The organism is Daejeonella lutea (assembly GCF_900168015.1).
Lineage (GTDB): Bacteria > Bacteroidota > Bacteroidia > Sphingobacteriales > Sphingobacteriaceae > Daejeonella > Daejeonella lutea.
This window is the reverse complement of sequence record NZ_FUYR01000001.1, coordinates 149,311-264,653: the sequence shown is the minus strand read 5'-3', so window position 1 is coordinate 264,653 and position 115,343 is coordinate 149,311. Positions and strand designations below refer to the sequence as shown.

The window sequence follows — 115,343 nt, the reverse complement described above, 5'->3', positions numbered from 1 at the left end:
CTATACCGACTTTTACAGCTGTAAAAGGAATCAAATACAGCGAGGTACATCGGCGTTTTCACAATGGTCTTTCATTTCATGAATCCGGGTTTCAGCTTGAGCCGGAATGGGAGGTCTATTTTAGCGCGGATGACTCCATCAAAATTTATAGTCCGGAAAGAAAACAATACATGCCATACAGGATATTTCACAGCCACAAAGCACTGTTTCACTTTGCCAGGGACTGGTTCAGAGTAAAGCATGTAAGTAAAGACAGCCTGGTTTTGCAGGTTATGGAACTCGAATCGCGAGTCGTCAAGGAAGAGCTGTCCAATGTATATATGACATTATACTCACATGACTTTATAAATAATGTTTTAAAAACAACGGCGGAAAAGCTTAGAGAGCCATCAAGGGAAGACAGTTTGTTTGTTAAATATCGTGCGATACAGGCTAACAGTGATCCTGACAGCCTGTTTGCAGCCCGTAACCCTGTGGTACTCAAAAGCAAAAGCAAGCTGTTAGAAGTTGTGAAAACCAATTCCTTGGCCGACCCGTATCTTGGATATATCAGCCGTTCTGAAGAGTACCTCTATCCCGAATACAAAATAAAGATAGATAAGGCCTACCAGGATTTTCAATATTCCTTTCAGGTCATCGTCGATCACAATGGAAAGATGGTATTTAAAAATTTCCTTGTAGTTGTAATGCCTGAGTTTTTAGAAACGAAAACGAGGGTTGCCAAAGGTATCATCGATGTTTATCTGAAAAACCTTTTAGAGGTAATACCCGGTAACACATTAGGATACCCGCATTCCAGTGTGATAAACTTACATGTAAAAGGTGTAAAAAAATGAGGGCACTGATGAAAGGGTAATGACCACCGTTGACCAATATTACCGATCACTTATCATCTCTCACCTTCTTTGATCTCTATTAATCCGATCACGTTTCCAAAGGGATCGTTTATGCTTCCCAACCTGATGCCCTCTCCGACACCATGAACATCCTCATGGATGCTTACCTTCCTTTTTATAAGCTGTTCAAACATCTGATCGATATTGTCGACTTTCCAGTAGGTAATACTGCTATTTCCTTTCGAATATTCTTTAATAGAAGGATCCAGGCCAAGCTCAAAACCATTGATGTCAAATCCTACATAAAAGCTCTCATCAAAGTACGGTTTAATATCAAACATCTCGGAATACCACATTTTTGCCACTTCCAGATTAGCAACGTGGTAAACTATTGTTCTAAGTCCTGTTAACATTTTAGTGTATAATTTTAAATAGCAGTTCTTTCATCAACTCTCCCTGTTCAGTGTTGCCACTTGCGTCAACACCTTTTGTTTTTAGGTCGCATTCACGCAGATAGCTGATCACTTGAAATGTCTTTTGCTTACTAAAACTCCTGCCAGCTGTTTCGTAATCCTTGACAAAAAAGGGAGCCACGCCAAGCTCTCTAGCCAGTGCCTGTGGACTTTTATCTGTAGCATAGTGGTATTTTAAAACTTTGGTGAAGTAGGTATTCAGCGTTCCAAGCAATAATTGTATTGGATTATTTTTAGGATTTGCAGAAAAGTAATTGATGATCTGGTTCACTTTGTAGGCATCTTTCCTGGCAATAGCAGTCTGCAGTTCAAAAACATTATACTCCTTGCTGATACCGATGTTATTCTCGACGTCATTTGAGCTTATTTCTTCTCCTCTCTTTACGTTCAGCATAAGCTTCTCAAGCTCGTTTGCAACCTTTGATAGATCATTCCCAAGGTATTCAGCCAAAAGTGCAGAAGCCCGCACATGAATACTATAGCCCTTCTCCCGTACAAAGTCTTCTATCCATCCCGGGACTTTGCTTTCGTAAATTTCCGCTGATTCGAAGACAAGCCCTTTCTTTTCAATCGCTTTATAGGTTTTCTTTCGCTTGTCGAACTTGCCGTTACGGTAACAAAAAACAAGGATCGTACTTGGAAGTGGATTTTCGAGATATGTGAGCAGGGGATCCCCCGCTTTTTTACCATCATCACCATCTTTTCCCCACTTCAAATCCTGTGCTTCCTTGACTATCACTACCTGATATTCGCTCATCATCGGGAAACGCTTCGCAGAGTTGATGATTGTCATCACATCGCTGTCCTTCCCGTAAAAGATTGTTTGATTAAATCCCTTTTCAGCGTCACTAAGTAGATTGGACTCAATATAATCGCTCACCTTATCGATAAAATAAGACTCCTCTCCATGCAGCAGATACACAGGTTTGTATTTCCGATTTTTGAGATCTTTAATAAGTTCGTTGATGTTCATTTTGGAGTCTGCAAAATACAAAATAATGAAGGTCAATCAAGGCTTGCAGACATGAATATTGCAATGTAAGTTTGGGACACTACAGCATATTAGCCAAAGTGGCTGAGTAAAACGTTTTAACATGTTTGAGCCTACTTCATTAAATCTGCCCCACTATCCTTTCAGGCTGAAACAGACTGGCGAAACGATGTATATTTTTGATGAGGTCAGAAAAAAATTTCTCGTTCTCACACCTGAAGAGTGGGTAAGGCAACATTTCGTTCAATTCCTTATAAACGAGAAGAAGTATCCCCGGTCATTAATTAAACTGGAGGGGGGCTTAACGTTAAATACGCTCAAGAAAAGGTCAGACATTTTACTTTTCAATAACTTAGGAGAGAAAACCATTCTGATAGAATGTAAAGCTCCATCCGTTAAGATTTCGCAGTCGACATTCGATCAGGTCGCCAGGTACAATTTCGTACATCGTGTCAAATTCCTTGTGGTAACAAATGGACTTCAACATTATTGTGCTGAAATCAATTTTGAAAATGAATCTTATCAATTTCTGAAAAACCTGCCGGAATATTCTTCCGCCGATAGAATTTGAAAAAGCGACTGATTTCCCCTGATCATGCAGGTAAAAAAGATTATTTGGTGTAAATAAATCCAAACCAAACAATATCCCGTATATATACCGTACATTTAGAAATTACAGCGAGATGTAGTCTTTGCAGTAGATTTTTAATCTTCACATCTCAGTGTTTATCATAAAGTTAAGGTGATTTTGCCCTGTGTTTTAAGTTAATTTTATGATTATTCTTCTTTTTTTTGTTGCGCATTGGTTCCTTTCCCTTTTCTTCCAAACCTTTTTTCAGCACCGTTATGCTTCTCACAGAATGTTCACGATGAGCAAAACGTGGGAAAGAATATTCTATCTAATGGCTTACGTCTTCGAAGGTGCATCATTCCTGAATCCCCGTGCTTACGCCATCATGCATCGGGAGCACCACGCATATAGTGATACGGAGAAAGATCCCCATTCCCCGCACTTCTTCACTGATGTGTTTCAAATGATGAAAGCGACGATCATTACATTCAGAGATCATTTAAAGCGCAGCCGAAACCCTGAAACTTGTGCTGAAGGCTATTACCCGGAATGGCCAATTATCGATAGGATCGGTTCGTCTATTGCCTCGAGGCTTATGTTCGGGGCTCTATACACCTGGTTCTACATTGAATTTGTTCCTGTTGGCTCAGAGTGGATGTATCTTCTATTACCTGTTCACTACCTAATGGGACCGCTGCACGGTGCGATCGTTAATTGGTGCGGACATAAATACGGCTACTCTAATTTTGACAATAACGACAAATCAAAAAATAGCACACCATTTGATTTCCTTATGCTTGGTGAACTTTTTCAGAATAACCACCACCGACATCCCAATAGCGCGAATTTCGGAAGTAAGTGGTTCGAAATCGATCCTGTTTATCCAGTTATGAAGATTATGCACCACCTGCGAATAATCAAATTGCGCAAAATCTATTGACATTACGGGACCATCACCATTACATTACTCTTTCGTATATTTATCCTCTGTCGAGAACTAATGTATTTCGCCTTGGTATAAAAATTATGGCGGAACTAGATTATTTCCGACTGTTAACCAAGAAATTATGTAGCACCGGTAATATTTGGCCCGAATCCATCGTATAGAGTAATATGAAAACAATAAATAAAGATTATAACATTTCCCCTTTCATGAAGGTATTTACATTTCTGGTGCTTTCAACTGTCTTTTTAGCGTCTTGCCAGAAGCCATCGAACCAGGAACCTGATCTACAGTCAGCGGTAAATGTTGTGAACGCCACTATTGGAATGCCTCAGATGGGTTTTTTTATTAACGGAGGCAAGATTCAGGGTGATCTCCTAAAGTATACCGACGAAAGTGGGTACTTTATCACCTTTCCTGGCACCCGTTCTTTTGATGTGGCTGCGGATGGAATTACTGACTATGTTTTAAAGACAACTGTCACTTTTAAACAGAACACCTACCACACAGTCTTTATAGTTGGTGAAAGCGGGTCGGTCAGTTCATTTTTCACAGATGATGATTTAAGTAACCCGCCATCCGGAAAAGCAAAGCTGCGATTTGTAAATACAAGTCCCGATGCTGGAAACCTCATACTGACCCTTAAAAATGGCACCTCGCTTTTTACCGAGCAAGGATACAAAGGAGCTTCACAGTTCATAACTATGGATCCCGGAGTTTATGATCTTCAGGTGAAAACTTCTACAGGTACTGTCCTTGTTGAGAGAAATGTTACGATTGCAACAGGGGTTATTTACACAGCCTGGGTTAAAGGGTTAAGATCAGGGACCTCGAATTCTCCAATTGGCTTACAATTCAGGTCAATCAACTAATAATCAGACTTTGAAAATTTAAAACAGGGCCACTTTGGTGGTCCTGTTTTTTTTATATCGGATTTGTCAGCACACGTAAGGCTTCTTTACATTTCTGAAAGCAACAAATTGTTCATATTCCCGGGCTCAGATTTCATGGATATTGGATGCTAAACATGATTTTTTGTAGAATATCGCTTAACTTTAACGCGCGGATGAAGATTAAAGTTGCCCACTTCTTTTTACTCACTGTGCTTTGTGTACTTCCGGTTGTAGGCCAAGCATCGCAAGTCGTGGACCAGCAACATCCCCAGGAACTTGCCGTACTCGATTTTAGAAATGAATCATTTTCTGATGAACTGAAGCTGGACGGCAAATGGAATTTCTATTGGAAACAGCTGATAAATCCCGGTGACACGGCATCCAAAAAAGGAATACTTGTAGACTTTCCGTTTCGTTGGGATGGATTTGTTTTGGATGGGAAGAAGCTTCCAGCCTACGGATACGCGACTTATAAGGTAAAAGTCCTGCTACCCCCGAGTTCCAAACCCTTCAGGATCATGATGACAGATGTGTACACTGCATACAGGCTTTTCATCAATGGTAATGAAGTGGCCAGCAATGGCCGAGTTAGCACCTCGGAGGCAGGTTTTGAACCATTTTGGCAATATCATGAGGTGGACATTCCATTGCATACCGACACACTTGATGTGATACTTCAGATATCAAATTTTGTACATAGTAAGGGTGGGGCAAAAAAATCCCTACTCATAGGCGAGAGGGAACATCTGGAACTGCACCGAAACAGGGACGAAGCGATAGACCTTGTTCTTACCGGATGTTTGGTAATGGGCGGCTTTTTCTTTCTCGGACTCTATCTTTTGGGCAATCGCGACAAGGCGATTTTACTCTTCGCACTCTTCACCATAGTTTATAGCTACAGGACGGTAGGTATTGACAATTACACGCTTCACAGTATATTTCCAGACATTCCCTGGATATTAGGCGTAAGGCTGGAATATATTACCCTATTTATGGGAATCGGACTATTCGGACTTTATACTCGATACCTGTATCCTGACGATATCCACCGACTTACGGTAAAGGTTATTTGGGGATTATGCATCCTGTTTGCTTTATCGTCGCTTGTGCTTACACCGTTCTATTTCTCACAGCTAATAAACCCATTTCTTCTGATCATGGTGTTTTGTCTTGTGTACATCCCTTATGTCTATACGGTTGCCTATCGGAAAAAGCGCCCCGGATCACTTTATGCACTGATGAGCTCCGTTTCGTTAATGCTTGTATTCTCGATATCTCTGCTTAATTACTGGCTTCTCATTCCAACGATGCCGCTAATGAGTTTCATCTGCTATATCAGCTTTTTCTTTTTACAGTCCCTTATCTTATCGCACAGGGTGTCCTTCACACTTCGGCAGGCAAGGGAGCAGGCGGAGATGGGCTTGATCGCAAAAAGCGAGTTTCTTAGCACGATGAGCCACGAAATAAGAACCCCACTCAATTCGGTAATTGGAATGAGCCATCTGTTATTAAGGCAGGATCCTCGACAAGATCAGATTGAGAAATTGGAGGTGATGTTATTTTCAGCCAATAACCTTTTGTCAATTGTGAACGACATTCTGGATTACAATAAAATTGAGGCTGGAAAGATCACCTTTGAACATATCGAGATGGACTCTGCGTCAATCGTACGGAACATTGTTAGTGGTTTACAGGGCTCAGCACTCGACAAAGGGATAAAATTAAATGTTAAGATTGATGAGGAACTAAAAAGCAAACTAATTGGAGATCCTACACGATTATATCAGGTTATCACCAATCTTGTACACAACGCGATAAAATTTACTCAGGAAGGCTACGTGGAGGTCAGTGTGGAAGTTTTAAAGCAGGACGAGCTTGAAGCAGAATTATGCTTTAAAGTGAAGGACACCGGCATCGGCATCTCGGAAGAGAAACAACGGATAATTTTTGATCGCTTTACTCAAGCTGATTCTTCTACGTCGCGGGGCTTTGGAGGGACAGGGTTAGGTCTTGCAATCAGTAAAAAAATCCTCGAGCTGCAGAATTCGACCCTTAGCTTAAGAAGTGAGGCAGGGAAGGGTTCAACTTTCTACTTCACCCAGGTTTTCAAAAAGAGTTTGCTAGGTTCTGAACAAAAAAGTCCTGAAATACTGGAACCCGATGCAGATGATATGCCCTTGAAAGGGGTACATATTTTAGTTGCCGAGGATAACCCTATGAACGTGCTGGTTGCCCAAAAATTTCTGGAAAGATGGGGTGCATCAATTGATGTCGCGACCAACGGTCTTGAGGCTGTTAATAAAATTGACCCCTCGATCCATCATCTGGTTTTAATAGATCTGCACATGCCAGTAATGGACGGATACGAAGCCGCTACAAAAATGAGGGCACAGGGAATAAAGATCCCGATTGTTGCTTTAACTGCAAATCTTCCTAAAGAAATTGAAGAGCAAGTAAAAAACACCGGAATTGACGATATCGTAGTCAAGCCCTTCCTCCCTGATGAGCTTTACAGAAAGGTATTGCATTATACCTCCAAAACAAAAAAGCAACCTTAATTTACAAGGCTTGCTAGACCCTCTTCAAGGATTTTCATTTTCGCCAACGCATCTTCCTTCTTCCGTCTCTCGATATCCACTATCTCGGCTTTAGCGTTCTGTACAAAGCGGTCATTCGATAATTTAGCCTCCACAGATTTCAGAAAGCCTTTTAAATAATCTATTTCCCTTTCCAGTCGCTCTTTTTCCGCGCTCACATCTATGTTATTTTCAAGCGGTACGAAAAACTCATCGGTGCCGGCCATGAATGATGCAGCTCCTGAAATCTTTTCTGATACGAGATCAGTCTTGTCGATATTAGCTAGTTTTGAAATTATAGTAACGTAATTGCTGTAATTAATTTCAGAGTTTGCCTTTATACTCAAAGACAAGGTTTCCTTTGGCGAGATCTGTTTTATATTCCGGATGTTCCTGATCTCAGACACAACTTGCTTAATAATTTGAATCTCTTGTAAAAGATTGGAATCTATATTACCTGGTACCGGATAGGGCGCCACAATACAGCAGTCAAGTTCAGGTCGCTCTTCAAAAAGGTCGTCGTGCCATAGTTCTTCAGTAAGGAAAGGCATCAATGGGTGCAGCAGTTTTAAAATATTCTCGAAATAAGAAATTGTAATTCTGTAAGTCTCACTGTCAATTGGCTGCTGGTAAGCAGGCTTAATCATCTCCAGATACCATGCACAGAAATCATCCCATACCAGCTTATAAATTCCCATAAGGGCTTCTGAAAGGCGGTATTGCTTGTAATTATCTTCAATTTCAACCAGTGCCTGACCAAAAGCAGAATCAAACCAGGCAATTGCCTGTTGATTCGTATTTTCAAGATTCGGATCAACCTCAAAGCCCTTCACCAGCCGGAATGCATTCCAAATTTTGTTTGCGAAATTCCTTCCTTGCTCGCAATAAGCTTCATCAAACATAAGGTCGTTTCCCGCAGGAGAACAAAGAAGCATCCCTACGCGGACGCCATCGGCTCCATATTTGTCGATCAGTTCAAATGGATCAGGTGAATTCCCGAGTGACTTCGACATCTTTCTTCCCTTCTTGTCTCTCACTATCCCGGTCAAATACACGTTCTTAAACGGCGCCTCTCCGCGAAATTCGTGACCAGCCATAATCATCCTTGCCACCCAAAAGAAAAGTATCTCCGGGGCAGTAACCAAATCATTGGTTGGATAATAATATTTTATGTCGGCATTGTCCGGATCCTTGAATCCATCAAAGACAGATATTGGCCACAACCATGACGAGAACCAGGTGTCCATCACATCATCATCCTGGCGAAGGATTCCGGCAGGTGAGTTCGGAAATTGGCCTTGAAATTCTGCACGTGCCTCTTCCTCAGTTTTAGCAACAACCCACTCTCCTTTTTCATTGTACCAGGCTGGTATTCGTTGTCCCCACCACAATTGGCGGCTGATACACCAATCCTTAACATTCTCCATCCAATGCTTGTATGTGTTTATAAATTTGTCGGGAATTAGCTTTACTTCCCCGTCAAGCACATATTTTAATGCCGGTCCCGACATTTCAGACATCTTACAAAACCATTGCAGGGATAATTTTGGTTCAATTGCTGAATCCGTGCGCTCGGAAAAGCCAACCTGAGACTTATAGTCTTCGACTTTTTCGAGATTCCCCTGCTCTTCAAGCATTGCTGCAATCTTTTTTCTGGCGATAAATCTGTCTTCACCAATGAGTATCACCGCCTTTTCATTCAGGGTGCCATCATCATTCAATATATCGATTACGGGAAGATTGTGTTTCACTCCAAGTTCATAGTCATTGAGATCATGTGCCGGGGTCACTTTAAGACAGCCAGTGCCGAACTCCATATCTACATATTCATCCTCAATTACCGGTATCTCTCGCCCTATTAATGGAATAAGAATTTTCTTTCCTTTGAGATGTTTGTACCGTTCATCATTAGGGTTAATACATATCGCAGAGTCTGCCATAATGGTCTCAGGCCTTGTCGTCGCAATAATGATGTGCCCATCTCCCATTCCCGACTCTTCATTCCCTTCCATACCGGCAGGCAAGTTGCTACCTGATACTTGATACTTGATATAGTATAGCTTCTGATTGACCTCTTTGCGAATAACTTCTTCATCCGACACCGCGGTTTTTCCTTTTGGATCCCAATTCACCATCCGGATTCCACGGTAAATCCAACCCTTTTTGTATAAATGAATAAAACTGTCAATAACGGCTTCCGAAAGGTTCTCCTCCATTGTAAACCGTGTGCGGTCCCAATCACAGGATGCTCCAAGCTTTTCGAGCTGTTTAAGGATAATTCCTCCGTACTTATCTTTCCACTCATAAGCGTGAGCCATGAACTCTTCACGACTTACGTCTTTCTTTTCTATACCTTTTTCCTTTAGTAATGCAACAACCTTTGCTTCTGTTGCAATGGATGCGTGATCTGTTCCGGGTACCCAGCAGGCATTTTTACCCTGCATACGTGCTTTTCTGATCAGAACATCCTGAATTGTATTATTGAGCATATGGCCCATATGCAAAACCCCGGTAACATTAGGTGGTGGTATGACTATAGTATATGGTTCACGGTCGTCGGGCACAGAGCGGAAAAACTTCTTGTCCAGCCAATATTTATACCATTTGTCTTCGGTTTCCTTCGGGTTATAGGTTTTAGGAATGCTCATCTTAAAAAAGGGGAATTAAGGAGCAAATTTACTCAATTGAGCGGTTATTCTCGAATAGTATCACTCTAAAAATGATCAGAAATAGGCTTAAGCAGCTCGTTGGACTTTTTCTATGATTTTATTTGTGCACCACAATAAAATCCAAAATTAAAAGTTATTATAAAGTTTTAAATCTCCTTTTGAAACCATAATGATACATTTCTACATCAAATGAAAATATCGCCCAATTTTAAACTAACCTCGTTTTTGCTTGATTATTTGAAACTAGGGCGTATCCTGTATTGGTTTAACAAATAAATTCTTCGTTCTTATTTCTGAGTAAGGTTGAATACTGTTAAATTCACAGTCTGTTTTCAATTAACCAACCAATTATATTATGAATAATAAATCGTTAAAAGTAGCTCTTTTGGGAGCAGCAAGTCTTTTTGCGCTGAACGCAAATGCTCAGCACGATTCCCCTGCTAAAAAGAAGGTCATTCTCATAGATAAAGCTAATATGGACCTCACAGTTAAGCCAGGTGAAGATTTTTACAATTACGCAAGCGGCACATGGATTAAAAACAATCCCGTACCTCCTAAAGAAACAAGATGGGGAAGCTTTAATCAATTACGTGATTTTAACATCAATGCTGTAAAAACGATTTTAGCAGAATCTGCAAACAGTAAGGCTCCGGCGGGGTCTATAGAAAGACGGGTGGGCGATTTCTACACCGCTGGAATGGATAGTGTGACTATCGAGAAACTTGGGTACACCCCAATCAAAGCTGATTTGGATAAGGTCTCAACCTTAACGGATCTAAGCAGCGTCATTAATCATGCGGCCGCAATGCGTACCTATGGTGCGGGCTCTCCCTTCTTTGGCTTTTTTGTTGGTCAGGACCGAAAAAACGTCAAAAATCTTGTACCTCAGCTCGGGCAGGGTGGTACAACCTTACCTGACAGAGATTATTACCTGAAAAATGATGCGCGCAGCCTTAAAATTCAGGAAGCATACAAAAATTATATTGCAAAATTATTTACTCTCAGCGGTACCCCGCAAACTGAAGCAGCTAAAAACGCAGAAACCATCTTCAATTTCGAAAAGAAGCTGGCTGAGGCTCAGATGAGCAGAGTTGAAATGCGCGATCCCTATAAAACATATAATAAATTCGCGATTAACGACTTCGCTAAAACAACTTCCAATCTAAATTGGCAGAAATTATTGCCTTTGATGAAAGTTAATGGTCAGGATACTATACTTGTAAGTTCTCCTAAATTCTTCACGGACCTGAATGCTGCATTAGGAAGCACTCCCGTTAACGACCTCAAGACCTACCTCCGCTGGAATGTTCTTAAAAGCTCTGCTCCCTATTTAAGTTCTGACTTCGTTAATGCCAATTTCGCATTCAACCAGGTGATCACCGGTCAGAAAGTTCAAACTCCACGCTGGCAAAGAATGTCATCGCTGACCGATGGTACTGTTGGTGAATTGCTTGGACAACTTTATGTTGACAAACATTTCAAGCCTGAAGCAAAAGCCCGAATGCAGGAACTTGTCAGTAATCTTGTCAAAGCCTACGAGATCCGGATCAAAAACCTTGACTGGATGAGCGATGCGACCAAACAGAAGGCTTTAGACAAACTCCATGCTTTTACACCTAAAATTGCCTACCCTGATAAGTGGAAAACCTATGACGGCTTAGAAATTGATCGCAAATCTTTTTTCAAAAACTTGAAGAATGCGAGTGCCTGGGGTTATGAAGATATGGTTGGCCAGCTGGGTAAACCTGTGGATAAAACGAAGTGGGGAATGACGACACCTACAGTAAATGCATACTACAACCCGGTAAATAATGAAATCGTTTTCCCCGCCGGAATTCTTCAATTTCCATTCTTTGATCCAAATGCTGATGATGCTGTCAATTATGGTGGAATCGGCGCAGTTATCGGGCATGAGATATCACACGGCTTCGATGATTCAGGAAGCCAATATGACAAAGATGGGACCTTGCGTAATTGGTGGACAGAAGAAGACATGACACGTTTCAAGGCAAAGGCTAAAGCCCTGCAAGAGCAATATGATGCTTATACAGTTCTGGATACTATACACGTAAACGGTAAACTCACTCTTGGTGAGAATATTGGTGATCTGGGTGGCCTGAACGCCGCATATGAAGCTTTTAAAATGACTAAGCAAGGTCAGAGTAATGAAAAGATTGATGGGTTTACCCCTGATCAGAGATTCTTCCTTTCCTGGGCCCAGGTTTGGAAAGGTAACATACTGAATGAAACAGCCGCGCAACTGATAGTTACCGATACCCATTCACCCGGTCCTTACCGTACTATCGGAGCACCAGTGAATATGGATGCCTGGTACAAAGCGTTCGACATCAAACCGGGCGATAAGCTCTATAAAAAACCAGAAGATCGTATTCGGATCTGGTAATTTTTGCAATAATTTGTAAAAGCCCTGCGTTTGTGTAATTTCAAACGCAGGGCTTTTTCTTTTTCGATGAATATTATTGATGTTATCTTAATAATTGTAGTTTGTCTTGCGGTCTACAGTGGCTGGACTAAAGGTTTTATCCGTTCAACTGTGGAACTTGCGACTTGGTTGGGCAGTTTTCTCCTGGCATTTTTTGTTTCTGAATACTTCGTCCGGGGTTTACAACTTGTTAATGTTCAGGGAATCTGGATTAGGCCAATTCTCTTTATAATACTTCTGCTTGCGTGCAGCCACTTCATTTCCAGGCTGTGTGACAACTTAACTGACTCCCTTTCTGAAGATGCCCACTATCATCCTGCCAATAAAATTGCAGGTACTATTCCGGGCTTTATCTCAGGAGTAGTTTATGCTTCGCTGATATCTTTCTTTGTTCTCTCCTACCCCATGGGAAATTTGTCGCAAAGAACAAAAGACAGCAGACTCGCAGGAGTGTTAAATCAGCAAAATGAATGGCCTGGTAAATTGCTGGCAGAGATGGCAGCCGACATTGGTTACTACTCGCCAAATAATTTTACCGTCCATACCAAGGGCGCCGAAATTCTATCGCTCCCATTCAAGACGAGTACATTCAGTCCACGCCCCGACCTTGAGATAAGAATGCTGCAACTCATAAATCAAGAAAGGAAAAAAGCCGGATTGCAGGCTATGAATTTTGATAAGAAGTTGGCCGACGTGGCCACAAAGCATTCATCTGACATGCTCAGAAGGGGATATTTTTCACATTATACTCCTGAGGGAAAAAGCCCGTTTGATAGGATGAAAAAAGATAAAGTCAGGTTTATTATCGCCGGCGAAAATCTTGCACTGGCCCAAACTCTCCAGTCAGCTCATGAAGGCTTAATGGAATCACCTGTACATAAAGCCAATATCCTTCATTTATCCTTTGGCAGGGTTGGAATTGGCATTTTGGATGCCGGGGTTCATGGTATAATGGTCACGCAGAATTTCAGAAACTAACAAATAAATCTTTTATTACTCAAAGAAAAAACAACAATTACCAGGGCTTAATCGTTAATTTAACTGAAATCAAAACTATGTTGAAATATCTGTTATCATTAATAATCCTTTTCATTTCTTTTGATGGATTGACAGCCCAAACGATAAATCCCGGATTTAAACACCTACTTGACAGCATCTATGAAGAAAAAGTGCCGCAGGTTTCAGTCGAGGACTTCCTTAAGATGAACAAAAATGAAGTGTTTGTTCTTGATACGAGAGAAAACGATGAATTTGAAGTCAGTCATTTAAAGAATGCGCGACACGTTGGCTATTTTTGGTTTGATATGAGAAAAATCTATGATATACCGTTTACTGCAAACATTGTTGTATATTGTTCAATAGGCTCCAGAAGTGAGAAAATTGGCCAAAAACTTGTTAATTCCGGATATAAAAACGTTTACAATCTCTACGGGGGTATATTCGAATGGCTGAATTCCGGACAACCTGTTTACAAAGTGAACGGGGTACAAACTTCTGAAATCCATACATACACGAAAGACTTGGCGCGTTGGGTAGAAAAGGGCACAAAGGTTAATTAACAGGTGCCATGTTGAATCGACCATGAATGAGCACTTAGCATTTGCAGTAACGGCTGATGGATCAAAAACACTTTTTAATTCCCAAATTGGGGAACATTATCATTCACGGCATGGTGCATTGCAGGAAAGCAGGCACGTTTTCCTTGACTCCGGATTAAAGTATTTTTTGGTCCATGAAAAAGTTAGGGCTAGAATCCTGGAAGTAGGCTTTGGTACAGGACTTAACTTCCTCGTGTCAGCGGAATATTGTCACGTTAACAATATTCAACTACATTATACAGGGATTGAGGCATTCCCTCTAAGTCCAGAATTTATTATTAGTACCGGATACGAGCAATACGTGAGCTCAGAACTCTGGAAATCTTATATTGAGAATTACACTGGGGCGTTGAATGGAGAGCAGGCTATTTCTGCTTTTTGCAAGCTAGCAATAGCAGATACTACTTTACTGAAATTCGAATCAAACAACCTGTTCGATGTGCTGTTTTTTGATGCCTTCGCCGCGATCCACCAGCCAGAAATGTGGGATGAACAGTCTCTATCTCATATCTGCAAATTTATCCGTCCGGGTGGGGTTTTTGTAACCTACGCAATTACAGGCAAGCTCAAGCGCACCATGAAAGGCTTGGGATTTGTCATCGAAAAAGCTCCCGGTGCACCTGGTAAACGGGAAATGCTCAGAGCCGTCAAAATTTAGGGTACCGCTACGGTTAAAAACAAAATCTTACTTTTGCGTCAAAAGAAGCAGATGCCCGCAAATGTAATTCCCCCTGCAGGGATAAATCCCGCAGACTCCTTTGAACGCTTACTAACCATCATGGATACCCTCCGTGAACAGTGCCCCTGGGATAAAAAGCAAACCATGGAAACACTCCGCCATCTTACCATCGAGGAAACCTATGAACTGTCCGACTCGATCCTGGAGGGGGATATGGCCGAAATAAAAAAAGAATTGGGGGACATCATGCTTCATTTGGTGTTTTACACCCGTATTGCCTCAGAAAATAATCATTTTAATATTGTTGACGTTTTGAACGGCATTTGCGATAAATTAATACACCGTCATCCCCATATATACAGTGATGTTCAAGTTGAGGATGAAAATGACGTCAAGCGTAACTGGGAGCAATTAAAGCTAAAAGAGGGTAATAAATCAGTACTAGGTGGTGTCCCAGTTTCTTTACCAGCACTCGTCAAATCTTCTCGTATTCAGGAAAAAGCACGTGGCGTTGGTTTCGATTGGGAAAATAAAGAACAGGTTTGGGAAAAAGTTGAAGAAGAACTAAGGGAATTTAAAGAGGAATTTAATACCTCCGCCCATACACCTGTAGACAAAGAAAAAGCTGAATCAGAATTTGGTGATTTACTTTTTTCATTGATCAATTACGCCCGTTTTATTGATATAAATCCTGAGGATGCGCTGGAAAAGACCAATAAAAAATTCATTAAGCGATTCCAGTACCTTGAAGGCCAGGCCAAAAATCTTGGAAAAAATTTAAAAGATATGACCCTCGCGGAGATGGACATTTTTTGGAACGAAGCCAAAAAACTATAAATCCCTTTAATAAATTTCCCGCTCTGTTGCGTTTCGTAAACAAATTGCGTATTGTCAATATAAGCGACAATTTTAATGAACCGTTTAATATTTTCAGCCATAGGAGTCATCCTAACATTTATCTGGATCGTTTACACTGCTCCTAGTAAAAAAAGTAAACTTGGCAGTTTGGAAAACTCCAGGATAAAAAAGATCAGCAAAGCCAGCTCTATATCCTTGCATACGCTTACACAACCTGGTATCAAAGGGCAAGAATTGGATATTATTTCTGGCGTAAGGCCGACTGCTTATTCAGGTTCAAAAGTTTTAACGATAAAGGCAAAAGAAATGCAAGACTGAAGCCATCGAGATAGAAGCGGATAATTTATAAATGTTCAAAAAGACAGTCGTTTCTGAAGAAGAGCTCATTCAGAAATGCAAGCAGGGAAACTTAATACATCAGGAAAAGCTGTACATGCATTTCTATAGCTATGCTATGGGCGTTGGCTTACGCTATTTAAATGATCGTGATGATGCCCTGGAAGTAGTTAATGATTCATTTATAAAGGTATTCAAATCTATTGGCAGCTTTAAAAACGAACAGAATTTTAAGCCATGGTTAAGAAAGATCGTGGTAAACACCGCCCTTGACCGGCGGCGAAAGGAACTTAAACATCAAAATCAGGACAATATTGAAGCAGCTGAGTACGTGTCATTTGCCCCGCAGGCAGTTGCACACCTGAATGCCCAGGATATACTCAAACTACTTGACACTTTGCCTTACGTGCAAAGGACCGTATTTAATATGTACGAGATTGATGGATATAATCACGAAGAAATTGGTGATCTCCTGCAGATTTCTGCCAGCTCTTCGAGAGTTAATTTAAGCAGGGCAAAAGAAAAACTTAGGGAGGCGCTGAGATTAGAAGAATCGGAATATGAAAGAAACGACAGATCGGGAACTTACAGATAGGATCAGTCAGGTATTTGACGACTTCGAAGACCCAATGGCCGAGGCCGGCTGGAAGGAACTTCGTAAAAAGTATCCTGAGACTGACAGGAATCCCGTTGTGCTGTGGTGGGCAGCGGTGGCGGCTATACTACTGGTAGTATGCGGCTTGTGGTTTATCGCTCCGGATGCGAGCCTTCAAGATCAAAAAACAGGAAAAATCCTGGGAACAAATGAGAAAAAACAATCTTCAGCAGAGCCTGCTGTTGCTACACCTGGCGAATCAGCAACAGAATCACCGGTTCAAAGCCAAACATTGAAAAAACTCCCCCTATCTCCTGGCAACACAAAATCAAGAATCAAAGCTCTTTCGAAAAGTTCTGATTCACAATTTGACCACCAGGACATTGCAAATGATCAAACCTCCATTTCACACGATCAGCTAGTAGTGAAAACGGACCAGATTGATATGACTATGCCTGAAACATTGAAAATTTTGACCGAACAAAAAAGCCCTTCGAACAGGCCGGCAGTTACATCACCGGTTTTAAATACTTCAGTACCAGATAACACAACAGTACCTTCACGGGATAGTCTGGTTAATGTTTCTGCAAAATTATTAGCACTGGCACCGCAGAACTCCAACTTAGACGAACATGTCCACACGGTTAAGGAAACAACTCATAGATCAAAAAGATCAGCAACAAAAAATCATTCGATAAGCGTATACGCAGGCTCGTATTTCAATTATTCACTAGGAAGTGAAACCAAACTCAATTTTGGTGCTGGAATTACGTCAGATATTATGCTTGCTAACAATCTGAAGCTTAGTACAGGCCTGGCTCTTGCAAAAAATAGTTTAACCTATAATAACGGCGTTCCTTCATCAAGCAATGCAAAAGTTGCATATGATGCCCTCCCAGCATTCAGTAATAATGGAGGTCTTGCAAGTAGCAGCCTGACAACTGTAACGAGATACGATGCAGACTTGCTGGCGCTTGATATTCCTGTTAACATCAAATATCTGGTAATTCCTAAAGACAACAAGCTCTATCTGCTTGCTGGATTAAGCTCAGGAACTTACCTCTCTGAAAAATACTCGCTTGACTATCGCAATTACAGCTTAGGAGGTAGTCTTTTAACTCAGGGTCAGGGTGTCGACACAAAAAACCATTTGCAGACTTTTGACATCGCCCGCACACTCAATATTTCGTTCGGATACAGTGCCCTTCTTGGAAAAAGTCAGAATATTACAATTGAACCCTTTGTGAAATATCCCTTAGGCGGACTTGGGAGCGAAGACCTTAAGTTTGGCTCAACCGGTATTAATTTGAAGTTGAATTTTTCAAAGATTAGAAAATGAAACACACGATTCTAACCATAATCGGCGTTATAATTATAACATTTTTAGGTGGCTGTGAAAAGTTGGGTAGCCAGCTTTGTGGCGGAAGTGATCCTATCAATGAGCTCCCCTGGTTAAAACAGGAGATCAATCGTTTAAGTGCTTCACCTAACTGCAACAGTATTTCAAGATCTACGTATAAGGAGCAAACAGTATACATCTTTACGAATTGTGAGCCGAATGTAAATAGCATCCCATTTCTCTATAACTGTGATGGCGTGAAGTTAGAGCTCACACCGAGTGATTATCAAGCATTAAATTTCACCGGAAGCATCGAGTTAATCTGGAAAAGTAACTAAATCGAACCTATCTATCAAAAACATATTTAATTGAAAATGAAGAATATATTAAAACTATCTCTTTTGACCGTTGGAGCCACAATCTGTTTCACCTCACAAAGCTATAAGGGTCGCGAATTAGATAAAACGGCATCTTTCAACACTCCATTCGAATTAAAACTGGATGAAAAGGTTTTCCTTCCTAAAGCAAAGAAAGAATTGGAAGTGAGTCTTGTAACCATCAATGATAATCGCTGTCCGGAAAACGTACAGTGTTTAACAGCTGGAAAAGCGATTGCTGAGATCAAACTTGTCAGTAAAGAAGGATCAGAAATCGTGACTAAATTAGAGTTGAATCAGGCATCTGCCGCTGATACTATTACTGTTCCTTTAAATAAAACAAATTACTCTGTAATCCTGAGTGAAGTTGATAGGCTTTATGCCAACAAAGCAAAAATACTGATCAAAAAACAAGCTATTTAAAACTTATTGCCTTTAACGGCGAAATCCTGGTCACGAGCAAAGAAGGAATGAGGAGTACTAATATGCTGATGATTAATGTTCCGGCATTTAGTAATAGGATATCCTGAATTTCAAGCTGAACAGGCACGAAGCTCATATAATACGATGCCTGATCAAGTTTGAAAAAGTGAGTTTCAGCCTGTATGAGTCCTAATCCTATACCAAGGATATTGCCCAGAAGCAATCCAAACCCGATCAGATAAGCTGCGTTGTATAAAAATATTTTTCTCACATTCCAGTTCGTGCTGCCCAGAGCCTTGAGTATGCCAATCATATTCGTGCGCTCCAGAATCATTATCAACAGTGCTGAAATCATATTTATTACTGCAACGGCCATCATTAATACTAAGATAACCTGAGCATTTACATCGAGAAGAGAAAGCCACTCAAAAATCGTTGGGTAGTAGTCTTTAACGGAGAATGATCGTAGTTCAATATTGATATTGTCATAAATTTGATTGGTCGTCTCCTCCAGCTGATTGAAGTCATCCACTCTAAGCTCATACCCGCCAACCTGCGATTTATTCCACTTATTCAAACTCCTGATCAGACTTAGATCCCCGATTACAAAAGTTTTGTCAACCTCCTCAACCCCAAGATTATAAATTCCCTGTATTACAAATTTTCTCTTCCTCAGGGAATTCTCAATAAAATACATCAGAAAGTCATCCCCAACTTTAAGGTTCAGACGATCTGCCGTATATTTAGATATTAGAATCTGGGTTCTAGCTTTGACACTGTCTGAAAAATCAATGACGTTTCCGGCAACGAGGGTATTCTTAAAATACTCCCACCGATAGCTGCGATCAACACCTTTTAGGACGACTCCTTCGACTTCATTATTTGTATTTATAATTCCAGGCTTAGTTGCAAAAGCCTGCAGGTAACTCACTCCGGGCATAGAAGCAAGTTGATTGAGTGTATCCTTGGAAACAGAAAACGGAGAGTTCTCAAATGACGTATTCAGGTCGAGTTTTGAGATCTGAATATCCCCTGAGAAACCCCGCACTTTCTCCCTGATCTCTGACTTGAATCCTTTAACAATTGCAACGGAAAGTATCATCACAGCAAGTCCAAGCATAATCCCAAGGATTGCTATGCGTACAATGAGTTTGGAAAAAGTCCGTTCTGAATTAAACGTAATTCGCTTGGCAATAAATAACGGGAGATTCAAGCTGGAATGATTTAAATGGTGTCCAAAGATGCGATTTTTTTAAATTCATTGATTCCTGAATTACGTACTTACAGGTAATATTCTATAAAATTAATATGAAATCGAAAATAAACTTAATAACAGTTTTAGTTATCTTAACATATATAATGCCTGTTAATGCTCAACGGATAAATTCAGCGAGCGGCATTGTTCCTAATCCACGCAGCGTTAATGTGAACGACCTTAATCGCATAAAAGGGAAGATTAAGACGGGCGCGGATCAGACAGAACAATATTTACCTTACTTGCAGGGAAAAAGAATTGGAATGGTGGTTAACCCGACATCAGTCATAGGAACCAGTGCAAGTGTCGACATTTTGAAGGCACGTGGAGTTAATATCGTCAAGATATTTGGACCGGAACATGGGTTCCGTGGCGATGCAAGCGCCGGCATAAAAGTTGACGATAGCTTTGACGCAAAAACTGGCCTTCCTGTCATTTCATTATACGGCAAACATAATAAACCAAGTAAAGAGGATCTCGCAAATGTAGATTTAATGATTTTTGACATACAGGATGTTGGTGTCCGTTTCTACACTTATATTAACACGCTCCAGTATGTCATGGAAGCCTGCGCGGAAAACAATAAGGAATTGCTGATACTTGACCGCCCTAATCCTAATGGCTTTTATGTAGACGGCCCGATCCTCGATCCAAAATTAAAATCTGGCATTGGGGTAAACCCAATTCCAATTGTTCATGGTTTGACCATAGCAGAATATGCACAAATGCTAAATGGAGAAGGCTGGCTAGCCAAGGGGGTAAAGTGCAGGTTAAAAATTATAAAGGTTGCTAATTACACCCATGGAATGAATTATGAGTTGCCTGTGAAGCCATCCCCGAATCTGAATACCCAGCAAGCGATCATGCTTTACCCATCGTTATGCCTTTTTGAAGGCACAATCATTAGTCAGGGACGAGGGACCTATTTTCCATTTACGGTTTTAGGTAATCCTGATCTTAAAGGGAAATATACTTTTTACTTTACGCCTAAAAGTATTAAAGGTATGAGTGAAACACCCCTTCATCAAGATAAAGCATCCTATGGATTAGACCTGAGAAAATACAACACCGACAAATTCAAAAAGACGGGAAAAATCAACCTGAGCTGGTTGATAGAACTTTATAACGCCTACCCGGATAAAGCGAAATTTTTTGACTTTACTCAAAGTAACCAGATGGGCAACTTCGACAAACTCGCCGGAACATCGGATCTTAAAAACCAAATAATTAAAGGAAAATCAGAACAGGAGATCAGAGACAGTTGGGAACCTGCACTTTCACAGTACAAAATAATGCGAAAGAAATATCTCCTTTATCAATGATATTGCAGGTTATAGGCTTTAAGTTTTAAGTTTGCACCTATTATACTTACGCTTAGATTTCGGTTGAACTGGAGTAAGCTGAAACTTAACACTAACTGCAGATATGAGAATTGTTTTTATGGGCACCCCTGATTTTGCTGTTGCTTCTTTAAGAGCACTAGTTGAGAATGGGTGTGATATTGTGGGTGTGATAACTGCCCCGGATAAACCAGCTGGACGGGGCCAGAAGCTGAACGAATCGGCCGTTAAAAAGTATGCAACAGAACAAGGTCTTAATGTATTGCAGCCACAAAAACTAAAAGATCCACTATTCATCGAACATCTCAGATCGCTCAATGCCGATCTGCAGGTAATTGTTGCCTTCAGGATGCTACCTGAAATCGTTTGGGCAATGCCACCACTGGGAACTATCAATCTGCATGCATCACTACTGCCACAATACCGTGGAGCCGCTCCTATAAACTGGGCAATTATCAATGGTGAGCGGGAAACCGGAGTGAGTACTTTTTTTCTGAAGCAGGAAATTGATACAGGCGACCTGTTGCTTTCCCAATCGGTGAACATCGATAAAACGGATACTGCCGGGGATCTTCATGATAAGCTAATGGAAACAGGCGCACATCTGCTATTGAAAACGGTTACAGCCATTCAAGAACGAAACTATAAAGAATATCCTCAACCTTCTGAACTTGATTTAAAAACTGCTCCGAAAATTTTTAAGGAAGATTGTCTAATCAAATGGAATCAACCCGTAGAAACTGTTTTCAATTTTATTCGGGGTTTAAGCCCTTACCCTACCGCGTTTACTTATCTCCAGGAGAAAACACTGAAAGTTTTTCGCGCAGATATAGAGAAAAGTGACGCTGATCTTGAACCGGGTAAGGTATTGACCGACAATAAAACCTACCTAAAATTTTCCTGCACTGACGGAATTATTTCTGTACTGGAACTTCAGCTGGAAGGCAAAAAAAGAATGAAGGTTGATGAGTTTCTTCGTGGAGTTAGGTTGTGATAACTTATAACGAATTAAGTTTCTCGCTTAGAAAGCGAGAAATTTCGTTAAAATACCTTTTGTTATTATAGCCCATAACCCATTGTATCCCACGGGCAGCGTTGGTAAGAAACACTTCGTCAGCTTCGTTTAATATATCCGGGCTAATTTGCGCCTCAATTAATTCAATACCATTTTCCTTTGCCAACTTTATAACGACCTGACGCATAACACCTGCAATACAGCCTTCGCTCAATGCGGGAGTATAGAGTTTTCTGTCGTAAACAACAAAGGCATTGCAGCTCATCGCTTCACACAAAAACCCCTTGTCATTCAGAACAATGACTTCGTCCAGCGAATTCTGTGTTTTATAAATGCCCGCCATTACATAGGTCAGTGAATTACAAGTTTTAAGGTTAGAAAGAATATTTACCGGTTTGGTAAGCTCGTCGAAAACATCAATAATCAGCCCCCGATCATTCAGCAAGTAAGTGCTTTCGGTAACCTTTGATGCTTCCAGAACATATGCCATTTTATTCGCTGATGGACTATATAAGCCCTCGCCGTCGCGGAACGCGGTAAGGCGTATGCGAGCATCAGGGCCGGTTTTGTTTCTCCGAACGAGTTCTTCCACCCTCTCCTGCATGAACCAGGTATCAATGGTCGACCATGAATCCATCTTCAACAATTTCAGGCCTTTGCGAATCCGGTCACTGTGAAGTTCAGCAAATTTCAACTCGCCCCTTAAAAACCGCATTGACTCAAAAAGACCGTCACCGTATTTGAAGCCGCGATTAGCTATGGTGAGAACTGGTTGGTCTGCTGGAACGATATCCCCGTTGAAATTAACGAACTGCTTACTCATTTATTCTTTTATATAATTACGCCATTTTTCCAGAACGGAACTGAAATCAGAAGGAAGGTCAGTCTCGAAATGAATAAACTTCCGGGTTGATGGGTGTATAAAACCTAACGATTTAGCATGCAGGGCTTGTCGTGGCATTATTTGGAAACAATTATCTACAAACTGACGATATTTATTGAAGACAGTCCCTTTAATAATCCTGTCCCCGCCATATGTACTATCGTTAAATAACGGATGACCTATATGTTTCATATGAGCCCGGATTTGATGGGTTCGCCCGGTTTCCAGCTGGCATTCAATTAACGTCACGTAGTTTAATCGCTCAAGGACTTTGAAGTGTGTCACAGACCATTTCCCGTTTGCCTCGTCATCGTATACAGCCATTATCTTCCTGTCCTTCATGCTCCGCCCAATGTATCCTTTGACTGTCCCGTCTTCCTTAAGGTCGCCCCATACCAAAGCCAGATACTTCCGTGTGATACTGTGATCAAAAAACTGCTTAGCGAGGAAAGTGATCGCCCATTCATTCTTACTGACGAGTAATAAGCCTGATGTGTCTTTATCGATACGATGGACGAGACCAGGTCTCCCATCATTCCCAGGTAACTGAGGCAGCTGTTGCACATGGTGAACGAGGGCATTTACAAGGGTCCCCGAATAATTATTGAAACCCGGATGAACCACCATACCAGGTGCCTTATTTACAAGAATTACATCGTCGTCTTCATAAACAATATCAATTGGTAAATCCTCAGGGTAAACTTCCGTATCCCTGGGTGGATGTGGTAGTACAAGTGATATTACGTCATGGGGCTTAACCTTGTAGCTTGCTTTTACGACCTTATCGTTAACCAAAACATTGCCCGCATCTATTGCATTCTGAATCCGGTTGCGTGAGGTATTCTCAGTCCGAATGATAAGAAATTTGTCCAGACGTAGCAATGCCTGCCCTTTGTCCACAACAATCCGCAAATGTTCATACAAATCTTGTTCTTCAACTTCCTGAACATCGTTTTCCAAAGTCATTCGGCAAAATTAATTCTTTAGGATGACTATATGCGCATAATAGAAGTTGATAATTAGACTTTAGGATGGCTGGATGGAAATATCTATAATCAGATAAATTTAAAACGTTTAACTTTACGTGTTGATTAAATCATGCGGGTAAGCATACTTGCCGATTTGCGTGAGCAGGCAATTGTTGCTAGTAAACCTTTTAAAAACAACCTTTTACAAATGAAAAATACCTTTTACTTCCGAATTTCATTAGCTTTATTACTAATGCTTGGCTTCATACAGGCAAATGCACAAAGCGATGTTTCAGACCTTATAAAATCAAGTCCGGCCGACGCTACCAAATTAGCACAAGCCTATCTAAAACCACTGTTTAAAGGATTTGGTACCGGATTAAATACGGGCTGGAACAATTCCGCGCACTCTAAAAACTTGCTGCGTTTCGATCTTCGTTTTGGATTAACAGGAGCCGTTGTGCCGCAAAAGGACGAGTCATTCGACGTCACCAAAATAGGTTTATCCGGAAACGTAAGGCCGACAAACGCCAGTCAGGTAGTCACCCCAACATTTGCTGGGCCAAGCAATACTGGTGTAGAGCTTGGAGTTTACGACTCATCTAACCGCCTGCTAGAACGTTTCAGTATGCCTGAAGGCACTGGCATAGGCCTGGTTCCAGCACCACAATTACAGGGTAGTATCGGATTACCAAGGGGATTGGAGTTTACCCTCAGGGCAATGCCGAAAATTAATCTGGGAGATGATATTGGCGCGGTAGGAATGTTCGGCGGAGGATTGAAAGTTGAAGTCCTTCCTTTGATTTCAGGTGTTGTGGATAAAATAACCCCGATCGATATTGCCGTAGCCCTGGGATATACACAATTTAACTATAGTGTTCCTCTAAACGTTCCTGCTCCATCCGGTGCATCAGGACCATCTGGTGACTTCTCAAATCAAAGAATTGAGGCACAATTCTCAGGAATAAACTCCGAAGTGATCATCTCTAAAAGATTATTAGTGTTTACACCGTTTCTTAGCTTTGGATACAACACTGCCAAGACTGACGTAGGATTGAAAGGGAATTATCCGATCGTGACCGGAGCAACTCTTTTAGGCCAGCCCACATATACTGTCTTTACCGATCCGGTAAACATAAAACAAACTGATATCAGTGGCTTCAGAACAAATCTAGGCTTTCAGTTAAATCTCGCTTTTTTCCGGATTTATGGATCTTATAGCATGGCTGAATATAATGCATTCAATGCCGGTATTGGGTTCGGTCTTGGAAAGTAAGAAAACCTAAAGTGTTGACTGGCTTAGACATCTACAGTCCGGTAGAACAGATACATGACCCTCTTTTCGAAGAGAAGAAAGTAGAAGTATTTATAAAGCGGGATGATATGATCCATCCATTTATTTCGGGGAATAAATGGAGGAAGCTCAAATATATCCTTGCTCATGCCAGTTCAGAAAAGAAAAAGCACCTCGTAACTTTCGGTGGTGCCTTTTCAAATCACCTTATAGCAACCGCCTGTGCAGCAGCAAAATTCGGGTTTAAAAGCACCGGAATTGTTCGGGGAGAAGAAGTACAGAATGATGTACTTATGATCTGTAAGCTCTTTGGGATGAGCCTGTTGTTTATAGACCGATCTTCATACAGAGATAAACACGACTTATTTAACACGCACTTTTCAAATGATCCTGAAGCTATTTTCATAGATGAAGGTGGTGCGGGTGAACTGGGTGTGAAAGGATGCTCGGAGCTGGTGACAGAGCTCAATGAAAAATACGATCATCTGTTTTGTGCCGCAGGCACCGGCACTACGGCCGCAGGAATAATAAAAGGTGTTCAGAAAAATTTTGTTTCTGCAAAAGTGCATGTTATTCCCGTCCTAAAGAGCGGCACTTTCCTGGAAAAAGAAATTCAAAAGTATACAGACCGTTCATTTGAATTTCATCCGGAGTATCATTTTGGCGGATATGCAAAATCTACTCCGGAACTCATTTCTTTCGTTAAATACTTCTGCCGCTCGACTGGGATTTTGATCGAACCAATTTATACAGGTAAAATGTTCTGGGCACTCTACGACCTTTTGAGAAAAGACAAATTCCCCGCCGGTTCCAAAATTCTAGCAATCCATACCGGAGGCCTGACAGGTATTCTGGGAATGTCCTCAAGAATGGCATAGTATTAGAGATTTTAGGCAGAAATCGAGTGCTTGAGTGGTTCGATTCTGCCGTTAAAATTTAGCAGGGTTCTCGTCTCTATCTTAAAAAATAGGTTTAAACAGTTTAAACCTATTTTACGGGCCCAATAGACGAAAAGTGCCGAAATTTGCGCATTTGTGCGGTTTATTTTATTTTTGAGGTTAAAGGAAACGTTATGTATAAATTATCAATATCGCCCGATCAGGTGAATGAAACACTTAGTAAGCACATCCTGGCAGATGGATTCGATCTCACATTCGATATGGAGAAAAGCAACGGTGTTTATATATATGATTCAAAATATAACCGCACTTTACTGGACTTTTTTACTTGCTTCGCATCAGTACCTCTCGGATATAACCATCCTAAAATGGTTAATGATGAAGAGTTCAAAAAGAACCTGATGCAAGCCGCGTTAACCAATCCTTCCAACTCTGATATTTACACTACTCAATACGCACAGTTTGTCGAAACATTCTCAAGAGTGGGTATTCCAGAATACCTTCCGCATGCATTTTTTATTGCTGGCGGATCACTTGCAATTGAGAACGCTTTAAAAGTGGCTATGGACTGGAAAGTTCAGAAAAACTATCAGAAAGGTTATACCAGAGAAAGAGGTTCACAAGTTATTCATTTTGAAAAAGCGTTTCACGGCCGCTCAGGATATACATTAAGCCTTACAAACACACTTCCGGACAAAACGAAATGGTTTGCAAAATTCGGTTGGCCCCGAGTGAGCACTCCTGCGATAAAATTCCCTTTTACGGATGAAGGATATGAAGATTTAAAGAAACGTGAAGCACTCTCCATAGCTCAGATTAAGCAGGCTTTTGCCGATAATAAAGACGATATATGCGCGATCATTATTGAACCAATCCAATCAGAGGGAGGTGATAACCATTTCCGCCAGGAATTTTTGGAGCAGCTTCGTCAGCTTTGTGATGAAAACGAATGTTTTCTGATTTACGATGAGGTTCAAACCGGCGTCGGGCTTACTGGAAAATTCTGGGCACATGAGCATTTCGGCGAAAAAGCAAGGCCTGATATTCTAGCCTTTGGCAAGAAAATGCAGGTCTGCGGGATTCTTGCAGGTAAAAAGGTTGATGAAATTGAGACGAATGTCTTTAAGGTTCCATCTCGAATCAATTCTACCTGGGGCGGAAACCTTGTTGATATGGTGCGATCAACCAGGATCCTTGAAATTATAGAAGAAGATAATTTAATCGCTAATGCTGCGATTACGGGTAACTATTTACAAGAGCGTCTCCGGTCAATTGTAGACAAGCATGAAATTCTTTCAAATGTTCGTGGCCGCGGTTTAATGACAGCATTTGATTTCCCGAATAAAACTATGCGTGATAAATTTATTACAGATGGAATGAAGGAAAATGTAATGTTCCTTGGTTGCGGAGATAAAACGATCCGCTTCCGGCCGGCATTAATTATCAATGAAGAACACGTCGATAAAGGCCTGGAGGTGTTGGAAAAAATAGTAAGCTAGAATATAAGATTGTAGGGAGTAAATTCTTCGTTGAATGAGATAGATGGAACCTTTATCTCAGATCGAACAAGTTGTTTACTCCGAGCAGTTTTTTACTGGTAAAACCTTCGGCATGGACAGCTCCAATTGATTTTCCCAATTCCCGTGAACGGGCTTCAATGACCTTCAGAAATTCTGGCGAGGAAATGTAAGTCTGCTTGTCATCATTGTCGGGATTAAAGAACTGAGTCTTAAATGCATGTATACACTCGAGCTTTTTATCCCAAAACTCAGTGACGTCAACCAAAATATCTGGCTGGATATATCGGTCCTGGATGAACTGTAAAAGTAATCGCGGGCGAAAAGCTTTCTGTGACTTTCCTTCATATTGAGTTTCAATCTTAGCCAGACCGGATAGAAACAATGCATCATAAACAAGGTCGGAAGCTCGGCCATGGTCCGGATGACGGTCATGGAGGGCATTGCATAATACTACTTCTGGCGTGTATTTTCTGATCATTTGGATTACCTTCAACTGGTGTTGCTCATCGTTTTTGAAGAAGCCATCCCGCATTTCTAAATTCTCTCTCACGTGCAGACCTAATATCCTGGTTGATTCTGCTGATTCCTCATCCCTGGTTTCAGCAGTTCCCCGCGTGCCCAGTTCACCCCTGGTCAAATCAACGATACCCACCTTTTTCCCAGCCGCAATATGCTTTAAAATTGTTCCCGAACAGCCTAGTTCAGCGTCGTCGGGATGTACGGCAAATACCAGAATATCTAATTTCATAAGGATTTATTATTCAATAGTTTAACAATCTTCTTCTTAATTCTGGAAGAATTCGGTTTGGTGAAAGGGTAGAAAAAATCAACAACTTCTCCATCCCGGTTGATGAGATATTTATGGAAATTCCATCTCGGCGCGGCTCCAACTTTTCCATTTAGCTTTTTGCTCGACAAAAATTTATACAGTGGGTGAGCATACTCGCCCCTGGCTCTGATTTTTTCAAAAACATCAAAATGGGTATCATAATTAACCTCACAAAATTTCGTAATTTCATGCCCATCCAAAGGTTCTTGTCCGCCGAAATCGTTAGATGGAAATGCAAGAATCGCAAAGTCGTCGCCTTCGAAATCTTTTCTTAAAACTTCAAGATCTTTTAGCTGGGGAGTAAAACCACATTCAGAGGCTATATTTACAATAAGAAGAACCTTATCCTTATAATCTATTAAATTCTTATTCTCTCCATCCTGGGTCTGAACGGAGAATTGATAAATCGACTTTTCTGTCATAGATTGTACATGTAATAACCAGAAGACTGGATGATCGCTTCAATGTCGCGATCTTCCTGAGGATCGTATTTGTTTTTAAGGTTATTACCAAAGATACGGGCAACAGATTGATAAAGGAAAGCCGTAACGCCACCCTTCATTTCTCTAACAAGATCATAACTGCTATTACCAGTCTCTCGATCGATTAATTTTATCAAAATTCCGCCTTGAGTTATTGTTAGATTCTTAATTTCGCGATTAAACATCGCCTTTATTTCACCTTCAAATGCTTTTACCAAAATGCGCTGTTCCCGTTTAGACTTAGCATGTGCAAGATCTGTTTGTAGTATGGAGTAACGCTGCCGGGCGAACATTGCATAAGGCATAACTTTGAGAACGTTATATCGCAATCTGTTAAATTTAGCTTTTTCTGCTGCTGATTTGAATATTCGTGTATCTAGTATCACGACTTCCGGCAGTCCTATCCACGGTATCAGCTCGTCATCCACATTCGTTACTGCAACCCTGATCGTATCCTTTACTCCTTTTATAGTTGGGTCATTCTTATACTGGGCTAATGCCGTTTTTGACATCAAAACCACACAAAGAATTACCGATAGCCTAAAAAATTTCATAAATTTATACTCTGCAAAATTACAGCTAATATTTTATATATATTAATACTCGTTACATACTTAAAGTAACCCATTAAGCATGCTAAACGTTTTAATATAGTGAGCTATTGCATTTAGATGATGAAACCATCGTGATTAACCCAGTTCTGCAGGGAGATCATAATAAATCACGTTAGTTTCATCGCCGCTAAAGAACGATAATAAAAGGATGAAAGAACTTGTGATTGATCTGGAAGCTGAGAAAAAGGAAATTCTCAAAAGGTATCGAGCTTTACTGAGGGCGTGCAAATCTACTATGCAAAAGGGCGACAAGCGAATGATTCGTCTAGCCTTTAATATGGCTTTAGAAAGTCATCAGGATATGCGCCGGAAATCCGGCGAACCTTACATTTACCACCCTGTTGCTGTTGCTCAGATAGCTGCAGAAGAGATTGGTCTTGGAACTACTTCAATTGTGTGCGCTTTGCTCCACGATGTTGTGGAAGATACTGACATTACGTTAGAGGATATCGAACGGGAGTTCGGAAAAAAAGTAGCTAAAATAATCGACGGCCTTACCAAAATTTCAGGAGTATTCGATTATAATAGTTCACTTCAAGCTGAAAACTTCAGAAAAATGCTGCTTACTCTGGCTGACGACGTCAGGGTAATTCTAATAAAGCTTGCCGACCGGCTGCACAACATGCGCACCATGGACTTCATGCCCCGTGATAAGCAGTTGAAAATTTCTTCCGAGACAGTTTATTTGTATGCCCCCCTTGCACACAGGCTGGGTCTTTACACGTTAAAGTCGGAACTGGAAGATCTTTCCATGAAGTACATGGAACCGGTAACCTACAAATTTATCGCCCAGCAACTAAACGAAAAGAGAACTGAACGGGAAAATTTTGTCAGGGATTTTATAGCGCCAATCAGCGAGATATTGAATGAGCAGGGTCTCGAGGCTGATGTGTACGGCCGTCCAAAATCGATACATTCGATCTGGAGCAAAATGCGAAAGAAGAATATTCCCTTCGATGAGGTGTATGACCTTTTTGCAATCAGGATCATCCTAAACAGCAAACCTGATAATGAAAAGTCCGATTGCTGGAAGGCTTATTCGATTGTTACAGACCTTTATCATCCCAACCCAGATCGTTTGCGGGACTGGATATCATCTCCACGGGCAAATGGTTACGAATCGCTTCACACAACCGTTATGGGCCCAAGAGGCCAGTGGGTTGAAGTTCAAATCCGAACGACACGGATGAATGAAATTGCTGAAAAAGGTTTTGCTGCTCATTGGAAATACAAAGAACCATCTGCCGATAGTGGTGTAGACAGCGGGCTTGATCAATGGATCCACAAGGTTAGGGAAATGTTGAATAACCCTGAATCAAACGCTCTCGATTTCCTGGACGATTTCAAAATGAATTTATTTTCTGATGAGATCTTCATTTTCACACCAAAAGGGGCACTGATCCAGTTACCAGTAAACGCTACCGCACTCGATTTTGCTTTCGAAATACACACCGATATCGGAGCAAGCTGTATTGGCGCCAAAGTCAATCATAAACTTGTACCGCTCTCATATAAACTGCAGAATGGCGACCAGGTTGAAGTAATAACCTCAAGCAAGCAATCGCCCAAAGAGGACTGGCTGAATTTCGTTGTTACGGCTAAAGCGAAGTCAAAGATTAAATCTTCACTTAAGGAGGAGAAACGTAAGATCGCCGAACAAGGCAAGGAAATTCTTGAAAGAAAGCTTAAATCCCTGAAGATTACGTATAACACCGATAACCTTTACAAGCTGACGTATTATTTCAAGCTTCCGTCCACCCTTGACCTTTTCTTCAACGTTGCAAAAGGCTTAATAGATGTTAAGCAACTTAAGGAATTCGTCACTTCGGAAAAAGTTATAGAAAACAAGCCGGAAAGACCTGAAAATCTTACACCGGAACAGTTTGCAAAAAAATCAAAAAGCGACAACGATACGCTATTGATCGGCGAAGACCTGCAGAAACTTGACTACAAACTTTCTACCTGCTGCAACCCAATCCCGGGAGACGATGTTTTTGGATTTGTGACCGTTGGAGATGGAATTAAGATCCACCGCACCAATTGTCCAAATGCGGCGAAACTAATGTCTAATTACGGTTACAGAATTGTCAAAGCCAGATGGAACTCCCAAAAGGAATTAGCATTCCTAACCGGACTCAGAATTATCGGAATCGACGATGTGGGACTCATTAATAACATTACCACAGTGATTTCAGGAGACTTCAAAGTTAACATGCGTTCGATAACCGTTGACACTAACGAGGGCATGTTTGATGGTTCCATTATGGTGTATGTTAACAATACAGCTCACCTCGATTCAATGATCGCAAAACTTAAAACTGTCCCGGGTGTAACTTCGGTAACCCGGTTCGACTCCCAGTCAGAAGACCTGGTCAAAGCTTCCTGAATTAAATAATGATATTCCTATTTTTTTGGATAAATTTGCCTGTCATTTAATCGCACTATGCCCGGACAAGATACAATTGCGCTGGTAATTAAAATTTTCGAAGCTTATCTGGAAAACAAAAGCTTAAGGAAGACTCCTGAGCGATATGCAATTCTGGAAGAAATATACTCGCGGAACGACCATTTCGATGTGGAATCACTATATATTCACATGAAAAACAAGAAGTATCGGGTGAGTCGTGCGACAGTTTATAATACTCTTGAGCTACTCGTTTCTTGTGACCTGGTTACCAAACATCAGTTTGGTAAAAATATGGCCCAGTTTGAAAAGTCATACGGGTATAAACAACATGACCACATCATCTGTATTGATTGCGGAAAGGTTGTTGAGTTCTGCGATCCGCGAATCCAGCAAATTCAAAGTATGATGGGTGACATACTTAAGTTCGACATAAAGCACCATTCATTAAACCTCTATGGCAATTGCGGCCGGCTAAAAGAAGGCAGCTGCGAATCATACGCCCACAAGAATTAATCTCATACCATACTCCCTTAATAAATATAATGACACTTGATGTATTGCTAGGCCTCCAATGGGGCGACGAAGGAAAAGGAAAAATTGTGGATGTATTATGTCCTCAATACGATTTGATTGCACGTTTCCAGGGCGGCCCAAATGCTGGCCACACACTGGAATTTGACAATCAAAAATATGTTCTGAATACAATTCCTTCAGGCATTTTCAATGACAATGCAATGAACCTCATAGGCAATGGTGTTGTTATCGATCCGATTATTTTAAAAAGGGAACTTGATAATTTAAAAAATAACGGATTCGACCCTGTAGCGAAAAAAAGACTTGTAATTGCAAGAAAAGCACATCTGATTCTGCCAACCCACCAGCTTTTAGATGCCGCATCTGAGACCAAGATGGGGGCTGATAAAATTGGTTCGACACTGAAAGGAATAGGACCAACTTATATGGATAAAACGGGAAGAAATGGATTGAGAGTGGGAGATACAACTCTTTCCGATTTCCGTGAACGTTATAGCAAACTTGTGAATAAGCATTTGTCTATACTAGCCCATTACGGTGAGATTCCTGATTTTTCTGAAAAAGAAGCTGCCTTCTTCGAAGCAGTAGAATTACTTAAAACTATACCTCAGGTTGACAGCGAACACTTTGTTAATAAATACCTTAACGAAGGCAAGAAAGTACTTGCTGAAGGAGCGCAGGGAACGATGCTGGACATTGACTTTGGGTCGTACCCATTTGTGACTTCTTCAAATACGACTTCAGCAGGAGCTTGTACCGGTTTAGGTGTAGCACCAAGGAGCATCGGCAATGTAATTGGTATTTTCAAGGCCTATTGCACCCGTGTGGGCAGTGGACCTTTTCCTACGGAACTCGAGAATGAGACCGGTGAAGAGTTAAGGCGCATAGGCCATGAATTCGGTGCTACAACCGGTAGGCCGCGTCGCTGTGGTTGGATTGATTTGCCAGCGTTGAAATATGCAATCATGCTAAATGGCGTTACCGAACTGGTAATGACGAAAGCAGATGTACTAAGCGGCTTTGAAACTATTTACGCTTGCACTAGCTATAAATATAATGGAGAGATTATCGATTACATGCCCTACGATATTCAGGCAGTGAAACCTGAGCCAATTTTTGAAGCCATCCCAGGCTGGGCTGAGGACCTCACAGGAATAAGAGAGCTGGACGAAATTCCTGCAAAGTTAAAGTCGTATATCTCTTACCTTGAGAAACATCTGAATGTACCTGTAAAATACCTTTCAGTAGGCCCAGATAGAGTGCAAACACTCATTCTGAACTAAAAACGCTGAAGGCATCGCAGAAAATACTCAATAAAGTGCCTGTTCCTAAAGTTTTCGCTAGTTCTGATCCGGATACTTTTAAATTGAAAGCTTTGCACTGGGCAAATTCTTTTGATGATGTCTGTTATTTTGATTCGAACCACTATTCAGATCCTTACACGGCATTCGACACACTTGTAGCCGCAGGTGCGAAAAGAAAAATTAGCACCTCGTCCGGGAATTCATTCCAGGAACTGGAGAACTTCCTTGCTCACAATGCAGGTTTTATCCCTGGCTATTTTTCCTACGATCTGAAAAACGAACTGGAAGACCTGCATTCAAGCAATCCAGACAACCTTGACTTTCCTGAGCTATATTTTTTCATCCCTGAATATACGATACTCGTCAAAGGCTCAGAAGTTAGTATCACCGGAACTGATTGTGAAGTAATCTGGACAAATATCAATAACATGATCATTGATTCTACGCAGACAGTTTCTCCGATCAGCATTCAATCACGTTTCAGCAAGGATGAATATGAATCCACGGTCGAAAAATTAAAGGAACACATTCGCCGGGGAGATATTTATGAAATTAATTTCTGTCAGGAATTTTTTGCTGAAAATGCTGAGATCAATCCCCTTAGCATATTCATTCGATTAAATACAATTTCCCCAACACCCTTTTCATGTTATATGAAAGTCGGTGAACGCTATATTATGTCAGCGACACCGGAACGTTTCCTAAGTCGTCGAGGTGACAAGCTCATTTCGCAACCCATAAAAGGAACAAGTGCACGAAACAGTAATAAAATTCTGGACGATGATATGAAGAAGCATTTGCAATCTGATGAAAAGGAGTTGGCAGAAAATGTAATGATCGTAGATCTGGTACGAAATGATCTTACCAAAAGTGCCCGCCCGGGCACTGTGAAGGTGGAGGAACTCTTTGGCATCTATAGCTTCAAGCAAGTTCACCAACTGATCTCAACAGTTGTCTGCGAAAAAGCTGAAGACCTTACCAATTCAAGAGTTATTGCAAATACATTCCCAATGGGTTCAATGACCGGGGCACCGAAAATCAGGGCAATGGCCTTGGCGGAAAAATATGAACGCAGCAAAAGGGGTGTTTACTCAGGAGCAGTGGGATACTTTGCTCCCAATGGAGATTTCGACTTTAACGTTGTAATACGAACTTTATTGTATAACAAAGAAAATAAATATTTATCCTTCCATACAGGCGGGGCTATCACCATCGATTCGAATCCTGAAAAGGAGCATGAAGAATGTATACTAAAAGCGCAGGCGATCATGGAAGTGTTAACTCAATAGAAACCCTTTAACAAATTAAATTGCGAATTGGGAGATAAGAGCTAGTATCGATCGACCCATTGGCTCAAAAAAAAACCCGGATAAACCGGGTTTTTTGTTAAATATATAACTTTTAGTTTGCTGCAGTTCGGCCACCTTTATAAAATTGTCTTGCTTCCGGCAACAGAGCTTGTATTGCAGCGATACGTGTAGCATCACTTGGGTGTGAGCTTAAGAATTCTGGTGGAGCACCACCACCTTCTTTAGCTGAAGCCATACGCTGCCAAAAAGAAACTGCCTCATCTGGGTTATAACCAGCCATAGCCATAAAGATCAATCCCAGTCTATCTGCTTCACTTTCCTGATTACGTGAGTATTTTAACAGGGCCAACTGTCCGCCCAAGCCATATAACTGCCCAACTATTTGTTGCGTACCTTCTGACCTGCCGCCCACTGCCGCACCAACAATGGCACCACCGCCCTGAGCAAGCGTCATCTGAGAATATCTTTCAGCAGCATGCTGTGCAATTGCGTGAGCAATTTCATGCCCCATTACTGTGGCAAGTCCGGCATCAGTTTGAGTGACAGGCAATATTCCTGAATAGACAGCAACTTTTCCACCCGGCATACACCATGCATTTATCTCTTTACTGTCCACTAAAGTGAACTGGTAATTGTAGTTATATTTATCACCATATCCGTTTGCGTTCATATAGCGATTAATTGCGCTGGCAAGTTTATTACCCACACTCTTCACTTTCTGAGCATTTGCTCCACTCGATATGATTCTTGTTGAAGGATCTCTTAAAAATTGTTGGTAAGCTTCAGAAGCCTGTTGTTGAAGTACTGCATCATCAACTAGACTAAGCTGACTGCGTCCCGTAAGTGGCACCTGCGAACAGGATAATAGCACAGTGCTAATCGCCACCGCGCCAAATAATTGTAATCTTTTCATAATTCTGTTTTAAATAAGTTGATTAATTCTATTTCTTTTTAAACAGATTTACTTTGGATTCTTTACCTTTTAAAAGACGTTCAATATTTTTTTGATGTGTGACCAGAATCAGCACGCAAATACTCATTCCATATAACACTACAGAACGTATTGGAGACTGAAAAATAAAAATAACACTAAGGGGAAAACTGAATCCGGCAAGGATAGAACTTAGTGATACATATTTAGAAATCAACAATACTATAACAAAGGTAAGAACGCAAAGCATCGCTGCCTCCGACTGTACTGCTAATATCATTCCAAATAATGTTGCTATACCCTTGCCTCCTCGAAAACCTGCGAAAACAGGAAATAGATGTCCCATAACAGCTGTTATACCGAGGGCTAGCTGATAATTTACAAATTGTACTGAATTTTGAGGGCCAGTAACCGATAAACCAATGAGGTAGGCTAAGTTTGTTGCTGTGTAGCCTTTAAAAATGTCGAGCAGCATCACTGCAATACCTGCCTTTTTACCAAGAACTCTAAAAGTATTGGTGGCCCCTGCATTCCCACTCCCGTACTCCCGAACATCGATCCCGTAGAATGCCTGGCCGATCCATACAGCTGTGGGTATAGATCCAAACAAATAGGCAAAAAGCAGAGCTGAGACCGAGTATATAGATATCATTCAGGTACAATTATACTAATTCATACAAGTGTATGGGCTAAGATTGATTAATTTAATTGCTCTTAACGGCCTTTAAACTCATATCTAGGCTTTTAACAGAATGGGTCAATGCTCCCATCGATACGTAATCTACTCCGCACAGGGCATATTCAAGAACATTTTCCTCGGTTATACCGCCTGAGGCTTCGGTGATAAATCGTTTATTAATTAAAGCTACCGCTTCCTTCAATTTTTCAAAAGTAAAATTATCTAGCAGAATACGATCAACACCACTGCTGTTGATCACTTCATTTAGCTCTGCCATGTTCCGCACTTCAATTTCAATTGGGATATCTAAATTATTCGCTTTCAAATATTTTTTTGAAGCCTCAATAGCTTTTGCTGTACCGCCTGCATAGTCGACATGGTTGTCCTTAATAAGAATCATATCGTATAATCCAAATCTATGATTAACACCCCCTCCTATTTTTACTGCCAACTTTTCGAGATATCGCAAACCAGGCGTCGTTTTCCTTGTGTCAAGGACTTTTGTTTTAGTACCTTCAAGCAATTTAACTACATTATGGGTAGTGGTAGCAATTCCACTCATGCGTTGCATCGTGTTAAGAACAAGGCGTTCTGCAATCAAGATGGCGTGCACACTGCCATCTACATAAAATCCCACGTCACCTGGTTGAACGGATTCGCCATCTTTAATGAGAACCTCTATGGTAAGTGAGGGATCAACGATCTTGAAAATTTCTAACGCCACTGAAACACCGGCCAAAATCCCGGTATCTTTTATTAGTAGCTTCGCGCGGCCTTGCTGACCTTTAGGGATAGTTGACAGTGAAGTGTGATCACCGTTCCCTACATCTTCAGTGAGGGCATTACGGATGAATTCATGAAGTGATAAGGTCTCTGATTTCATTGGAATTGGTTGAGGTCAAAAATAGAAATACTTATTACAAAAATTATTGTTTGTCATATTCTATTCTCATTTCTTTGATAAGAAATCTTGTCCCGCTACTGCTTAATGAAATAGAAATTCGGAATTTATCTTTACCTGTTACCATCGAAAGCACTGCCAGTTTATAACTTGGATTAGAACTAAGCCTACTTATTATTTTAACTGAAACTGGTTTGTTTTTCGACAAAAAATCGCGCATAATTTGCTCGGCCTGAGCATTTGAATAAACACTTTCTTCGTCAAGAATGTTTAATTGGAGCTTAGAGGAAAATTCATCAGCTATCTTCGCTGCGTCGGCGGCGCGAAAATACCTCGCCAAAGAGTCTATCAAATCCGTTTGCTGCGCTCCCGAATTTGAAACTCCCATTAGCAAAAAAACTACAAGGAGAAAAAATTTGGCTCTCATATCAGTGCACATTGTTCTAAAAGTATGCCATAATGGAAATTTTATGCGATTTTTTAAACGGCACATGTATATTTGCATGTGGAAAATAAAAAAGCAATACTCCTCATACTGGATGGTTGGGGTTACGGTAAACACGACAGTTCTGATGCTGTCAGCGTAGCAGAAACACCATTTTTTGATAGCTTAATCAGGACCTATCCAAACTCAAAATTGGAAGCATCCGGCGAAGCAGTAGGTCTTCCTGCCGGACAGATGGGTAATTCTGAAGTCGGCCACATGAATCTGGGTGCTGGGCGAGTAGTATATCAGGATCTTGGGAGGATTAACAAAGCAGTCCGTGAAAATGAACTCGTTAACCATCCAATTTTAAAATCTGCATTTGATTACGCCCGCGAATCTCATAAAAATGTACACTTCATTGGGCTTTTGTCTAACGGAGGTGTTCATTCACACATAAATCACTTGAAGGGGCTTTGCGATGCGGCAAAGCAAAATAATGTCAAAAATGTTTATGTTCATCCATTTATGGATGGCCGTGATACCGACCCGAATTCGGGTTTATCTTTTATCCTCGAACTGGAGGATCACCTCCAAAAATCAGGCGGAGTTATTGCCTCTGCCATCGGAAGATATTACGCTATGGATAGGGATAACCGATGGGAACGCGTGAAACTTGCATATGACCTTCTGGTACATGGCGAAGGAAAGTTAAGTCATGACATTTCAGAAAGCATTCAACGTTCATATGATGAGGGTATTACCGACGAATTTATTGAACCAATTGTCAAAATTGACAATGATGGTTTGCCGGTAGGAAAAATTGAAACGGGCGACGTCGTCATCTGTTTCAATTTCCGTACTGACAGGGGTCGGGAAATAACTACTGCCCTAACACAAAAAGCGTTTCCAGAATATAACATGGTGCCATTACCATTGCACTATGTAACTATGACCAGCTACGACGATACGTTTAATAATGTTCAGGTTGTTTTCACAAAAGATGATCTAAGTAATACGATTGGAGAGGTACTGGAAGCAAATTTTAAAAACCAGGTTCGGATTGCTGAAACCGAGAAATACCCTCACGTTACATTTTTCTTTTCAGGTGGTAGGGAAATGGAATTCCGTCAGGAAAAAAGGATTCTTATCCAATCGCCAAAGGTCGCCACTTACGACCTCAAACCCGAAATGAGTGCCGAGGAAATTACCCGGGCAATATGCTTAGAGCTACAAACTGGCTGGCCTGATTTTGTTTGCCTGAATTTTGCCAATCCGGACATGGTTGGTCATACAGGTGTATTTAGTGCCGTGATAAAGGCAGTTGAAACTGTTGACCGCTGCCTGAAAACTGTTGTTGAGTGTGGAATCGCAAATGGTTACTCATTTATCATTCTTGCAGATCATGGAAATGCAGATTTTATGATAAACGAAGATGGCTCTCCTAATACCGCACATACGACGAATCTGGTACCCTGTATATTAATTGACAAGGATTTTCACCGAATAGCAGATGGAAAACTGGGAGATGTAGCGCCCAGTATACTAACCATGATGAACGTGCCGATTCCCCCAATCATGACTGGCCAGGTCCTTGTTTCCTGATGAATGGCCTACGCTTAATTTTCATTTTTATACTCTTTTCTTCCTGCGGACCCCCAGAGGAAGTAAAGAAAATGAAATATGTCGACCTGAAAACATTCTTTTCCGAAGAAATTACCCGACTCACTAAACAAAAAACATACGTTGATAAGACGGTGAGCAGAAACGGTGTTTCAGAAAGCAGAAACAATATTTTGCCCGACTGGGAAAGTGAGCTTAGTTTGTTTATTGAGTCTGATATAAATAAGCCTGCATGGAGCAGCAGCTATACTATTAACAACGACAATAGCATTACTACCTATACGGCTGCTGATTCAAAACTGCGAACACGTTCGATAAAGATCAAAAAAAATACGGCAGGAGAGATTAAAACGGTGTCTATTGTCAACATGACAAACAATGCTTTATATAGTTCCTCCGAAGAATTATCTTATAGCCCGGATTCGCTATACCAGATTATAAAAAGGCAGGACGTACTCTTCCTAGGAAATAACAATTATAAAATTTCCGGAATTTTTAAGTAATCATCCAATAATCATTCCGTACAGACGTTATCTGCTCATAAGAATATGAGGCGTTTAACTTTAGCTTTACCTGTGCTGGTTTTGTTGTCATGCATGGGAATGAGACCCGATCCTGGGGAATCGGCGTCTTTAAATCGTTTTCAGAACGATTTCCTTACGAGAATAAACAAGGTTCGTACAAATGGTTGCAAATGTGGTAAAACATATATGCCACCGGTGGAACCATTACGCTGGAATACCATGCTTGAGCGTTCAGCTTATGGTCATGCCTTAGATATGTCCCGAAAGAAATATTTCAATCACACTAGTCTTTCCGGAAAAACGATTAAAAACAGAATTGAGGAAGCAGGTTATACCCTGTCCGGCATGCGCACCTATGCATTCGGCGAAAATATTGCTGCTGGCCAGAAATCTATTGATCAGGTGATGACAAGCTGGCTCAAAAGCGAGGGTCACTGCAAAAACATTATGAATAACAGCTTTAAAGAAATTGGAGTTGCGGAAACAAACCTTTATTGGGTACAGGATTTTGGCATGCGGGTCGCGCGGAACTGATCAAATAAGGTCTGTGAGTTCAGATTCTTTTACTCTGTTGCGAACAAAAAGGTAATAAATTGCCAGAACCAAAAGACCGAGCAGGAAAAACACAATAGCGTAAGGCCTAAACGAATCATCGTAGAAGAATTCTCCAATCATCCAAATCGTATTAGCCATTATCCACGAGCACACGGCAATATTGTGATAAAATTCAGCTGGTACAGCTCTGAACCGGTAAGTAATGTAGAGCGCAAGACAAAGGGTGGGAACGATCATAATCAGTCCCAGCGTCTTCAAATCCATAACCCAGCAGGTATCCTTCAGCAGCCAGCAGGTAATATGCAGGTTTTCGAATTTGCGGATAGATTTTAACAATTGCCTTTATGTTGGAAAATTCATCAAAAGAAAACCCCGTTAAAAACGGGGCTCTTGTGTAAATGTAACTCGAATAAATTCTAATTCAAATTTTGCATGTAGCTTTTTGCATCTGCTAACTGTGTAGTGATATCCTTACGTCCGGGAGTTAGGCTCAACACCTTCTCAAAATCACTTATGCATGATTTAAAGGCATTCACAGCCTTTGTCTTATCCTGGAAATTTGGGATCTTCTGGCCTTTAAGCACGCCGTAGTCACGATAGGCAACCGCGCGATTTTGGTAAAGTTTCACATCATCGGCGTTAAGCTCAATTGCCTTGGTAAAGTCTCTTATAGAGGATAACAGCAGTTTCTCACGATCGGGATTTGATAGACCTTTCGTATCATTTGCCATGATATTACGTGCCTTGCCACGATAATAATACGCACTATTCTCTGCTGGTTTTAATGAAACAACCCTGTTAAAAGTTGTTACCGCCTTATTGTAGTTTCCAGCGTGATAATATGAATAGCCCAACATATACAATGTATTTACATCATTGCTGTCGGCGGCTAATGCCTTTTCAAGGCTTGTAACAGCAGATTTAAAATCCCCATTAATAAGCGCCCTTTCACCCATTTTATAATTTGGATTCTGAGCAAAAACGAAAGTGGTAAGAAGAACTAAGGATAAAAGAAGTGTATATGATCTCATGTGGGTTAATAACAAATTGGTCTCGTTCAATAACGGTATGCGGAATGATTTATTTTTAAATGTACTACTTTTACTAAATACAAGAAAAAAAATCGTTCATAGAAAAGAAAAAGGGCTTAAACATTATTAAAAACGAACATCTCCAATTCAGAAGATTTGTCTGAAAAATAATTTAAAATCGACTAATTTCATACATCGGATGAATTGGCACATCCCTTGCACTTTTACCAATTACAGCATTTTTAGCCGCGATTAGATCGCTTTACTGTCATTATGACGTTTTCCAAGATATAGATGAGTAATTACGACAATTTTGATTTTAACAGAACATTGCCTTTAATAAACGAAGATACTGAGTTCTTTCCTTTGATGTCACAGGAGGACGAAGAGGAAATGAACAATGAAGAAACACCGGACATATTGTCCATCCTGCCATTACGTAATACCGTCTTATTTCCTGGAGTAGTTATTCCTATTACGGTAGGCAGAGATAAATCTATTAAACTTATTAAAGACGCCTACAGAGGCGACAGAATTATAGGAGTAGTATCTCAACGCGATGTTGCAATCGAGGATCCTACTTTTGATCAGTTAAATGAGGTTGGGACCGTGGCATTAATAATAAAAATGCTGCAAATGCCCGACGGAAACACAACGGTTATCATTCAGGGTAAGCAGCGTTTTCGCCTGAATGAGGAAGTTCAGAGTGATCCTTATATTAAAGCCTCCATCCAAAAATTTGAAGAGTTGAGGCCGAAGCCGGACAAAGAGTTCAAGGCGTTAATGGCTTCGATTAAAGAGATGGCTATGCAGATCATCCAGTTATCTCCTAATATTCCCAGCGAAGCTGGTATAGCCATCAAAAACATTGAAAGCGCTTCTTTCCTGATTAATTTTATCTCCTCGAATATGAATGCTGACGTTGCCGCCAAGCAACAGATGCTCGAGGTCGCAAATCTTCGCGAAAGAGCGAAAATGGTTCTGGAACATTTGACTGTCGAACTTCAGATGCAGGAACTGAAAAATCAAATACAATCTAAAGTAAGGGTTGACCTGGATAAACAACAGCGGGATTACTTCCTTAATCAACAGCTTAAAACAATCCAGGAAGAACTTGGAGGCAATTCACCGGATCTCGAAGTTGAAAACCTGAGAGCTCGGGCATCAAAGAAAAAATGGTCGAAAGAAGCTGGTGATCATTTTGGCAAAGAGATCGAGAAGCTGGCACGAATGAATCCTGCAGCAGCGGATTATTCTATTCAAATCAACTATCTGGAAGTTCTGCTAGATCTCCCCTGGAATGAATTTACTAAGGACAATTTTGACTTAAAAAGAGCGGAAAAGGTTCTTGAAAAAGACCATTATGGTCTTGAAAAAGTTAAACAACGCATCATTGAATATCTGGCTGTGCTTAAGTTAAAGCACAACATGAAAGCACCGATCCTGTGTCTTGTTGGTCCTCCGGGAGTTGGAAAAACATCTCTTGGAAAATCGATAGCGAAAGCTTTGGGGAGAAAATATGTGCGGATGGCATTGGGCGGCATTCGGGATGAAGCAGAAATAAGAGGTCATCGCAAGACGTATATTGGTGCCATGCCGGGCAGGATTATCCAATCCATCAAAAAAGCCGGGACATCAAATCCGGTATTTGTCCTGGACGAGATCGATAAGGTGGGTAATGATTTCCGCGGAGATCCTTCCTCAGCCCTACTAGAAGTGCTGGATCCTGAACAAAATAATGCGTTTTACGATCACTATGTGGAGGTCGATTACGACCTGTCAAATGTGATGTTCATCGCAACTGCAAATTCTCTTAGCAGTATCCAGCCTGCCCTATTAGACAGGATGGAAATAATTGAGGTTAACGGATATACAATAGAGGAAAAAATAGAAATTGCTAAACAGCACCTGCTCCCAAAACAACGCGAGCAACATGGTCTAAAGACAGCGAACATATCGCTGAAATCACCCATAATCGAAAAAGTAATTGAAGATTATACCCGTGAATCAGGGGTTCGTGGCCTGGAGAAAAAAGTAGGCTCATTAGTCCGGGGAATTGCGACCAAAATAGCCATGGAAGTGGAATATAACCCAGCAATAAGCAAAGCAGACGTCGAAAAAATTCTTGGGCCTCCAATGTTCGATAAGGATCTTTATGAGAATAACAATGTTGCTGGGGTAGTTACGGGTCTTGCATGGACACAGGTTGGGGGCGACATTTTATTTATTGAAGCCAGCCTAAGCCCGGGAAAAGGAAAATTATCTCTTACCGGTAACCTTGGGGATGTAATGAAAGAGTCAGCTACTATAGCTATGGCCTACTTGCGTGCTCATGCTTCAAAATTCGGAATCGATCACCGTCTTTTTGATCAATGGGACGTACATGTACACGTGCCTGCTGGGGCCACTCCTAAAGATGGTCCCTCAGCCGGAATAACAATGCTTACAGCTTTAACCTCAGCGTTTACCCAGCGCCGTGTAAAATCGCATCTCGCCATGACAGGCGAAATTACCCTGAGAGGTAAAGTTTTACCGGTCGGTGGAATCAAAGAGAAAATATTAGCTGCAAAAAGAGCTAATATCAAAGACATAATCCTTTGCAAATCCAATCAAAAGGATATCCTTGAAATTAAAGAGGACTATATAAAGGATCTTAATTTTCACTATGTGTCGGAAATGAAAGAGGTGATCGAATTTGCCTTGATAAAGGATAAGGTGAAAGACGCCATTGATCTTACAGTTAAAGAGGCAAAGGAAACAGCCACGGTGAACTAATTCATTTGTTTATTACGTATCTTATGTTTTGAACCTTTTTTGTTTTGACAACTACGATTATGAAAAAGACTTACATGTTAACACTTCTTGCAGCCTTGCTTATACCAGCAATAAGTATTGGCCAGGTGCAGCAAACAGATGAACGTACCAAACTTCCATCCGGCGATCAATCCCGAGCGCAAAATGTTTTCGTGGAGGTTGGCGGTCAGGGATTGCTCTTCACCGCGAACTACGACACCCGATTTTCAAACAAACGTAATGGTCTTGGTGGTCGTGCCGGAATCGGATATATTGCAATTGATGGAGATCATGTTACTACTGTACCCATAGGATTGAATTATCTGTTAGGCACCGGAAAACACTTGTTTGAGGTTGGCTTGGGTGCGACTGTTATTGCTGCAGGAGGCGACGACTTTTCATTGTTTGACGAAGAGGCTAGTAATGTGCTCGGCACGATGAGTTTTACATATCGTTTGCAGCCCGTAAATAGTGGATTTGCATTCAGGGCGGGATTGACACCAATATTTGGTAAAGGATTCTTCATTCCTTACTATGCAGGATTGAGTCTTGGTTACACTTTTTGAGTATATATGTTCTTCAACCGGAAAAGTTTGATGCCAAAATGATCAGATTGATATCATTCTTTTTGCTTGCGTTGGTCTCATTTGCATTTACTTCATCTGCGCAGCCTACGGCATTTAAAAATGAATTCGGCTTTCGAAGTGACAACGACGCATATCTTGCTTATGGTCAGGACAGATATTATACGAACGGCCTTTTTATCTATGTAAGGCGCGCAACCGACCAAACAAAGCTTCCTAAAAATCTCAACAAGCTAATATGGGAAGTTGAAGGTGGGCAAAAAATGTATAATCCACAATCCGGGCAGATAACAGATATCTCTTACATCGACCGTCCTTTTGCCGCATACTTGTATGCTGGAGCGTCCCTAAACTTTCTTTTCCAATCGGAAAATTCACTGAAACTTAATCTTCAAATCGGAACAATCGGGCCACACGCTCAGGGTAAGGAGGCTCAGGAAATATTACACAAAATAGTGGGATTCTATGAAATTAAGGGCTGGCAATGGCAGGTTGCAAACGAAACTTCATTCAATACCTCCCTTAATTACAAAAATCTGCTACTCCGCAGTACATCAAAAAAGATGGATTTAAGTGTGGAATCGTATCTCAATCTTGGAAGCACCTTTTCCGGAGCAGGCGCAGGAGTTCTTTTCAGAACAGGCGACCTGAATCAATTTTTTCAGTCAGCGAGCACAGAAAGCGGTGTTTCACATAATAATGAGACCAAGAAGCTGACAGACCGTGAATTGTTTTTCTATGCAAAGCCAATTTTACATTATGTTGCTTTTGACGCCACTATACAAGGCGGTTTGTTTACAGCAAACAAAGGTTCGGTTGTTTTTGATTCAAAACCTTTAGTATTCAGCCAACAAGCAGGTGTCATGTTTTCTAAAAGGCGCTGGACAGCTGATTTTTCCCTGATTTTCAAATCTCGGGAAGTTCAAAGCAGTGCAAAACCTCATCAGTATGGTTCTGCTGCATTATCTTATCGCTTCAACTAACTAAATCTAATCCCAGCTATTATTACGCCTGTTAATTTTTTTCAAACTGGTTGCCTGTTTGAGCTTAAGCCTCTTTTCTACTACGGCCTTCCCCGGTTTTGTCGCTTTCCGTAATTTGACTTCTCGGAGAGCGTTTGTCAGTAGCCAGATCAGTTTTTCAACACTCCTTTCTTTATTCTTCAACTGACTCCTGGATTCTTCGGTCACTATTTGCAAAATACCATCTGAGTTTATTCGATTTGAGAGCTTTTCAACAATTCTAAACTTTTGGGATTCGGTAAAAATTGATGACGAACTGATATTTATGTTCAATTCCACTTTGCTCGACACTTTATTGACATTTTGCCCGCCTTTACCACCACTCCTGGAAGTTTTAAAGGTAATTTCATGCAATAATAATTCTTTCGATAAACCCATGACCAAAAGTAGCGAAAGAAGATGCAAAGCGACATTATAAAAGGACTCTTTTGAGTACACGATTCTTTATTGATACTCAATAAAAAGTTTAAATTTGTCCCTCATGAGCAAAAACATTGTTATCGCAATTGACGGTTATTCTTCCTGCGGCAAAAGCACAATTGCAAAGGCCCTTGCAAAAAAACTTCATTTTATATATATCGATAGCGGTGCAATGTATCGTGCAGTAACCCTGTATTTCTTGAGGAACAATGTGGATCTGAATGATCATGATGCAGTAACATCAGCTCTAAAGAATGTTCATCTAAACTTTCACTCACGGGATTATCAAAGTCATATTACCTTAAATGACGAAGAAGTCTCCGAAGAAATCCGTCAGATGCCGGTATCAGAACTTGTAAGTGACGTAAGTACACTAAGAGAGGTCCGCGTCGAGATGGTAAGACAGCAACAGCGGATGGGGAAGTCCAAGAATATAATTATGGACGGCCGGGATATTGGAACTGTCGTTTTCCCGGATGCCGATCTCAAACTATTCATGACTGCCGACCCAAAGGTACGCGCAGAACGGAGGTTTAAAGAACTGATGCTGAAGGGCGAAGATGTAACTATGGAAGAAGTGTTTGATAATCTGGCCCACAGGGATTATCTGGACACTACTAGGGAAGAAAGTCCACTGGTAAGGGCCGATGATGCAATAATACTCGATAATACAACCATCGACCAGGCACAACAACTCGATTTTGCTTTAGCACGAATCCTCCCGCTTCTGCAAACCGCTTAATCAATCGGCATCTTCATCAGACGGATTGCGTTCCCGCACATCCGGCTCATGCATTTGCTCATCAAAAGGCTGTTCGTGTACAACAAAATCGTTCTCACTGTCTTCTGCAGTGTCAGTCTTCCTAACCTCAACCAACTTATCTGCATCCTTGCTTGCTGAAGCATCCTCCTGTGCCGATACGTTTTTTAATCTATTATCTGATCTATGCTGTTCTTTGCTCATGATAATTCTTTAGCTAATAACGTTGCGAAATTGGGAATGTTTGGATATTTAAGTTGAATGATCTTATACTCAATAAAATAAACAGTGAAAATGTTTTTTAATAAAAATGAATTTTTCTACCTTTGCAGTCCGATTTAAATCGGAAAAAGGAGATAAATTAATTAATGGCCAAAAAACTAGAAGCCGAAAAGGAGTTAACAGCTAAGCAAGCAGAACTTCAGGGCGAAGAAACCACTACGGTTAAAGAAAAAGAAACTATTGAATCAGAAGCTGATTCAGTATCGATCGAAGAGATCAAATCAAAATCAATGATCACCCCTACCGGCGATTTCGACTGGGATGCGGATGACAAAGGTTTTGGTAATTACAGCGCTGCAGACCGTGAAAAGTTTGAAGAGATGTATGCAGGAACATTTAATTCGATCGAAAAGGGCGAGATCATTTCTGGCGTTGTCGTATCGATTAACAACAAAGATGTGGTATTGAACATTGGATTTAAATCTGATGGTCTGGTATCATTATCTGAATTCCGTGATACCCCAGACCTTAAGGTTGGTGATTCGGTTGATGTATTTGTAGAATCGCAGGAAGATGCTAACGGTCAGTTGGTATTATCTCGCAAACGTGCAAAAACTCAACGTTCATGGGAAACCATCAATGAAGCATTGGATCAGGACAAAATCATTACTGGTTTTGTTAAGAGCCGTACTAAAGGTGGACTTATTGTGGATATTATGGGTGTTGAAGCATTCCTTCCGGGATCTCAAATCGACATCAAACCTATCCGTGATTACGATATCTACGTAGGTAAGACAATGGAATTCAAAGTTGTGAAGATTAACCACGAGTTTAAAAACGTAGTTGTATCCCACAAGGTGCTTATTGAAGACGATTTAGAAAATCAAAAAACTGAGATCGTTGCTAAACTTGAAAAAGGTCAGGTACTTGAAGGTACTGTCAAGAACATCACCGACTTCGGTGTGTTTATCGACCTTGGCGGCGTAGACGGTCTATTACACATAACTGACATTTCATGGGGCCGCATCGAGCATCCACGTGAGGTGTTAAGCCTTGATCAGAAGATCAATGTTGTTGTTCTTGATTTTGATGACGAGAAAAAACGTATCGCATTAGGATTGAAACAACTTACTCCACACCCTTGGGAAGCTTTAGATACTAACTTAGAAATTGGTTCTAAAGTAAAAGGAAGAATTGTTACTGTTGCTGATTACGGTGCATTCCTTGAGATCACTCCTGGAGTTGAAGGCCTGATCCACGTTTCAGAAATGTCCTGGTCTCAAAATCTTCGTAACCCTCAGGAATTCCTGAAAGTTGGTGATGAAGTTGAAGCTCAGGTATTAACTCTTGATCGTGCTGAGCGCAAAATGAGCTTAGGTATCAAACAACTTACTCCTGATCCTTGGAAGAACATCGGCGAGCGCTATCCTATCGGAAGCAAGCACAAAGCTGTAGTTAAAAACATGACTAACTTCGGTGTGTTTGTTGAGATCGAAGAAGGAATTGATGGATTGATCCACATTTCTGATCTTTCATGGTCTAAGAAAGTTAATCACCCTAATGAATTTACTAAGGTTGGTGAAGAATTAGACGTGGTTGTTTTAGAACTTGATGAAGCTAACCGCAAATTGAGCTTAGGACATAAACAACTGGAAGAAAATCCTTGGGAAACTTTCGAAACAGTATTCACCCTGGATTCAATCCATGAAGGAACTGTGTTGAAAGTAACTGACAAAGGTGCAATAGTTGCATTGCCATATGGTGTTGAAGGATTCGCTCCGACTAAACACATGGTGAAAGAAGACGGTTCTTCTGTAAAAGCTGATGAAACAGCTGAATTCAGAATCATTGAATTTAATAAAGATTCTAAACGTATCGTGGTTTCTCACGCCCGCATCTGGGAAGAGGCAAAAGCTGAAGAGCGTAAAGAAGAATTCAATGCTAAGAAGAAAGAAGCTAAAGCAACAACCAGTGCCGTTAAAAAGGTAAAGGAATCTGTTGAAAAATCAACTTTAGGTGATCTTGGTGTATTGGCCCAACTGAAAGAGAAAATGGAAGGTGCAGAAAGCAAAGCCAAAAAAGCTAAGAAAACTGAAGATGACGCTGCGGAAGTAGCAAAACCTGAAGCTTCTGAAGAAGCTGAAGAATCAGCAGAATAAGTTTAGCTAAATACTTTAATTAAAAGCCTCCCGCGAAACCGGGAGGCTTTTTTTTTGCCTGGCGGTTAACAACTAATTATTTCAGAAAAACATTGATCATATTTTCCTCGGATTCACATCGAAGATCATGCGGTTGTCCTCCGAAGAACCTCCGAAGAAAGTCCGAAGAATCTCCCTAGAAATTAAGGATTTGTTATACGGGTTTTATCCCATATGCTAGCTCGAATAGTTGTGGTAGTTTATTATACCATGACCGACCTGTCGCCTGCAGCACAACTTTCAACTTTCAACTCCCAACTCTCAACTTAATTTCCTACTTTTGCTCAAATTAAAGCACTGATGCAAAACCTTACCTTGCTTGACGGTCAGAAATTCCAGATCACCATTCAGCGCCTTTGCCATCAGTTAATTGAAAATCACGACCTTTTTGCTAATTCAGTCATCATCGGTATTCAACCGAGGGGGATCTTCCTTGCGAAGCGTATAATTGATGAACTAGAAAAAAAGCTACCAAAAGCGACCATAAAAAGCGGTAATCTTGATATAACTTTTTTCAGGGATGATTTTCGAAGAAAAGATGGCCTGGTTCCGAGTCCTACAGAGATAAACTTTTTTATTGAGGGGAAAAAAGTAATCCTCGTAGACGATGTGCTATGGACCGGAAGGACGATAAGGGCAGCGATGGATGCATTGCTTGCATTCGGCAGGCCGGCTAAAGTAGAACTGCTCACATTGGTTGACCGGCGTTATTCGAGACACTTACCGATTGAAGCAGACTACATCGGAATAAAAGTAGATACAATCGACTCACAAAAAGTTGTTGTTAGTTGGAAAGAAACAGATAAGGAAGACAAGGTAATCTTACTTTCAGAAAAATAATGGCAGAGAAATCTCAAACATTAAGCACAAAACACCTCCTTGGTATTAAGGATCTCACTACAAGGGATATTGAATTAATTTTTGAAACTGCTGATACGTTTAAAGATGTTTTAAACCGCCCTATAAAAAAAGTCCCCTCCCTGCGTGACGTCACTATAGCAAACGTATTCTTCGAAAATTCAACCAGAACACGACTCTCGTTCGAACTTGCACAAAAAAGGCTTTCTGCCGACACTGTAAATTTCGCAGCGTCTTCTTCCTCGGTTAGTAAGGGTGAAACACTCATAGATACAGTTAATAACATCCTATCCATGAAAGTGGATATGGTTGTGATGCGACATCCGTATGCAGGAGCAGGTGTATTTCTAAGCAAACATGTTAACGCACAGATAGTAAATGCCGGTGATGGCGCACATGAGCATCCAACACAAGCACTCCTTGATGCTTTTTCCATTCGTGAAAAACTAGGAGATGTTGCCGGAAAGAAAATCGCTATTATTGGGGATGTACTCCATTCCAGAGTTGCACTTTCAAATATATTATGCCTTAGAAAGCTAGGCGCGGAAATAATGGTTTGCGGACCGAGCACCCTGATCCCAAAATTCATTCATACCCTGGGAGTTAAGGTCGAACACGACCTGATCAAAGCGTTAAACTGGTGTGATGTGGCAAATATGCTACGCATCCAATTGGAGAGGCAGGACATCAAATATTTTCCATCTTTACGTGAATACTCCATGATGTATGGATTAAACAAACAAATCCTCAATTCTCTTGATAAAGAAATCATCGTGATGCATCCTGGCCCAATAAACCGGGGGGTTGAAATAACCAGCGATGTAGCAGACAGCAAACAGTCTATAATTCTGGACCAGGTTGAAAACGGGGTAGCGGTTCGAATGGCAGTTTTGTACCTCCTTGCGAGTCAGCGAAACTAATTAAGTTTGTCATCTGAATACCATCCTTAATTAATCATCGTTATTCTGTTTTCAACAGTTGTTAATTACTAATGTGGATGTCTAGTTCCCATTAGCTTAATTTAGCGTTTAACTATTTTGGTTACTTATGCTCAGAAAATACATATTTAAATCGCTCCTTCTCGTTTTTGCTTCCTCAACCGTCCTTGCACAAAATACCGCCTGGTTTGAACTAAATCAATCGTACAAAAGTGGCATTGAACTGCTTGAAAAAGGCAAATATGCTGCCGCGGCTGGTCAGTTTAGCCAGGTTGATCAATCTACCACCAGGTCTTCGGCAAATGTTGAGATAACACCAGAAATAAGTTTATTAAAAGAAAATGCCCAGTACTATTTAGCCTTGTGTGCTTTGGAACTGGGCAATGACGACGCCGAAGGCTTATTTCTCAAGTTTATTGCTCAGCATCCGGTGAATAGTAATACTAAACTTGCATTTTACCAGGTCGGACGCTCCTATTTTGGTCAGAAAAATTATCCTAAAGTGGTGGAATGGCTTACTAAGCTAGATAGAAATAGCCTGTCTGGAAAGGAATCTGCTGAATACAGATTTAAACTGGCCTACTCCTATTTCGAGCTAAAGGACTTCAAAAATGCAGAACCCCTTTTTGCACAATTAAAGAACGAGCAGAATAATTATACTGAACAATCGATTTACTATTATGCTTACCTCAATTATTTAAATAAGAATTATAGAGTTGCTCTTACTGAATTTGAACGTCTAAAAGGTTCGAAGGATTACGAAAACAGTTACCCATATTATATTTCCGCCATGTATTTCCTTGATAAAAGGTATGATGATGTAATTAATTATGCGGTTCCAATATTGAAATCCACGAAACAGTTATACGAAACAGAGATGTTGCGCATAATTGGAGCATCGTATTTTGCTAAATCTGATTATAAAAATGCCGCGATCTATTATCAAAATTTCCAGCAAAGGGATCTTGGCAAAACTCAAAACAATCAGGATAATTATCAGATCGGATATACCTGGTTTAAACTTAAGGACTATAAAAAAGCTATCGCTGAGTTAGAGAAACTCTCATCAGCAGATGAATATTTCCAAAACGGGATGATAGCATTGGGAGAATCTTTTCTCAAGACAAACAACAAGCAGGGAGCCCGTAATGCTTTCTTTAAGGCATCCAAACTAACTGTTGATAAAGAATTGCAGGAAGAAGGGCTCTTCAACTATGCGAAATTATCTTATGAGCTTGATTTCCATCAGGTCGCGTTAGATGCAACACAACTTTTCATCAAGACCTATCCGAGATCTAATAAAATCGATTCTGCAAAAACCTTATTAGGCGAGATTTTACTTTCAACAAAGAATTATAAAGACGCAATTGACATTCTAGAATCCATTCCAAATAAAAATCGAGAAGCCAAAGAAGTATACCAGAAAGTAACGTATTACCGGGGACTCGAATTTTATAATGAGCGTGCATTTCAAAATGCCATCTCAGTTTTTATGCGCTCTAATGCTAGTGTGGTAGATCCTGAAATAGAATCGCTCTCGACCTACTGGCTGGCTGAAGCAATGTACGAAGTAAGAAAATTCGGTGAGTCTGTAGATAATTTTGAGAAGTTCCTTGATCTGCCTGCGTCGAGAAAGACAGATGTATTTAACTATGCGAACTATGCTCTGGGATACGCAGCTTTCGAACATGAGAGCTACCGCAAAGCGGCAACACACTTCAGTCGGTTTTTACAGGGAAATGAAAGAGACCGGAATACTATTAACGATGCTGTTTTAAGACTTGCGGATTCGTATTTCGTGTTAAAAGATTACGGCGATGCCCTTACCTACTATAACCGCATTGTTTCGTCTAATGCCACCGGAGAAGACTATGCGTTGTTCCAGCGTGGAATGATTCAGGGCTTGCAAGGACAGAATGATGAAAAAATTGCAACTCATAAATCATTGCTTCAACAATATCCAAAATCCAACTATGCAGATGATGCAGGGTTTGAGATTGCATACACGTACTTCATCAAGAATGACTTTGATATCGCTAAAAATGACTTAAGTGCGCTGATTGCGAAGTACCCGCGAAGCAGTTATGTTCCAAGAGCTCTTATCACCATCGGTCTGGTTCAGCTTAACCAGGATCAGGATGACGCTGCGATTGAGACATTTAAACGAGTGGTAAGTGAATATACAACAACAGACGAAGCCAAATTGGCACTTGAATCAATTAAAAATATCTACCTCGAACGATCTGATGCTGCAGGCTTCCTCGCATATGCAAATACTACCAGCATAGGGAACCTCAGTACTTCTGAGCAAGATAACATAACATTCCAGGCTGCCAACAACCGTTTTTTAAAGGGTGATTATCAGGGAACTTTCGAATCTGTAAATGCCTATTTCGATAAATTCCCGAATAAGCCAATTCACGATAAACACGCAAAATTCATTCGTGCGGAGAGTCTTGTTAAATTGAATCGCCCGAACGAATCGATTCCGGATTACGAATATATCCTGAACGATTGGACAAGTGATTATACAGAGCGGGCACTCATCAGCATCTCAAAGATCTATCTTTCTCAAAAGAAATATAATGAGGCCATCGTCCACCTGAAAAAGTTGGAATTAACATCTGAATACCGCGCACATTATGGTTATGCTATCAACAATCTGATGGAATCATATGCCAATATTAATATGCCGGACGAAACAATGCTTTATGCTCAATTTGTTAGAGATTTTGAAAAATCCTCCCAAGAAGAAAAATACAGGGCTGATTTGTACGCTGGTAAAGCAAATTTGATAATTGGAGATAAGGCGGAAGCGTTGAAATATTTCACATTGGTTGCTGATAAAACCCAAACAGTCACCGGCGCAGAAGCAAAGTATAACGTAGCAAAACTGCAGTTTGAAAAAGGTGATTATAAAACTTCACTTGCAACCGCTATGGATCTAACGAACAAAATGTCGTCTCATGATTATTGGCTGGCAAAAGCCTTCATCCTTATAGCTGATAATTATCTGGCATTGAAAGATACATTCCAGGCCAAAAGTACTCTACAGAGTATTATAGACAATTACGAAAGTGATGATGATGACATTCTTGCTACAGCAAAAGAAAAATTGGCGGCAATAAAATAAAATTAATAAGATGAAGATCCCGTTTTTAAAATATGCATTTCTGGTTTGTTTCTCCACGCTGTCTGTTAGTGTGATGGGACAGGATAAACCTAACCCTACTCCACCATCAGGAACACTCACTGAGGAAATTGAAGTTGTACGTCCTTATAAACCAGTTTTAGCTGATGCTGTGAAAATTCGCCGCAGCCCAGATCTAAAAAATGAACAACCATATAAAGCTGCACTGACTTACAATATCATCGACAAGAAACTAGAGTTAAACTCTAACATTAAAGAGCTTGAAGCTCAGAAAATGGTGGACGAAAAAGAAGTTGTGCTCAGGAACAATTATGCAAAAGCTGCTGCCGGGAGTTCAGGAACTACACTTGGGGAAGTTTATGTAAATACCGGTCGTGACCAGGGATTACAAGCCGGAGCCTTTTTCAAACATCTGTCGCAGCAAGGTGATCAGGAACGCCAGCAATTCTCAACCCAGCAGTTAGGTCTATTCGGCCGCACAGTTTCCGATTCATACTCCCTTTCTGGCAAATTGATGTATGATAGACGTTCGACTTATTTTTACGGCTTTAATCCAGTTTCATCTGCAACGGTGAATATGGACAAGCAACGATTCGGGACCATAATTGGACAGGCCGAACTGATAAATAATTTCACAGAGTCTTCACCTCTGGATTACGCATTAAATATTAAGGCGTACCAGTTTAGTAACATTGACGAAGGTCGCGAAAGTTCAGTAGTTCTTGGTGGATCTGTTAATAAAGCAATGAATCTGCTAAACTTCGGACTAAACGCGTCGGCCGATTTCACTGCCGTGAAAGACGAAGCATACAAAATGGGTAATAGTATCTTAAGGGCTAATCCATACGTGAAACTTCAGGGAAAAGCATTTTCCTTGAACATTGGGGCAAATATTGTTCAGGAGTTTGGAGACCGAAGCAGAACTAATGTTTTTCCTGCCGTTTCTGCAGAGATACCAGTAGTTACCGACTACGCAATTCTTTTTGGTGGCGTTAACGGCGATGTGCTGAAGACCTCACTCAGAGATTTGGCCACGGAAAATCCCTACTTAAGTAAAAATATTTCCATCGCAAATTCTATTGAGAAGATGAATATCTATGCTGGTATTAAGGGTAATGCCGGTGCGGAATTCGGATATAAGGTTCTTGGATTTTACAAAACTGTTGAAGATCTTCTCTTGTTCGTTAATAATCCAACGACCATTAATCGTTTCGATGCCATATACGATAATGGTGAGAGCAAAATATTTGGTCTTAATGGACAGGTTAACGTTAAAGCCTCCGAGATCCTCAGCCTGACCGGAAAGGCAGAAATTTATAACTACGAACTTGCAAGTGAAAACGAAGCATGGTTTAAACCGACTCTTCGATTTTCTTCAAATGCCCGATTCGACTTAAATGAGAAGGTGATCATAGACGGAGAACTTTTGTTTCAAGGTGAGACTACGGCGAAATTTCCCGGTCCAGCATCGGGTCCCGTTAATATTGTGAACATTAAGAGCTTTATGGATATAAGCGCTGGTGCCGAGTATCGGGTTAATAATAAATTCGGTGTTTTCCTACGTGCAAATAATCTGCTTGGAAAATCGTATCAAAAATATCTCTACTATCCGAAACTGGGTATGAATTTATTTGGGGGAGTGAACTATTCATTCTAATGCTTTGTTTTTGCTGCTTGCGAATTAAAAATTAACTTTACCCCGGATGGATATTGGGATTTACATTGCCGATTTGTTGCGAAACCAGGAGGAAGTTAGCCTTCCCGGCTTGGGAACATTTACTAAACAACGAATCCCCGGTTCTTATGACAGCACTAATAATTCATTCTTACCTCCGCGATATCAAGTTAGTTTTGATGACCGATTAACTGAGCCCAGTGGGTTATCAGACTATATAAGTTTAAAGAAGAATCTTTCAACATCCTCTGCGGAATACTTTGTTAAAAAATTCGCGGCGGGTTTATCTGACCTGCTCGAAACATCTGGCATTGCCGAAGTGAAGCCGCTGGGGATTATACGGCAGAAAAGTGATGCGTTAACATTCGAACCATCTACAGATTTCGACATTGGCGGCAGGTTTTATGGATTAAAGCCGATTGCCGAGCTACGGAAAACTGTTAGTCAACCGGTAAGCGAGCCAATTGTTCCTGCTGCAATTTCAACTGATTCAATTGAAGATTTTATCAACTATCAGGGTGATGAGGAAATCGAGGATGAACAGGAATACGTAGAAGAACCAAGGCGGAATCGCTTATTACTACTAATTATCGGTGCATTTTTATTTGGAATTATCGCGGCCGTTTTGCTATATTTTTTCAATCCTCAAACCCGAAATTTGATTGACAAAATGCTTCCAACCTACTCCTCGAGTGTACCGGTTAAGCAACCTGCAGAAACTTTTGAGAAGCCCGCACCAGTAGTAATACCTGATTCGACAAAAGCAATTCTTCCTTCAACTACGCCAGACAGTGCAGGATTCGATTCTACCTCTAGCGTCAATCCAGTAATAAAAGAACCAGTCTCAGCACCAATGATAAAGATTGAAATCATCGGTGGTTCATATGGAAGACGCAGCGAGGCAGAAGCTTATGTAAAGGCCATGAAAGCCAAAGGTTTAGATGCTAAAATTGCCGAAGATATGCCCGGGAAACTTTTTAAAGTAAGTCTGGCTTCCTTTCAGGATGACCAAACCGCACAAAATGAACTAAACCGTATTGTTCAACAAGTTGAAAAAAAGGCTTGGATAGCAAAATATAAACCAAAGAAAACCCAATAATGATGTTTTTACTACAGATCGACACTGTCACTCCCATAACAGATACAGCTGCTGCAGCAGCTGCCACGGTACCAACGTTGGCAACAGCGGAAGAGTTAAAGTTTATAGACTTGTTAATTAAAGGTGGCTGGGTGATGTTTCCGCTGGCTCTACTAGCATTCATAGCTTTGGTAATTTTTGTTGAGCGCTACCTCACCATCCGAAAAGCTTCAAAGGATGAGATGAATTTAATGTCACAAGTCAGACAGAACATTCAATCTGCACGGCTTGAGTCGGCCCTTGCACTTTGCCGCAATAGCAATACACCGCTTGGAAGGATGCTTGAAAAAGGCCTTGTCCGTATCGGCCGACCAATTAAAGATATTGAAGGTGCAATTGAGAATGTTGGAAAGCTTGAAGTCTCCAAACTCGAAAAAAACATCGGTATACTGGGCATCATAGCGGGTATAGCACCTATGCTTGGTTTCGTGGGAACAATTGTGGGAGTAATTACTATTTTTCACGAAGTTTCGGTTAAAGGGATTATAGAAATCGGCACAATTTCGGGCGGTCTTTATACCAAAATGATCACTTCTGCAACGGGACTGATCATCGGTATAATCGCATATGTTCTTTACCATATTTTAAATATTATGGTTGACCGCATAATTTTGAAGATGGAAACCGACGCTATTGAATTTATTGACTTGTTAGAAGAACCAGGGAAATGAATTTTAAAAAACGAAAACGTGCCTCGGTAGAGGTGCATACATCGGCATTGAACGACATCATGTTCTTTCTGATGTTATTCTTTCTGCTCGCATCTGCGGTAGCAAATCCAAATGTGGTTAAACTATTTCTGCCACGTTCAAGTTCCGGACAATCTATTCCACAGCAGACAATCAATGTTTCAATTACAAAAGATCTGGAATATTTTGTCGAGAAAAAGCCGGTTCCTTTGGCTGATCTATACAGCAGTATAGAAGCATACCAGCGCGCGGCACCTGACCTCACAATAATTTTATACGCGGATCGTACTATAGCTATAGAAAACGTTGTCGAATTGACGGACATTGCCAACAAATTGAAAGTAAAGCTTGTTTTAGCTACGGAAACAAAAAAATAATGCAATACCAAAGACAGGAAGAGAACAATTATCCAAAAGCTTTTGCTATATCAACAGGTATAATGGGAGTTTTACTGGCTATTAGTTTCTTCATTATCGCAAGCCGAGCTGAACCACCGGAGGAAATCGGAATGGGTGGAATCATTGTTAATTATGGCACGTCTGAGGTGGGTATGGGTGATGACTACATGAGTATCGAAGAACCATCCACAGCACCGGACGCGAATAATACTCCGCCTGATAAAGTAACGGAAAACCAAGAAGTAACTGAAGCAAGCTCTGAGGTCACTGATAAGTCGATAGCAACTCAAAACACAGAGGATGCACCAGAAATTGCCACTAAGGAAAAGTCGACTGCGAAATCACCATCAGTGAGCTTACCAGCAAAAGAAAATAAGCCAACAGTTAATCAAAACGCGCTATACAAAGGGAAGAAAAACGACGGAAAAGGTGCAGGTGATGGCACTGGAGAAACACCAGGAAATCAAGGCAGTAAAGATGGTGATCCAATGTCGCCCGACTACGGTGATGGAGGATCGGGATTTGGTGGTGTTGCACTCGATTTGAAAAGCAGGCGATTTACCAATCTTAATGTCCCTAAAGATGACGGTCAAAAGTATGGTCGTGTTGCGGTAAGGATTTTTGTAGATAAAAACGGTGTGGTTGTGAATGCTATCCCAGGAGTTAAAGGCACAACACTTTCTGATAAAGCAATTTGGGAAAAATGCAGGATTGCCGTTATGGGTGCCTCGTTAAACAAACTTGAATCAGCACCGGAAACTCAGATTGGTGTGGTTATGTTTAACTTTAAAGTGAAATAAACCTATCTCTCTTATCAGGCAATATCATGGCCGTAAGTAATTCTAATTCTTCAGAGCATGTTAGACCGTTTAATAATTACAAGGAAACGATAGATTACTTATACGCCCGGCTTCCCATGTTTACGCGGATCGGTGCAGCCGCTATAAAGCCCGATCTAACTAATACACTAAAGCTATGCGAGCGCATCGACAATCCTCAAAACAAGTTTAAAAGTATTCATATTGCGGGCACAAACGGGAAAGGCTCCACTTCCCATATGCTGGCAGCTATTCTGCAGACCGCAGGTTATAAGACTGGCTTATATACATCTCCCCATCTTAAAGATTTTCGTGAACGTATTCGTTTAAATGGTGAAATGATTCCCGAACATCGGGTTGTCGATTTTGTAAATGGTCAACAATCGAATATTGAGGAAATAGATCCCTCCTTTTTTGAAGTGACAGTAGCATTGGCGTTTGATTTTTTTGCGAACGAGCAGGTTGATATTGCGGTGATCGAGGTTGGACTTGGAGGCAGACTGGACTCCACAAATATCATCACTCCGCTCGTATCCGTTATAACGAATATTGGATACGACCACGTTAATATTCTGGGAGACACTTTACCGAAGATTGCTTCGGAAAAAGCCGGAATAATAAAATCAGGGGTTCCGGTCGTCGTGGGAGAAAAGCATCCCGAAACTGCAGCAACGTTTTTCGAAAAATCGAAATCAACGAAATCAAAATTGGTCAATGCCAGTGAAGAATGGCAAATCACAAAATCCATCCATCAGGATTTAAATCAGTTTCTGAAACTAGAATTAAAGAAAACAGAAATAAACAAATCGCCGCTGAGCTTAAAGGAAGTTGATCTGGATCTTACAGGATCATACCAATTAAAGAATCTGGCGACTGTCTTAAGTTCTGTTTCCGAATTGAAGTTAGCCGGCTTTGACATTTCTGATGAGCATATCAGGCTCGCTCTAAAAAGCGTAAAAATGCTCACGGGCTTGCAGGGGCGTTGGCATATTTTGAGTCAGAAGCCGTTAATTGTTTGCGATACAGGTCACAATGAGGATGGTATTCATGAGGTATTAAAAAATATTAATGACCAGGAATTTCACAAACTTCATATGGTGATTGGCATGGTCAAAGACAAGGAAATATCCAAAATTTTAAAACTGCTCCCGAAAAACGCCACCTACTATTTTTGCAATCCAGACATGCCGAGGGCTAAAACTGCCATGGAGTTAAAGGAAGAAGCACATGTACTCGGTTTAATTGGGAATAACTTTGAAAGCGTGGCTGCAGCCTTACGTGCAGCAAAAGCGGCTGCGTCAGAAAATGACCTTATTTTCATCGGAGGAAGTACCTTCGTTGTAGCCGAGATTCTCTGAGCTCTTGTTCCCGTTCCTCATTTTATGGAATTTATCATTTTTCATCATCAACTAGATAATTAACCTAATTAGCTGAACTGATGATAAATTTCAACGAAAATTTATACACGACCCAGTGGCTGGATCTTGTATTCCAAAACCGGAACAAATCTTACGGTGCTTACCAATTAAGAAAACAAAGCAACGAAACTATGACGAAGGCATTACTTTATGCCTGCATCATGTTTTCTGCTGCGATTATTTTGCCCTGGACGTATGGGCTGATGTCCGGGAAGGTACCGGTAATTGAAATACCTCAACTACCGGACCCGGTGGAGGTGAGTTTAACAAAAATACATGAACCTAAGCCTTTAACACCGCCTGCTACAACTCCACCTGCGAAACAAATACCATTAAAAACGATTCAATACACAAATATGGTTGTAGCAAAGGCAGAGGAAGCAAATGTAGAGCCGCCAACACAACTACAAATTGCACAATCTGTTGTAAGCACAAGCACTACAGCAGGTGCAGATGCTACGGGGATTAATCCTGTCGAAATGTCAACCGGTAGTCCGGCTGGAACAGGTTCGGCTGAAATGCCATCAGAGACAAACATCTATCCGATTGACGCCATTGAAAAATATCCTGAGTTCCCTGGAGGCCAGGAAGCATTCATAAAATTCCTAAGAAAAAATTTAAGATATCCAGGTATGGCTGCTGAAAACGGGATTCAGGGGAAAGTTATTTTGAGTTTTGTAATTGAGCGAAACGGAGATTTGTCGCACATAAAAGTACTTCGAGGTATTGGAAGCGGCTGTGACGAAGAAGCGATGCGTGTTCTGGCAAAATCTCCGCAGTGGAAACCAGGGATCCAAAATAAGCAAAGTGTCAGGGTGGCTTATAATCTTCCAATAAACTTTTCCCTCTCAAACTAGGGCAATAATCAAAAAGGCCTGAACTAATGGAACAGTTCAGGCCTTTACTCATAGGTACCTTTTTGTTTTTCCTCTTTACCTGAAACTTCAGGCTGTTTTACTTTCTGTCGCGCGCCACAAATAGTAAATCGGCACCCCGCTTAACATGATTCCAAGTCCCACCCAAACAAATTCCTGTTTGTAAAGTATAAGCAAGGTGCAAAATGCTATCCCCATAATGATATACAAAGCTGGAAGGAACGGATATCCAAAAGCTTTATAAGGACGTTCCGCATCCGGCATTTTGGCGCGAAGTATATATATTCCCAGGATTGTGAGAACGTAGAAGATCACCACCACAAAAGATATCATATCTAGAAGTTGCCCATACTTTCCGCTCAAACATAAAATGGACGCCATGACACACTGAATCCAAAGCCCGAATTCCGGCACTGCATGTTTGTTTAATATTGCTGTTTTTTTAAAGAACAAACCATCGTTTGCCATCGTATGATAAACTCGTGCACCGGCAAGTATAAGTCCGTTATTACACCCAAATGTCGAAACCATAATCATCAAGGCGATTATAACCGTACCGGCATTACCGAAAATGACACTTGATGCTGCCACTGCAACGCGATCTTTCTCTGCTGTCGCAATCTCTGTGAGCGGTAAAACCGCGACATATACCATATTGGCCAGTACGTAGATGACAGTCACAATCAGTGTCCCAAGGAAAAGGCTTAGGCCAATATTTCTTTGCGGGTTTTTAACTTCACCAGCAATAAACGTAATGTTATTCCAGGCATCGCTGCTGAATATGGAACCAACCATGGCGGCGGCTACTGCCCCTAGAGCAGCGGCTATTGTATATGATTGCACTGACCCATCGCCATTTAATTTTTGCATGCTCCATGCGTTCGTCCAGTTTGCATCCCATACATCCGGCTTTAGCATGATGAACCCAAAAACTATTAAGCCAAACAAGCTAAGTAACTTGGTCAAAGTGAACGTAGTCTGAATCATCTTACCACCTTTGACCCCCTTGGTATTTATATATGTTAATAATATAATGGTCGCAATAGCTAATATTTGCGCTGGGGAAACGGTTAGCGAGCCAACAGTAAACATAACCAAATCTTCGCTGACACCCGGTATTAGATAAGCGGTAAATTTTGAGAAGGCCACCCCAACAGCGGCAATTGTCCCTGTTTGAATAACAGCAAAAAAACTCCAACCGTAAAGAAATCCAATAAGGGGATTATATGCTTCTTTAAGATAAACGTATTGCCCGCCAGCTTTGGGAAACATAGCACTTAGTTCGCCGTAGCTGACAGCGGCTATTAGAGTCATAAGTCCGGTTATGAGCCAAACAGCTATCAACCATCCGGCTGACCCTACATTTCTAGTAATATCTGCTGCTACTATAAAAATTCCTGAGCCAATCATGCTGCCAGCAACAATCAATGTCGCATCAAGCAATCCAAGCTCCCGTTTCATTTCGGTTGGTTCCAAAGCTTCCTTCATTTCTTAGTTTTGATTTAGGTATTTAGGAATAAACTTACATTAAAAAATTATCTCAAAATCAATAAAATTATCGAAATGCCAACAAGCGAATTTGCGACTGCAAAAAGCTAATTCTGTCGCTAAATAATTAATCCATGCAAGTATCTCATTACCAACCACTAAGATCAGAAAGCAAAAGAAATATCATTGAATACCAAAACATTATAGGCTTGCATGTTTGAATAATAGAATAAGCCTGCTATTTTTGCGGTCACGTTAAAAAAATAACCAATTTAAACAGCGAGTTATACATGGAGTTTTTACAGGAAAATTTGATTTATTTAATACCAGTTTTAGGTGTTGTAGGGATTATCAGCATGGCATTGAAATCTGCCTGGGTAACCAAACAAGATGCCGGAGATGAAAACATGCAGCGCTTGTCAGGATATATTGCTGATGGTGCAATGGCATTTTTAAAAGCAGAATGGAAAGTTCTTGGCTATTTTTCTGCAATTGCAGCAATACTATTAGCATACTCCGGAACTCTTGTAGAGACCTCAAGCTGGGTAATTGCAATCTCTTTTTTAATTGGTGCATTTACTTCTGCCTTAGCTGGATACATTGGGATGAACATAGCGACCAAGTCGAATGTTCGTACAACGCAAGCAGCAAGAACAAGCTTGGCAAAAGCTTTGCAAGTATCGTTTACCGGCGGAAGCGTTATGGGTATAGGTGTTGCCGGTCTTGCAGTTCTTGGACTCGGAAGTCTGTTTATCGTCTTTTATCAAATGTACGTAGTTAACGTAAACGGAGACATAAATGGTATTGAGATGGAGAAGGCACTTGAGGTGCTGGCTGGATTCTCACTTGGAGCCGAATCAATTGCATTATTTGCGCGTGTTGGTGGTGGTATATACACAAAAGCTGCCGATGTGGGTGCTGATCTAGTTGGAAAAGTTGAAGCAGGAATTCCTGAAGATGACGTCCGTAACCCAGCTACAATTGCTGATAACGTGGGCGATAACGTTGGTGATGTTGCCGGTATGGGCGCCGATTTATTTGGTTCTTATGTCGCAACAATACTCGCAACAATGATATTAGGTCGTGAGATCAAATCCGTGGATAATTTCGGTGGTATAGCCCCTATCCTACTTCCGATGCTTATTGCAGGTATTGGTTTGATACTTTCAATTGTTGCCTGCTCATTTGTTAAGATAAAGAAAGAGACTGATAGTGTCCAAAATGCATTAAACATGGGTAACTGGTCATCCATCATCATGACAGCGATTGTTTCATTTTTCGCTGTTCGCTGGATGCTTCCTGAAGAGATGATAATCCGTGGTTTTGAGTTCTCAAATATGGATGTGTTTTATGCAATTGTTGTAGGTTTAGTTGTTGGTGCGTTAATGAGCATCATTACTGAATATTACACGGCTATGGGCAAGCGTCCTGTGATGAGCATTATCCGTCAGTCTTCAACTGGGCATGCTACGAATATAATCTCCGGATTATCAGTAGGTATGGAATCAACCGTATTACCGATCCTCGTGCTTGCAGGAGGTATTTATGGCTCCTTTTATTTTGCCGGCTTCTACGGAGTGGCAATTGCAGCTGCTGGTATGATGGCGACTACTGCCATGCAATTATCAATTGACGCATTCGGACCAATTGCAGATAATGCTGGTGGCATCGCTGAAATGAGTGGCTTGCCACCCGAAGTAAGGGACCGTACAGACAATCTGGATGCTGTTGGTAATACAACCGCAGCAACTGGTAAAGGTTTTGCGATCGCTTCTGCTGCGCTAACATCACTGGCACTTTTTGCTGCCTTCGTTGGGGTCGCAGGAATTAATGCGATCGATATTTACAAAGCAGATGTTCTTGCTGGTTTGTTCGTGGGAGGGATGATACCTTTTATTTTTTCAGCTTTGTGTATATCAGCCGTTGGCCGTGCGGCAATGGATATGGTGAATGAAGTACGTCGCCAGTTCCGCGAAATTCCAGGTATTATGGAATATAAAGCAAAACCAGAATACGAAAAGTGTGTCGCTATTTCCACTGAAGCGTCTATACGTGAAATGATGTTACCAGGTGCAATTGCGCTAATTGTTCCAATTATAATTGGTTTCGCTTTCGGAGCTGAAGTCTTAGGAGGTTTGTTAGCCGGTGTAACCGTTTCCGGTGTTTTGATGGGTATGTTCCAGTCAAATGCGGGTGGTGCATGGGACAACGCTAAGAAGTCATTCGAAAAAGGTGTGGAAATCAATGGTGAGATGTTCTACAAAAAGTCCGAACCACATAAAGCGTCCGTTACAGGCGATACCGTTGGTGATCCTTTCAAAGACACTTCAGGTCCTTCAATGAACATCCTGATCAAATTAATGTCAATTGTATCATTGATTATCGCACCTCACCTTTCTTCCGGCACTTCACATATTGATGGTAAAATGGAAGTAAAAAGAGATATTAAAATAATAGCTGTTGATTCAGCAGGTACGACAACCGTTGATACAATTACGAATAAAATTGATACTATCGCAAGGTAGTTCAGAATAGCTTAAAAATTCCAAAGGGAGGTTCTTATGAACATCCCTTTTTTTATGTACAAAAAGTGTATTACAAGCTTTTAAGGACCGCTTTTAGAATCGTCCAGCTACCATTTGTTTACCAAAACAAAAGCATAACTGAGTTTCATTTTTCAAATAAAATTAATTACGTTTGAGATCAGTTAAATGATAAAAACGTATATAAAACATTACTAAACCAATTGTATGTTCCACAAAAAATCAATCGAGCAGTTGATGCTCGAATCAGCTCAAACGGGTGAGGGTACTTTAAAGCGGTCATTATCCAGTTTTAATCTTGTTGCACTCGGTATTGGAGCTATTATAGGCGCAGGTCTGTTTTCATTAACAGGTATCGCAGCTGCTGAAAATGCAGGACCTGCCGTGACAATTTCATTTGCCCTTGCAGCTTTTGCCTGTGCATTTGCAGGATTGTGCTATGCTGAATTTGCTTCAATGATTCCTGTTGCCGGAAGTGCGTACACCTATTCTTATGCTACCATGGGCGAGTTTATGGCCTGGATCATTGGATGGGATCTTGTCCTTGAATATGCACTGGGAGCTGCTACGGTCGCAGTAAGCTGGTCCAGATATCTTCTGGAACTTCTTCACAAGTACAACATTAATCTTCCCCACGAGTTTATTGTTTCGCCCTGGGAAACGATGAAACTTGGCGACGGAACTGTGATCGACGGTGGCCTGATTAATCTTCCGGCTATCTTTATTGTGTGTGTTTTATCTCTGGTATTGATTCGTGGTACTCAGGGTTCTGCAAGCATGAATAACTTTCTCGTAATTTTAAAAGTAAGTGTAGTATTGATATTCATAGTTTTAGGATGGAGCCACATTAATCCTGACAACTATGTGCCTTACATCCCTGAAAATACAGGGAAATTTGAGAACTTCGGATGGAGTGGAATCTCCACTGGTGCGGCAGTTGTATTCTTTGCGTTTATCGGATTCGATGCCGTATCAACAGCAGCTCAGGAAGCTAAAAATCCTCAAAAAGGTATGCCGATTGGGATCCTTGGATCTCTGGTGGTATGTACAATCCTCTACGTCCTTTTTGCTCACGTAATGACTGGTCTTGTTAATTATAAGGATTTCGCAGGTGATGCAAAACCTGCTGCTACAGCATTTGCTATGACGGGATACAGTTTCCTGCAGGATGCGCTGATTATCGCCATTCTGGCGGGTTATACTTCGGTAATCCTGGTAATGCTTATGGGCCAATCGCGGGTGTTCTACACTATGGCTAAAGATGGTCTTTTACCAAAATTCTTTGCTGTTTTACACCCGGAATTCCGTACACCATGGAAAACAAACTTGTTCTTCCTTGTATTTGTCAGTCTTTTTGCAGGTCTGGTTCCGGTATCTGACTTAGGACATATGGTAAGTATTGGTACATTGTTCGCCTTTGTATTGGTGTGTATTGGAATTTTAGTTCTTCGCAAAACTTTACCTGATGCTGTAAGACCATTTAGAACTCCTTTAGTGCCATTTGTGCCGATTATGGGGATATTAGTTTGTATTTACCTTATGTATTCTTTACCTGCAGAAAGCTGGGTTCGTTTGTTTATCTGGATGGCACTGGGTGTTGCGGTGTACTTCAGCTATGGCAAAAAATACAGCAAGGTTCGTGAACTTAGAGATGGGAAAATCATCGAAAAAGACAGATAATACTAAAATTCAATTGTAATAGAAGGTTCCGGAATACTCTGGAACCTTTTTGCTTTTTAAAGGTCATTACTTGTAAATTATTATAAACAAGATGGAAAGCCTCGCATTTAACTACAATCAAATTCTCTCTGTAACAATGATCCTTTTTGCGATCATCGATATACTTGGGTCCATCCCTATCGTGATCGCCCTTCGCAACAAGGCTGGACATATACAATCCGGAAAAGCATCAATTGTGGCATTGGTTCTAATGATTTTATTTCTTTTTGTAGGTGAACAAATGCTTAAAATCATCGGTCTGGATGTTTCGTCATTTGCCATAGCCGGGTCAATCGTAATTTTCATTATTGCGATGGAAATGATATTGGGAATAAATCTGTTCAAAGAGGAAGTTTCGTCGAGTGTGTCAATCGTGCCGTTGGCATTTCCTTTAATTGCCGGTTCCGGAACATTAACCACCCTCCTGTCGTTAAAATCAGAATATGCCACTCAAAACATAATCATTGGGATTATGCTAAACATGTTGTTTGTATACATCGTGTTAAAGAATACCATTTGGCTTGAAAAAATCCTTGGTAAAACCGGACTGGCGGTGTTGAGAAAAGCGTTCGGGATAATTCTATTGGCAATAGCGATTAAACTTTTCCGACACAATACAGGCTTGTAATTACTAGCACATTATTAGAGATCGGACTTGATGAGCCTTGCTGCAAACATCGTGTCCGCTTTATTTTCGTATCCCTTGAGTACCTCCTGCATTTCCAATTTCAATCCATGGTCCGAAATAAGGTAGTTTACGACATCTTCGTTTTCCTGTTTGAAGACGGAGCAGGTTATATAAATCAGGGGCTTACCTGGCTTTAGGTACTTTAAAACATTCGAGGCTATAGTCTTCTGAAGATTTTGGAACCCCTGAATTTTGTGTTCATGAAACTGGCTTGTCATTTCGGGTGTTCTTCCCCAGGTTCCAGATCCACTGCAGGGCGCATCCAGAATTATACCGTCGAAATGATAATCGTGAAGTACCTGGTCTACGTTTTGAGTCAGATCAATTACTTTCTTTTGATAGGTGCGCAAGCCTGCATTAATGAACCGTTCGTCAAGGTTGTCCAAAACACTTTCCCTTATATCAGATACAACTAATTTTAAATCCGGCTGTTCAGAGAATAATAAAAGAGATTTTCCACCAGACGCCGCACATGCGTCCCACCAGTATTCATAGCGGTTCGGTTTAAAAGAACCGAGAGTTTGCTGGGATGAAAGATCCTGAATCTCAAATGGCTTTGTGGGAAATTCAGTATCCGAAAAAATGGCGTTCAGGTTAGTCCCGTTTGGAAGGGCCAGAGTATATTGTCCTATTTGTTTAAATGGAATCGCAGTTTGCGAAAGTGCGAAGAGTACGACATCTTCCTTATGCGGATGAATCCTTATATAAAGATCAGGTTGCACAAAAAAGGATTTAAGAAAGACTTCCGGATCAATCCCAATTGAAAGAGGTCCAAATGGAAATACGTCTTCAAGGTTAAAATTGTATTCTTCCTTGAGGTAACTAATTTTATCGTCGAGGGTTAGATAAATCTTCTCGTTGAGTTCAGGTCTAAAATGTTGTAAAAATGGATTATCCACGGCCGTGCAAAGAAACTCCGCAATAAAAAGCCTTTCCTCAATCTTTCTGCCTGGTAAAGTTTTGCCCAACCGATAATAATTATACAAAAGCCTGGACGCAGATCGGCGGTCGTTCGAGCCCATCTGCTTATTTTTTCTGAAAAACTCAGGGAGAAATTTAGCAAGCGGCCGATCTTCCGGATAACTTTCTAATACACGTAAAAAAGTTCTCAGTTGTTGTTCTGACCTCATCGTATTGGTTGTAATTCCAGTGCACGATAGGTAAGCAACATTAGTTCTGAATTGCTATAACCAGTCAGAGGGTCTTTTGAAAAACGAAAATTATTATGGAGGCCGTAATATAGCTCTTTACCAACGTGTTGTGCATAATCCTTACCATACTTTTCGAGTAAGCCGCCAAAATAATACCCCACATCAAAGCCTTTGAAGGAGAACTCTGAGGGTTCAAAACCAAATTCATCGCGATACCTCGCGATAAAATTCTTTACATTACCCGCTTTATAATCTACAAAATAAGAAGATGTCAATTTTGTCTTTAACGCCTGCATTTTGGTCCCTTCAAGAAAACTTGCCTTAGTCCAATTGGGGTGCCCAACGAGTTCAATTTTATAATTCTCAGTCGTTAATTTATAAAGTTTATCGATAGTTGGCAGCAAAAAAGCCCGGTCTGAAGATGAAAGAATTACCACATTACTCTTGGTCGAACTAAGATAAGTTTGCAGCCCGATTGCGTTAGGCCGTTCTACAATCTTAAACTTACCCTTTGAAAGCTCGCTGATATATTTTCTTAGTGGCGCAGAAAACTTTTCGTCATCGTTCTTCTTGGTATTCACCAATACAATGTTTACAGTTTCTGGTTTGTAGTTACGAACGATATAATCGGCTATCTTCCAACCATGCTGATCAACGCTGTTATTTACCGTGACTAGATTAGAGTTTTTAAACTGTGAAGGCAAAGATGCAGCAAGCGGTGACACAATTAGTTTAGCTGGATTCTTTTCAAAAAACTCTGAAAAAGTACTCAGTGCATCAGGGAACACCGGTCCGATAACAATATCGTTTTCATTTACAGACGCAGCTCGTGCTAAATTCACTACCCGAGCTTCCTGATCCTGTGTATCAAATACCTGAAGTTTATAATTATGTCCATTTTTGGAAAGAGAATCAAGTGCAAGTCTAAATCCCTGATAAAAGTCTACGGCCAAATCAGCTTTTCCAAGCTCCTTTGCTCCCGCGGTTTTGAGATTGATAGTATTAAGCTCGAACGGGAGAAGAAGAACTACAGAATGGTCGATATCTTTTTTGACAGGGCGTACTTCTTCATTTTTCTGATCTACCGGCGGTACTTTAACGCCATCAGGTCTAACAGGAACTACCCTTTTTGAACATGCTGAAATGAATACAATCAGGAATAGAATGAGTATGTACTTATTCCCATTCGATAGTTGCAGGGGGTTTGGAACTAATATCATACACTACTCTGTTAATTCCTTTTACGTTATTAATTATTTCATTTGAAATCTTCGCAAGAAGCTCGTATGGGAGGTGGCTCCAATCAGCTGTCATACCGTCTACCGAACTCACAGCACGTAAACAAATAACATGCTCATAAGTTCTTTCATCACCCATAACTCCCACAGACTGAACAGGTAAAAATATTGCACCAGCTTGCCACACTTTATCATACCAGCCTGAAGTCTTTAAATTATTGATGTAGATCGCATCTGCTTCCTGAAGAATAGCAACCTTTTCAGGAGTAATATCGTCCAGAATTCTGATAGCGAGTCCCGGGCCTGGAAAAGGGTGTCTTCCCAATAAAGCCTGATCCATTCCGAGGGTCTTTCCTACTCTTCGAACTTCATCTTTGAACAAAGTATTTAACGGCTCAACTACCTTTAACTTCATGAAATCCGGAAGTCCACCAACGTTGTGATGCGATTTTATAGTCGCAGACGGCCCTTTTACCGAAATCGATTCGATTACATCGGGATAAATCGTTCCTTGACCTAGCCATTTTACATCCTGAACTTCGTGTGCGGCATCATCAAAGACCTCGATAAATACTCTGCCAATTGCTTTCCGTTTGAGCTCCGGATCTTTCAATCCAGCTAACTGTCCTAAAAACCTGTCCCCAGCCCTCACTCCTCTCACATTTAATCCCATATGCTGATAAGAGTCAAGAACTTGCTCAAATTCGCCCTTCCGAAGTAGACCGTTATCAACAAAAATGCAATGTAGATTAGATCCAATAGCTTGATGCAACAGTACGGCAGCTACAGAAGAGTCTACTCCACCTGATAAACCTAAAATAACCTTATCATGTCCAAGTCGTTCTTTGAGTGAGGCTACGGTGCTTTCGATGAAAGCGTCTGGTGTCCAATCCTGAGAACAGCCGCAAATATCCACAAGGAAATTCTCAAGTAGTTGCTTACCATCAGTACTATGGGTTACCTCAGGGTGAAATTGTATCCCATACACTTTAGTGTTTTTGATATGGAAAGCAGCGACCTTCACAGAATCAGTACTGGCAATGATCTCAAAATTTTCTGGAATTGATGCTATCGTGTCAGCATGCGACATCCATGTCTGGCTACCTGGATTAATATTTTTGAAAAGCGGATGACTATGATCGATAAATTCCAGGTTTGCCCGACCATATTCGCGGGTTGAAGATGCTTTTACTTCTCCACCTGATTTTTGCGCAATATACTGCGCTCCGTAACAAACGCCCAAAACAGGGTAGCTTTCATGTAGTTTCTTAAAATCAATTTGCGGAGCGTCATCCTGTCTAACGGAATAAGGACTTCCCGAAAGAATAACTCCCTTTACGGTATTATCAAATTCAGGCAGGTTGTTGAATGGATGTATTTCGCAGTATACGTTTAGCTCTCTGACTCTCCGGGCAATAAGCTGAGTGTATTGCGACCCGAAGTCAAGAATGATGATCTTTTCTTGCATGGGCAAAGATACTTTTTTGAAGCGATACACGAGAAGCGACTAGGGAGAAATTAACTCGTCAAGTAAGATTTTTTTTAAACCCAAAAGCGTTTCAGCATTTCGCTAATCGAAGCATCTGTATATATTTGAACTACAGGTCAGGCTAATGGAAAGAGTGTCATTTAATGTTGTTTTAGAACCTCTTGACGAGAAAATGGTTCATCATTTAATCGTGGTTCCCGATGAAATTGCAAAACAGTTTGTAACTGGTAAAGGCGCGCCAAGAATACTCTGTTCTGTAGAAGGCAGTGCTGAGTTCCCGTGTGCATTAAATCCCCGGCATGGGAGACATGTAATTATTGCCAGCCAACAACTCATCAAAAAAAATAAACTTTCCCTGGAGCGGCCTTTTTCAATTGCAATTCGGCATGACCCTCATAATGGCCTGGGCCTGCCGGAAGAACTTGCCGAGGTGCTTGAACAGGATGAGGTAGCCAGCAAGGCTTATGATGCGCTGAACGATGGCCATAAGAGAGGTTTAATTCATTATATCAACCAGGCAAAATCTGTAGATAGCCGCGTCAAGCGATCTATTGAAATTATGGAAAAAATGAAAGAGCGGGGGAATTGGACGTAATAATCAACATTGATCAATCCAAAGGTCAAAGCTCCTGAGTGTTAAAGCGTTCATTTCTGGTCGCATATTTGCATTGCCCTATGTATGAGGGTACTATTCTTTTGCTTATTCGTAATTATAACTATTTCACGGTGCAATTCCGGGGCACAAAAGCATCATATTCCCAAAGAAACCAAAATTGGTGACTCTTCTACAGTACACAACACAAGTGATACCGCACAATATACCACCCCAGAACAACCTGAAGAAGTTCCCGCGTGGAATTATGCTGATTCGCTGGATGTGCAATACATAAACCCTGGTAAAACGCAGCCTGATGAACTCGTCGATTATGCCGAGACTCTTATTGGAACTCCTTACCTGTATGGTTCAATTGACCCCAATAAAGGATTTGATTGCTCAGGGTTCATTTCCTTTGTCTTTAATCATTTCAAAATTGCTGTACCGAGGTCTTCAGTAGAATTTACATCCGTTGAGCGTGAAATCAGCTTGAAGCAGGCGAAAAGAGGAGATATCATTCTATTTACAGGAACTGACAGTACTAAACGTGTTGTTGGCCATATGGGAATCATAACATCTGCCGAAAATGGTCATGAATTTATTCATTCGACTTCAGGCAAAGCTTACGGAGTAACCAAAACGCCATTAAATAAATATTATCAGGGAAGATTCGTAAAAGCAATCCGGATTTTTAACAATTAGATAATCCCGTGTAAGGAACCTCCTACCTTTGCCAGCTCATCTATACTTTTCTCCACTTTGGGATCTTTAATAAGTAAAGGCGCATGATGAGGCTTGATTCGTGCGTCAATGATCATTGGCCCCCTGCACCCCCAGTGCTTATTTTCGGTGAAAGAATTAATACCGTGAATATCATGAGAAGGATTGCTGCGTGTAAATGTCACCCATACGAAATTATTGATAGTCTCTGAGGTGAATCCCGCATCGTCACAAAGAACAATTAGCGGAATGCTATCCAAACTTTTAAAACCCACAGAACTACTTAAAATATCGATTTGCTTGGCAGTTTCTTCCGGCCCCCCATATGACGGTGCATCAACTGCCAAAACACCGGGCATTACAAGTTTATTTTTATCAAATGGCCTGGGAAGAGAAAAGGTTGCTGGCAATTCGCTCCAAAGTTCACGTTTTTTATCGCCGGCAGCAGCAATCGCAATCTTTGATCCCGAATTGATATCCGTACCGCTGTAATCAAGCGTATCGATCGTTGTCTTTGTATAAAAATGGAGATCCCGCGTCAAGTCGACCCTTTCCAGTATATGCTGCAGAAATCCCTCAATGTCGTTAGTACTAAGAGAAGGATTATCTCCTTTATTCGCAATAAAAAGAAACTTTGCGAGACTCAACTGACTTTTTCCCAGAATATGATTTGCGAGAGTTAGAAGTTCCTGCGGTTTCTTCTCTGTTAGATAGGGCGTGTACCGTTCGCTCCCAATAGCGAACAACAAGGGGTGTACTCCTGCCGCATCAACAGCATTCACTTCATGTAATCCCGGTATTTCCCGTGGAATCGCTGATCCCGTAATTTCGTGGATTAAAGCCCCGAAACTGGTATCTTCCTGTGGTGGTCTGCCTACTACTGTGAACGACCAAATTGGATTCTTCCTATGATAAACATTTCTGACCTTCATCAACGGAAACGGGTGCTTTAAGCTGTAGTAACCCAAATGGTCACCGAATGGACCTTCATCTTTGTTGTCGCCCGGAGAAACGGTACCAGTAATTACGAAGTCAGCGTCGGAGGAAATGCAAAAGCCATCCTCATCGTAAAAATATCTAAATCGTCTATTCCCTAATGCGCCGGCAAATGTCATTTCAGAAAGCCCTTCAGGAAGAGGCATCACTGCGGCAAGTGGATGCGATGGCGGCCCTCCAATAAAAATGCTAACTTTTAAGGGTTGACCAATTGCGTTGGCCTTTGTTTGGTGTACACCGATTCCACGGTGAAGCTGGTAATGTAGACCAATTTCCTTATTCGTTATGTAATCATTACCTCCTAGCTGGATTCGATACATGCCGAGGTTTGCATTCATAATTCCGGGATGATCAATATCTTCAGTGTAGACCTGCGGCATTGTCACAAAAGGCCCGCCATCCATTGGCCAGTGTGTGATTTGCGGGAGTTCGTTGACTTGTATTTTCCCGAATTTGACAGGAGGCCTGAAATTTGATCTCCATGGAAGGGCTGATACAGCGGTAAGACCAACGCCCGCATATTTCAATGGGTTTTTAAAGGCTTTGATTGGATCTGATTTCAGATCAACGAGTGTTTTAATTTTGTCCAGTGTATCTCTGAACATAAACTTGGAACGTTCTAAAGTTCCGAAAAGATTGGAAACAGCAGGAAATTTGCTGCCTTTCAGGTTTTCAAAAAGTAATGCAGGCCCTTGATTTTCATAAACACGTAAATGAATGGCGGCTGCCTGCAGGTGGGGGTCGACTTCTTCTTTTATCCGGATGAGGTGTCCGTGTCGTTCAAGATCTGAAACGCATTCTGCAAGGCTCTTATATCCCATTATTTACTATAAAAAAACGATGGGCAATTTAAGAAATTAAATGGAGGCTGGATGTCAAAAGTCGCGGGTTATTTGATTTGAAGCAGCTCGTTAGTGGTCATATTTGCGGCACACTACGCCAAATCTGTTCAGAAAATCAACACCTTCATCGGAAGGCAAACCTTTATATTCAGCATAGGAAGCTTTGAACCATACCTTTTTAACCCCTGATGAATAGATTATTCGGGCGCATGCGAGGCAAGGAGATAGGGTAAGATACAACGTCGAACCCTCAAGTGTAGCTCCATTTTTTACTGCATAGAGTATTGCGTTTTCTTCTGCATGAAGAGCCAACGAACAACTATTCTTAGAGTCCCTAGGACATCCTGATTCCGGCCATTCTTCATCGCAGTTATGCGTTCCTGCTGGAGGTCCATTATATCCGATAGAAATTATACGGGTGTCTTTCGTTAAAACAGCACCAACCTGAGCCTTCACGCAATGAGATCGTGCGGCCAGGTCGGTGGCTAGTTTCATAAAAATTAAGTCGAAGCTTGGCTTTTCTATCATTAATGCGATGCTTCTGCATCCAGCTTGCTTACGTCAATCCCTTGCTTCTTCAGCTCCGAACTAACTTTGATTGCAAAATATACGATGTAAACAAAACAGATAACAGGTACAATGTAAGAGATGTGAATACCGCTTCCATCCGCAAGTAAGCCCTGTACCGGCGGGATAATTGCGCCTCCAAGAATCATCATAATAAGGAAAGCTGAACCCTGACTAGTGTATTTCCCCAATCCTGCTATAGATAAGGCAAATATACATGGCCACATAATTGAACAGCAAAGGCCACCACTAAGGAACGCATATGTTGCAATCTTACCAGTAGTCATTAAACCTATTATCATTGCAATTGCTCCAAGGACACCGAACGTCAAAAGCGTTTTGGCAGGTTTTTCCTGACTATAAAAGAAACCTGCGATGAGGATGGCAACACAAATCGCATAAACGTAAAACTGGCTTACATCTGTTCCGTTCCAGTCGTTTGCGAACAATATAATCCCAAAGGCCACGAATGGTACAACGATAGTTAGAATATTTTTTGTGCTTTTTGAAAGCCTGAATGCACTGACAGCACCTGTCCAGCGTCCAATCATCATACTTCCCCAATACATCGAAATAAACGGCGCAATAGTCGCATCGTTATATCCACCAAACTCAGGTAATTTCAAAAGGGTACCCATATTTCCTTGAATAGTCACCTCGACACCAACATATGTAAAAATGGCCATCATGCCCAAAATCAACTGAGGATATCCCATAGCACCCCAACCAGACTTATCTTTCGAAGCAGCTCCGAGGGTTAAGAAAAGGGTCAATACAATAATAATCAATGCAGCATATACGAAATAGGATAAACTCACACCAGTCATTTCAGAAAGAGGTATACCAGCCAATACCAAAACAAAGGCTACAAAAATTACTCCCAGTGGCAGGTTGGTTTTGTCACTTGATTCAATTTTTTCGTCGCTTGTTACCTTGGGCAATTTAGATACCGCAAAGAATGCTGCTACTGCAAGGAAGAGACCTGCCAGCACATAGTACAAAGTATTAATCGAGGTGATTTCAACTTCCTTCGGCGTCACAGCATGTGCGCTCCCAAAAAGAATTATACTGACAGCAATTGGTCCGAGGATACTTCCAAAGTTATTTACTCCACCGGCGAGATTCAAGCGATCGGCGCCTGTTACGGGACTACCTAAAGCAATCACAAAGGGATTGGCAGCAGTTTGCTGCAGAGAAAAGCCAATAGCTACAAAGAAAAATGCGGTTAGAATGAAAGCAAAGGAGCCTGAATTAACCGCCGGAATCATAAGAAGCGCCCCAGCGGCAGATATGACAAGCCCTATAACAATGGCATTCTTATAACCAAGTTTATTAATAATATCAACCTTGGTGATCTTCGATGCGTAGAATAAAATTAACGATCCGATAAAATAACCTCCATAAAAGGTATACTCAATCAACTGTGATTCGAACTGAGTCAGGTTAAAATGCGTTTTACAAAAAGGAATAAATATACCATTGCTGGCAGCCAGGAAGCCCCAGAAAAAAAACACCGTTATTATTGTGTATAACGCGGATCCATAATTACTTTGTGAGCTTTTCTCCATCATTTAAAGATTAGGTTTTTTAAAATGTAACCCTAACATAAATTAATTTTCTGACATCTGAACGAATTTTTTTGAGAGCTTTTAGGTGTGTGTTACCTGTAAAGGCGGTATTGTGATGTAGAACTCCTCTGATCTAAATAGTAAAACAGTGATAGTGAATACCATAAGCTGATTCGATATGTATGCACCTATTTCGATTGGTGAGCCGCAGGTGAAACCTAAACCTTTTTTCTATTGTTATTAGGCAGAGTATTCGCATATTCGCAAAATTGGATTTAACAATTCGTAATGATCGAATCAATTATATCAGGAATTGGATTAGGATTTGTGCTGTCGTTTTTAACCGGTCCTGTATTTTTCGCTCTGATTAAAACAAGTATTGAAAAAGGATTCTATGCTGGTGTTTCACTTGCTGCCGGAGTCGTAGTAAGTGACATATTTTATGTGGCCCTAACCCTTTACGGTAGTTCTTTTCTAGCACTGGAAAACACATACAGGGTACAAATCGGGGTTGCTGGAAGCACTATTCTATTTGCGATAGGAATCTATTATCTGTTCAAAAAAGTTAAGGTCAACTACGAAAAAACAACTTCAAAACGCCATAATACAGGTTACTTTCTGAAAGGCTTCCTGATGTGCATCTTCAATCCGGCAATACTGCTCTATTGGTTGAGTGTTACGAGTGGGGTTGTTTCTATTTCTGGGAAGATTGACACTTCCGAGGTAATTCCATTTTTCGGTTCTATATTGGTAACCCAGTTCAGCGTAGATGTTATTAAAGCTTATTATGCTAATAAACTTCGCTATAAAATAAAGGAAAAGACCATTTCAAACCTGAACAGGATTGCAGGGGTCCTTATATTAATCTTTGCTGTGAGATTGTTGTACAATCTGTTGACGGGGCATTCTTTGATTTAAGTCAAAACCATATTCTAGGTCCGGCTTAATAATTAAAATTAATAAGCCCTCTGATTTTTCCCTTCCATCCAGTTCATGAATGCTTTGTTGACGACCTTATTACCTCCAGGTGTAGGGTAATTACCTGAGAAATACCAGTCGCCCAAATGATCAGGAATAGCTTTGTGCAGATTGTCAAGAGTCTGATAGATAACCTGAACCTCAGTTTGAATTTCCTTTGGTGTAATTATCTTGGCAATTCTGTCTGATATCTGCTGATCGGTAAACTGATTATAAATCTGCTGAACATAATTCTTAACCTGCTTATTACCGAGCTTTTGTGATTCGAGACAATTTTGATAAACTTCTTCTATGACAGCTTCCTTACCCGTCTCTCTCAAAAGCGAAATAGCAGCTTCAAAAGCCACAAACTCCCCCATTCTCGACATATCAATACCATAACAATCCGGATAACGGATCTGCGGTGCAGAAGAAACAACAATTACCTTCTTTGGTCCCAGCCTGTCAAGGATCTTCAAGATACTTTGCTTCAAGGTTGTTCCGCGTACGATGGAATCGTCAAGAACAACAAGGTTATCTGTACCCCTTTTAATCAAGCCGTAAGTTGTATCATACACATGAGCAACCATTTCGCCGCGATCGGCATCCTGTGTTATAAAAGTCCTTAACTTCACGTCCTTTATAGCGATCTTTTCAACTCTTGGGGCAATATTCAGAACTTCTTCAAGTTCTTTATCAGATATACGATCAGCGCGGTTGAGAAGCGTGTCACGCTGGTACTGTTTAACATATTTGTGTATTCCTTCAACCATTCCATAGAAAGCAACTTCAGCAGTATTAGGAATGAAGGAAAATACTGTGTTCTTCAGATCATTATCGATTGCGCCAAGAATCTGAGGGCAAAGCAGACGACCAAGCTGCTTTCTTTCACGGTAAACTGATGCATCGCTGCCTCGTGAGAAATAAATTCGCTCAAATGAACAAGACTTTTGCACTTCGGGCTCTCGAAACTGCTCTTCCGTTACCCTTCCGTTTTTCTTTACAATAAGCGCATGACCTGGTTTGATCTCCTTCACCGATTCCAGTGGGACGTTGAAAGCTGTCTGTATCGCAGGACGTTCAGATGTGACAATAACTATTTCATCATCATGATAGTAGAATGCAGGCCTGATACCGGCAGGATCACGCATTACAAATGCATCTCCGTGCCCCAAAATCCCACTTATTGTATACCCGCCGTCCCAGGTTTTGGCAGATCGGCGGAGAATGGAAGCTACATCTAAGTGTTCTGCAATTTGGTGACTGATTGCTTCATTAGAAAATCCATCAGCTTTATACTTATCGAAAAGCTCCTGGTTTTCTGTATCTAAAAAGTGTCCGATCTTTTCGAGGACCGTAACCGTATCTGTCCTTTCTTTTGGGTGCTGTCCGAGCTCAAAAAGCTGCTCGAGAAGTTCATCCACATTGGTCATATTGAAATTCCCGCTGATCACGAGGTTACGCGTCATCCAGTTATTCTGCCGAAGAAAAGGATGACAGCTCTCAATACTATTCTTACCGTGGGTACCATAGCGAAGATGGCCCATTAATACTTCCCCGGTGAAGCTTATATTCTCCTTTAACCATTCTGTATCCTGCAAAAGCTCAGGAGTATTCTTTTGAACTTCTGCAAACTTATTCTGAACATATTCAAAAATCTCAGCAACTGCATTCGCACCCATCGCCCGGTGTCTGCTGATATATCTTTTACCCGGCTGAACATCCAGTTTTATAGTAGCTATGCCTGCACCGTCTTGCCCCCGGTTATGCTGCTTTTCCATCAGCAAATACAACTTATTAAGCCCGTAAAGAGCTGTGCCGTATTTTTTCTGATAATAAGATAGGGGTTTTAAAAGGCGGATAAGTGCGATTCCGCACTCGTGTTTGATCTGCTCGCTCATACTTGGTTGTGAGTATGCAAAAGTAGATATTTAATCCCTAAGAAGCCAATGAAATCCCTCGGAATATCGCTTAAAATTCGCGGGATTCAACAAATTGACAATGTGATTATTAAAGCGAACCCCTTCTTATAAATGACCGAGAATCGCGGATGGGAAAATGATAAAAAAGAGAAGGAGGAAAACTAAAAACATACTGATATAGCTTTTCGGTGAATTTTTAAACGCTATAATCGGGTCATCACTTTTTCGTAAAAAAGCGTTCAGGGGAATCCGGAAATAATAAAAGAGAGATACAACAGTACTTAATGCCCCAACAATAATCAACGTCATGATCAAGCCTGATCCGGATGAATTATATGCTTCGATTGCCGCGGAAAATATCAGAAATTTCGCGGTGAAACCAGCAGTTGGCGGCAGGCCGGTTAGCGAAACGAGGACAACTACCATAGCAATCATTAGTAGACTGAATGATTTACCAAGCCCTTTATATTCATCGATATCTTGTTTCCCAGTCTTTTCTTCAACTTCATCAACTATCATAAAGGCAGCCATATTCATGATAGAATAGATGACCATATAGAATACAATAGCTTTGAAACCACTGACTGAAAAGATAAAAAGCCCCATAAGCATAAACCCGGTATGACCGATAGATGAATAAGCCAACATTCGCTTCACATTATTCTGCCAGATTGCGCCAAAATTTCCAACGATCATACTCGCAATTGCAGTTACAGCCAAAACACCTGTTAAACTGAACATAGAATTGTCAATGCCGGATAAGCTCAGTGGCTGGAAGGGGGCAAGAAGTCTGATCAAAATACCAAATCCGGCGATCTTAGGTGCCGTAGATAAAAATGCAGTAACGGGCGTTGGCGCTCCCTGATAAACATCTGGTGCCCAAAAGTGAAAAGGGACAAGAGAAAGCTTGAAGGCGACTCCAATGAGCATCATTATAAGTGCGGGGCCCCAGGAAAAGAACGGGGTAGTGCTTAAGAAACTTACAAATTGAGCTGAAAACAAATCAAGGCTGCCGCTAAAACTGTAAATCAATGACATCCCATAAAGCATAAAAGCCGAACAAACCGCACCAAACAGCGCATATTTCATAGCAGCCTCACTTTGTTTAGGGCTATTCGATAAATAACCAACCATTAGGTATGAGCCAACCGAAACCATTTCCAAGGAAAGATAGACCATCAGCAAGTTTTCTGACATGACCATTAGATTTAATCCTAATTGAACAGCCATTAAAATACTAAAAAGGTCACCTGTGCCTTTGTTGCTGGACTGAAGGTCTTTATGATACCTTACAAACAATACAAAAAGGATACTTATGAAGCAGAATATAAGTTTGAAGAGTGTTGAAAGATGATCCTGAACTATCATCCCCCCAAATAGCTGAACCGGAGATTGTTTAAGCATATTGAAACTCAAAACACCAGCAAATAATGTTGATAAAAGAGCAACAAAAGCAGGTAACTGGGGGAATTTCTTAGCAAAAAATAAATCTGAAAGGATAACTAACAGAAATCCAAGTCCAAGCGCAAACTCAGGGTAAAAAAATGAGAGACTGTTTATAGTTTCATTTAAAGAAATGGATATGTAGGGGATAAAATCCTTCATCATCCTGAAATCAACTGAATGAATGCGAGGACAGATGCGTTCATTTTACTAAAAACCAAAGATGGAAATATCCCGAGCAATACCGCCAAAATGGCCAGGGGAACCAGTGCAAATTTTTCGTTGGTATTTACATCTTTCAATTGCTGCAACCATTTATCACCGCCTTTCAGGCGCGTTTGTCCAAAATACATGCGTTGCAACGTCCATAAAAAGTACGCAGCACTCAAAAGAATTCCAACTGAGCCGCAGATAGCCATCCATCTGGGCAGCAAGCCGTTGACTTCCTGTGATGTAAACGCTCCGATCAAACTAAAAGCTTCGGCCATAAATGCCGAGAAGCCCGGTAATCCAAGTGAAGCAAAAAAAGCAATCACAACAAACGCGGTATATTGCGGCATCACTAATGCCAGTCCCCTAAAATTGGCGATTTCCCTATCGTGCACACGATTATAAAGCATTCCCACCAGGAAGAATAGCATGGCCGAGAGGCCACCATGACTAATCATTTGAAGAACAGCCCCGCTCACGCCTTCAGCAGTACCTGATGCTATGCCTAATAAGACAAAACCCATATGGGATACCGAAGAATAAGCTATAAGTCGCTTCAAATCCGATTGAGCAAGAGCGTTTAGTGCTCCATACAGAATGGAAACAACGCCTATAAGACCAATCCACCATGCCGACTGGATTGCAGCATCGGGGAAAATGCTATAGCAGATGCGCAGAATCCCGTAACCTCCCACCTTAAGAAGCAGTCCTGCGAGGATAATTGATACCGGAGTTGGTGCTTCTACATGGGCATCAGGAAGCCAGGTGTGCAGAGGAACAATAGGTACTTTAATAGCAAAGGCCACAAAAAGAACTATGAATCCTAAAAGTCTTGCGGAAATACCTAACAAGCTTTGGGGCGCGACACTAGAAAATACTGAGCTTCCAAGATAACTTCCCGGATCCATCATTAAGATCATATTGAAGGTATGATTTCCAGTGGCGGGGTTTAATACGGAAAAGTATAATCCTATTATGACCAGCAACATGAAAACAGAGCCAAACAGGGTGTAAAGGAAGAACTTCATAGCCGCATACTCTCTTCTAACTCCACCCCACATTCCGATAAGGAAATAAAGAGGCAGGAGCATGAGCTCATAGAAAATGTAGAAAAGAAAGAAATCCAGAGCGCAAAACACGCCCATGACCGCTGTATTTAATAACAAAAGTAGTGCGAAAAAAGCTTTCAGATTGGCTTTGATCTCCCAGGATGCCAATGTGGCGACAAACATAATCAATGAGGAAAGAACAAGAAATGGCATCGAAAACCCATCAATTCCTAACAAGTAATCGATCTCAAGCTTCCCAATTGACCCTAAATCTAATCTGATCCATGCCATTTTCTCAACAAACTGAAACTGACTTTCCTTGTTTACACCCGCAAAAGCTGCCGAATTATTGAAATTCAGGTAAATAAACACACTGACGAAAAATTGAATGAGGCTCGTACCCAGCGCAATGTGTTTAAAGCGATCACGAAATCCTGAGGGCAATAGGATTATCACCAAAGCTGCAACAAGTGGCAAGAATACCAGGAAAGACAGTAGATGGTTCATTTCAATCCCCCTAAACTATTGTTTTTGCAGACAAGTATTATCATGGAATTCATATGAGGTATGTTATTATAAAAAAAGTGACCACCAGTGTAAGCATGGTAATTAAATAATGCTGAAGTTTTCCAGTCTGAAATTGTCGTGCAAAATCCCCGGTCTTACTGGCAAGTGAGGCTATTCCATTCACTAAGCCATCAACAACATGCCTGTCGAACCAATGAATGATATCTGAAATAATTCGAGCCAGGCCTGCCAATGAGTTGACCAGCCCATCAACAATCAGAGTGTCAAATTTATGGCTGATAATTGAAAGAGCTGTAATAGACCTTACAAAAAGTAAATCATAGACCCTATCCAAATACCAGGCACGGTTAGAAAAACGATATAGCAGACCATTCTCTGGCAGTTGCTTGGTCGCAGTTCCTCCATATAGCTTATAGGAGATTAAAACAATTATGGCACTTATCCCTGTGACGATAATTGGAACTAGCAAATGGAAGATATCGAAGGGCTTGACACCGGCGGGGACAAAACCCTGCAGCAACCATGAATTATCGTATGATAGCGGGTTTACTGAAAATAGTGGAAAAAGGCTGAAAAATGCCAAAATTAAAAGAATACGCGTCATCGGCCAGGGGGCATCTTTAACACCCTTGTAGTTGGATTTTCCGAAAAAAACTTTGAAAATTAGCCGACCTATATAAAAAACCGTAAGCCAACTAGTGAGTACCAAAACAAATGGCACTAATTTTTTGAATCCATGGTAACCCTCAGCCCACTCAAATGAAGTGATCAGAATGGCATCTTTGGATAAAAATCCGGAAGTGAAAGGCAGTCCGGCAAGCGCAGCGGCTGCAATGCACATCGTGATGAAGGCTATAGGCATTTGTTTCCTTAACCCGCCCATTAACCGAATATCCTGATGATTAAACTCCAAGCTATGGTGTTCTTTGTAATGGTGCAACTGGTGAATCACAGAACCTGCCGCCAGGAATAACAAGCATTTAAAAAAGGCATGAGTTGCCAGGTGGAAAATACTTTCGCCATAAGCACCAATTCCCATTGCGGCAATCATAAATCCTAATTGCGATATGGTTGAATATGCTAGAATACGCTTGATGTCGTTTTGAGTCAGGGCGATTGTAGCAGCCATAAATGCAGTAAATACACCTACAACTGTTATCGTATTTAGGGCTATACTGTCAAAAAGAGGATAAACTCTCCCAAGCAAAAATACTCCGGCCGCAACCATTGTTGCCGCATGTATTAATGAGGAAACAGAGGTAGGTCCTTGCATTGCGTCTGGCAGCCATGTGTGGAGCGGGAATTGGGCAGATTTCGTCATTGCACCGATAAAAAAGGCAAGTCCGGCAATAGTAAGCCATATAACGGGTACACTCGCTGATTCACTTATCCAAAATCCATTTATAATGGATGCTGAATCAACAAGGCCACCAACATTAAATAACCTACCTATATCAAAGGTTCCAAATTGTGAATAAATTATCATTAGACCCGTCAAAAACCCCAGATCCCCAATTCTGTTCATGATAAACGCCTTCTTAGCTGCCTGGGACGCCGCATCTTTTGTAAACCAAAAACCGATTAACAAATAGGATGACATACCCACAAGCTCCCAGAACATATAGATCAACAACAAGCTGTCGGATATTACCAGGCCCATCATCGAAAAGCAGAATAATCCCAGGTATGCCCAATATTTGTAGATATTTTCATCTCCCTTCATATAGGAAATGGAATATATGTGTACGAGTAACGAGATAGCCGAAACGAGGACCATCATCAGAACGGAGAGATTATTCAGTAAAATTCCAGCTGAAATACTGACCGTCCCTACCTGAAACCACTCAACTTGTTGTTGCAGAGTAGTGCTATTCCAGACATTTATGAAAACAAGTAGGGATGCAATCAGGCTAACACTGATGTTAAATATCGAAATTGTTGCTCCTTGAGATTTTTTCAGCTGTAAGATTACTAGAAAAGATGAAAATGGAAAAACTAATGCTATTAACGAAAGCAGGCATAAAGTGTTAGCTGAAAACGTTAAAAAATCCATCAATTTTTAAGTGTATCAATTTTGTCAGGATTAATGGTCCTGAAATGCTTATAGACATTTAGTATTATAGCTAGCGCGACGGCTACGCCAGCTGCTGCAAGCACAATCGCAAATAACGCAAACATTTGGCCGCCTCCAGCGACCCTGTCAAATCTGCCGGCAGCAACGAAGTTCAGGATTGCAGCGTTTATCATGAATTCTATACCAATTAATATCTGAATCGCGTTTCTTTTTGTCAACACTGCAAATAAACCTATACAAAACAAAGCAGCACTGATGATCATAAAATGAGACAATGGAATCATGATCTTCTCTCCCTTCTTGATAAGTGCGCTGCGCCTATTAAGGCCATCATTAAAAACACAGAAACTACTTCAAAGGGCAGCAAATATCGGGTCATGGTATGTATACCAATTTGATGGATCGTGTTGTCGTTTTCGCTTATTGCCTGCCCGTTTTTTATCCAAGACAGGTTAACTACATCAGCTGCGGAAATCGCTGAAACAAGCAGGAACAACATACCGCCACAAATTAAGAGTCCAGCCAAATGGGTAAACTTAAAACCACCTGCAATATTTTGCAAGCCGCTAAGTAACTCTTTATTAGATAACATAAATGCAAAAAGCATAAGAACCAGCACACCGCCGACATAGACGACAACTTCCGTTACTGCTATAAAATCTGCAAGGGCAAAAACAAACATCGCCGCGAGCGAAAATATCGTTACGAAAAACAGAAAAATACTCCTGACCAGGTTCTGCATACAAACCACCAGCAACGCGGATATTAACGTTAAGGAAGCAAAAAAGTAAAAGGCTAGCTGTTCGGCGCTCATTCTTTAGTTCTATCAGGTTGTAATGCCGCTTGTTTTGCCGCCAAACGTTCAGCATTTTGTTTTTCAAGTGCAATTCGTTTTTCCTCAGCGTCTGCAGCAGTCATATCGGAAAACTTATAAACCATTTCATTTAAAGTTAATGTACTGCGATCGTAGGTGTCTGTCATGATAATACATTCTGTCGGACATACGACCGTACAAAGTCCACAATACATGCATTTGGCCATATCGATATCAAACTTGGCGGCATATAAACGCTTTGTTGTTCCATCGGACGTTTTCCCTATTGCCTCCGTGGCCTTTATACTTTCTATCTCAATGCAATCGACAGGGCAGATCTTAGCACATAAATCGCAGACTATGCAATCATCCATTTCCACATCAAGCTGATATCGTCCTACCTCTGGCAAAGGCAGTTTCTGATGCGGGTATTGAATAGTCGTTGTCCCACTTTTCTGGTCGAAGTAATTACTGTCAGAGATGGACCTTACCTGACGACTTTCGGTTGCAGCAAAAAAATGTCCGAGGGTTAGTTCTAAACCTCTCCTTACTGTTTTAAAGACATTAAAAAGCTTTCCGTTCATCAGTTTATATTACATCATTGTGAGACGCCAAATACCGGAAATTAGCATACATAAAAAAGCGAGTGGTGTTAGGACCTTCCAGCAAAAGCTCATTAATTGATCGACTCTAAGGCGAGGCAGTGTCCATCTGATCCAGATCTGCACGGCAACAACAAGCAATGTCTTTATAAGCACCCAGAATATCCCCCATCCCATGCCTGTAGTCCATGTGGAAAGTTTAACAGAACCGATATTAGGCAGGAATGTATTCCATCCTCCCAAAAATAATATAACCCCAATCATCCCGACAAGGAACATCATCGAATATTCTGCGAGGAAGACAAATGCAAAGCGAAGTCCGGAATACTCAACGTGAAATCCGGCAACAAGCTCAGACTCCGCCTCTGGAATATCAAAAGGGGCACGATTACATTCAGCCAGTGAGGCTATAAAGTAAATAATATATGCGATGATCAAATGCGGCGCCTGAAATATATTCCATGCAAGCAGCCCCCCTATCGAACTTACCTCCCACACTCCTAGAAATAAAATAGATTCATCAGAGAGAATGCCCTGCTTTATACTCACTTCCTGCATATTAAATGTTTGAGATATCATTACCGCTGAGATGAGAGCGATCCCGGCAGGAATTTCGTAAGATACCATCTGAGCGACTGATCTCATCGCTCCTAGCAGTGCATACTTATTATTTGAACCCCATCCGGCCATCAAAATTCCTATGGTTTCCATAGACAAGATCGCGAAAATATAAAACAAGCCGAGATTCAATGATGACGGGCTAAGTCCGGGCGCCCAGGGCAGAGCCGCAAATCCAAGATATACCGAAACAAAAATGACGATTGGTGCAAGGGTGAAGAGTATCTTATCAGCCGATGAAGGGATGATAAATTCTTTCTGCAACATTTTTATAATATCGGCGAATGCCTGTAAGGAACCATATTTTCCTACCTCCATTGGGCCCAGACGATCCTGCATAAATGCAGAGATTTTTCGTTCAGAATATAATGCGAATAATGTGAATAAAGCTGTAAAGGCGAATAAAGCGGTTGCTACGAGTACATATGTCAGATAGAAATTCAATTCTCCGGGCTTATGTACGCAAACTTACGGATTTGTATTAAGAAAGTATCAAGAATCACGTTCGGCATGTCTTAGTAATAGAATTTGCATTACAGAAATGACCCTGTAATCTCCCCACCAAAACCTGAAACACGCCTTTCAAAGACACCCTACACAGTGGAGACTCCCTCTTATTACTTGTTACTATAGATGATTCTTGACTTCAGTCCCAGATTGGTTCAAGTTTGAGATTGATCTTCTCCCCAAAGAACAGCCTTGTACTTTTAGCGAAAGAGGGGGTGTAATCCGATACGAAAAATTGATGCTTTTTTGCCGGCTCAGCATTTAAAAGCTGTAGATCAGACAAGCGATCTTTCACATGCTGAGCAACAATTTCAGCTGTATTAATAATGTTGACCTTTCCCTTATAAAAGGACGATATTTCCGACTTTATCAGCGGATAATGCGTACATGCAAGAATCAGACTATCGATCTTTTTTAGCTTGGAAGATGACAAGTATGAATTAATTACGGTCTTGCTTATATTATTGTCAAAGAAGCCTTCTTCGATCATTGGAGCCAGCAATGGTGTAGCAAGGGACGATACCTCAATACCCGGATCCGCCTGTTTGAACTTTCGGGCATAGATATCAGACCTTATTGTAGATTTGGTTCCAATCACCCCTATTTTTTTATCGTCCCCGCTTTTTACCATGAGGTCAACAACGGGGTCGATAACATTAATAATCGGGATCCGATCACCCAGAAAGTGGATGAGTTCATGAAATGCATGAGATGATGCAGTATTGCAGGCAATGACAATCATCTTGCAATTTTTATCCAGCAAAAACTTGGCGATCTTGAGGCTGTAGAATTTTATAGCCTCCGGCGACTTATCACCATAAGGCATATGTGCGGTATCTCCAAAATAGATAAGCTGTTCGTTAGGTAGGATCTTACGAATGGCATTTGCCACTGTAAGTCCGCCAATTCCGGAGTCAAAAATCCCGATAGGCAATGATGAACTCATTTTTTTAAACAGTTGACAGTTGAAGGTGAACGATGAAGAGTGGACTGAAAGCCGGTATAAGTTTATATATCACAATGACGAACTTTTTTTACTAATACACCTTTTCATTCAAATACGTGATTCTTGGCACTTCATTCTCCCTCATAAAAAAAGCGTAACCATTCCCGATTACGCTTCTCTAAATAAATACGTTGCTTTTACTTACTTGCTGTAGTGATACCTAACTTGGTTTTAACTGCTGCGAGCAAATCCTCTCCTCCATCGAAATAAACAACACCTGGCTGAGATACATCAAATACGTAAGCGAATCCTTTTTCCTTCGCTACAACTTTAACCGCATCTTCGGCTTTTTTGAAAACTGGCTGATAAAGTTCAGTCCGTTTTGTGGTTAAAAGCTCCTGAGATTTTTCCTGAGTTTCAGTGATCCGTTTTTCCATATCCTGAATTTCCTTCACAAGGGCTTCGATTTCTTTTCCAAGAGTTTCCTTGTTTGCCTCACTTAAAGCTTTTGTTTTATCGTTGTAAAGTGTGATTTTTTTGGTGCGCTCTGCATCCATTAATTCTAATTCCGTTTGCTTTTGTTTAGCAAAAGTTTGAAAATTAGCATCAGCGGTTTTCATTTCAGGCATTGACTGTAATAGGTCGGCAGAGTTTATGTGTCCAAATTTCTGCTGAGCGTTAGCTACATTTCCTGCCATGAATAATCCTGCTGCAACTAATCCTATTCTAAATAATTTCTTCATTGTTTTATTGTTTGTTCTGTTTTTTGTTTATGATTTATGAGAGCTCTTAATTGGTAACAAATGTTCCTGGTTTGTATCCCAGGCGTGTAACTACATCATTGCTTTTGTCTAAACGTGGACTTGCATATAAAAGTGTGATCTCGCTATTTTTGTCAAATATCATATCCAATTGCTGGGCATCTGCAACAGCTTGTATTGCTTTTGCTACGCGATCCTGGATGGGTTTGATAAGTCTTGTCCGCACCTGAAAAAGCTCGCCTTCGAAACCAAATTTAAGCCTTTGAAATTCTTTGGCAGCATTTTCCTTTTCGATTATTTCCGATTCCCGGCGTTTCCGCATATCTTCTGTCAGTAAAACCTGATCGGCCTGATACGCCTTAAATAACCTTTCAATGTCCGCAAATCTCGAATCAACATCCTTTTGCCATTGGGCAGATAATGCATCCAACTGCTTTTGGGATGAGGTGTATTCGGGAATATGTTTTAAAATATAATCACTATCAACATAAGCAAATCGTTGTGCTGAAGCTGTGAATGATATTAAAAATAGTAATAAAGTACCTAAAATTACTCTCTTCATCTTAATTAATTAAATCCGCCATTTAACGCTTGCGATATACTAAACGTAAAAGGTTGTCTGCCATTGTCACTGAGACCAGGTATTTTATCAAAAGCAAAACCGTAGTCAATACCAAGTAAGCCGAATATAGGTAAAAACACACGTGCTCCAAACCCAGCTGTTCTTCTAACATTAAATGGAGCAAAGTCACGGAAAGAATTCCAGGTATTACCCCCTTCAGCAAATGCAAGAACGAAGATTGTGGCAGACTGACTGGCAGTGATCGGGTGTCGTAACTCTAATACATATTTGTTAAATATCGGGCTTCCGGATCCTTGGGCAATCGTTGGATTAGAGCCAGAAGGGATAACTGCATTGTTTGCATAACCACGCATAGCGATAATTTCAGAACCCTGCAGATAGTCAAATCCCTGCATACCATCGCCACCGAGTTTGAAACGTTCAAATGCAGACTGACCCACAGCAGTATTATATATTCCCAGCAAACCAAATTGTGCCTGTGCTTTCAAAACCAGCTTACCGTATATTCTTTGGAACCATTGCGATTCGAATTTCCACTTATGGTATTCAGTAAACTTATATTTCTCCTTGTCCGTGGCGATAGCATAATTCTTATTGTTTAAAAGAGAATATGGTGGGGTTGCCTGAATGGTAAGTTTAAGGTTTGATCCAGAAGTCGGGAAAATCGGCGCATCAATTGAGCTGCGGCTGAATTCCTGCGTCAAATTGAAGTTATAGGACGTCCCTGTAGCAAATATAAACTGATTGTAATTATTCAGCTTGTATTGCTGCAAGTTGATCGAAGTATTAGCCTGGAAATAATCATCCGGCCATTTCAGACGCTGACCAAGGGTGAAGGTCATACCATTTAACCGGATTTTTTGCTGATCAATATCACTGTCGCGTAATCCGTTAGATTGCAAAGATGTAAATGCACTTATTCCAAAATAAATAGGCTTTTTGCCTCCAAGCCATGGCTCAGAGAATGAAAAGCTGTATGACTGATAGAATTTACCGTTTGTTTGTCCTCTTATACTCAATTTCTGCCCATCACCTTTAGGAAGTGGCTTCCATGCGCTCATATTAAAGAGATTACGCGCAGAAAAGTTATTAAAAGTCAGACCAAGAGTACCAACAACACGTCCGCCACCAAAACCACCCGAAAGCTCGATCTGATCAGAAGGCTTTTCAACCACATTATATTCTATATCAACAGTTCCTTCATTAGGATTGATATTTATTGGTTTAGGATCCGTTTTAGTATCATCAAAATTCCCTAACTGAGCAATTTCACGTGTACTACGGACGATCAGTTCTTTTGAAAATTTTTGTCCTGGCTTGGTACGTATTTCCCTAAGAATAACCTTGTCGTTCGTCAGGTCATTACCCTTCACCATCACTTTATTTACAGTGTACTGCGGGCCTTCATACATCCTTATCTCAAGATCAATGGTATCGCCATAAATCTTAGTTTGGACCGGATCAACGTTGAAGGTCAAATATCCGTCATTCAGGTAAAGTGATGAAATATCATCCCCGTTCGGACTGCTTGATAGTTTTCTGGTAAGTTTTTCTTCACTAAATACTTCGCCCTTCTTAATGGAAAGCAGAGTCTCCAGGAATTCGCGCGGGTATTTTGCATTGCCCGCGAATGTGATGTTTCCAAAATAATATTTAGGCCCTTCGTAGAGATTGATCTTTACCGTTACCCCGTTTTCACTTGAGCGGTATGTTGAGTCACTAATTATCTCAGCATCTCTGTATCCCTTCTCATGCATTTTAGAAATCAGCGTCAGTTTGTCCTCGTCATATTTAGCCTGCAGGAATTTAGCAGATCCAAAAACTTTGTAAAACGCCCGCTCTTTGGTTTTCTTAAGATACTTTTTAAGAGTCTTATCCTTGAAGTCCTTATTTCCTGTAAAAACAATCTCGTCAATCTTTACACGCTTATTTTTATCAACCGTGATATCTAATATCATATTATTAGCTTCTGCGGTATCTTTCCGTTGAGCTATAGAAACATCTGTGTAGAGATAACCTTTTTCATTAAAATGCTTTTTAATGATATCAGTTGTAGTTTTGAGTAAGTTCTCATTAACAACCTTCCCGGTTTTATCATTTAACTTTGCTTTAACATCGGTAACTTCACCTTTCTTTAAGCCGAGAAGATCAATCCGTGTGAGTCGTGGACGTTCTACCACCACGATATCAAAAAAGATAGAATCACCCCTGATTTCAGCAACATTTAATTTGACATCGTCAAATAATCCCTGAGCCCATAGGTTCTTTACCGCATTTGATGTCGCGTCACCTGGAACCATAATCTTATCACCTGTAGTCAGCTTTGAAATAGTGATCAGCACTGACTTGTCAAGGAACTGAGTACCAGATACCGTGGTACCGCCAATGGTAAATTCCTGCGGGTTAAGGTAACTTATTTCCGAGCTGGTTGTAGTTGGTCTGGCAGGCTGCTGAGTTCCGGTCCGTCCAAACTGCGCCATAGCAGATGTGCCTGAAATAAGTAAAAATATTATAATTAAAATACGGTTCATTTTTCGTGTTTAACGGTGCTAAAGTAAGCTAATCACTTGTTAAAAAGTGTTAAAGTTAAAATTAGTTCAACTGTTCACTGGTCATTCCAAAGCGACGTTCGCGCTTCTGAAAATCAATTACAGCTTCAAAAAGGTCTTCTCTTCTGAAATCTGGCCAAAGCTTAGAAGTAAAATACAGCTCCGAGTATGCAAGCTGCCAAAGCAAATAATTACTGATCCTGTGCTCACCGCTGGTACGGATCATTAATTCAGGGTCAGGCATATCCGCAGTGCTCAAATATGAGGCAAATGTATCTTCGGTAATATCCGCTAACTGCACAATGCCTTCCTTAACATCCTCTGCAAGTTGCTTCGCTGCGTCAGTAATTTCCCAGCGTGAGCTATAGCTTAACGCGAGCGTGAGCGTACAGGCCGTATTAGCCGAGGTTTTTTCTATCGTTTCATTTAACTGACGATAGCATTTTTCAGGAAGCGATTGCAGATTTCCAATGGCGTTCAACCGAACACCATTTTTCATCAGCGTTTTGGTTTCCTTATTTATGGTAGATACAAGCAATTCCATCAGGGCCATTACCTCTAACTTCGGGCGGTTCCAGTTTTCAGTTGAAAACGCATATAAGGTAAGGTGCTTTATTCCGAGTTCCACTGCTCCTTCTACGGTGTCACGCACTGAAACAACACCGTTTTGATGACCAAAAACCCGCAGTTTTCCCTTCTCCTTGGCCCATCGGCCATTCCCATCCATGATGATGGCAACGTGTTGCGGAAGGCGCTCCTTATCTATTTGATCGATTAAACTCATTAAATAACACTAAAATCTGACTGGCTGATATAATTAACCATGAAAATTAGAGCTGCAAAGGTATGGAAATATAGGCATATATTTTGGGCACGGAATATTAATTAAGGGTAGCTGATAAGAACTGGGAGCTATCCGTGGCCAGAAGTCTCAGGTCCGAATAACACGTACCATATCGGAAACATATGAAGAGTTGTATAGGGTTGTTCATGCGTAGTGCAATCGTATTTGCTTATATGTTTACCGGTGCCAGGAGAAAACATTTATCTTTTAATAGCACCTTAAGACCTCTACCCTTTTCAAAACGTTGGACATTTGAAAGAAACGAACGTATAAGTAAGGCTGATTGCCGTAAACATATATGTGTCCCTTGGCCTGAAATCACCTCTTTGCACACCTGGCGCCCCGCTCTGACTTAGGGAACGATCTGATAAATCAGGTGTTACCGGACTAGCCGGAGGATTCGCTGCAAAATCTTGATATCTTCCGCTAACATCATCAAGGTAATCTGTAAATGCTGTCCGGTATCCAATCTCACCAATAATATTCCAATTGCCTTTCAGGTTATATTTGACTCCAGCACCGTATACGGCCGACAGTGCATTCTTTTTATAGTCGACACCTTCGGTTTGAAGTGGGCGAAGCTCAATTTCACTGCCATTATAATCCGCTACCGGGTTGAAAGATATGGCGGCGGCACCAGCAAATATGTAAGGGCTGAATCGCCTCGAACCAAATCCAGGCAGGCCGCCAGGGAGATAATTAAAGAGGTTCAGCTCAGCCTGGAGCGACAATTCCGTTAAAGCTGTGCGGAAGTGCAGATTGCGGTCAATCTGGTAGGCATTGCGTGATTTGGCATCGTCACCTTGAATTGCACCTCGCATAATTCCAAGTTTAGCTGACCAGTGCCCGTTGAAATTACGCTTAATTAACCCTCCAAATACCGGATCGGTAAACTTATAAGGTTTCACCGGCTGAAGATCGCCCATATAACCTGCAGCTCCAGCCGAAACACCGGCCTCCCAAGTCTGGGATAACGCAATAAAACTTTGTGAGAAGAAACAAATAATAAGGATCAGTCGGCGCATTAAAAGGATTTACTTAATAGTTTCTCGTATCTATTCCCCAAAGTAATTTGTTCCTTAACGTAGATAAATAGTTTTCATTATTCAGCCTGATCAAATTAATACCGAAATCCGCCTTTCTGACCTTGATCTTAATTGACGCGTCGATAACTTCGGTTCTCGAATCACAGGTAACTAAATATTTAGAGCTTCTTCCTTCGATCTCGAAAGAAAGGATATTATTATCAGATAAAACAACCGGACGTACATTTAGATTATGTGGCGAAATAGGAGTTACGACCATGTTACCAGAACCTGGAAGAATGATCGGTCCCCCACAACTCAAGGAATATGCAGTGGAACCGGTGGGTGTAGCTACAATTAAACCATCAGCCCAATACGAGTTCAAAAAATCACCATTTAGGTAGGCATGAACGATCATCATTGCCGACGTGTCGCGTTTATGTATTGTGATATCGTTTAGAGCAAAATTCTCATTTCCAAAAAGCTGTAGTTCCGAATCAAGCATTAGCTGCTCCCTCCTATCCAAAGTAAATTCCTTGTTTACAAGACTTTGAATGGCTGAGGCAATATCATTTTTGTTGATGCTTGCAAGAAATCCGAGCCGGCCGAAATTTATTCCAATGACAGGAATATTTGAATTACAAATTAAAGTAACAGTATCCAGTAAAGTTCCATCGCCCCCAAGGCTAATCACCACATCGACCTTTGCGGCAATAAGGTCGTGATGATTTCGAAAGATCTGAAATTTCTTAGGAAAGAATATTTTGCCGGATATGAAATGGTTGTACTTATCAAAAACAAATGGTTCGATATCGTACTGAGCCAGGCTGTCAAAAACCATTTGTACATGAGGCAGGACGGTGTTATTGAACTGCCTGCCATAAATTGCAATCTTCATGCTGATTTTTTAGATATCAAGGTAATTCATAAGCTGGTCATATCTGTCTGATGTACCATCATCTGACTTAGTGTCGTTAAATGTGGCCTTGACATTATAATCGTACCTTAAAAATGAAGCTAATATCGATGATATATCCGTCCGGTTAAGTTTTAATGTAACTTCAAGTCGAGTGGAGTCTGGAAATGACTCGATGTAGGAGCTTAATATCTGAGCATTATCTGACTCTACGATCTGAGCGATATGAGACAGGGAGTTATTACGGTTATTGATCTCCAAAATGATAATGCTGCCCGGCTCTTTCACAGATGTGATAGTAGCAATATGCTCCATCATGGTATTTATGGAAATTAACCCTTTGTAATTCTTGTTTACGTCCAGAACGGGGACTATTGTTAGTTTCTGTTCATAGAATAGGCGAATTACATCATAAATATGTTGCTCCTGGAATACAAATGGATTATGAAGCGAAAGGCTGAGTCCTCCAATTGGAAACGTTAAATCAGCGACTTCGATAAGATCTTCATCAGATATCAAACCAAGAAACTGCTGGTCATTGACTATGGGCAGGTGATTCACTCTGAACTCGGCCATCCGATCCATTACCTTCTGAATGGTATCAGAAGTTCTTACCGGCGGGATGGCATCAGATATGAGTTCATGTGCATACATAATTTATTCTTTTTGTTTATCGAGGAACCTTCTCAGGTACACGTTAAATTCCTCAGGCTGTTCCATCATTGGAGCATGTCCGCATTTATCAATCCAATTTAATTCAGAATCAGGTAGCAGCTGATGGAATTCTATGGCCACCTCGGGCGGCGTGATCTTATCGTCACGTCCCCAGATTAAACATACGGGAACTTTGATCTTATGGATGTCTTTCGACATATTATGGCGTATCGCAGATTTTGCCATCGCCAAAATCCTGATAACTTTAACCCTGTCATTTACAATCTGGAATACCTCATCAACAAGCTCTTTTGTTGCGGTAGCAGGATTATAGAACGTAAACTCTACTTTTTCCTTTATAAAATCATAACTCTCGCGCTTTGGGAACGAACCTCCGAAGGCATTTTCGTATAATCCCGAACTCCCTGTAAGCACCAGTGACTTGACCTCTTCGGGATGGCTTAGTGTATAAATTAGTCCCACATGACCGCCGAGTGAATTACCTAGTACCGTGATATTTTTAAGGCCTTTATACTTGACAAACTTGTGTACGAATTTCGAGAGAGTTTTTACACCTGTAGTAAGCAAAGGGAGATCGTATAAAGGTAGCAGCGGTATTATCACCCGGTAATCTTTTTTAAATTCCGTCACCACATCAGTCCAATTACTGAGCGCTCCCATTAATCCATGAAGCAATACTAGAGTTTCGCCCTCGCCTTCGTCAATGTATTTAAAACCGTTTTCTTCTTTAATTGCGAACTCCATAGAATTGTCAAGTGCGTATATCGTGTTACCTGCTAAGATATAAGTCTAAAAGTAAAATCAGTATAAAAACTAATTTATATGCTTATAAATATATGTTTTTGTGGGGAAATGTGAAAAGTATTCAGCTTAGGCGAGGAGTTCTTTCACAAGTTCAGAGATTGTTTTCCCATCGGCTTTTCCTGCCAATTCCTTGTTTACTAAGCCCATAACTTTACCCATGTCCTTCATACTCTCTGCACCTGACCGTCGGATCGCATCTTTCACATGGTCTGCTACTTCTTCGCGGCTCATTTGTTTCGGAAGATAGTTTTCAATCACTTGCATCTCTTCCAATTCGATCTGGTACAGGTCATCGCGCTTTTGCTCCTGATAAATTTCGGCTGATTCCTTCCGCTGCTTCACTAATTTCTGAAGCACCTTCACCTCGGCCTCTTCTGTCAACACATCTGCGGCACCTTTTTCTGTTCTGGCAACAAGCAACGCAGCTTTTACAGCCCTTAAACCACGTAAGCGAACCCCATCTTTGCTTAACATGGCGGATTTAATATCCTGATCTATTTTTTCCTGAAGAGACATTGGTTAGTTTATTTTCAGATTGCTAATTTCTGCAAAACTACGGAATTGATATGGGTTGGGGGAATTTTGTTGTCTATTGCTTTTTTATTTGCAAAGTTGCGTCTTTTTCATGCATCGTTGTAGCTGCGAGCGACTCTGTTGCGTCTTTTTCACGCAATGATGTGGTTCTGAGTGACTATATCGCGGCATTTTCATGCAACGATGTCGCTCCGAGTAACTCTGTTGCGTCTTTTTCGTGCAATGATGTCGCTCGGAGCGACTCCGTTGCGTCTTTTTCATGCAATGAGCTAACTGCAAGCGACTGCGCTGCGGCTTTTTCATGCAATGTGATTGCTCTAATCGACTTCAATACAGCTAAAACCAGTTATTGATATGATCGTCTATTAAACCTCGCGCAATAAGTGCGTTGTATTCGCTTGAGCAGCTGCCAAAACGATCATGTCATTGATGTTTACATGAGCCGGCCGGGAAACGGCAAACCAGATAGTATCAGCGATGTCCTGAGCGTGCAGCGGCTCAAATCCATCATATACCTTTTTTGCTCGTTCTTTATCTCCTTTGAATCGGACTTCAGAAAATTCGGTTTCAACGGCACCAGGGTGGATTCCAGTTACTTTAATTTTATGAGGCAAAAGATCGATCCGCATCGCTTGATTGAGAGAATCTACGGCATATTTCGTAGCGCAATACACATTGCCGTTAATATACGTTTCCTTACCGGCTATGGAACCAATATTAACTATATGTCCTGACCCGTTTTTAATCATCCAGTTGGATACGATTTTAGTTACGTATAATAATCCTTTGACGTTCGTATCAATCATCACGTCCCAATCATCGGTGTCACCTGCATTTATTGGATCCAGGCCGCGCGAAAGACCTGCATTGTTAATGAGCACATCAACCTTTTTCCACTCTTCCGGGAGACCCTCAAGTTTTTGTACCGCCTCCTTTTCCCTGACATCAACAACAAGTGTTTTTACTTCGATTCCAAATTCTGAGCTGAGATTTTCAGCGAGCAACTGTAATCTTTCGGTCCTGCGGGCCAGAAGTACCAGATTGTATTTTTGTTGAGCAAAAAGACGGGCAGTTGCTTCGCCAATCCCGGCGGTTGCTCCTGTAATTAAGGCTATTTTCGACATAAATAAATAAAAATCGAAAATAAGGAATTAGTGGAAAGTATAAAGTAACAAGTATAGAGTATGATGTGGGTTGTTGTTACTCAAAGAATAAACTGAACTGAAAATTCCTCAGGAACATCTTATCGATTGGTGCGATGTAGGGGTTTTCCAGTCGGTCTTTGTCGAGAAGCACACTTTTTGTGGTTTGTGAAAATTTGATTTCGGGCGACAGTTTGAACCATTCGAAATACAAATCGAGTCCGAGCCCTGCTTCGTACCACAACGAGTTCGGCACGCTCTTCAGGTATTTTTCAGAGGGGATTAATGCACTGTCATCCTTTTTCTTCTTTGAAACAATGTCCATGGAATACTTAGCTCCTGCGATGATATATGCCCTGTAATTATTTAAGCGGTTGGTTTTTAACTTAAATCCAATTGGTAGATCTACGAATGTCGCCTGCACTTTCTTTTGCACGGAGTATGTTGGATTATCAAATTCGTAAATCGCAGAAATATCTGAGAATACCAGTCCCGGTGTAAAACGAAGATTTGTGTTTTCACTGAGCTTATAATCGGAAACAAATCCAAGGGCAAAGCCTTTGGAAACCGGCGAGCTCAGGCTAATCAATTGTGCGGGAACCATGTCTGTCCCATCGATTGGGTCAGGAAAAGGCCCTCTCCATCCGGCGGTTTTTTGAATCTTGTATTCGGCGGCAACGTACTGGAACTTAAACCCGAAATGCAGTGTCTCATTATCAACTCCTCCGCCCCAATTTTGCTGCGCAAATAAGTTAACATGAAAAATAACTGCGAGCAAAAAGGTCAGGTAAAGATTTTTCTTCATTTAGTGCCGGTATAAATCGAACAAATCCCAAACGCTAGAGGACGCCATTTGGTATTTTGGAATCCAACTTTAATCATTAAGTCGGTAAACTGCTTCCCATCTGGAAATGCAGCAACCGATTCAGGCAAATAACTATAAGCGCTTGCATCCTTAGAAAAAAGCTTACCTATGGATGGGGTCACATATTTGAAATAGAAGTTATACCCCTGTTTGATCGGAAAAATTCGCGGTTTGGAGAATTCAAGTATTACTGCCTTGCCGCCCGGTTTAAGTACCCGCAGCATATCTGACAGACCTTTTTCGAGGTTTTCAAAATTACGCACCCCGTATGCGACGGTTACTGCATCAAAACTATTATCCTCAAATAAAAGCTTCTCAGAATCGCCCAGCCTTACATCGAAAACGTCTTGAAGGTTCCTTTTCAGGATCTTTTGTTTGGCGATAGCGAGCATCCCTTCAGAAATATCAACTCCTGTAATCTTTTCGGGATTTAAGATCTTTATAGATTCAAAGGCAAAGTCACCGGTGCCAGTCGCGACGTCAAGTATGTGTTTAGGCTTGTCTTTAAGCAGTTCACGAATGGCTATCTTTCGCCATATAACATCAATACCAAGTGAAAGGAAATGATTCAGAAAGTCGTAAGTACCTGAAATATTGTTAAACATCGTAGCGACCTGTTCTTTTTTGGAAGCTTCCGAATCGCGATAAGGGGTAACGGGTTTGGACATACGCTTGCAAAGATAGAGTTTTACGTTTTACGTTGTACGTGATACGTTGCTTGCGCACAATAAGCGAATAACAAGCTATTATTAGTATTTAAACTTCCGGCGTATTTAGAAACGTCTAACTTAAAAAACACATAACGTTTAACGTAAAACGCATAACTTTGTCCGGATGATAATCAAAAGCGCAGAATTTCAATGCAGCAATACAAGAACTGACAAATTACCCCCTCCGGTATTGCCTGAATACGCATTTATAGGACGTTCAAATGTGGGCAAATCCTCTCTGATAAATATGCTTGTTCAGAAAAAGGGCCTTGCCAAAACCTCTCAAACTCCCGGTAAAACTCAATTGATAAACCACTTTCTGATCAATGAAAATTGGCATCTCGTGGATCTTCCCGGATACGGATATGCGAAGACTTCTCGGAGCAATCGCGCCGACTGGCAGAAATTCATCAGCTTTTATCTTCGGAATAGGGAAAATCTGCAATGCGTATTTGTACTGATTGACAGCAGACTTGAGCCGCAAAAAATCGATATTGAATTTTGTTCATGGCTTGGTGAAAATGGCCTGCCATTTCAACTGATCTTTACCAAAGCAGACAAGCAATCCCGGGTTAAGACAGACCAGGCAGTTGCGAAATTTCGTAAAGCGCTGCTGGAAATTTTCGAAGAGGTTCCGCAGCATTACATCACATCTTCTGAAACACAGGATGGCAGAGAGGAAATATTGCACTTCATTCAGGGTCTGAACTCAACGTTTACCAGGTAGCATGAAGAAGTACTTTTCGCTTGTGTTATTTGCTCATACGGTTTTTGCCATGCCCTTTGCTTTTATTGGCTTTTTTCTGGCCGTAACAACTACGGATCATACCTTTAACTGGATAAAGCTCCTTTTAATGGTGCTGTGTATGATATTTGCCAGAAATGCAGCGATGGCTTTCAATCGATATCTTGACCGCGAAATAGACGCTGCAAATCCCCGGACCGTCGTACGGGACATCCCGGCCGGACGAATTTCATCGGGAGAAGCACTTGCTTTTACAATAATAAATTGTTTGCTGCTGGTGGCAACTACGCTGCTCATTAATCGGCTATGTTTTTACCTTTCTCCGGTCGCACTCGCTGTGGTTTTAGGATACAGTTATACAAAACGATTTACTCCACTTTGCCATTTAATCCTTGGGCTTGGATTGGCACTGGCACCAATCGGAGCTTACCTGGTTGTAACCGGAGAATTCGCAATGCTTCCAATATATTTTTCGCTGGCGGTTCTGTGCTGGGTGAGCGGTTTTGACATTATCTATGCTTTGCAGGATGAGGAGTTCGATCGTGAGAACCAGTTAAATTCTATCCCAGCGTGGCTTGGAAAAGAACGGGCATTGAAAGTCTCATCGGTCCTTCATTTTTTCGCTGTTTTATTCATCAGCGTTCCTTATTTTGTTTCCGGCTTGAGCTGGTTTTATCTTGCCGGAATAATTTTTTTTATCATGTTGTTAATTTATCAGCACCAGCTGGTAAAACCTAATGATCTTTCAAAGGTAGACCGGGCGTTTTTTACTACCAATGGGATTGCGTCGGTTGTATTTGCTGTATTTTTTCTGTTAGACGTTTATTTAAGAAACCTTTTATAATATCATGGAAACTCTCAAAATCAATAAGAAGGCTAGAATTTATATACCTGTGGATTTGACAATAATCTGGGAGAACCTGGAACCGTTGTTTGAGGAATTATTGGCCAGGAATATCAACTCTGTTGCCGACCTGGAAAAATGGTTAAAGGACCGGAGTGAACTTGAAGCTGCTCTAGAAGAAGATTTTGCCTGGAGATACATCAGGATGACCTGTGATACCACCGATGAAAAGCTACTTGCCGATTTCCAATTTTTTGCCACGGAAATTGAACCCAGGATCGCGCCGCTTAACAATGAATTGAACAAGAAATTTATCGGCAGTAAATTCGCTGAGAAGTTGGATAAGAGCAAATATTTTGTCTACACCCGCGGAATTAAAAAAGCCCTTGAATTATTCAGAGAAGAAAATATCCCCTTGCAGACCCAAATACAAGTGGAGCAGCAAAAATATCAGGCAATAACTGGGGCCATGTCGGTAAACCTGCGTGGCAAAGAATACACCCTGGAGCAAGCTGCGGTATTCCTGAAAGACACCGACAGAAACCTGCGTAAGGAGACTTGGGAAGCTATCACGGCAAGGAGGCTGCAGGATAAGGAAAAACTCGATGAGCTTTTCAATGGCCTTTTGAAATTAAGGCACCAGGTTGCATTAAACGCCGGATTTGAAAATTTCAGGGATTATATGTTCCAGGCCCTTGGCAGATTTGACTATACTCCCCACGATTGCTATAAATTCCATGAAGCAATCAAGAAAGAAATTGTACCTATACTCCAGGAGCAGGCAGAGATTCGCCGCAAGGCCTTAGGGTTGGAGGAACTAAAACCCTGGGACATGGATGTGGATATTTCCGGAAAAGCGGCTCTTAAGCCCTTCAACTCGGGAGAAGAGCTAATTGATAAATCTATCAAATGCTTTCAGGGGTTGGATCCATATATTGGCGAACGACTTGAGATTATGAAGGCCAATGGCTTTTTTGATGTGGAAAGCCGGAAAGGCAAAGCTCCGGGAGGTTATAATTACCCCCTCGCAGAAAGCGGTGCGCCATTCATATTCATGAATTCGGCGGGCACTTTCCGAGATCTTACTACAATGGTCCATGAAGGCGGACATGCGGTACATACCTTTATCTCTGCTGACCTTGAGTTAAATGATTTCAAGCATCTTCCTTCAGAAGTAGCCGAGCTCGCTTCTATGAGCATGGAGCTTATTTCAATGGATAAATGGGATGTATTTTTCGATAATCCCGAAGATTTAAAACGTGCAAAAAAAGATCAGTTAAAAGATGTTTTAAAAACACTGCCATGGGTGGCAGTTGTAGATCAGTTTCAGCATTGGATTTATACCAATCCAGATCAGACGTCCGAGGAAAGAAGGGAAGCTTGGAGAAGCATCTTTGCACCATTTGGTAATAATTTCGCAGATTGGACCCAACACGAAGAGGCTCTTCTTAATTTGTGGCAAAAGCAACTTCACATATTTGAGGTGCCTTTCTACTATGTTGAATACGGGATAGCCCAACTAGGAGCCATCGCAGTTTGGAAAAACTATAAAGAGAATCCGGAGAAAGGATTGCACGATTATCTGGAAGCATTAAAACTGGGATATACAAAGACAATAAAACAGATTTATGAAACTGCTGGGATAGAATTCAATTTCAGCAAATCATATGTCAAAGAACTCGTGGAATTTGTAAAGGACGAATTGAAAAAATTAGATTAGTGTACAGCGGGCACACTTATTGCAAGAGCCCCTGCCATGAGAACAATTATTTTAATTTTAGCGATAGTACTTCGGTCAGTTGCATCTTACTCTCAGGATTGGGAAACAGTTCAAATCGACAGCACTGTTTCTGTAAAACTCCCGAAAGGATTCACAAAGACTGAAAAAGATGAGAAGTACAGTCTGGTGGCTGTTAGTCCCTGGGGAACTATCCTCATTTTCAAAACACCAGACAACCCTACAGTTACCCCCGACATTGAAAAAGAAAAGCATTTAAAAAGGTACTACGATGATTACATCAAAAATGTACGTACCGTTTCAAGCAGCTCGATAATAAAAGACGAAAAGGATGAAACAATCGGCGACCTAAAAGTCAAAGACTTTACGCTCCAGATTGACACCGGAAGTGGAGTGTTGTATAGAAATTTCAGACTTCTGCACGCCAGCAGTGCTACCTATATCTTTGAATTTCTTTACCAGGACTTACACAATCAATTCGCAATTCCCGAAAAGGAAAAGTTTTTCAATTCAATTGAGGTGAATGAAAATCTCGACAAAACTGATCAGTATACCAGCGAAGAAATAAACAAGAACAATGCGGAAAATAAAAAATATCTCTATTGGGCTATTCCCGGAGGCTTGCTCCTAATTGGAATAATCTTTTATATAGTCCGAAGGAGGAAAACCTAAGCGGAATTTCTCTTTTTTAACAAACTTCCCTCGAGTTTCGGTGAGTGGTACCAATCTGAATTTTCAAGCATCCAGATCAGGTGAAAAGTAAGGACAACTCCTAATACTGAACCTGCAAAAACATCCTGGAAGAAGTGCTGCGAAAGATAAACACGGGAAAATGCGGTTAAAATGGCTACTGGAATAATAACCCAATGAAGTTTTCGGTTTGGTAAAATAAAAGCCAGAACTACTGCAAGAGTAAACGCATTTGTACTATGGCCGGACGGAAAGCTATGAAATTCATATAAGGGGTAACCTTCAATAGTTCTGATGGGATTTAAGCCTTCGAAAAATTTACTGGGCCGTGGAGAGTCAAATATTCTTTTTAGAATCTGCACGATAACTGAAGAATAGGTGTAAGCGAGAAATGTGAGAACTGCATATCTGTATTTAATGAATAACATCGTTATGCAAACAATTAGCGTCGTTAACTCATCTCCTACTAATGTACTAATCTTGAAAAATTCATCAAAGAAAGTATTATGACGAATATTTGTCCACAAAAATAGTTCTGCCTTTGAATTAGTCAAAAGAATATAAAGGCAAATAACCACCAGAATAATAAACGGTACTACAAAGGCCAGGTGCCTTTGGATAAGATTAGCAAAACTCGATCGTATTTTCTTCTGCATATTTCTATTCGCCAAAACTACGTAATTCTGGACTTAACAACTATCTGATTATTTGTAACACCCCGTTACGTCATCTGTTTTGTGAATCAATGGGAATTAATTTTTATGTTTGGTCCAAACTTCTTTAAGCAATTCTATGGCTGGTAACTTCTTCCGCAAAAAATCAATTGATCTTATAATGAGGGACCGTCAGGCGGGCTTTTCAGATGCTGAAGCACATGAACATGGGCTTCGGCGAGTCTTAACTGTCAAGGATCTTACGTTGATGGGTATAGCAGCTGTTATAGGCGCAGGAATCTTTTCTACCATCGGGAATGCTTCCTTTAACGGCGGGCCCGGAGTCAGTATACTCTTTGTAATAACTGCTATTACATGCGGTTTCTCTGCGTTGTGTTATGCCGAATTTGCTTCGAGAATACCTGTTGCGGGAAGCGCATATACTTATGCATATGCCTCTTTTGGCGAGCTCGTAGCCTGGATTATCGGCTGGGATCTGTTAATGGAATATGCGATTGGTAATATAGCGGTAGCGATTTCATGGAGCGAGTATTTCACTAACTTACTTGAAGGTTTTAATATTCATATACCAGCATATTTAACCATGGACTATTTGTCTGCTGCAAAGGCACACACGCAAGTCACGGCTGCAGGGACCGACCTGAGTACAATTACCGAAAAGGTTAAATATGCTGCCCAGGCCTGGAATACAGCACCGGGATCAGGGAACTTTAAGTTTATAGCGGACCTCCCTGCTTTGGGCATTGTGTTCCTTATCACTTACCTGGTTTATATCGGCATCCGTGAAACAAAAAAAGCAACCAACGCGATGGTAATTTTAAAGGTTGGAGTGGTTATTGGCGTTATATTGTTGGGTTTCTTTTACGTGACTCCTGCCAATTGGGACCCATTCTTGCCAAACGGCTTTGAAGGCATGATGAAAGGCGTGTCCGGGGTTTTCTTCGCTTATATTGGCTTTGATGCGATTTCTACTACTGCAGAAGAATGCAAGGATCCGCAGCGAGACTTACCCAAAGGAATGATCTATTCGCTGATTATATGTACCGTCCTCTACATCCTGGTAGCCTTAGTGTTGACCGGAATGGTAAATTACAAATACCTTCAGGTTGAAGACCCTTTGGCATATGTTTTTAAAAGTGTTGGCCTGGAGAAAATAAGTTATGTAATTTCAATCAGCGCAGTGATTGCCACAGCTAGTGTGCTGCTAATCTTTCAGATGGGGCAACCGCGAATCTGGATGAGTATGAGCCGCGACGGTCTTCTGCCAAAAAAATTCTCTAGTATTCATCCAAAATATAAAACTCCCTGGTTTGCAACACTCGTAACGGGCTGCGTAGTTGCAATTCCAGCATTATTTATGAACCTGACAGAGGTAACAGACCTTACCAGCATCGGAACTTTATTTGCATTCGTGTTGGTTTGCGGGGGTGTATTACTATTACCTGAGGAACCCGTGACTGATGAGAATAGAAAACGATTTAGAATCCCTTATGTAAATAGCAGGTATATCGTGCCATTACTGGTCATCGTACTTTTCGTGATTTTCCGGCAAGAGATCCTTGGTTTGTTTACATATAATGGCGACTGGCATGTTTATAAGGATAAACTACCTTATTTCCTATTTTTAATAGCGGCGATCGTTATGTCAGTTTTATCGTTCACTAAAAATCTTTCTCTTATACCTGTCCTCGGATTGCTTAGCTGCCTTTATTTAATGACCGAACTTGGTTATACAAACTGGCTACGATTTTTAATCTGGCTGGCTTTAGGCCTGATTATCTATTTTACCTACGGTTACCATAAAAGCAGGCTGAATGTTAAAAATGCAGTTTAGAAGAGATATTATCGGGCAGTTTAACCATTTCTTTTCTTGCACGCCTTTTTCATATTTTCGTAGAAGCTACTCTAACAAATGGACGGCGAAATTACCACGCTGATAAGACGGATGTTAGGCCATCAAGTAAAAATGATCCCGTGTTTCTAATAATTATCAAAAACATCCAGGCAAGTAATGCCCGCTAATCAATACCCGGATTAAGACCTACGTCCGCCTTAATTCATTATCATCTTGAGATGAAACTATTAGCGGCACGCGTTCCACGGTCACGAAACTTATATCCAGCCCAAAGCCCCGCTCCTCGGAAAGAGAGAATTTCTTCAAAATGAAATAGTAGTCCATAATGAATCTTTCGATGAACGTCAGGACATTTGACTTCGACAGGACTTTTTCAAGCACGATGAACCTGAAATCACCAATGATCTTATGTTTGTTGAGCGATGTATACTTACTGATAATATCTACCTCACCATTTCGTACGAGTTCCTCAACAACTTTCCGGAAGAATACGTTGATTTGCTGTTCAACTCGGAATCCCAACTTGAAGTCGATACGAATAAGTTTATTCGGAATCAGGAAGTCAACCTCATATTCCCTTGTAAATGGCTCATCAGTAACATCAACATGTACGAGCCAATAAACATCTGCTCGTTTGGGTTGTTTCTGGAGAATTGAGTACATAATCTTGGATTCTATCTCCGAGTTGAAATTCGCGCTGGTCAGATACACAAGTTGAGATGCGTATTTGGGAACTGATTCATCATCGCTCAGTTCCTTAAGAATTGTGTAATAGCTGTCGATCTCCACAAATTTAACGAAGCGGTTCTTGATCTTTCTTGCAGATGACCATGCCCACATAACAGAGAGGATCAAACTAGCCAGTAATAGAGTAAACCACCCTCCATGCATGAATTTTGCCATATTTGCAATGAGAAAACCTAGTTCGATAATTCCATAAACACTGAGGAAAATCGCTATAACGTAATTTGGGAATTTTTTCCTCTTCAAATATGCCGCTACCAGGATGGTTGTCATTAGGAAGGTAAGGTTTATAGCGAGGCCATACGCGCCTTCCATATTAGTTGATTCCCTGAATATCAATACAACAATAATACATCCCACCCATAGCAACGCATTTATCGAGGGAACATATAATTGACCTTTCTGGTTACTTGGATAATTGATCTTGACCTTTGGCCAGAGATTCAAACGGACTGCTTCTGAGATAAGTGTAAATGAACCTGATATCATTGCCTGACTGGCGATAACTGCCGCAGCGGTTGCAATACAAATACCGAATATTGTGAACCATTCTGGCATGATACTGTAGAATGGATTATCCAGCTTTCCGAGTATACCACCTTGATGCTGCCATAACCATACACCCTGGCCGAAATAGTTAAGTAGGAGACATGCTTTAACATAAATCCAGCTCATGCGGATATTTGCACGTCCGCAATGGCCCAAATCGGAATATAAGGCTTCTGCCCCGGTGGTACACATAAATACCCCACCCAAAATTAAAAGCGCATTTGGGTTTGCAGCAAGAATATGATAAGCATAGTAAGGATTAACTGCCTTTAAAATTTCAGGGAATTGCATCAGGTAAATACCCCCTAAAACCGCCATCATCGTGAACCAGCAGAACATGATCGGTCCGAAAGCCTTACCAATGATTGAAGTTCCAAAGCGCTGAACTAGAAAAAGAATCGAAATAATAAATATGACAATAGGGACTGTCGGGAGGTCCGCATTAAACTCACGAAGTCCTTCAATTGCAGCAGAAACTGTAATGGGAGGAGTGATCATCCCATCGGCAAGCAAAGATGCACCCCCAATCATTGCGGGGATGACCAACCACTTTGCCTTTTTCTTAACAAGTGAGAATAGTGAGAGTATCCCTCCCTCTCCTTTGTTGTCGGCCCGTAACGTAATTATCACATACTTTATTGTGGTCTGCAGCGTGAGGGTCCAAAATATGCAGGATAATCCTCCTAAAATCAAATCTGTAGTTATGATCCTGTCGCCTACAATCGCTTTAAATACATACAAAGGGGACGTCCCAATATCTCCGTAAACTATCCCTAAACTTAACAATAATCCGGCTGCAGATAGGCTGTGGAGCTTTTTTGAGTTTGACACGCTGTATAAATTATGTGACAAAAGTACGTCTTAAAAACAATTAAACAACGGCTTAAAATTTATGTTCAAATCTCATTACGATTAATTAAATTTAAGGCTAACATACGGGCGAAAATTAACGTATACGATATGTTTTTAGTTAAAAATTGTTAAAAACTTTATTGCAATACAAGCGTATATACTAGAAAGCCCTATATTTATACTGTATTTAGTGCGTATGAGAAACTTCTACCTTAGATTACTTGTATTATTCATCACTTTGGGCGGCATGCTAATGCCGGGCCATATTGATGCGTTTGCTAGTACAAGCGAAGTTTTAACGGATACTTCTAAGGTTATAAAAGCCACTATTTCCACTAAAATCACTGATACACGACTCAACAAACCGGCGTTCTTGAAGAATGGGGTAATGGTGAATTTTGTTCCATTTAAACCAGCTAAGGACAAGGTATTCGCAGGTGGTGCTGGTTCAAAAGGATTTAAGCCGGGGGATAGCGACAAAGTATTGAATAACGTAAAGGTTTATCCAAACCCGGTTTCGGATCAGTTAAATCTATCCTATTCCATTTCTAAGGATGCGAACGTAACTATCAAAATCATGGATGTGCTCGGCAATGAGATTACTACATTGCTGACCGAAAGACTATCTGCAGGAGAACAAGCAAATTCGTTTAATATTTCATCGAGGTTAAACAGTGGCTTCTACTTTATTCGTGTGAGCGTAGCCGGTGAAATCATAACAAAACGCATCTCAGTTTTATAGGATAAAGCAGTTTTCCGCTGAGCTTGAAAATTCTTACCGTACATTCCCGAATCTCTACTTACTTTTATTTTTTACTTAGAAAATACTAATGAAAATTATTGCTATTGGCCGCAACTACGCAGAACATGCCAAAGAACTAAATAATCCCGTGCCAACTGTACCAGTTATCTTTATGAAACCTGATACGGCACTATTGAAAGATAATAAGCCTTTTTATCATCCGGAGTTTTCATCCGACATCCATCATGAGATTGAACTGGTGCTTAAAATATCAAAAGAAGGAAAGCATGTTGCCGAAAAATTTGCCTCCAATTATTACGAAGAAATTGCACTTGGAGTAGATTTCACTGCGAGGGATATTCAGCAAAAACACAAAGAAAAAGGACTTCCATGGGAACTAGCAAAAGCGTTTGACAATTCAGCACCAATTAGCAAATTTGTTCCGAAGACACTGTTTGCGGACCTCAGAAATTTGAATTTCAAGCTCGATATTAATGGTAACACGGTTCAATCAGGCAATACTCGGGATTTATTGTTTTCATTCGAGAAGATTATCACCTTTGTTTCACAATATATAACCTTGAAAAAAGGAGATCTTATTTATACGGGAACGCCTCAAGGTGTGGGAAAAGTTAATATCGGAGATCATTTGGCAGGCTATTTGGAAGAGGATAGATTGCTGGACTTTTATGTTCGGTAATATCTTATCCTTAAAATGCATAAATTTCGAATTTTATCTCTCCTCTTTTTTATTTGTACTGGCACTTTAGCCCAGGATGATACATCAAAAGTCTATCCGCAATCATATTTTAGATATCCGCTGGAACTCTCCCCAATTATAGCCGGTAATTTCGGAGAGTTACGGGCCAATCATTTTCATTCTGGTCTGGATTTTAAAACAAATCAACGCGAAGGCTATCCGATATATGCGGCGGCAGATGGATATGTGTCAAGGGTTAGAGTACAAATCGGAGGCGGTGGAAATGCGGTATATCTTACCCATCCAAATGGATATACGACAGTTTACATGCATCTTCAAAGATATAATGAAAGAATTACTCAATCCCTGAAAACTTACCAGTATAGAATAGAAAATTTTGACGTCGATTTTCCACTTCTTCCAGTTGAGATTCCTGTAAAGAAGGGTGAAATTATTGCTTGGTCGGGAAATACTGGTGGCTCAAGCGGTCCGCATCTGCATTTTGAGATTCGTGATACAAACACAGAAGAAACAATAAACCCACAGCTTTTTGGTATTACCATTCCGGACAGGGTAAAGCCCGTGATTAGTGGCTTATATCTATATCATTTGAATAATGAAGCCTTTAGCGAGAACACTCCAAGACAATTTTTCGCAGTTAGTGGATCAGGAGGGAATTATCAACTGAGCCCCAATTCCGTGGTGAATATTGGTGGGCAGGCAGGATTCGGAGTTATGACAACAGATAGAAATTCAGCGTCTGAAAACTCTAATGGTCCATATTCGATCGAGCTGATAGTTGATGGAGAAACGATTTACTCCTCCGTGTGGGAGAAATTCTCATTTGCAAACTCCAGGGCTATAAACTCACATTTGGACTACGCATCCTTAATGAGTACAGGCAGAAGAATACAAAAAGGGTTTGTAGAACCTGGTAATCCGCTGCAGATCTATAAAACAAAGGTGAATAACGGATTGGTAAATATCCCTGAAGGTGAAATTCAAGATGCACAGTATGTGATAAAGGATGTAGCAGGAAATGAAAGTATTTTGAGTTTTAAGATTCGTAATACCGAGACCGCTGCAAAATATGCTAAACCCGTGAAGGGAAAGATGTTGAAATTTGACGTTGACAATCAACTGGATACTAATGGGGTAAAAATCAACATCCCAAAAAACGCGTTTTATAGTGACCTCAATTTTGTTTATTCAAGTGGCCCCGCCCCTGCTGGCGGATATTCAAAAATCCACCATATACATAACCGATTAACACCTGTTCATGGTTCTTATAAACTTGCCGTGGCCACAAATACCAACCTTCCCATCAGACTTCAGTCTAAAGCTTTACTGGTCAGCTCAACCGGTGGGTCACAGGGCGGAACCTATGAAAAAGGCTACGTCATTGGAGACGTACGAACTTTAGGTAGTTTTTATATCGCAATAGACACCATCCCGCCGAGAATAATACCCCTGAATATCACTGAAGGTAAATCCTTCGCAGGAATAGCTCGGATTCAGTTTAGAATATCCGACAACCTCTCCGGGATAAAGTCATTTGCCGGACGAATAGACGGGAAATGGGTATTGATGGAGTATGATGCTAAAACTGCATCTCTATGGCATACCTTTGACGAAAGGACTGAAAAGGGGACTCATGATTTCCAGTTGACCGTAACGGACATGAAAGGAAACGTCACGGACTATAGTGCAGGATTCTACAAATAAATCTTGTTTACTTGGTAGAACCCAGACAGTTTATTTGCTAATTTAGCCGTTCAAAACGTTGACAATGGCAGAATTAAACGAAGGAGAAAAAGCACCTAATTTTACAGGCAAGGATCAAAATGGAAAAAACATTTCGCTTAGTGACTTCTCTGGCAAAGATGTGATCCTATATTTTTATCCCAAAGATGACACTCCTGGTTGTACTGCAGAGGCCTGTAGCTTCCGGGATAATTATCAGTCTCTTTTGAACAAAGGTTTCGAAGTCATTGGCGTTAGTGCAGACGATGAAGCATCACACAAGAAATTTATAGCTAAATACAACCTTCCATTTTCCCTAATCTCTGACGTAAATAAAGAAATTGTTGAGGCATATGGCGTTTGGGTTGAAAAAAACATGTACGGCAAAAAATATATGGGTATTGCCCGAAAAACATTTATTATAGACAAAAATGGGGTTATAACGAAGATTATCTCTAAAGTGGATACCCAAAATTCCTCTCAACAGATAATAGATGCTCTGAAGTAATCTTTGGTTGGCTGTTATTCTCACTATTTGACTCCCCTATCCTTTCCAATTCCAACAACAATAGCTAATTTAGCGGCGCTATAAGCATACACTATGACTCCAGATATTGATAAATTGACAAAACTTGCCGCCCAGGTGCGACGTGATATTTTAAGAATGGTGCACGGCTGCCAATCAGGTCATCCGGGGGGCTCGCTAGGCTGCGCAGACTATTTCGTCGCTCTATATTTTCACGCATTAAAACATAATACAAAGTTTGACATGGATGGAAAGGGTGAAGACTTGTTCTTCCTTTCGAATGGACATATATCTCCTGTTTGGTATAGTGTATTAGCACGAGCGGGATATTTTGAAGTTAGTGAACTGTCGACTTTCAGGAAAATAGATTCAAGACTTCAGGGACATCCTACTACCCATGAGGGTTTACCAGGCATCAGAGTTGCTTCAGGCTCTCTAGGTCAAGGCATGTCTGTAGCTATAGGAGCAGCCTTGGCTAAAAAATTAAACAATGACGGCCGAATTGTCTATTCTCTTCATGGCGATGGCGAACTACAGGAAGGACAGACGTGGGAAGCTGCAATGTATGCAAGCCATAATAAAGTTGATAACCTGATTTCCGCGATTGACGTTAATGGTCAACAAATTGATGGTTCGACCGAAAACGTTCTCTCCCTGGGAAATCTTAGAGCAAAATGGGAAGCATTTGGGTGGGATGTATTAGATATGAATGGTAATGATATGGCTGACGTGGTGCGTGTACTTGATCTCGCCCTTGCCAAGACAGGTAAAGGCAAGCCGATCATGATACTTATGCAGACTATGATGGGAAATGGTATTGATTTTATGATGCATTCACACAAGTGGCATGGGGTAGCACCAAATGATGAGCAATTAGCACTTGCCCTTGCACAGGTCGAGGAAACTCACGGCGATTATTAACAATACATGTGCTTTGAGATGTGAGAAATGAGCTTTGAGCTCTTCTTAAATCAAATAGTTCTATCCTTGACTGAAAGCCTAAATCTAAGTGATAGCTTAGAGCAATTATTTACACAACACCTATCTGGTTACAGATTTTAATATGAAGAAATACACATATACTGAGAAAAAAGACACACGTTCTGGATTTGGAGCTGGCTTGCTGGAAGCTGGGAAAAAGAATGAGCAGGTTGTGGCTTTGTGCGCAGACCTTATCGGATCTTTAAAAATGGATGCCTTTATAAAGGAATTTCCTGACCGCTTTTTTCAGATAGGAATTGCTGAAGCAAATATGATGGGAATTGCTGCTGGATTGACGATAGGTGGAAAAATTCCTTTTACAGGAACTTTTGCAAATTTCTCAACTGGCCGCGTTTACGACCAAATCCGGCAGTCAATAGCATATTCTGATAAGAATGTTAAAATATGCGCGTCCCATGCCGGCCTGACTCTTGGTGAAGATGGAGCCACCCACCAGATATTGGAAGATATCGGTATGATGAAAATGCTTCCGGGTATGACCGTTATAAATCCATGTGATTACAATCAGACTAAGGCAGCTACTATCGCCATTGCGGAGCATCATGGGCCGGTCTATCTGCGTTTTGGTCGTCCGGTAGTCCCAGTTTTCACCGATCCTGATCAAAAGTTTGAAATTGGTAAAGCGTGGATGGTTAATGAAGGCACGGATGTTTCCATTTTTGCAACAGGACATTTAGTTTGGAAAGCTATCGAAGCAGGTGAGAAACTTGCGGAACTAGGAATTAATGCCGAAATAATAAATATCCATACAATTAAACCATTGGATGAGGAAGCAGTCTTAAAGTCGGTAGCCAAAACAGGTTGCGTGGTAACGGCAGAAGAACATAACCGCTACGGCGGATTGGGCGACAGCATCGCTCAGGTTCTTTCAAGAAACAATCCTGTTCCACAGGAATATGTTGCTGTTAACGACAGTTTTGGCGAAAGCGGTACTCCTGATCAGTTAATGAAAAAATACGGGTTAGATACTGACGATATCATAAGTGCTGTACAGCGGGTAATTAAAAGGAAGTAGTCGCAGGAACTCGTTAATTTATGATTCGATATTGAGAAAAGTCAATGGCGAATCAACAAAACGATTTTCCATTTGAGATCTGCATTTCCGATTTGAACAATAAAAACAACGGAATAATAGATGCAGGTTGAAGACTCAGAAATTCTCGACAAGTTTGCCATCGAAAGCACACGTAACGAAGCTTTCAATCTCCTGCTGAAAAAATACCAACAAAAAATATATTGGCACATCCGAAGACTGGTCATTGATCATGATGATACCGATGACCTAGTTCAGGAAGTATTCATCAAAGTTTGGAAAAGTCTTTCAAATTTTCGAAAAGACTCTCAGCTCTACACCTGGCTCTATCGTATAGCTACGAAC

At 40.9% G+C, this 115,343-nt stretch carries 106 protein-coding genes and 1 pseudogene (2 of these 107 only partly in view); 59 read left to right on the top strand and 48 right to left on the bottom strand.

Annotation, left to right across the window (positions count from 1 at the left end):
• Positions 1 to 836 carry the 3' portion of a hypothetical protein gene (locus B5X60_RS01300; RefSeq protein ID WP_079700766.1) on the top strand. The gene continues 82 nt to the left of window position 1, outside the view, so the window shows 836 of its 918 coding nt (coding positions 83-918); its start codon lies beyond the left edge, outside the window; the stop codon is at positions 834 to 836.
• A gap of 53 nt (positions 837 to 889) precedes the next feature.
• Here B5X60_RS01300 and B5X60_RS01295 read toward each other — a convergent pair whose 3' ends face one another.
• Together B5X60_RS01295 and holA are read right to left on the bottom strand one after the other, a co-directional pair.
• Entirely contained in the window at positions 890 to 1,249 is a 360-nt protein-coding gene (locus B5X60_RS01295) for a VOC family protein (RefSeq protein WP_079700765.1), read from the bottom strand.
• A 1-nt stretch (position 1,250) separates the two neighbouring features.
• A complete protein-coding gene (gene holA / locus B5X60_RS01290; protein WP_079700764.1) occupies positions 1,251 to 2,282 on the bottom strand; it encodes a DNA polymerase III subunit delta in 1,032 nt (343 codons plus the stop codon).
• Between the two features lie 121 nt (positions 2,283 to 2,403).
• Here holA and B5X60_RS01285 point away from each other — a divergent pair, with 121 nt between their 5' ends.
• The 4 genes from B5X60_RS01285 to B5X60_RS01270 all read left to right on the top strand — a co-directional run bounded on the left by B5X60_RS01285 (position 2,404) and on the right by B5X60_RS01270 (position 7,265).
• Positions 2,404 to 2,871 (top strand): type I restriction enzyme HsdR N-terminal domain-containing protein, encoded by a 468-nt coding sequence (locus tag B5X60_RS01285; RefSeq protein ID WP_079700763.1) that lies wholly within the window; start codon positions 2,404 to 2,406, stop codon positions 2,869 to 2,871.
• A 202-nt stretch (positions 2,872 to 3,073) separates the two neighbouring features.
• Positions 3,074 to 3,811 (top strand): acyl-CoA desaturase, encoded by a 738-nt coding sequence (locus B5X60_RS01280; RefSeq protein WP_079700762.1) that lies wholly within the window; start codon positions 3,074 to 3,076, stop codon positions 3,809 to 3,811.
• A gap of 173 nt (positions 3,812 to 3,984) precedes the next feature.
• Entirely contained in the window at positions 3,985 to 4,686 is a 702-nt protein-coding gene (locus B5X60_RS01275) for a DUF4397 domain-containing protein (RefSeq protein ID WP_079700761.1), read from the top strand.
• A 194-nt stretch (positions 4,687 to 4,880) separates the two neighbouring features.
• Entirely contained in the window at positions 4,881 to 7,265 is a 2,385-nt protein-coding gene (locus B5X60_RS01270; protein WP_079700760.1) for an ATP-binding protein, read from the top strand.
• Here the strand turns inward: B5X60_RS01270 and B5X60_RS01265 are convergent.
• Positions 7,262 to 9,931 (bottom strand): valine--tRNA ligase, encoded by a 2,670-nt coding sequence (locus B5X60_RS01265; protein WP_079700759.1) that lies wholly within the window; start codon positions 9,929 to 9,931, stop codon positions 7,262 to 7,264. The two genes, B5X60_RS01270 and B5X60_RS01265, sit on opposite strands and share 4 nt — an antisense overlap.
• Before the next feature lie 376 nt (positions 9,932 to 10,307).
• Between B5X60_RS01265 and B5X60_RS01260 the strand changes: the two genes are divergently transcribed.
• From B5X60_RS01260 to B5X60_RS01215, 9 genes are all read left to right on the top strand, one after another.
• Positions 10,308 to 12,356 (top strand): M13 family metallopeptidase, encoded by a 2,049-nt coding sequence (locus B5X60_RS01260; RefSeq protein ID WP_079700758.1) that lies wholly within the window; start codon positions 10,308 to 10,310, stop codon positions 12,354 to 12,356.
• A gap of 66 nt (positions 12,357 to 12,422) precedes the next feature.
• Positions 12,423 to 13,373: a CvpA family protein gene (locus B5X60_RS01255; protein WP_079700757.1), complete on the top strand. Its 951-nt coding sequence runs from the start codon at positions 12,423 to 12,425 to the stop codon at positions 13,371 to 13,373.
• 77 nt (positions 13,374 to 13,450) lie between these two features.
• Positions 13,451 to 13,954, top strand: coding sequence for a rhodanese-like domain-containing protein (locus B5X60_RS01250; RefSeq protein ID WP_079700756.1), 504 nt, complete (start codon positions 13,451 to 13,453; stop codon positions 13,952 to 13,954).
• A 22-nt stretch (positions 13,955 to 13,976) separates the two neighbouring features.
• Positions 13,977 to 14,651 (top strand): tRNA (5-methylaminomethyl-2-thiouridine)(34)-methyltransferase MnmD, encoded by a 675-nt coding sequence (gene mnmD, locus B5X60_RS01245; protein ID WP_079700755.1) that lies wholly within the window; start codon positions 13,977 to 13,979, stop codon positions 14,649 to 14,651.
• A 51-nt stretch (positions 14,652 to 14,702) separates the two neighbouring features.
• Entirely contained in the window at positions 14,703 to 15,509 is an 807-nt protein-coding gene (mazG, locus tag B5X60_RS01240; protein WP_079700754.1) for a nucleoside triphosphate pyrophosphohydrolase, read from the top strand.
• 370 nt (positions 15,510 to 15,879) lie between these two features.
• Positions 15,880 to 16,461, top strand: a complete 582-nt coding sequence (locus B5X60_RS01230) for an RNA polymerase sigma factor (protein WP_079700752.1) — start codon at positions 15,880 to 15,882, stop codon at positions 16,459 to 16,461.
• Positions 16,427 to 17,800 (top strand): hypothetical protein, encoded by a 1,374-nt coding sequence (locus B5X60_RS01225; RefSeq protein WP_079700751.1) that lies wholly within the window; start codon positions 16,427 to 16,429, stop codon positions 17,798 to 17,800. The genes B5X60_RS01230 and B5X60_RS01225 overlap by 35 nt, the downstream gene beginning before the upstream one ends.
• Entirely contained in the window at positions 17,797 to 18,138 is a 342-nt protein-coding gene (locus tag B5X60_RS01220) for a hypothetical protein (protein WP_079700750.1), read from the top strand. The genes B5X60_RS01225 and B5X60_RS01220 overlap by 4 nt, the downstream gene beginning before the upstream one ends.
• Before the next feature lie 36 nt (positions 18,139 to 18,174).
• On the top strand, positions 18,175 to 18,600 hold the full coding sequence (locus B5X60_RS01215; protein ID WP_079700749.1) for a hypothetical protein: 426 nt from the start codon (positions 18,175 to 18,177) through the stop codon (positions 18,598 to 18,600).
• On the opposite strand, the gene B5X60_RS01210 is transcribed toward B5X60_RS01215, so the two are convergent.
• Positions 18,593 to 19,813: an ABC transporter permease gene (locus B5X60_RS01210; protein ID WP_079700748.1), complete on the bottom strand. Its 1,221-nt coding sequence runs from the start codon at positions 19,811 to 19,813 to the stop codon at positions 18,593 to 18,595. The two genes, B5X60_RS01215 and B5X60_RS01210, sit on opposite strands and share 8 nt — an antisense overlap.
• A 95-nt stretch (positions 19,814 to 19,908) precedes the next feature.
• Here B5X60_RS01210 and B5X60_RS01205 point away from each other — a divergent pair, with 95 nt between their 5' ends.
• Both B5X60_RS01205 and fmt read left to right on the top strand, forming a co-directional pair.
• Positions 19,909 to 21,177: an exo-beta-N-acetylmuramidase NamZ family protein gene (locus B5X60_RS01205; RefSeq protein WP_245803438.1), complete on the top strand. Its 1,269-nt coding sequence runs from the start codon at positions 19,909 to 19,911 to the stop codon at positions 21,175 to 21,177.
• A gap of 103 nt (positions 21,178 to 21,280) precedes the next feature.
• On the top strand, positions 21,281 to 22,189 hold the full coding sequence (fmt, locus tag B5X60_RS01200) for a methionyl-tRNA formyltransferase (protein WP_079700747.1): 909 nt from the start codon (positions 21,281 to 21,283) through the stop codon (positions 22,187 to 22,189).
• A gap of 4 nt (positions 22,190 to 22,193) precedes the next feature.
• Here fmt and B5X60_RS01195 read toward each other — a convergent pair whose 3' ends face one another.
• A complete protein-coding gene (locus tag B5X60_RS01195) occupies positions 22,194 to 23,033 on the bottom strand; it encodes an aminotransferase class IV (protein ID WP_079700746.1) in 840 nt (279 codons plus the stop codon).
• On the bottom strand, positions 23,034 to 24,059 hold the full coding sequence (locus B5X60_RS01190; RefSeq protein ID WP_079700745.1) for an RluA family pseudouridine synthase: 1,026 nt from the start codon (positions 24,057 to 24,059) through the stop codon (positions 23,034 to 23,036).
• Positions 24,060 to 24,191: 132 nt separating this feature from the next.
• On the opposite strand from B5X60_RS01190, the gene B5X60_RS01185 reads away from it, so the two are divergent.
• The 3 genes from B5X60_RS01185 to lat all read left to right on the top strand — a co-directional run bounded on the left by B5X60_RS01185 (position 24,192) and on the right by lat (position 27,753).
• A complete protein-coding gene (locus tag B5X60_RS01185; RefSeq protein ID WP_079700744.1) occupies positions 24,192 to 25,337 on the top strand; it encodes a DUF6588 family protein in 1,146 nt (381 codons plus the stop codon).
• An 11-nt stretch (positions 25,338 to 25,348) separates the two neighbouring features.
• Positions 25,349 to 26,233: a 1-aminocyclopropane-1-carboxylate deaminase/D-cysteine desulfhydrase gene (locus tag B5X60_RS01180; RefSeq protein ID WP_407641459.1), complete on the top strand. Its 885-nt coding sequence runs from the start codon at positions 25,349 to 25,351 to the stop codon at positions 26,231 to 26,233.
• Positions 26,234 to 26,427: 194 nt separating this feature from the next.
• Positions 26,428 to 27,753 (top strand): L-lysine 6-transaminase, encoded by a 1,326-nt coding sequence (lat, locus tag B5X60_RS01175; protein ID WP_079700742.1) that lies wholly within the window; start codon positions 26,428 to 26,430, stop codon positions 27,751 to 27,753.
• Between the two features lie 52 nt (positions 27,754 to 27,805).
• Here the strand turns inward: lat and bshB1 are convergent, their stop codons facing one another.
• From bshB1 to B5X60_RS01160, 3 genes are read right to left on the bottom strand one after another with little or no spacing between them, the layout of a single operon-like run.
• Entirely contained in the window at positions 27,806 to 28,522 is a 717-nt protein-coding gene (gene bshB1, locus B5X60_RS01170) for a bacillithiol biosynthesis deacetylase BshB1 (protein WP_079700741.1), read from the bottom strand.
• The gene (locus B5X60_RS01165; protein ID WP_079700740.1) at positions 28,519 to 29,025 is read right to left on the bottom strand and encodes a glutathione peroxidase; all 507 of its coding nucleotides are present in this window, start codon (positions 29,023 to 29,025) and stop codon (positions 28,519 to 28,521) included. Before B5X60_RS01165 ends, bshB1 begins: the two co-directional genes overlap by 4 nt.
• The gene (locus B5X60_RS01160; protein ID WP_079700739.1) at positions 29,022 to 29,639 is read right to left on the bottom strand and encodes a DUF4294 domain-containing protein; all 618 of its coding nucleotides are present in this window, start codon (positions 29,637 to 29,639) and stop codon (positions 29,022 to 29,024) included. Before B5X60_RS01160 ends, B5X60_RS01165 begins: the two co-directional genes overlap by 4 nt.
• Before the next feature lie 208 nt (positions 29,640 to 29,847).
• Here B5X60_RS01160 and B5X60_RS01155 point away from each other — a divergent pair, with 208 nt between their 5' ends.
• From B5X60_RS01155 to B5X60_RS01140, 4 genes are read left to right on the top strand one after another with little or no spacing between them, the layout of a single operon-like run.
• A complete protein-coding gene (locus B5X60_RS01155) occupies positions 29,848 to 32,085 on the top strand; it encodes a RelA/SpoT family protein (protein ID WP_079700738.1) in 2,238 nt (745 codons plus the stop codon).
• Between the two features lie 57 nt (positions 32,086 to 32,142).
• Positions 32,143 to 32,619 (top strand): Fur family transcriptional regulator, encoded by a 477-nt coding sequence (locus B5X60_RS01150; protein WP_079700737.1) that lies wholly within the window; start codon positions 32,143 to 32,145, stop codon positions 32,617 to 32,619.
• 29 nt (positions 32,620 to 32,648) lie between these two features.
• Entirely contained in the window at positions 32,649 to 33,923 is a 1,275-nt protein-coding gene (locus tag B5X60_RS01145) for an adenylosuccinate synthase (protein WP_079700736.1), read from the top strand.
• A 35-nt stretch (positions 33,924 to 33,958) separates the two neighbouring features.
• Entirely contained in the window at positions 33,959 to 35,233 is a 1,275-nt protein-coding gene (locus tag B5X60_RS01140) for an anthranilate synthase component I family protein (protein ID WP_079700735.1), read from the top strand.
• A 112-nt stretch (positions 35,234 to 35,345) separates the two neighbouring features.
• Here B5X60_RS01140 and B5X60_RS01135 read toward each other — a convergent pair whose 3' ends face one another.
• Genes B5X60_RS01135 through B5X60_RS01120 form a run of 4 tightly spaced genes read right to left on the bottom strand, consistent with a single transcriptional unit; the run spans position 35,346 to position 38,192 of the window.
• Entirely contained in the window at positions 35,346 to 36,167 is an 822-nt protein-coding gene (locus tag B5X60_RS01135) for a M48 family metallopeptidase (RefSeq protein ID WP_079700734.1), read from the bottom strand.
• A gap of 28 nt (positions 36,168 to 36,195) precedes the next feature.
• Entirely contained in the window at positions 36,196 to 36,837 is a 642-nt protein-coding gene (plsY, locus tag B5X60_RS01130) for a glycerol-3-phosphate 1-O-acyltransferase PlsY (RefSeq protein ID WP_079700733.1), read from the bottom strand.
• Positions 36,838 to 36,889: 52 nt separating this feature from the next.
• The gene (gene nadC / locus B5X60_RS01125; protein WP_079700732.1) at positions 36,890 to 37,747 is read right to left on the bottom strand and encodes a carboxylating nicotinate-nucleotide diphosphorylase; all 858 of its coding nucleotides are present in this window, start codon (positions 37,745 to 37,747) and stop codon (positions 36,890 to 36,892) included.
• Between the two features lie 43 nt (positions 37,748 to 37,790).
• Positions 37,791 to 38,192 (bottom strand): DUF4783 domain-containing protein, encoded by a 402-nt coding sequence (locus B5X60_RS01120; protein ID WP_170878352.1) that lies wholly within the window; start codon positions 38,190 to 38,192, stop codon positions 37,791 to 37,793.
• 78 nt (positions 38,193 to 38,270) lie between these two features.
• On the opposite strand from B5X60_RS01120, the gene gpmI reads away from it, so the two are divergent.
• The 3 genes from gpmI to B5X60_RS01105 all read left to right on the top strand — a co-directional run bounded on the left by gpmI (position 38,271) and on the right by B5X60_RS01105 (position 40,870).
• Complete coding sequence (gene gpmI / locus B5X60_RS01115) at positions 38,271 to 39,794, top strand: 2,3-bisphosphoglycerate-independent phosphoglycerate mutase (protein ID WP_079700730.1); 1,524 nt, start codon at positions 38,271 to 38,273, stop codon at positions 39,792 to 39,794.
• Between the two features lie 71 nt (positions 39,795 to 39,865).
• Positions 39,866 to 40,315: a hypothetical protein gene (locus B5X60_RS01110; protein ID WP_139377336.1), complete on the top strand. Its 450-nt coding sequence runs from the start codon at positions 39,866 to 39,868 to the stop codon at positions 40,313 to 40,315.
• Between the two features lie 45 nt (positions 40,316 to 40,360).
• Positions 40,361 to 40,870 (top strand): CAP domain-containing protein, encoded by a 510-nt coding sequence (locus B5X60_RS01105; protein WP_139377335.1) that lies wholly within the window; start codon positions 40,361 to 40,363, stop codon positions 40,868 to 40,870.
• Here B5X60_RS01105 and B5X60_RS01100 read toward each other — a convergent pair whose 3' ends face one another.
• Entirely contained in the window at positions 40,871 to 41,227 is a 357-nt protein-coding gene (locus B5X60_RS01100) for a hypothetical protein (protein ID WP_079700728.1), read from the bottom strand. It abuts the gene before it with no gap.
• An 80-nt stretch (positions 41,228 to 41,307) separates the two neighbouring features.
• On the bottom strand, positions 41,308 to 41,922 hold the full coding sequence (locus B5X60_RS01095; protein WP_079700727.1) for a tetratricopeptide repeat protein: 615 nt from the start codon (positions 41,920 to 41,922) through the stop codon (positions 41,308 to 41,310).
• 294 nt (positions 41,923 to 42,216) lie between these two features.
• Between B5X60_RS01095 and lon the strand changes: the two genes are divergently transcribed.
• From lon to B5X60_RS01080, 3 genes are read left to right on the top strand one after another with little or no spacing between them, the layout of a single operon-like run.
• The gene (gene lon, locus B5X60_RS01090; protein ID WP_079700726.1) at positions 42,217 to 44,697 is read left to right on the top strand and encodes an endopeptidase La; all 2,481 of its coding nucleotides are present in this window, start codon (positions 42,217 to 42,219) and stop codon (positions 44,695 to 44,697) included.
• Between the two features lie 59 nt (positions 44,698 to 44,756).
• On the top strand, positions 44,757 to 45,281 hold the full coding sequence (locus B5X60_RS01085; protein WP_079700725.1) for a hypothetical protein: 525 nt from the start codon (positions 44,757 to 44,759) through the stop codon (positions 45,279 to 45,281).
• Positions 45,282 to 45,319: 38 nt separating this feature from the next.
• Entirely contained in the window at positions 45,320 to 46,282 is a 963-nt protein-coding gene (locus tag B5X60_RS01080) for a lipid A deacylase LpxR family protein (RefSeq protein ID WP_245803437.1), read from the top strand.
• Positions 46,283 to 46,288: 6 nt separating this feature from the next.
• On the opposite strand, the pseudogene arfB reads toward B5X60_RS01080, so the two are convergent.
• Positions 46,289 to 46,669, bottom strand: a pseudogene (arfB, locus tag B5X60_RS01075) (alternative ribosome rescue aminoacyl-tRNA hydrolase ArfB); the annotation flags it as partial.
• A gap of 133 nt (positions 46,670 to 46,802) precedes the next feature.
• Between arfB and cmk the strand changes: the two are divergent.
• The gene (cmk, locus tag B5X60_RS01070; protein ID WP_079700723.1) at positions 46,803 to 47,483 is read left to right on the top strand and encodes a (d)CMP kinase; all 681 of its coding nucleotides are present in this window, start codon (positions 46,803 to 46,805) and stop codon (positions 47,481 to 47,483) included.
• On the opposite strand, the gene B5X60_RS01065 is transcribed toward cmk, so the two are convergent.
• Positions 47,484 to 47,705 (bottom strand): hypothetical protein, encoded by a 222-nt coding sequence (locus B5X60_RS01065; RefSeq protein WP_079700722.1) that lies wholly within the window; start codon positions 47,703 to 47,705, stop codon positions 47,484 to 47,486.
• Between the two features lie 164 nt (positions 47,706 to 47,869).
• Between B5X60_RS01065 and rpsA the strand changes: the two genes are divergently transcribed.
• The 11 genes from rpsA (at position 47,870) to B5X60_RS01010 (ending at position 61,861) form a co-directional block, all read left to right on the top strand.
• A complete protein-coding gene (gene rpsA / locus B5X60_RS01060) occupies positions 47,870 to 49,882 on the top strand; it encodes a 30S ribosomal protein S1 (protein WP_079700721.1) in 2,013 nt (670 codons plus the stop codon).
• A gap of 339 nt (positions 49,883 to 50,221) precedes the next feature.
• Positions 50,222 to 50,761: a bifunctional pyr operon transcriptional regulator/uracil phosphoribosyltransferase PyrR gene (pyrR, locus tag B5X60_RS01055; RefSeq protein ID WP_079700720.1), complete on the top strand. Its 540-nt coding sequence runs from the start codon at positions 50,222 to 50,224 to the stop codon at positions 50,759 to 50,761.
• Positions 50,761 to 51,699, top strand: coding sequence for an aspartate carbamoyltransferase catalytic subunit (locus B5X60_RS01050; RefSeq protein WP_079700719.1), 939 nt, complete (start codon positions 50,761 to 50,763; stop codon positions 51,697 to 51,699). The genes pyrR and B5X60_RS01050 overlap by 1 nt, the downstream gene beginning before the upstream one ends.
• Positions 51,700 to 51,826: 127 nt before the next feature.
• Positions 51,827 to 54,850 (top strand): tetratricopeptide repeat protein, encoded by a 3,024-nt coding sequence (locus B5X60_RS01045; RefSeq protein ID WP_079700718.1) that lies wholly within the window; start codon positions 51,827 to 51,829, stop codon positions 54,848 to 54,850.
• A 10-nt stretch (positions 54,851 to 54,860) separates the two neighbouring features.
• Positions 54,861 to 56,525 (top strand): TonB-dependent receptor, encoded by a 1,665-nt coding sequence (locus B5X60_RS01040; protein WP_139377334.1) that lies wholly within the window; start codon positions 54,861 to 54,863, stop codon positions 56,523 to 56,525.
• Between the two features lie 46 nt (positions 56,526 to 56,571).
• Positions 56,572 to 57,642, top strand: a complete 1,071-nt coding sequence (locus B5X60_RS01035; RefSeq protein ID WP_079700716.1) for an HU domain-containing protein — start codon at positions 56,572 to 56,574, stop codon at positions 57,640 to 57,642.
• Between the two features lie 2 nt (positions 57,643 to 57,644).
• Complete coding sequence (locus B5X60_RS01030) at positions 57,645 to 58,352, top strand: MotA/TolQ/ExbB proton channel family protein (protein ID WP_079700715.1); 708 nt, start codon at positions 57,645 to 57,647, stop codon at positions 58,350 to 58,352.
• Positions 58,349 to 58,747 carry an ExbD/TolR family protein gene (locus tag B5X60_RS01025; RefSeq protein WP_079700714.1) on the top strand — a complete coding sequence of 133 codons (399 nt, stop codon included), beginning with the start codon at positions 58,349 to 58,351 and terminating at the stop codon, positions 58,745 to 58,747. The genes B5X60_RS01030 and B5X60_RS01025 overlap by 4 nt, the downstream gene beginning before the upstream one ends.
• Positions 58,747 to 59,568 (top strand): energy transducer TonB, encoded by an 822-nt coding sequence (locus B5X60_RS01020; RefSeq protein ID WP_079700713.1) that lies wholly within the window; start codon positions 58,747 to 58,749, stop codon positions 59,566 to 59,568. Before B5X60_RS01025 ends, B5X60_RS01020 begins: the two co-directional genes overlap by 1 nt.
• A gap of 26 nt (positions 59,569 to 59,594) precedes the next feature.
• Entirely contained in the window at positions 59,595 to 60,944 is a 1,350-nt protein-coding gene (locus B5X60_RS01015; protein WP_245803436.1) for a bifunctional folylpolyglutamate synthase/dihydrofolate synthase, read from the top strand.
• Positions 60,945 to 61,024: 80 nt separating this feature from the next.
• Positions 61,025 to 61,861 (top strand): energy transducer TonB, encoded by an 837-nt coding sequence (locus tag B5X60_RS01010; protein WP_079700711.1) that lies wholly within the window; start codon positions 61,025 to 61,027, stop codon positions 61,859 to 61,861.
• 87 nt (positions 61,862 to 61,948) lie between these two features.
• Here B5X60_RS01010 and B5X60_RS01005 read toward each other — a convergent pair whose 3' ends face one another.
• Entirely contained in the window at positions 61,949 to 63,367 is a 1,419-nt protein-coding gene (locus tag B5X60_RS01005; RefSeq protein WP_079700710.1) for an APC family permease, read from the bottom strand.
• A 290-nt stretch (positions 63,368 to 63,657) separates the two neighbouring features.
• Here B5X60_RS01005 and B5X60_RS01000 point away from each other — a divergent pair, with 290 nt between their 5' ends.
• The 3 genes from B5X60_RS01000 to B5X60_RS00990 all read left to right on the top strand — a co-directional run bounded on the left by B5X60_RS01000 (position 63,658) and on the right by B5X60_RS00990 (position 68,257).
• Entirely contained in the window at positions 63,658 to 65,892 is a 2,235-nt protein-coding gene (locus tag B5X60_RS01000; protein WP_079700709.1) for a sodium-translocating pyrophosphatase, read from the top strand.
• 225 nt (positions 65,893 to 66,117) lie between these two features.
• The gene (locus tag B5X60_RS00995; RefSeq protein ID WP_079700708.1) at positions 66,118 to 67,590 is read left to right on the top strand and encodes an amino acid permease; all 1,473 of its coding nucleotides are present in this window, start codon (positions 66,118 to 66,120) and stop codon (positions 67,588 to 67,590) included.
• Between the two features lie 91 nt (positions 67,591 to 67,681).
• Positions 67,682 to 68,257, top strand: coding sequence for a MarC family protein (locus B5X60_RS00990; RefSeq protein WP_079700707.1), 576 nt, complete (start codon positions 67,682 to 67,684; stop codon positions 68,255 to 68,257).
• Positions 68,258 to 68,271: 14 nt separating this feature from the next.
• Here the strand turns inward: B5X60_RS00990 and B5X60_RS00985 are convergent, their stop codons facing one another.
• The 3 genes from B5X60_RS00985 to guaA are packed head-to-tail and all read right to left on the bottom strand — an operon-like array spanning position 68,272 to position 72,174.
• Positions 68,272 to 69,447 carry an RsmB/NOP family class I SAM-dependent RNA methyltransferase gene (locus tag B5X60_RS00985; protein ID WP_079700706.1) on the bottom strand — a complete coding sequence of 392 codons (1,176 nt, stop codon included), beginning with the start codon at positions 69,445 to 69,447 and terminating at the stop codon, positions 68,272 to 68,274.
• Complete coding sequence (locus B5X60_RS00980; protein WP_079700705.1) at positions 69,444 to 70,688, bottom strand: ABC transporter substrate-binding protein; 1,245 nt, start codon at positions 70,686 to 70,688, stop codon at positions 69,444 to 69,446. Before B5X60_RS00980 ends, B5X60_RS00985 begins: the two co-directional genes overlap by 4 nt.
• Positions 70,645 to 72,174, bottom strand: coding sequence for a glutamine-hydrolyzing GMP synthase (gene guaA, locus B5X60_RS00975; RefSeq protein WP_079700704.1), 1,530 nt, complete (start codon positions 72,172 to 72,174; stop codon positions 70,645 to 70,647). The genes B5X60_RS00980 and guaA overlap by 44 nt, the downstream gene beginning before the upstream one ends.
• 145 nt (positions 72,175 to 72,319) lie before the next feature.
• Here guaA and B5X60_RS00970 point away from each other — a divergent pair, with 145 nt between their 5' ends.
• Complete coding sequence (locus B5X60_RS00970) at positions 72,320 to 72,790, top strand: YdeI/OmpD-associated family protein (RefSeq protein WP_079700703.1); 471 nt, start codon at positions 72,320 to 72,322, stop codon at positions 72,788 to 72,790.
• A gap of 84 nt (positions 72,791 to 72,874) precedes the next feature.
• Positions 72,875 to 73,492: a C40 family peptidase gene (locus tag B5X60_RS00965; RefSeq protein ID WP_079700702.1), complete on the top strand. Its 618-nt coding sequence runs from the start codon at positions 72,875 to 72,877 to the stop codon at positions 73,490 to 73,492.
• On the opposite strand, the gene B5X60_RS00960 is transcribed toward B5X60_RS00965, so the two are convergent.
• From B5X60_RS00960 to B5X60_RS00950, 3 genes are all read right to left on the bottom strand, one after another.
• A complete protein-coding gene (locus B5X60_RS00960; protein WP_079700701.1) occupies positions 73,489 to 75,327 on the bottom strand; it encodes a UbiD family decarboxylase in 1,839 nt (612 codons plus the stop codon). The two genes, B5X60_RS00965 and B5X60_RS00960, sit on opposite strands and share 4 nt — an antisense overlap.
• A gap of 90 nt (positions 75,328 to 75,417) precedes the next feature.
• The gene (locus B5X60_RS00955; RefSeq protein WP_221406179.1) at positions 75,418 to 75,843 is read right to left on the bottom strand and encodes a deoxycytidylate deaminase; all 426 of its coding nucleotides are present in this window, start codon (positions 75,841 to 75,843) and stop codon (positions 75,418 to 75,420) included.
• Between the two features lie 32 nt (positions 75,844 to 75,875).
• Positions 75,876 to 77,486, bottom strand: coding sequence for an MFS transporter (locus tag B5X60_RS00950; protein ID WP_245803435.1), 1,611 nt, complete (start codon positions 77,484 to 77,486; stop codon positions 75,876 to 75,878).
• A 285-nt stretch (positions 77,487 to 77,771) separates the two neighbouring features.
• On the opposite strand from B5X60_RS00950, the gene B5X60_RS00945 reads away from it, so the two are divergent.
• Positions 77,772 to 78,401, top strand: a complete 630-nt coding sequence (locus B5X60_RS00945; protein WP_079700699.1) for a LysE family translocator — start codon at positions 77,772 to 77,774, stop codon at positions 78,399 to 78,401.
• A 38-nt stretch (positions 78,402 to 78,439) separates the two neighbouring features.
• On the opposite strand, the gene B5X60_RS00940 is transcribed toward B5X60_RS00945, so the two are convergent.
• The 22 genes from B5X60_RS00940 to ubiE all read right to left on the bottom strand — a co-directional run bounded on the left by B5X60_RS00940 (position 78,440) and on the right by ubiE (position 100,519).
• Positions 78,440 to 80,341: an amidophosphoribosyltransferase gene (locus tag B5X60_RS00940; protein WP_079700698.1), complete on the bottom strand. Its 1,902-nt coding sequence runs from the start codon at positions 80,339 to 80,341 to the stop codon at positions 78,440 to 78,442.
• A gap of 126 nt (positions 80,342 to 80,467) precedes the next feature.
• A complete protein-coding gene (locus B5X60_RS00935; protein ID WP_079700697.1) occupies positions 80,468 to 81,970 on the bottom strand; it encodes an NADH-quinone oxidoreductase subunit N in 1,503 nt (500 codons plus the stop codon).
• Entirely contained in the window at positions 81,967 to 83,571 is a 1,605-nt protein-coding gene (locus B5X60_RS00930; RefSeq protein ID WP_079700696.1) for a complex I subunit 4 family protein, read from the bottom strand. Before B5X60_RS00930 ends, B5X60_RS00935 begins: the two co-directional genes overlap by 4 nt.
• Before the next feature lie 49 nt (positions 83,572 to 83,620).
• Positions 83,621 to 85,645 carry an NADH-quinone oxidoreductase subunit L gene (nuoL, locus tag B5X60_RS00925; protein ID WP_079700695.1) on the bottom strand — a complete coding sequence of 675 codons (2,025 nt, stop codon included), beginning with the start codon at positions 85,643 to 85,645 and terminating at the stop codon, positions 83,621 to 83,623.
• The gene (gene nuoK, locus B5X60_RS00920; RefSeq protein ID WP_079700694.1) at positions 85,645 to 85,950 is read right to left on the bottom strand and encodes an NADH-quinone oxidoreductase subunit NuoK; all 306 of its coding nucleotides are present in this window, start codon (positions 85,948 to 85,950) and stop codon (positions 85,645 to 85,647) included. The genes nuoL and nuoK overlap by 1 nt, the downstream gene beginning before the upstream one ends.
• Positions 85,947 to 86,480: an NADH-quinone oxidoreductase subunit J family protein gene (locus tag B5X60_RS00915; RefSeq protein WP_079700693.1), complete on the bottom strand. Its 534-nt coding sequence runs from the start codon at positions 86,478 to 86,480 to the stop codon at positions 85,947 to 85,949. Before B5X60_RS00915 ends, nuoK begins: the two co-directional genes overlap by 4 nt.
• Positions 86,477 to 87,064: a 4Fe-4S binding protein gene (locus B5X60_RS00910; RefSeq protein ID WP_079700692.1), complete on the bottom strand. Its 588-nt coding sequence runs from the start codon at positions 87,062 to 87,064 to the stop codon at positions 86,477 to 86,479. The genes B5X60_RS00915 and B5X60_RS00910 overlap by 4 nt, the downstream gene beginning before the upstream one ends.
• A gap of 9 nt (positions 87,065 to 87,073) precedes the next feature.
• A complete protein-coding gene (gene nuoH, locus B5X60_RS00905) occupies positions 87,074 to 88,144 on the bottom strand; it encodes an NADH-quinone oxidoreductase subunit NuoH (protein WP_079700691.1) in 1,071 nt (356 codons plus the stop codon).
• Positions 88,145 to 88,346: 202 nt separating this feature from the next.
• On the bottom strand, positions 88,347 to 89,153 hold the full coding sequence (murI, locus tag B5X60_RS00900) for a glutamate racemase (protein WP_079700690.1): 807 nt from the start codon (positions 89,151 to 89,153) through the stop codon (positions 88,347 to 88,349).
• Between the two features lie 197 nt (positions 89,154 to 89,350).
• Positions 89,351 to 89,896: an OmpH family outer membrane protein gene (locus tag B5X60_RS00895; RefSeq protein WP_079700689.1), complete on the bottom strand. Its 546-nt coding sequence runs from the start codon at positions 89,894 to 89,896 to the stop codon at positions 89,351 to 89,353.
• Positions 89,897 to 89,942: 46 nt separating this feature from the next.
• A complete protein-coding gene (locus B5X60_RS00890) occupies positions 89,943 to 90,476 on the bottom strand; it encodes an OmpH family outer membrane protein (protein ID WP_079700688.1) in 534 nt (177 codons plus the stop codon).
• 5 nt (positions 90,477 to 90,481) lie between these two features.
• Positions 90,482 to 93,028, bottom strand: a complete 2,547-nt coding sequence (gene bamA / locus B5X60_RS00885) for an outer membrane protein assembly factor BamA (protein WP_079700687.1) — start codon at positions 93,026 to 93,028, stop codon at positions 90,482 to 90,484.
• A 61-nt stretch (positions 93,029 to 93,089) separates the two neighbouring features.
• On the bottom strand, positions 93,090 to 93,830 hold the full coding sequence (locus B5X60_RS00880; protein WP_079700686.1) for an isoprenyl transferase: 741 nt from the start codon (positions 93,828 to 93,830) through the stop codon (positions 93,090 to 93,092).
• Positions 93,831 to 94,126: 296 nt separating this feature from the next.
• Positions 94,127 to 94,915: a type IX secretion system protein PorG gene (porG, locus tag B5X60_RS00875; RefSeq protein ID WP_079700685.1), complete on the bottom strand. Its 789-nt coding sequence runs from the start codon at positions 94,913 to 94,915 to the stop codon at positions 94,127 to 94,129.
• Positions 94,916 to 94,928: 13 nt separating this feature from the next.
• The gene (locus B5X60_RS00870) at positions 94,929 to 95,813 is read right to left on the bottom strand and encodes an NAD kinase (RefSeq protein ID WP_079700684.1); all 885 of its coding nucleotides are present in this window, start codon (positions 95,811 to 95,813) and stop codon (positions 94,929 to 94,931) included.
• A gap of 9 nt (positions 95,814 to 95,822) precedes the next feature.
• Positions 95,823 to 96,485 (bottom strand): CBS domain-containing protein, encoded by a 663-nt coding sequence (locus tag B5X60_RS00865; RefSeq protein ID WP_079700683.1) that lies wholly within the window; start codon positions 96,483 to 96,485, stop codon positions 95,823 to 95,825.
• A 3-nt stretch (positions 96,486 to 96,488) separates the two neighbouring features.
• Positions 96,489 to 97,250, bottom strand: coding sequence for an alpha/beta fold hydrolase (locus B5X60_RS00860; RefSeq protein ID WP_079700682.1), 762 nt, complete (start codon positions 97,248 to 97,250; stop codon positions 96,489 to 96,491).
• A 126-nt stretch (positions 97,251 to 97,376) separates the two neighbouring features.
• Positions 97,377 to 97,826, bottom strand: a complete 450-nt coding sequence (locus B5X60_RS00855; protein ID WP_079700681.1) for a GatB/YqeY domain-containing protein — start codon at positions 97,824 to 97,826, stop codon at positions 97,377 to 97,379.
• Between the two features lie 175 nt (positions 97,827 to 98,001).
• Positions 98,002 to 98,175 carry a hypothetical protein gene (locus B5X60_RS18180; protein WP_170878351.1) on the bottom strand — a complete coding sequence of 58 codons (174 nt, stop codon included), beginning with the start codon at positions 98,173 to 98,175 and terminating at the stop codon, positions 98,002 to 98,004.
• A gap of 34 nt (positions 98,176 to 98,209) precedes the next feature.
• Complete coding sequence (locus B5X60_RS00850) at positions 98,210 to 98,968, bottom strand: SDR family NAD(P)-dependent oxidoreductase (RefSeq protein ID WP_079700680.1); 759 nt, start codon at positions 98,966 to 98,968, stop codon at positions 98,210 to 98,212.
• A gap of 76 nt (positions 98,969 to 99,044) precedes the next feature.
• Complete coding sequence (gene porT, locus B5X60_RS00845; RefSeq protein ID WP_079700679.1) at positions 99,045 to 99,791, bottom strand: type IX secretion/gliding motility protein PorT/SprT; 747 nt, start codon at positions 99,789 to 99,791, stop codon at positions 99,045 to 99,047.
• On the bottom strand, positions 99,788 to 100,519 hold the full coding sequence (gene ubiE, locus B5X60_RS00840; RefSeq protein ID WP_079700678.1) for a bifunctional demethylmenaquinone methyltransferase/2-methoxy-6-polyprenyl-1,4-benzoquinol methylase UbiE: 732 nt from the start codon (positions 100,517 to 100,519) through the stop codon (positions 99,788 to 99,790). The genes porT and ubiE overlap by 4 nt, the downstream gene beginning before the upstream one ends.
• 166 nt (positions 100,520 to 100,685) lie before the next feature.
• Here ubiE and yihA point away from each other — a divergent pair, with 166 nt between their 5' ends.
• Genes yihA through B5X60_RS00820 form a run of 4 tightly spaced genes read left to right on the top strand, consistent with a single transcriptional unit; the run spans position 100,686 to position 104,560 of the window.
• The gene (yihA, locus tag B5X60_RS00835) at positions 100,686 to 101,288 is read left to right on the top strand and encodes a ribosome biogenesis GTP-binding protein YihA/YsxC (RefSeq protein WP_079700677.1); all 603 of its coding nucleotides are present in this window, start codon (positions 100,686 to 100,688) and stop codon (positions 101,286 to 101,288) included.
• 1 nt (position 101,289) lies between these two features.
• Positions 101,290 to 102,150, top strand: a complete 861-nt coding sequence (locus tag B5X60_RS00830; RefSeq protein ID WP_079700676.1) for a UbiA-like polyprenyltransferase — start codon at positions 101,290 to 101,292, stop codon at positions 102,148 to 102,150.
• Positions 102,151 to 102,154: 4 nt separating this feature from the next.
• Positions 102,155 to 103,870 (top strand): M3 family oligoendopeptidase, encoded by a 1,716-nt coding sequence (locus B5X60_RS00825; protein ID WP_079700675.1) that lies wholly within the window; start codon positions 102,155 to 102,157, stop codon positions 103,868 to 103,870.
• 36 nt (positions 103,871 to 103,906) lie between these two features.
• Positions 103,907 to 104,560 (top strand): hypothetical protein, encoded by a 654-nt coding sequence (locus tag B5X60_RS00820; RefSeq protein ID WP_079700674.1) that lies wholly within the window; start codon positions 103,907 to 103,909, stop codon positions 104,558 to 104,560.
• On the opposite strand, the gene B5X60_RS00815 is transcribed toward B5X60_RS00820, so the two are convergent.
• The gene (locus B5X60_RS00815; RefSeq protein ID WP_079700673.1) at positions 104,557 to 105,234 is read right to left on the bottom strand and encodes a phosphatase PAP2 family protein; all 678 of its coding nucleotides are present in this window, start codon (positions 105,232 to 105,234) and stop codon (positions 104,557 to 104,559) included. The genes B5X60_RS00820 and B5X60_RS00815 overlap by 4 nt on opposite strands.
• Positions 105,235 to 105,370: 136 nt before the next feature.
• Between B5X60_RS00815 and B5X60_RS00810 the strand changes: the two genes are divergently transcribed.
• The gene (locus B5X60_RS00810) at positions 105,371 to 107,086 is read left to right on the top strand and encodes an amino acid permease (RefSeq protein ID WP_079700672.1); all 1,716 of its coding nucleotides are present in this window, start codon (positions 105,371 to 105,373) and stop codon (positions 107,084 to 107,086) included.
• Between the two features lie 207 nt (positions 107,087 to 107,293).
• Here B5X60_RS00810 and B5X60_RS00805 read toward each other — a convergent pair whose 3' ends face one another.
• Positions 107,294 to 109,231, bottom strand: a complete 1,938-nt coding sequence (locus tag B5X60_RS00805; RefSeq protein ID WP_079700671.1) for a KUP/HAK/KT family potassium transporter — start codon at positions 109,229 to 109,231, stop codon at positions 107,294 to 107,296.
• A gap of 217 nt (positions 109,232 to 109,448) precedes the next feature.
• Between B5X60_RS00805 and B5X60_RS00800 the strand changes: the two genes are divergently transcribed.
• The 7 genes from B5X60_RS00800 to B5X60_RS00770 form a co-directional block, all read left to right on the top strand.
• Complete coding sequence (locus B5X60_RS00800) at positions 109,449 to 109,994, top strand: T9SS type A sorting domain-containing protein (RefSeq protein WP_079700670.1); 546 nt, start codon at positions 109,449 to 109,451, stop codon at positions 109,992 to 109,994.
• An 88-nt stretch (positions 109,995 to 110,082) separates the two neighbouring features.
• Positions 110,083 to 110,694, top strand: a complete 612-nt coding sequence (locus B5X60_RS00795) for a fumarylacetoacetate hydrolase family protein (protein WP_079700669.1) — start codon at positions 110,083 to 110,085, stop codon at positions 110,692 to 110,694.
• Between the two features lie 15 nt (positions 110,695 to 110,709).
• Positions 110,710 to 112,419, top strand: a complete 1,710-nt coding sequence (locus tag B5X60_RS00790) for a M23 family metallopeptidase (RefSeq protein WP_079700668.1) — start codon at positions 110,710 to 110,712, stop codon at positions 112,417 to 112,419.
• 64 nt (positions 112,420 to 112,483) lie between these two features.
• Positions 112,484 to 112,945, top strand: coding sequence for a thioredoxin-dependent thiol peroxidase (gene bcp, locus B5X60_RS00785; RefSeq protein WP_079700667.1), 462 nt, complete (start codon positions 112,484 to 112,486; stop codon positions 112,943 to 112,945).
• A gap of 93 nt (positions 112,946 to 113,038) precedes the next feature.
• The gene (locus B5X60_RS00780) at positions 113,039 to 113,884 is read left to right on the top strand and encodes a transketolase (protein ID WP_079700666.1); all 846 of its coding nucleotides are present in this window, start codon (positions 113,039 to 113,041) and stop codon (positions 113,882 to 113,884) included.
• Positions 113,885 to 114,026: 142 nt separating this feature from the next.
• The gene (locus B5X60_RS00775; protein WP_079700665.1) at positions 114,027 to 114,980 is read left to right on the top strand and encodes a transketolase family protein; all 954 of its coding nucleotides are present in this window, start codon (positions 114,027 to 114,029) and stop codon (positions 114,978 to 114,980) included.
• Between the two features lie 120 nt (positions 114,981 to 115,100).
• Positions 115,101 to 115,343: the start of an RNA polymerase sigma factor gene (locus tag B5X60_RS00770; RefSeq protein WP_079700664.1), read on the top strand. 309 nt of this gene lie beyond the right edge of the window; 243 of the gene's 552 nt are visible here — the first part of the coding sequence; it begins with the start codon at positions 115,101 to 115,103; the stop codon falls past the right edge of the window.

What these genes read in the sequence shown, in the direction of transcription:
- B5X60_RS01295 (WP_079700765.1), bottom strand. Translation starts at nt 1,249, where the DNA reads ATGTTAACAGGACTTAGAACAATAGTTTACCACGTTGCTAATCTGGAA.
- holA (WP_079700764.1), bottom strand. Translation starts at nt 2,282, where the DNA reads ATGAACATCAACGAACTTATTAAAGATCTCAAAAATCGGAAATACAAA.
- B5X60_RS01285 (WP_079700763.1), top strand. Translation starts at nt 2,404, where the DNA reads ATGTTTGAGCCTACTTCATTAAATCTGCCCCACTATCCTTTCAGGCTG.
- B5X60_RS01280 (WP_079700762.1), top strand. Translation starts at nt 3,074, where the DNA reads ATGATTATTCTTCTTTTTTTTGTTGCGCATTGGTTCCTTTCCCTTTTC.
- B5X60_RS01275 (WP_079700761.1), top strand. Translation starts at nt 3,985, where the DNA reads ATGAAAACAATAAATAAAGATTATAACATTTCCCCTTTCATGAAGGTA.
- B5X60_RS01270 (WP_079700760.1), top strand. Translation starts at nt 4,881, where the DNA reads ATGAAGATTAAAGTTGCCCACTTCTTTTTACTCACTGTGCTTTGTGTA.
- B5X60_RS01265 (WP_079700759.1), bottom strand. Translation starts at nt 9,931, where the DNA reads ATGAGCATTCCTAAAACCTATAACCCGAAGGAAACCGAAGACAAATGG.
- B5X60_RS01260 (WP_079700758.1), top strand. Translation starts at nt 10,308, where the DNA reads ATGAATAATAAATCGTTAAAAGTAGCTCTTTTGGGAGCAGCAAGTCTT.
- B5X60_RS01255 (WP_079700757.1), top strand. Translation starts at nt 12,423, where the DNA reads ATGAATATTATTGATGTTATCTTAATAATTGTAGTTTGTCTTGCGGTC.
- B5X60_RS01250 (WP_079700756.1), top strand. Translation starts at nt 13,451, where the DNA reads ATGTTGAAATATCTGTTATCATTAATAATCCTTTTCATTTCTTTTGAT.
- mnmD (WP_079700755.1), top strand. Translation starts at nt 13,977, where the DNA reads ATGAATGAGCACTTAGCATTTGCAGTAACGGCTGATGGATCAAAAACA.
- mazG (WP_079700754.1), top strand. Translation starts at nt 14,703, where the DNA reads ATGCCCGCAAATGTAATTCCCCCTGCAGGGATAAATCCCGCAGACTCC.
- B5X60_RS01230 (WP_079700752.1), top strand. Translation starts at nt 15,880, where the DNA reads ATGTTCAAAAAGACAGTCGTTTCTGAAGAAGAGCTCATTCAGAAATGC.
- B5X60_RS01225 (WP_079700751.1), top strand. Translation starts at nt 16,427, where the DNA reads ATGAAAGAAACGACAGATCGGGAACTTACAGATAGGATCAGTCAGGTA.
- B5X60_RS01220 (WP_079700750.1), top strand. Translation starts at nt 17,797, where the DNA reads ATGAAACACACGATTCTAACCATAATCGGCGTTATAATTATAACATTT.
- B5X60_RS01215 (WP_079700749.1), top strand. Translation starts at nt 18,175, where the DNA reads ATGAAGAATATATTAAAACTATCTCTTTTGACCGTTGGAGCCACAATC.
- B5X60_RS01205 (WP_245803438.1), top strand. Translation starts at nt 19,909, where the DNA reads ATGAAATCGAAAATAAACTTAATAACAGTTTTAGTTATCTTAACATAT.
- fmt (WP_079700747.1), top strand. Translation starts at nt 21,281, where the DNA reads ATGAGAATTGTTTTTATGGGCACCCCTGATTTTGCTGTTGCTTCTTTA.
- B5X60_RS01195 (WP_079700746.1), bottom strand. Translation starts at nt 23,033, where the DNA reads ATGAGTAAGCAGTTCGTTAATTTCAACGGGGATATCGTTCCAGCAGAC.
- B5X60_RS01190 (WP_079700745.1), bottom strand. Translation starts at nt 24,059, where the DNA reads ATGACTTTGGAAAACGATGTTCAGGAAGTTGAAGAACAAGATTTGTAT.
- B5X60_RS01185 (WP_079700744.1), top strand. Translation starts at nt 24,192, where the DNA reads ATGCGGGTAAGCATACTTGCCGATTTGCGTGAGCAGGCAATTGTTGCT.
- lat (WP_079700742.1), top strand. Translation starts at nt 26,428, where the DNA reads ATGTATAAATTATCAATATCGCCCGATCAGGTGAATGAAACACTTAGT.
- bshB1 (WP_079700741.1), bottom strand. Translation starts at nt 28,522, where the DNA reads ATGAAATTAGATATTCTGGTATTTGCCGTACATCCCGACGACGCTGAA.
- B5X60_RS01165 (WP_079700740.1), bottom strand. Translation starts at nt 29,025, where the DNA reads ATGACAGAAAAGTCGATTTATCAATTCTCCGTTCAGACCCAGGATGGA.
- B5X60_RS01160 (WP_079700739.1), bottom strand. Translation starts at nt 29,639, where the DNA reads ATGAAATTTTTTAGGCTATCGGTAATTCTTTGTGTGGTTTTGATGTCA.
- B5X60_RS01155 (WP_079700738.1), top strand. Translation starts at nt 29,848, where the DNA reads ATGAAAGAACTTGTGATTGATCTGGAAGCTGAGAAAAAGGAAATTCTC.
- B5X60_RS01150 (WP_079700737.1), top strand. Translation starts at nt 32,143, where the DNA reads ATGCCCGGACAAGATACAATTGCGCTGGTAATTAAAATTTTCGAAGCT.
- B5X60_RS01145 (WP_079700736.1), top strand. Translation starts at nt 32,649, where the DNA reads ATGACACTTGATGTATTGCTAGGCCTCCAATGGGGCGACGAAGGAAAA.
- B5X60_RS01135 (WP_079700734.1), bottom strand. Translation starts at nt 36,167, where the DNA reads ATGAAAAGATTACAATTATTTGGCGCGGTGGCGATTAGCACTGTGCTA.
- plsY (WP_079700733.1), bottom strand. Translation starts at nt 36,837, where the DNA reads ATGATATCTATATACTCGGTCTCAGCTCTGCTTTTTGCCTATTTGTTT.
- nadC (WP_079700732.1), bottom strand. Translation starts at nt 37,747, where the DNA reads ATGAAATCAGAGACCTTATCACTTCATGAATTCATCCGTAATGCCCTC.
- B5X60_RS01120 (WP_170878352.1), bottom strand. Translation starts at nt 38,192, where the DNA reads ATGAGAGCCAAATTTTTTCTCCTTGTAGTTTTTTTGCTAATGGGAGTT.
- B5X60_RS01110 (WP_139377336.1), top strand. Translation starts at nt 39,866, where the DNA reads ATGAAATATGTCGACCTGAAAACATTCTTTTCCGAAGAAATTACCCGA.
- B5X60_RS01105 (WP_139377335.1), top strand. Translation starts at nt 40,361, where the DNA reads ATGAGGCGTTTAACTTTAGCTTTACCTGTGCTGGTTTTGTTGTCATGC.
- B5X60_RS01095 (WP_079700727.1), bottom strand. Translation starts at nt 41,922, where the DNA reads ATGAGATCATATACACTTCTTTTATCCTTAGTTCTTCTTACCACTTTC.
- lon (WP_079700726.1), top strand. Translation starts at nt 42,217, where the DNA reads ATGAGTAATTACGACAATTTTGATTTTAACAGAACATTGCCTTTAATA.
- B5X60_RS01085 (WP_079700725.1), top strand. Translation starts at nt 44,757, where the DNA reads ATGAAAAAGACTTACATGTTAACACTTCTTGCAGCCTTGCTTATACCA.
- B5X60_RS01080 (WP_245803437.1), top strand. Translation starts at nt 45,320, where the DNA reads ATGATCAGATTGATATCATTCTTTTTGCTTGCGTTGGTCTCATTTGCA.
- cmk (WP_079700723.1), top strand. Translation starts at nt 46,803, where the DNA reads ATGAGCAAAAACATTGTTATCGCAATTGACGGTTATTCTTCCTGCGGC.
- B5X60_RS01065 (WP_079700722.1), bottom strand. Translation starts at nt 47,705, where the DNA reads ATGAGCAAAGAACAGCATAGATCAGATAATAGATTAAAAAACGTATCG.
- rpsA (WP_079700721.1), top strand. Translation starts at nt 47,870, where the DNA reads ATGGCCAAAAAACTAGAAGCCGAAAAGGAGTTAACAGCTAAGCAAGCA.
- pyrR (WP_079700720.1), top strand. Translation starts at nt 50,222, where the DNA reads ATGCAAAACCTTACCTTGCTTGACGGTCAGAAATTCCAGATCACCATT.
- B5X60_RS01050 (WP_079700719.1), top strand. Translation starts at nt 50,761, where the DNA reads ATGGCAGAGAAATCTCAAACATTAAGCACAAAACACCTCCTTGGTATT.
- B5X60_RS01045 (WP_079700718.1), top strand. Translation starts at nt 51,827, where the DNA reads ATGCTCAGAAAATACATATTTAAATCGCTCCTTCTCGTTTTTGCTTCC.
- B5X60_RS01040 (WP_139377334.1), top strand. Translation starts at nt 54,861, where the DNA reads ATGAAGATCCCGTTTTTAAAATATGCATTTCTGGTTTGTTTCTCCACG.
- B5X60_RS01035 (WP_079700716.1), top strand. Translation starts at nt 56,572, where the DNA reads ATGGATATTGGGATTTACATTGCCGATTTGTTGCGAAACCAGGAGGAA.
- B5X60_RS01030 (WP_079700715.1), top strand. Translation starts at nt 57,645, where the DNA reads ATGTTTTTACTACAGATCGACACTGTCACTCCCATAACAGATACAGCT.
- B5X60_RS01025 (WP_079700714.1), top strand. Translation starts at nt 58,349, where the DNA reads ATGAATTTTAAAAAACGAAAACGTGCCTCGGTAGAGGTGCATACATCG.
- B5X60_RS01020 (WP_079700713.1), top strand. Translation starts at nt 58,747, where the DNA reads ATGCAATACCAAAGACAGGAAGAGAACAATTATCCAAAAGCTTTTGCT.
- B5X60_RS01015 (WP_245803436.1), top strand. Translation starts at nt 59,595, where the DNA reads ATGGCCGTAAGTAATTCTAATTCTTCAGAGCATGTTAGACCGTTTAAT.
- B5X60_RS01010 (WP_079700711.1), top strand. Translation starts at nt 61,025, where the DNA reads ATGATAAATTTCAACGAAAATTTATACACGACCCAGTGGCTGGATCTT.
- B5X60_RS01005 (WP_079700710.1), bottom strand. Translation starts at nt 63,367, where the DNA reads ATGAAGGAAGCTTTGGAACCAACCGAAATGAAACGGGAGCTTGGATTG.
- B5X60_RS01000 (WP_079700709.1), top strand. Translation starts at nt 63,658, where the DNA reads ATGGAGTTTTTACAGGAAAATTTGATTTATTTAATACCAGTTTTAGGT.
- B5X60_RS00995 (WP_079700708.1), top strand. Translation starts at nt 66,118, where the DNA reads ATGTTCCACAAAAAATCAATCGAGCAGTTGATGCTCGAATCAGCTCAA.
- B5X60_RS00990 (WP_079700707.1), top strand. Translation starts at nt 67,682, where the DNA reads ATGGAAAGCCTCGCATTTAACTACAATCAAATTCTCTCTGTAACAATG.
- B5X60_RS00985 (WP_079700706.1), bottom strand. Translation starts at nt 69,447, where the DNA reads ATGAGGTCAGAACAACAACTGAGAACTTTTTTACGTGTATTAGAAAGT.
- B5X60_RS00980 (WP_079700705.1), bottom strand. Translation starts at nt 70,688, where the DNA reads ATGATATTAGTTCCAAACCCCCTGCAACTATCGAATGGGAATAAGTAC.
- guaA (WP_079700704.1), bottom strand. Translation starts at nt 72,174, where the DNA reads ATGCAAGAAAAGATCATCATTCTTGACTTCGGGTCGCAATACACTCAG.
- B5X60_RS00970 (WP_079700703.1), top strand. Translation starts at nt 72,320, where the DNA reads ATGGAAAGAGTGTCATTTAATGTTGTTTTAGAACCTCTTGACGAGAAA.
- B5X60_RS00965 (WP_079700702.1), top strand. Translation starts at nt 72,875, where the DNA reads ATGAGGGTACTATTCTTTTGCTTATTCGTAATTATAACTATTTCACGG.
- B5X60_RS00960 (WP_079700701.1), bottom strand. Translation starts at nt 75,327, where the DNA reads ATGGGATATAAGAGCCTTGCAGAATGCGTTTCAGATCTTGAACGACAC.
- B5X60_RS00955 (WP_221406179.1), bottom strand. Translation starts at nt 75,843, where the DNA reads ATGAAACTAGCCACCGACCTGGCCGCACGATCTCATTGCGTGAAGGCT.
- B5X60_RS00950 (WP_245803435.1), bottom strand. Translation starts at nt 77,486, where the DNA reads ATGATGGAGAAAAGCTCACAAAGTAATTATGGATCCGCGTTATACACA.
- B5X60_RS00945 (WP_079700699.1), top strand. Translation starts at nt 77,772, where the DNA reads ATGATCGAATCAATTATATCAGGAATTGGATTAGGATTTGTGCTGTCG.
- B5X60_RS00940 (WP_079700698.1), bottom strand. Translation starts at nt 80,341, where the DNA reads ATGAGCGAGCAGATCAAACACGAGTGCGGAATCGCACTTATCCGCCTT.
- B5X60_RS00935 (WP_079700697.1), bottom strand. Translation starts at nt 81,970, where the DNA reads ATGATGAAGGATTTTATCCCCTACATATCCATTTCTTTAAATGAAACT.
- B5X60_RS00930 (WP_079700696.1), bottom strand. Translation starts at nt 83,571, where the DNA reads ATGAACCATCTACTGTCTTTCCTGGTATTCTTGCCACTTGTTGCAGCT.
- nuoL (WP_079700695.1), bottom strand. Translation starts at nt 85,645, where the DNA reads ATGGATTTTTTAACGTTTTCAGCTAACACTTTATGCCTGCTTTCGTTA.
- nuoK (WP_079700694.1), bottom strand. Translation starts at nt 85,950, where the DNA reads ATGATTCCATTGTCTCATTTTATGATCATCAGTGCTGCTTTGTTTTGT.
- B5X60_RS00915 (WP_079700693.1), bottom strand. Translation starts at nt 86,480, where the DNA reads ATGAGCGCCGAACAGCTAGCCTTTTACTTTTTTGCTTCCTTAACGTTA.
- B5X60_RS00910 (WP_079700692.1), bottom strand. Translation starts at nt 87,064, where the DNA reads ATGAACGGAAAGCTTTTTAATGTCTTTAAAACAGTAAGGAGAGGTTTA.
- murI (WP_079700690.1), bottom strand. Translation starts at nt 89,153, where the DNA reads ATGAGTTCATCATTGCCTATCGGGATTTTTGACTCCGGAATTGGCGGA.
- B5X60_RS00895 (WP_079700689.1), bottom strand. Translation starts at nt 89,896, where the DNA reads ATGAAGAAATTATTTAGAATAGGATTAGTTGCAGCAGGATTATTCATG.
- B5X60_RS00890 (WP_079700688.1), bottom strand. Translation starts at nt 90,476, where the DNA reads ATGAAGAGAGTAATTTTAGGTACTTTATTACTATTTTTAATATCATTC.
- bamA (WP_079700687.1), bottom strand. Translation starts at nt 93,028, where the DNA reads ATGAACCGTATTTTAATTATAATATTTTTACTTATTTCAGGCACATCT.
- B5X60_RS00880 (WP_079700686.1), bottom strand. Translation starts at nt 93,830, where the DNA reads ATGAGTTTAATCGATCAAATAGATAAGGAGCGCCTTCCGCAACACGTT.
- porG (WP_079700685.1), bottom strand. Translation starts at nt 94,915, where the DNA reads ATGCGCCGACTGATCCTTATTATTTGTTTCTTCTCACAAAGTTTTATT.
- B5X60_RS00870 (WP_079700684.1), bottom strand. Translation starts at nt 95,813, where the DNA reads ATGAAGATTGCAATTTATGGCAGGCAGTTCAATAACACCGTCCTGCCT.
- B5X60_RS00865 (WP_079700683.1), bottom strand. Translation starts at nt 96,485, where the DNA reads ATGTATGCACATGAACTCATATCTGATGCCATCCCGCCGGTAAGAACT.
- B5X60_RS00860 (WP_079700682.1), bottom strand. Translation starts at nt 97,250, where the DNA reads ATGGAGTTCGCAATTAAAGAAGAAAACGGTTTTAAATACATTGACGAA.
- B5X60_RS00855 (WP_079700681.1), bottom strand. Translation starts at nt 97,826, where the DNA reads ATGTCTCTTCAGGAAAAAATAGATCAGGATATTAAATCCGCCATGTTA.
- B5X60_RS00850 (WP_079700680.1), bottom strand. Translation starts at nt 98,968, where the DNA reads ATGTCGAAAATAGCCTTAATTACAGGAGCAACCGCCGGGATTGGCGAA.
- porT (WP_079700679.1), bottom strand. Translation starts at nt 99,791, where the DNA reads ATGAAGAAAAATCTTTACCTGACCTTTTTGCTCGCAGTTATTTTTCAT.
- ubiE (WP_079700678.1), bottom strand. Translation starts at nt 100,519, where the DNA reads ATGTCCAAACCCGTTACCCCTTATCGCGATTCGGAAGCTTCCAAAAAA.
- yihA (WP_079700677.1), top strand. Translation starts at nt 100,686, where the DNA reads ATGATAATCAAAAGCGCAGAATTTCAATGCAGCAATACAAGAACTGAC.
- B5X60_RS00830 (WP_079700676.1), top strand. Translation starts at nt 101,290, where the DNA reads ATGAAGAAGTACTTTTCGCTTGTGTTATTTGCTCATACGGTTTTTGCC.
- B5X60_RS00825 (WP_079700675.1), top strand. Translation starts at nt 102,155, where the DNA reads ATGGAAACTCTCAAAATCAATAAGAAGGCTAGAATTTATATACCTGTG.
- B5X60_RS00820 (WP_079700674.1), top strand. Translation starts at nt 103,907, where the DNA reads ATGAGAACAATTATTTTAATTTTAGCGATAGTACTTCGGTCAGTTGCA.
- B5X60_RS00815 (WP_079700673.1), bottom strand. Translation starts at nt 105,234, where the DNA reads ATGCAGAAGAAAATACGATCGAGTTTTGCTAATCTTATCCAAAGGCAC.
- B5X60_RS00810 (WP_079700672.1), top strand. Translation starts at nt 105,371, where the DNA reads ATGGCTGGTAACTTCTTCCGCAAAAAATCAATTGATCTTATAATGAGG.
- B5X60_RS00800 (WP_079700670.1), top strand. Translation starts at nt 109,449, where the DNA reads ATGAGAAACTTCTACCTTAGATTACTTGTATTATTCATCACTTTGGGC.
- B5X60_RS00795 (WP_079700669.1), top strand. Translation starts at nt 110,083, where the DNA reads ATGAAAATTATTGCTATTGGCCGCAACTACGCAGAACATGCCAAAGAA.
- B5X60_RS00790 (WP_079700668.1), top strand. Translation starts at nt 110,710, where the DNA reads ATGCATAAATTTCGAATTTTATCTCTCCTCTTTTTTATTTGTACTGGC.
- bcp (WP_079700667.1), top strand. Translation starts at nt 112,484, where the DNA reads ATGGCAGAATTAAACGAAGGAGAAAAAGCACCTAATTTTACAGGCAAG.
- B5X60_RS00780 (WP_079700666.1), top strand. Translation starts at nt 113,039, where the DNA reads ATGACTCCAGATATTGATAAATTGACAAAACTTGCCGCCCAGGTGCGA.
- B5X60_RS00775 (WP_079700665.1), top strand. Translation starts at nt 114,027, where the DNA reads ATGAAGAAATACACATATACTGAGAAAAAAGACACACGTTCTGGATTT.